99 protein-coding genes, 1 rRNA gene, 1 pseudogene and 2 riboswitches (1 of these 103 cut by a window edge) are annotated in these 109,742 nt (G+C 38.0%); of the genes and pseudogenes, 80 read left to right on the top strand and 21 right to left on the bottom strand.

What is annotated here, in order from left to right; translation table 11 throughout:
* Positions 1–134: 134 nt before the first annotated feature.
* The 14 genes from rrf to purD all read left to right on the top strand — a co-directional run bounded on the left by rrf (position 135) and on the right by purD (position 13,747).
* Positions 135–250 (top strand): 5S ribosomal RNA (gene rrf / locus ACFX4G_RS20435).
* A gap of 166 nt (positions 251–416) precedes the next feature.
* Positions 417–617 (top strand): NETI motif-containing protein, encoded by a 201-nt coding sequence (locus ACFX4G_RS20430; RefSeq protein ID WP_043975822.1) that lies wholly within the window; start codon positions 417–419, stop codon positions 615–617.
* Positions 618–701: 84 nt separating this feature from the next.
* Positions 702–803: riboswitch (purine riboswitch) on the top strand.
* 129 nt (positions 804–932) lie between these two features.
* Positions 933–1,421: a 5-(carboxyamino)imidazole ribonucleotide mutase gene (gene purE, locus ACFX4G_RS20425; protein WP_013055034.1), complete on the top strand. Its 489-nt coding sequence runs from the start codon at positions 933–935 to the stop codon at positions 1,419–1,421.
* Entirely contained in the window at positions 1,414–2,559 is a 1,146-nt protein-coding gene (gene purK / locus ACFX4G_RS20420; protein ID WP_043975820.1) for a 5-(carboxyamino)imidazole ribonucleotide synthase, read from the top strand. The genes purE and purK overlap by 8 nt, the downstream gene beginning before the upstream one ends.
* Entirely contained in the window at positions 2,556–3,848 is a 1,293-nt protein-coding gene (gene purB, locus ACFX4G_RS20415; RefSeq protein WP_013055036.1) for an adenylosuccinate lyase, read from the top strand. The genes purK and purB overlap by 4 nt, the downstream gene beginning before the upstream one ends.
* Before the next feature lie 74 nt (positions 3,849–3,922).
* Positions 3,923–4,630: a phosphoribosylaminoimidazolesuccinocarboxamide synthase gene (gene purC, locus ACFX4G_RS20410; protein WP_013055037.1), complete on the top strand. Its 708-nt coding sequence runs from the start codon at positions 3,923–3,925 to the stop codon at positions 4,628–4,630.
* A 7-nt stretch (positions 4,631–4,637) separates the two neighbouring features.
* Complete coding sequence (purS, locus tag ACFX4G_RS20405; RefSeq protein WP_013055038.1) at positions 4,638–4,889, top strand: phosphoribosylformylglycinamidine synthase subunit PurS; 252 nt, start codon at positions 4,638–4,640, stop codon at positions 4,887–4,889.
* Positions 4,886–5,572 (top strand): phosphoribosylformylglycinamidine synthase subunit PurQ, encoded by a 687-nt coding sequence (gene purQ, locus ACFX4G_RS20400; protein ID WP_013055039.1) that lies wholly within the window; start codon positions 4,886–4,888, stop codon positions 5,570–5,572. The genes purS and purQ overlap by 4 nt, the downstream gene beginning before the upstream one ends.
* Positions 5,556–7,787, top strand: coding sequence for a phosphoribosylformylglycinamidine synthase subunit PurL (gene purL, locus ACFX4G_RS20395; RefSeq protein WP_377576473.1), 2,232 nt, complete (start codon positions 5,556–5,558; stop codon positions 7,785–7,787). Before purQ ends, purL begins: the two co-directional genes overlap by 17 nt.
* Positions 7,763–9,178: an amidophosphoribosyltransferase gene (gene purF, locus ACFX4G_RS20390; RefSeq protein WP_013055041.1), complete on the top strand. Its 1,416-nt coding sequence runs from the start codon at positions 7,763–7,765 to the stop codon at positions 9,176–9,178. Before purL ends, purF begins: the two co-directional genes overlap by 25 nt.
* 26 nt (positions 9,179–9,204) lie before the next feature.
* A complete protein-coding gene (purM, locus tag ACFX4G_RS20385) occupies positions 9,205–10,242 on the top strand; it encodes a phosphoribosylformylglycinamidine cyclo-ligase (RefSeq protein ID WP_013081441.1) in 1,038 nt (345 codons plus the stop codon).
* A complete protein-coding gene (gene purN, locus ACFX4G_RS20380) occupies positions 10,239–10,817 on the top strand; it encodes a phosphoribosylglycinamide formyltransferase (RefSeq protein ID WP_162215160.1) in 579 nt (192 codons plus the stop codon). Before purM ends, purN begins: the two co-directional genes overlap by 4 nt.
* A 103-nt stretch (positions 10,818–10,920) precedes the next feature.
* Positions 10,921–12,459, top strand: a complete 1,539-nt coding sequence (gene purH / locus ACFX4G_RS20375; protein ID WP_013081443.1) for a bifunctional phosphoribosylaminoimidazolecarboxamide formyltransferase/IMP cyclohydrolase — start codon at positions 10,921–10,923, stop codon at positions 12,457–12,459.
* 13 nt (positions 12,460–12,472) lie between these two features.
* Entirely contained in the window at positions 12,473–13,747 is a 1,275-nt protein-coding gene (gene purD, locus ACFX4G_RS20370) for a phosphoribosylamine--glycine ligase (RefSeq protein ID WP_025752919.1), read from the top strand.
* Positions 13,748–13,777: 30 nt separating this feature from the next.
* Here purD and ACFX4G_RS20365 read toward each other — a convergent pair whose 3' ends face one another.
* Positions 13,778–14,035 (bottom strand): YgaP family membrane protein, encoded by a 258-nt coding sequence (locus ACFX4G_RS20365; protein ID WP_016762773.1) that lies wholly within the window; start codon positions 14,033–14,035, stop codon positions 13,778–13,780.
* Positions 14,036–14,137: 102 nt separating this feature from the next.
* Here ACFX4G_RS20365 and ACFX4G_RS20360 point away from each other — a divergent pair, with 102 nt between their 5' ends.
* Together ACFX4G_RS20360 and ACFX4G_RS20355 are read left to right on the top strand one after the other, a co-directional pair.
* The gene (locus ACFX4G_RS20360) at positions 14,138–15,886 is read left to right on the top strand and encodes an adenine deaminase C-terminal domain-containing protein (RefSeq protein WP_025752917.1); all 1,749 of its coding nucleotides are present in this window, start codon (positions 14,138–14,140) and stop codon (positions 15,884–15,886) included.
* A gap of 147 nt (positions 15,887–16,033) precedes the next feature.
* On the top strand, positions 16,034–16,339 hold the full coding sequence (locus ACFX4G_RS20355; RefSeq protein ID WP_013081447.1) for a YerC/YecD family TrpR-related protein: 306 nt from the start codon (positions 16,034–16,036) through the stop codon (positions 16,337–16,339).
* Between the two features lie 37 nt (positions 16,340–16,376).
* Here the strand turns inward: ACFX4G_RS20355 and ACFX4G_RS20350 are convergent, their stop codons facing one another.
* Positions 16,377–17,759 (bottom strand): glycine--tRNA ligase, encoded by a 1,383-nt coding sequence (locus ACFX4G_RS20350; RefSeq protein WP_013055049.1) that lies wholly within the window; start codon positions 17,757–17,759, stop codon positions 16,377–16,379.
* A gap of 512 nt (positions 17,760–18,271) precedes the next feature.
* Between ACFX4G_RS20350 and pcrB the strand changes: the two genes are divergently transcribed.
* Genes pcrB through ACFX4G_RS20330 form a run of 4 tightly spaced genes read left to right on the top strand, consistent with a single transcriptional unit; the run spans position 18,272 to position 24,482 of the window.
* Positions 18,272–18,970 carry a heptaprenylglyceryl phosphate synthase gene (pcrB, locus tag ACFX4G_RS20345; RefSeq protein WP_016762776.1) on the top strand — a complete coding sequence of 233 codons (699 nt, stop codon included), beginning with the start codon at positions 18,272–18,274 and terminating at the stop codon, positions 18,968–18,970.
* A gap of 28 nt (positions 18,971–18,998) precedes the next feature.
* Positions 18,999–21,248: a DNA helicase PcrA gene (gene pcrA / locus ACFX4G_RS20340; protein ID WP_013081449.1), complete on the top strand. Its 2,250-nt coding sequence runs from the start codon at positions 18,999–19,001 to the stop codon at positions 21,246–21,248.
* A 20-nt stretch (positions 21,249–21,268) separates the two neighbouring features.
* Entirely contained in the window at positions 21,269–23,275 is a 2,007-nt protein-coding gene (gene ligA, locus ACFX4G_RS20335) for an NAD-dependent DNA ligase LigA (protein ID WP_377576470.1), read from the top strand.
* Between the two features lie 13 nt (positions 23,276–23,288).
* Entirely contained in the window at positions 23,289–24,482 is a 1,194-nt protein-coding gene (locus ACFX4G_RS20330) for a CamS family sex pheromone protein (RefSeq protein ID WP_014461929.1), read from the top strand.
* A gap of 55 nt (positions 24,483–24,537) precedes the next feature.
* Here ACFX4G_RS20330 and ACFX4G_RS20325 read toward each other — a convergent pair whose 3' ends face one another.
* Entirely contained in the window at positions 24,538–25,023 is a 486-nt protein-coding gene (locus ACFX4G_RS20325) for a DUF3920 family protein (RefSeq protein WP_043975804.1), read from the bottom strand.
* Between the two features lie 365 nt (positions 25,024–25,388).
* Here ACFX4G_RS20325 and gatC point away from each other — a divergent pair, with 365 nt between their 5' ends.
* From gatC to rlmD, 5 genes are all read left to right on the top strand, one after another.
* Positions 25,389–25,679 (top strand): Asp-tRNA(Asn)/Glu-tRNA(Gln) amidotransferase subunit GatC, encoded by a 291-nt coding sequence (gene gatC / locus ACFX4G_RS20320; protein ID WP_013055055.1) that lies wholly within the window; start codon positions 25,389–25,391, stop codon positions 25,677–25,679.
* 16 nt (positions 25,680–25,695) lie between these two features.
* A complete protein-coding gene (gatA, locus tag ACFX4G_RS20315; protein ID WP_013055056.1) occupies positions 25,696–27,153 on the top strand; it encodes an Asp-tRNA(Asn)/Glu-tRNA(Gln) amidotransferase subunit GatA in 1,458 nt (485 codons plus the stop codon).
* 14 nt (positions 27,154–27,167) lie between these two features.
* On the top strand, positions 27,168–28,598 hold the full coding sequence (gatB, locus tag ACFX4G_RS20310; RefSeq protein ID WP_013055057.1) for an Asp-tRNA(Asn)/Glu-tRNA(Gln) amidotransferase subunit GatB: 1,431 nt from the start codon (positions 27,168–27,170) through the stop codon (positions 28,596–28,598).
* A gap of 234 nt (positions 28,599–28,832) precedes the next feature.
* Positions 28,833–29,765 (top strand): diacylglycerol kinase, encoded by a 933-nt coding sequence (locus ACFX4G_RS20305; RefSeq protein ID WP_016762783.1) that lies wholly within the window; start codon positions 28,833–28,835, stop codon positions 29,763–29,765.
* Positions 29,766–29,860: 95 nt separating this feature from the next.
* Positions 29,861–31,240, top strand: coding sequence for a 23S rRNA (uracil(1939)-C(5))-methyltransferase RlmD (gene rlmD / locus ACFX4G_RS20300; protein ID WP_377576467.1), 1,380 nt, complete (start codon positions 29,861–29,863; stop codon positions 31,238–31,240).
* A 4-nt stretch (positions 31,241–31,244) separates the two neighbouring features.
* Here rlmD and ACFX4G_RS20295 read toward each other — a convergent pair whose 3' ends face one another.
* Positions 31,245–32,735: a recombinase family protein gene (locus ACFX4G_RS20295; RefSeq protein ID WP_377576464.1), complete on the bottom strand. Its 1,491-nt coding sequence runs from the start codon at positions 32,733–32,735 to the stop codon at positions 31,245–31,247.
* A 633-nt stretch (positions 32,736–33,368) separates the two neighbouring features.
* Here ACFX4G_RS20295 and ACFX4G_RS20290 point away from each other — a divergent pair.
* From ACFX4G_RS20290 to ACFX4G_RS20230, 13 genes are all read left to right on the top strand, one after another.
* The gene (locus ACFX4G_RS20290; RefSeq protein ID WP_377576461.1) at positions 33,369–33,638 is read left to right on the top strand and encodes a hypothetical protein; all 270 of its coding nucleotides are present in this window, start codon (positions 33,369–33,371) and stop codon (positions 33,636–33,638) included.
* A gap of 28 nt (positions 33,639–33,666) precedes the next feature.
* Entirely contained in the window at positions 33,667–34,308 is a 642-nt protein-coding gene (locus tag ACFX4G_RS20285; RefSeq protein WP_377576458.1) for a hypothetical protein, read from the top strand.
* Between the two features lie 437 nt (positions 34,309–34,745).
* Positions 34,746–35,846 carry a hypothetical protein gene (locus tag ACFX4G_RS20280; protein ID WP_377576455.1) on the top strand — a complete coding sequence of 367 codons (1,101 nt, stop codon included), beginning with the start codon at positions 34,746–34,748 and terminating at the stop codon, positions 35,844–35,846.
* 235 nt (positions 35,847–36,081) lie between these two features.
* A complete protein-coding gene (locus tag ACFX4G_RS20275; protein WP_377576452.1) occupies positions 36,082–36,417 on the top strand; it encodes a dsDNA nuclease domain-containing protein in 336 nt (111 codons plus the stop codon).
* The gene (locus ACFX4G_RS20270) at positions 36,402–37,142 is read left to right on the top strand and encodes a hypothetical protein (RefSeq protein ID WP_377576449.1); all 741 of its coding nucleotides are present in this window, start codon (positions 36,402–36,404) and stop codon (positions 37,140–37,142) included. Before ACFX4G_RS20275 ends, ACFX4G_RS20270 begins: the two co-directional genes overlap by 16 nt.
* Before the next feature lie 62 nt (positions 37,143–37,204).
* Entirely contained in the window at positions 37,205–37,396 is a 192-nt protein-coding gene (locus ACFX4G_RS20265) for an AAA family ATPase (protein ID WP_377576446.1), read from the top strand.
* Positions 37,381–38,904, top strand: coding sequence for a hypothetical protein (locus tag ACFX4G_RS20260; protein ID WP_377576443.1), 1,524 nt, complete (start codon positions 37,381–37,383; stop codon positions 38,902–38,904). Before ACFX4G_RS20265 ends, ACFX4G_RS20260 begins: the two co-directional genes overlap by 16 nt.
* 198 nt (positions 38,905–39,102) lie before the next feature.
* The gene (locus tag ACFX4G_RS20255; RefSeq protein ID WP_377576440.1) at positions 39,103–39,441 is read left to right on the top strand and encodes a hypothetical protein; all 339 of its coding nucleotides are present in this window, start codon (positions 39,103–39,105) and stop codon (positions 39,439–39,441) included.
* Between the two features lie 959 nt (positions 39,442–40,400).
* Positions 40,401–41,216, top strand: coding sequence for a YitT family protein (locus tag ACFX4G_RS20250; RefSeq protein ID WP_013055060.1), 816 nt, complete (start codon positions 40,401–40,403; stop codon positions 41,214–41,216).
* Positions 41,217–41,411: 195 nt separating this feature from the next.
* A complete protein-coding gene (locus ACFX4G_RS20245; RefSeq protein WP_043975799.1) occupies positions 41,412–44,150 on the top strand; it encodes a GTPase domain-containing protein in 2,739 nt (912 codons plus the stop codon).
* Between the two features lie 13 nt (positions 44,151–44,163).
* On the top strand, positions 44,164–44,394 hold the full coding sequence (locus ACFX4G_RS20240) for an excisionase family DNA-binding protein (RefSeq protein ID WP_043975797.1): 231 nt from the start codon (positions 44,164–44,166) through the stop codon (positions 44,392–44,394).
* A gap of 172 nt (positions 44,395–44,566) precedes the next feature.
* Complete coding sequence (locus ACFX4G_RS20235) at positions 44,567–45,550, top strand: BMP family ABC transporter substrate-binding protein (RefSeq protein ID WP_097824735.1); 984 nt, start codon at positions 44,567–44,569, stop codon at positions 45,548–45,550.
* A gap of 23 nt (positions 45,551–45,573) precedes the next feature.
* The gene (locus ACFX4G_RS20230; RefSeq protein ID WP_043975793.1) at positions 45,574–47,379 is read left to right on the top strand and encodes an ATP-binding protein; all 1,806 of its coding nucleotides are present in this window, start codon (positions 45,574–45,576) and stop codon (positions 47,377–47,379) included.
* A gap of 27 nt (positions 47,380–47,406) precedes the next feature.
* Here the strand turns inward: ACFX4G_RS20230 and map are convergent, their stop codons facing one another.
* On the bottom strand, positions 47,407–48,153 hold the full coding sequence (gene map / locus ACFX4G_RS20225) for a type I methionyl aminopeptidase (protein ID WP_025752900.1): 747 nt from the start codon (positions 48,151–48,153) through the stop codon (positions 47,407–47,409).
* 333 nt (positions 48,154–48,486) lie between these two features.
* Between map and ACFX4G_RS20220 the strand changes: the two genes are divergently transcribed.
* From ACFX4G_RS20220 to ACFX4G_RS20205, 4 genes are all read left to right on the top strand, one after another.
* Positions 48,487–49,551, top strand: a complete 1,065-nt coding sequence (locus ACFX4G_RS20220) for a lactonase family protein (RefSeq protein WP_025752899.1) — start codon at positions 48,487–48,489, stop codon at positions 49,549–49,551.
* Positions 49,552–49,801: 250 nt separating this feature from the next.
* Entirely contained in the window at positions 49,802–50,815 is a 1,014-nt protein-coding gene (locus ACFX4G_RS20215) for a nitronate monooxygenase (RefSeq protein WP_080781545.1), read from the top strand.
* 63 nt (positions 50,816–50,878) lie between these two features.
* Complete coding sequence (locus tag ACFX4G_RS20210; RefSeq protein ID WP_043975788.1) at positions 50,879–51,700, top strand: MerR family transcriptional regulator; 822 nt, start codon at positions 50,879–50,881, stop codon at positions 51,698–51,700.
* A gap of 67 nt (positions 51,701–51,767) precedes the next feature.
* Positions 51,768–52,988, top strand: a complete 1,221-nt coding sequence (locus ACFX4G_RS20205; protein WP_043975786.1) for a multidrug effflux MFS transporter — start codon at positions 51,768–51,770, stop codon at positions 52,986–52,988.
* Between the two features lie 40 nt (positions 52,989–53,028).
* On the opposite strand, the gene ACFX4G_RS20200 is transcribed toward ACFX4G_RS20205, so the two are convergent.
* Complete coding sequence (locus tag ACFX4G_RS20200; protein ID WP_323619246.1) at positions 53,029–53,823, bottom strand: hypothetical protein; 795 nt, start codon at positions 53,821–53,823, stop codon at positions 53,029–53,031.
* A 214-nt stretch (positions 53,824–54,037) separates the two neighbouring features.
* Between ACFX4G_RS20200 and ACFX4G_RS20195 the strand changes: the two genes are divergently transcribed.
* The 7 genes from ACFX4G_RS20195 (at position 54,038) to ACFX4G_RS20165 (ending at position 60,966) form a co-directional block, all read left to right on the top strand.
* The gene (locus tag ACFX4G_RS20195) at positions 54,038–54,559 is read left to right on the top strand and encodes a M15 family metallopeptidase (protein ID WP_377576435.1); all 522 of its coding nucleotides are present in this window, start codon (positions 54,038–54,040) and stop codon (positions 54,557–54,559) included.
* A 478-nt stretch (positions 54,560–55,037) separates the two neighbouring features.
* Positions 55,038–55,766 carry an amino acid ABC transporter ATP-binding protein gene (locus tag ACFX4G_RS20190; protein ID WP_043975780.1) on the top strand — a complete coding sequence of 243 codons (729 nt, stop codon included), beginning with the start codon at positions 55,038–55,040 and terminating at the stop codon, positions 55,764–55,766.
* Positions 55,767–55,787: 21 nt separating this feature from the next.
* A complete protein-coding gene (locus tag ACFX4G_RS20185) occupies positions 55,788–56,603 on the top strand; it encodes a transporter substrate-binding domain-containing protein (protein WP_013055073.1) in 816 nt (271 codons plus the stop codon).
* Positions 56,604–56,677: 74 nt separating this feature from the next.
* Positions 56,678–57,316, top strand: coding sequence for an amino acid ABC transporter permease (locus tag ACFX4G_RS20180; protein WP_016762799.1), 639 nt, complete (start codon positions 56,678–56,680; stop codon positions 57,314–57,316).
* A 14-nt stretch (positions 57,317–57,330) separates the two neighbouring features.
* On the top strand, positions 57,331–57,981 hold the full coding sequence (locus tag ACFX4G_RS20175) for an amino acid ABC transporter permease (protein WP_013081471.1): 651 nt from the start codon (positions 57,331–57,333) through the stop codon (positions 57,979–57,981).
* Positions 57,982–58,204: 223 nt separating this feature from the next.
* Positions 58,205–59,560 (top strand): amino acid permease, encoded by a 1,356-nt coding sequence (locus ACFX4G_RS20170; RefSeq protein WP_013055076.1) that lies wholly within the window; start codon positions 58,205–58,207, stop codon positions 59,558–59,560.
* A gap of 128 nt (positions 59,561–59,688) precedes the next feature.
* The gene (locus ACFX4G_RS20165) at positions 59,689–60,966 is read left to right on the top strand and encodes a DUF445 domain-containing protein (RefSeq protein WP_162215167.1); all 1,278 of its coding nucleotides are present in this window, start codon (positions 59,689–59,691) and stop codon (positions 60,964–60,966) included.
* 38 nt (positions 60,967–61,004) lie between these two features.
* Here ACFX4G_RS20165 and ACFX4G_RS20160 read toward each other — a convergent pair whose 3' ends face one another.
* From ACFX4G_RS20160 to ACFX4G_RS20135, 6 genes are all read right to left on the bottom strand, one after another.
* A complete protein-coding gene (locus ACFX4G_RS20160) occupies positions 61,005–61,544 on the bottom strand; it encodes a PepSY domain-containing protein (protein ID WP_377576430.1) in 540 nt (179 codons plus the stop codon).
* A 133-nt stretch (positions 61,545–61,677) separates the two neighbouring features.
* Positions 61,678–62,253, bottom strand: coding sequence for a PepSY domain-containing protein (locus ACFX4G_RS20155; RefSeq protein WP_121946235.1), 576 nt, complete (start codon positions 62,251–62,253; stop codon positions 61,678–61,680).
* Positions 62,254–62,325: 72 nt separating this feature from the next.
* Positions 62,326–63,672, bottom strand: coding sequence for a HAMP domain-containing sensor histidine kinase (locus ACFX4G_RS20150; protein WP_377570484.1), 1,347 nt, complete (start codon positions 63,670–63,672; stop codon positions 62,326–62,328).
* A 3-nt stretch (positions 63,673–63,675) separates the two neighbouring features.
* Positions 63,676–64,407: a response regulator transcription factor gene (locus tag ACFX4G_RS20145; RefSeq protein WP_377576427.1), complete on the bottom strand. Its 732-nt coding sequence runs from the start codon at positions 64,405–64,407 to the stop codon at positions 63,676–63,678.
* Positions 64,408–64,449: 42 nt separating this feature from the next.
* Complete coding sequence (locus ACFX4G_RS20140) at positions 64,450–66,204, bottom strand: sensor histidine kinase (protein ID WP_043975764.1); 1,755 nt, start codon at positions 66,202–66,204, stop codon at positions 64,450–64,452.
* Positions 66,201–66,926, bottom strand: a complete 726-nt coding sequence (locus tag ACFX4G_RS20135) for a response regulator transcription factor (protein WP_377576424.1) — start codon at positions 66,924–66,926, stop codon at positions 66,201–66,203. The genes ACFX4G_RS20140 and ACFX4G_RS20135 overlap by 4 nt, the downstream gene beginning before the upstream one ends.
* Positions 66,927–67,096: 170 nt before the next feature.
* Here ACFX4G_RS20135 and ACFX4G_RS20130 point away from each other — a divergent pair, with 170 nt between their 5' ends.
* From ACFX4G_RS20130 to ACFX4G_RS20100, 7 genes are all read left to right on the top strand, one after another.
* Positions 67,097–68,311, top strand: coding sequence for a DUF418 domain-containing protein (locus tag ACFX4G_RS20130; RefSeq protein WP_043975760.1), 1,215 nt, complete (start codon positions 67,097–67,099; stop codon positions 68,309–68,311).
* A gap of 35 nt (positions 68,312–68,346) precedes the next feature.
* Positions 68,347–69,030: an ABC transporter permease gene (locus ACFX4G_RS20125; protein ID WP_377576421.1), complete on the top strand. Its 684-nt coding sequence runs from the start codon at positions 68,347–68,349 to the stop codon at positions 69,028–69,030.
* 1 nt (position 69,031) lies between these two features.
* Positions 69,032–69,964, top strand: coding sequence for an ABC transporter ATP-binding protein (locus ACFX4G_RS20120; RefSeq protein ID WP_377576418.1), 933 nt, complete (start codon positions 69,032–69,034; stop codon positions 69,962–69,964).
* 146 nt (positions 69,965–70,110) lie between these two features.
* Positions 70,111–70,704, top strand: coding sequence for an undecaprenyl-diphosphatase (locus tag ACFX4G_RS20115; RefSeq protein WP_043975754.1), 594 nt, complete (start codon positions 70,111–70,113; stop codon positions 70,702–70,704).
* 152 nt (positions 70,705–70,856) lie between these two features.
* On the top strand, positions 70,857–71,276 hold the full coding sequence (locus ACFX4G_RS20110; RefSeq protein WP_013055083.1) for an organic hydroperoxide resistance protein: 420 nt from the start codon (positions 70,857–70,859) through the stop codon (positions 71,274–71,276).
* A 105-nt stretch (positions 71,277–71,381) separates the two neighbouring features.
* Positions 71,382–71,564, top strand: a riboswitch (cobalamin riboswitch).
* Positions 71,565–71,697: 133 nt separating this feature from the next.
* Positions 71,698–72,495 (top strand): HoxN/HupN/NixA family nickel/cobalt transporter, encoded by a 798-nt coding sequence (locus ACFX4G_RS20105; protein WP_043975750.1) that lies wholly within the window; start codon positions 71,698–71,700, stop codon positions 72,493–72,495.
* A gap of 229 nt (positions 72,496–72,724) precedes the next feature.
* Positions 72,725–73,888 carry a M20 family metallopeptidase gene (locus tag ACFX4G_RS20100; RefSeq protein WP_043975748.1) on the top strand — a complete coding sequence of 388 codons (1,164 nt, stop codon included), beginning with the start codon at positions 72,725–72,727 and terminating at the stop codon, positions 73,886–73,888.
* A 69-nt stretch (positions 73,889–73,957) separates the two neighbouring features.
* On the opposite strand, the gene ACFX4G_RS20095 is transcribed toward ACFX4G_RS20100, so the two are convergent.
* The gene (locus ACFX4G_RS20095) at positions 73,958–74,380 is read right to left on the bottom strand and encodes a DoxX family protein (RefSeq protein WP_016762814.1); all 423 of its coding nucleotides are present in this window, start codon (positions 74,378–74,380) and stop codon (positions 73,958–73,960) included.
* 305 nt (positions 74,381–74,685) lie between these two features.
* Here ACFX4G_RS20095 and ACFX4G_RS20090 point away from each other — a divergent pair, with 305 nt between their 5' ends.
* The gene (locus ACFX4G_RS20090) at positions 74,686–75,210 is read left to right on the top strand and encodes a type 1 glutamine amidotransferase domain-containing protein (RefSeq protein ID WP_013055087.1); all 525 of its coding nucleotides are present in this window, start codon (positions 74,686–74,688) and stop codon (positions 75,208–75,210) included.
* Positions 75,211–75,256: 46 nt separating this feature from the next.
* Here ACFX4G_RS20090 and ACFX4G_RS20085 read toward each other — a convergent pair whose 3' ends face one another.
* A complete protein-coding gene (locus ACFX4G_RS20085; RefSeq protein WP_230184681.1) occupies positions 75,257–75,496 on the bottom strand; it encodes a hypothetical protein in 240 nt (79 codons plus the stop codon).
* Positions 75,497–75,842: 346 nt separating this feature from the next.
* Between ACFX4G_RS20085 and ACFX4G_RS20080 the strand changes: the two genes are divergently transcribed.
* On the top strand, positions 75,843–76,331 hold the full coding sequence (locus ACFX4G_RS20080; protein WP_377576415.1) for a DinB family protein: 489 nt from the start codon (positions 75,843–75,845) through the stop codon (positions 76,329–76,331).
* Positions 76,332–76,358: 27 nt separating this feature from the next.
* On the opposite strand, the gene ACFX4G_RS20075 is transcribed toward ACFX4G_RS20080, so the two are convergent.
* Positions 76,359–77,111 carry a lipase family protein gene (locus ACFX4G_RS20075; protein WP_013081488.1) on the bottom strand — a complete coding sequence of 251 codons (753 nt, stop codon included), beginning with the start codon at positions 77,109–77,111 and terminating at the stop codon, positions 76,359–76,361.
* A gap of 254 nt (positions 77,112–77,365) precedes the next feature.
* On the opposite strand from ACFX4G_RS20075, the gene ACFX4G_RS20070 reads away from it, so the two are divergent.
* Positions 77,366–78,820, top strand: coding sequence for an alanine/glycine:cation symporter family protein (locus tag ACFX4G_RS20070; protein ID WP_043975744.1), 1,455 nt, complete (start codon positions 77,366–77,368; stop codon positions 78,818–78,820).
* 32 nt (positions 78,821–78,852) lie between these two features.
* Here ACFX4G_RS20070 and ACFX4G_RS20065 read toward each other — a convergent pair whose 3' ends face one another.
* A complete protein-coding gene (locus ACFX4G_RS20065; protein WP_377576412.1) occupies positions 78,853–79,908 on the bottom strand; it encodes an aromatic acid exporter family protein in 1,056 nt (351 codons plus the stop codon).
* A gap of 143 nt (positions 79,909–80,051) precedes the next feature.
* Between ACFX4G_RS20065 and ACFX4G_RS20060 the strand changes: the two genes are divergently transcribed.
* On the top strand, positions 80,052–81,218 hold the full coding sequence (locus ACFX4G_RS20060) for a M20 family metallopeptidase (RefSeq protein ID WP_043975740.1): 1,167 nt from the start codon (positions 80,052–80,054) through the stop codon (positions 81,216–81,218).
* A gap of 54 nt (positions 81,219–81,272) precedes the next feature.
* Here the strand turns inward: ACFX4G_RS20060 and ACFX4G_RS20055 are convergent, their stop codons facing one another.
* Complete coding sequence (locus ACFX4G_RS20055) at positions 81,273–81,728, bottom strand: ferritin-like domain-containing protein (RefSeq protein ID WP_162215174.1); 456 nt, start codon at positions 81,726–81,728, stop codon at positions 81,273–81,275.
* Between the two features lie 151 nt (positions 81,729–81,879).
* Between ACFX4G_RS20055 and corA the strand changes: the two genes are divergently transcribed.
* The 3 genes and pseudogenes from corA to ACFX4G_RS20040 all read left to right on the top strand — a co-directional run.
* The gene (gene corA, locus ACFX4G_RS20050; protein WP_377576409.1) at positions 81,880–82,845 is read left to right on the top strand and encodes a magnesium/cobalt transporter CorA; all 966 of its coding nucleotides are present in this window, start codon (positions 81,880–81,882) and stop codon (positions 82,843–82,845) included.
* A 154-nt stretch (positions 82,846–82,999) separates the two neighbouring features.
* On the top strand, positions 83,000–84,586 hold the full coding sequence (dcuS, locus tag ACFX4G_RS20045; RefSeq protein ID WP_043975825.1) for a DcuS/MalK family sensor histidine kinase: 1,587 nt from the start codon (positions 83,000–83,002) through the stop codon (positions 84,584–84,586).
* Positions 84,546–84,911 (top strand): annotated as a pseudogene (locus tag ACFX4G_RS20040) (response regulator); the annotation flags it as partial. The gene dcuS and the pseudogene ACFX4G_RS20040, both read left to right, overlap by 41 nt.
* 241 nt (positions 84,912–85,152) lie before the next feature.
* Here ACFX4G_RS20040 and ACFX4G_RS20035 read toward each other — a convergent pair.
* On the bottom strand, positions 85,153–85,248 hold the full coding sequence (locus ACFX4G_RS20035; RefSeq protein WP_377560525.1) for a hypothetical protein: 96 nt from the start codon (positions 85,246–85,248) through the stop codon (positions 85,153–85,155).
* A gap of 196 nt (positions 85,249–85,444) precedes the next feature.
* Here ACFX4G_RS20035 and ACFX4G_RS20030 point away from each other — a divergent pair, with 196 nt between their 5' ends.
* From ACFX4G_RS20030 to essA, 13 genes are all read left to right on the top strand, one after another.
* On the top strand, positions 85,445–86,104 hold the full coding sequence (locus ACFX4G_RS20030; protein WP_377576406.1) for a cobalamin B12-binding domain-containing protein: 660 nt from the start codon (positions 85,445–85,447) through the stop codon (positions 86,102–86,104).
* Positions 86,091–86,843 (top strand): STAS domain-containing protein, encoded by a 753-nt coding sequence (locus ACFX4G_RS20025; RefSeq protein WP_043975732.1) that lies wholly within the window; start codon positions 86,091–86,093, stop codon positions 86,841–86,843. Before ACFX4G_RS20030 ends, ACFX4G_RS20025 begins: the two co-directional genes overlap by 14 nt.
* A gap of 80 nt (positions 86,844–86,923) precedes the next feature.
* Positions 86,924–88,231, top strand: coding sequence for an ATP-binding protein (locus ACFX4G_RS20020; protein WP_230184708.1), 1,308 nt, complete (start codon positions 86,924–86,926; stop codon positions 88,229–88,231).
* A gap of 365 nt (positions 88,232–88,596) precedes the next feature.
* A complete protein-coding gene (locus tag ACFX4G_RS20015; RefSeq protein ID WP_043975728.1) occupies positions 88,597–89,802 on the top strand; it encodes a DEAD/DEAH box helicase in 1,206 nt (401 codons plus the stop codon).
* Between the two features lie 251 nt (positions 89,803–90,053).
* The gene (locus ACFX4G_RS20010) at positions 90,054–90,371 is read left to right on the top strand and encodes a hypothetical protein (protein ID WP_013055102.1); all 318 of its coding nucleotides are present in this window, start codon (positions 90,054–90,056) and stop codon (positions 90,369–90,371) included.
* 109 nt (positions 90,372–90,480) lie between these two features.
* Positions 90,481–91,080 carry a WXG100 family type VII secretion target gene (locus ACFX4G_RS20005; protein ID WP_043975725.1) on the top strand — a complete coding sequence of 200 codons (600 nt, stop codon included), beginning with the start codon at positions 90,481–90,483 and terminating at the stop codon, positions 91,078–91,080.
* 61 nt (positions 91,081–91,141) lie between these two features.
* A complete protein-coding gene (locus ACFX4G_RS20000; RefSeq protein ID WP_013055104.1) occupies positions 91,142–91,534 on the top strand; it encodes an SseB family protein in 393 nt (130 codons plus the stop codon).
* Positions 91,535–91,906: 372 nt separating this feature from the next.
* The gene (locus tag ACFX4G_RS19995) at positions 91,907–92,200 is read left to right on the top strand and encodes a WXG100 family type VII secretion target (RefSeq protein ID WP_013055105.1); all 294 of its coding nucleotides are present in this window, start codon (positions 91,907–91,909) and stop codon (positions 92,198–92,200) included.
* A 93-nt stretch (positions 92,201–92,293) separates the two neighbouring features.
* On the top strand, positions 92,294–92,533 hold the full coding sequence (gene yukD / locus ACFX4G_RS19990; protein WP_013055106.1) for an ESX secretion system protein YukD: 240 nt from the start codon (positions 92,294–92,296) through the stop codon (positions 92,531–92,533).
* Positions 92,534–92,547: 14 nt separating this feature from the next.
* Entirely contained in the window at positions 92,548–93,852 is a 1,305-nt protein-coding gene (essB, locus tag ACFX4G_RS19985) for a type VII secretion protein EssB (RefSeq protein ID WP_230184685.1), read from the top strand.
* 12 nt (positions 93,853–93,864) lie between these two features.
* Positions 93,865–98,343 (top strand): type VII secretion protein EssC, encoded by a 4,479-nt coding sequence (essC, locus tag ACFX4G_RS19980; protein ID WP_340448547.1) that lies wholly within the window; start codon positions 93,865–93,867, stop codon positions 98,341–98,343.
* On the top strand, positions 98,340–101,549 hold the full coding sequence (esaA, locus tag ACFX4G_RS19975) for a type VII secretion protein EsaA (protein WP_377576401.1): 3,210 nt from the start codon (positions 98,340–98,342) through the stop codon (positions 101,547–101,549). The genes essC and esaA overlap by 4 nt, the downstream gene beginning before the upstream one ends.
* Positions 101,527–102,024, top strand: coding sequence for a type VII secretion protein EssA (essA, locus tag ACFX4G_RS19970; protein ID WP_043975714.1), 498 nt, complete (start codon positions 101,527–101,529; stop codon positions 102,022–102,024). The genes esaA and essA overlap by 23 nt, the downstream gene beginning before the upstream one ends.
* A 50-nt stretch (positions 102,025–102,074) precedes the next feature.
* Here essA and ACFX4G_RS19965 read toward each other — a convergent pair whose 3' ends face one another.
* Complete coding sequence (locus ACFX4G_RS19965) at positions 102,075–102,551, bottom strand: hypothetical protein (RefSeq protein ID WP_013081504.1); 477 nt, start codon at positions 102,549–102,551, stop codon at positions 102,075–102,077.
* Positions 102,552–102,839: 288 nt separating this feature from the next.
* Between ACFX4G_RS19965 and ACFX4G_RS19960 the strand changes: the two genes are divergently transcribed.
* Together ACFX4G_RS19960 and ACFX4G_RS19955 are read left to right on the top strand one after the other, a co-directional pair.
* Positions 102,840–103,994 (top strand): endonuclease, encoded by a 1,155-nt coding sequence (locus ACFX4G_RS19960; protein ID WP_377576398.1) that lies wholly within the window; start codon positions 102,840–102,842, stop codon positions 103,992–103,994.
* 106 nt (positions 103,995–104,100) lie between these two features.
* Entirely contained in the window at positions 104,101–105,738 is a 1,638-nt protein-coding gene (locus ACFX4G_RS19955; RefSeq protein ID WP_043975710.1) for a family 14 glycosylhydrolase, read from the top strand.
* A 49-nt stretch (positions 105,739–105,787) separates the two neighbouring features.
* Here the strand turns inward: ACFX4G_RS19955 and msrA are convergent, their stop codons facing one another.
* A complete protein-coding gene (msrA, locus tag ACFX4G_RS19950; protein ID WP_043975708.1) occupies positions 105,788–106,303 on the bottom strand; it encodes a peptide-methionine (S)-S-oxide reductase MsrA in 516 nt (171 codons plus the stop codon).
* A gap of 368 nt (positions 106,304–106,671) precedes the next feature.
* Between msrA and ACFX4G_RS19945 the strand changes: the two genes are divergently transcribed.
* Together ACFX4G_RS19945 and ACFX4G_RS19940 are read left to right on the top strand one after the other, a co-directional pair.
* On the top strand, positions 106,672–108,009 hold the full coding sequence (locus tag ACFX4G_RS19945) for an ATP-binding protein (protein ID WP_377576395.1): 1,338 nt from the start codon (positions 106,672–106,674) through the stop codon (positions 108,007–108,009).
* A 163-nt stretch (positions 108,010–108,172) separates the two neighbouring features.
* A complete protein-coding gene (locus ACFX4G_RS19940; protein WP_377576392.1) occupies positions 108,173–109,069 on the top strand; it encodes an amidase in 897 nt (298 codons plus the stop codon).
* A gap of 193 nt (positions 109,070–109,262) precedes the next feature.
* Here ACFX4G_RS19940 and ACFX4G_RS19935 read toward each other — a convergent pair whose 3' ends face one another.
* Positions 109,263–109,742 carry the final stretch of an ABC-F family ATP-binding cassette domain-containing protein gene (locus ACFX4G_RS19935; protein ID WP_013055117.1) on the bottom strand. Its footprint extends 1,077 nt past the window's final position, so only the last 480 of its 1,557 coding nucleotides appear in the window; its start codon lies off the right edge, out of view; it ends in the stop codon at positions 109,263–109,265.

The following is a 109,742-nucleotide window of genomic DNA, read 5'->3' as shown; positions in this document are numbered from 1 at the left end:
TTGATAGGTCAGAGGTGGAAGCGTGGCGACATGTGTAGCTGACTGATACTAATCGATCGAGGACTTAACCAAACTTTAAAAGCGTAAGCTTTACTCAGCGAACTGTTACCTAGTTTTGAGAGAGCAATCTCTTGTCTGGTGGCGATAGCGAAGAGGTCACACCCGTTCCCATACCGAACACGGAAGTTAAGCTCTTTAGCGCCAATGGTAGTTGGGACTTTGTCCCTGTGAGAGTAGGACGTTGCCAGGCCAATAAAAAGACTAGTCATTCAATGACTAGTCTTTTTTGTTTCTAAAAATTACAGAGTGAATTTAACTTTTAAATTATGTTACACTATAGTGGATTCATTTAATTTTTTATTATAAAAGTTCTTTTTGACGTTGTAAGAAACTTCTTTCAAACTGGAGGCTGCATTTTGGGTAAGAAATCAAAAAAAGTACTATACGAATTACAGGAAAATGAAACAATCGCAAGTTGTTTAGATCGGATGAAAAAAGATGGGTATATGCCCGTTCGACGCATGGAAAAGCCTATCTTTGAAGAAAAAGAAATAAATGGTAAAAAAGAGTATGTTCCGGTAAAGCAACAGATTATTTTCGAAGGGAAAAGTCTCTAAATACGAACATTTTAATGATAAAAATAGTAAATATTCGATTTTTAGGTTGACTTTTTTCCGGTTTGGCTGTTATTATTAAGTTGTCAATTGAGATATCCGAAACCTCATATAATAGTGGGAATATGGCCCACGAGTTTCTACCCGATGACCGTAAATCATTGGACTATGAGGAGAGTACAATTACTAAATAGGTAAACATGATTCCTTTTCAAAAGGAATGTTGATACATGAAACCTAGGGTGGTTGTGGCTTTCCTTTAGTGAGCCATAACTTTACCCTAGGTTTTTTTATAACGTGAAAAAGGAGCTTTTATTCATGAATGTAAAAGTTGCTGTTGTAATGGGCAGTCAGTCAGACTGGAGTACTATGAAATATGCGTGTGACATTTTAGATGAATTAAATATTGAATATGAAAAGAAAGTTGTATCAGCACATCGAACGCCGGATTATATGTTTGAGTACGCTGAAACTGCTAAAGAACGAGGGATTAAAGTTATTATTGCTGGCGCTGGTGGCGCTGCTCACTTACCTGGTATGATTGCTGCAAAAACAATTTTACCTGTAATAGGTGTACCGGTTAAATCAAGTAACTTAAACGGTTTAGATTCACTTTTATCGATTGTTCAAATGCCAGGCGGCGTACCGGTAGCTACAGTAGCTATTGGAAAAGCTGGTTCTACGAACGCTGGCCTGCTAGCAGCACAAATCTTAGCAACACAGGATCCAACGTTAAGTGATCAACTTGAAAATCGTAGAGAGTCTATTAAATCATCTGTGTTAGAAAGTAGTGATCAACTTGTCTAATTTACTTATACCTCCTGGTAAAACAATTGGAATCGTAGGCGGTGGACAGCTAGGAAGAATGATTGCACTATCTGCTAAAGAAATGGGTTATTACATTGCAGTGCTTGAACCAACAGAAGATTCTCCTTGCGGTCAAGTAGCAGATATTAAAGTCATTGGCAACTATGATGATAGAAAAGCGGTTGAACAGCTTGCTGAAGTGTCAGATGTCATCACCTATGAATTTGAAAACGTTGATGTTGAGATGATGAAATGGCTAGAAACAAAATGCTACGTGCCACAAGGCAGTCATTTACTAGCCATCACACAAAATCGTCGTTTAGAAAAAGAAATGATTACAAAGCTTAATCTAGACGTTCCTGATTACTCAATCGTTACGACTGAAGAAGAACTTTTAAAAGCTGTCGAAACAATTGGTTATCCATGTGTTGTAAAAACTTGCCGAGGCGGATATGACGGTAAAGGGCAAGTTCTAGTGAAAAATGAGAATAATATTCGTGAAGCAGCTGAGCTATTAGCACAGTCGGAATGCATTGTAGAACAATGGATGAACTTAGATAAAGAAGTATCAGTTATTGTACACCGCAATGCAAAAGGCGAAACGGTATGTTTACCAGTAGCTGAGAACATTCATAAGCATCATATTTTGCACCAAACGATTGTTCCGGCACGTATTACAGCAGATCAAGAAGCGAAAGCTCTTCAATATGCGCAAGAAATAGCAAAAGGATTAGATTTAGTTGGTACATTAGCAGTTGAAATGTTCCTAACTGAAGAAGGTCAGCTTTATATAAATGAAATGGCACCTAGACCTCATAATTCAGGTCATTATTCAATCAATGCTTGTGATCTTTCTCAATTTCAGCAGCATGTAAGAGCCATTTGTAACTGGACCCTAGCACAGCCGACTTTATTAAAACCTGCTGTTATGGTTAACCTATTAGGGGAACATATTGAGAACACAATGGCAAAAATCGAATGTTTAGATGATATGCACTTGCATTTGTACGGAAAAAAAGTTGCAAAAGAGAAGAGAAAAATGGGACATATCACGGTATTAGCTGATAAGATAGATGAGGCGATAGAAAAAGCCGAATCTCTAGGAATTTGGGAAAGAACGGAGGACGTAACAACATGATTGAACGTTATACAAGACCAGAAATGGCAGCTATTTGGACAGAAGAAAATAAATTTAAAGCTTGGTTAGAAGTTGAAATTCTAGCTTGCGAAGCATGGTCAGAATTAGGACATATTCCGAAAGAAGATGTAAAGTTAATTCGTCAAAATGCATCTTTTGATATTAACCGCATCAATGAAATTGAACTAGAAACGCGTCATGACGTAGTAGCTTTCACTCGTGCAGTATCTGAAACGCTTGGTGAAGAGCGCAAGTGGGTACACTACGGTTTGACTTCAACTGACGTAGTTGATACAGCTCTATCTTATTTATTAAAGCAAGCTAATGAAATCTTGCTAAGTGACGTAGAGCGCTTTGTAGAAGTACTAAAGGAAAAAGCTCAAGAACATAAGTATACGGTTATGATGGGACGTACGCACGGTGTACACGCTGAGCCAACGACATTTGGTTTGAAAATGGGATTATGGTACGAAGAAATGAAGCGTAACCTAGAGCGTTTAAAACGTGCTGCAGCTGAAGTGGAATTCGGTAAAATGTCAGGAGCAGTTGGAACGTTCGCTAACATCGATCCTTTTGTTGAAAAATACGTATGTGAGAAGTTAGGAATTTCACCAGCACCAATCTCTACGCAAACATTACAGCGTGACCGTCATGCACACTATATGTCAGTACTAGCGTTAATTGCGACATCTATTGAGAAATTTGCAGTAGAAGTTCGCGGTCTTCAAAAGAGTGAAACACGTGAGGTTGAAGAGTACTTTGCAAAAGGTCAAAAAGGATCATCTGCAATGCCTCATAAACGTAATCCAATCGGTTCTGAGAACGTAACGGGACTTGCTCGCTTAATTCGCGGCTATATGGTTACAGCTTATGATAATGTACCGCTTTGGCATGAGCGTGACATCTCTCATTCATCGGCAGAGCGTGTCATCTTACCTGATGCAACGATTGCTTTAAATTACATGTTAAATCGTTTTGCAAACATTGTTAAAAACTTAACAGTATTCCCTGACAATATGAAGCGCAACATGGATCGTACACTAGGATTAATTTACTCACAGCGTGTACTGTTAACACTAATCAATAAAGGCATGGTACGCGAAGAAGCATACGACTTAGTACAGCCAAAAGCAATGGAAGCATGGGAAACGCAAGTTCCTTTCCGTTCTTTAATTGAAGGCGAAGAGCGCATTACTCGCCACTTATCACCAGAAGAGATTGAAGATTGCTTCGATCATAAGCACCATTTAAAAAATGTAGATATGATCTTTGAACGTTTAGGTCTTTAATAAAAAAGGCAAGGCACGTCCTTGCCTTTATCTAAGAAAGTGTATCTGAATATTCTGTATGTAGAGGTGACAGCATGGAAAAGCAAGAGTTACTTTATGAAGGAAAAGCGAAAAAAATTTACGCTACTGATGAGCAAGATGTATTGTGGGTTGCTTATAAAAATGAAGCTACAGCATTCAACGGTCAGAAAAAAGCGGAGATTAGCGGAAAAGCACAGTTGAACAATCAAATTAGTAGTTTACTATTTTCAATGTTACACGAGCAAGGGATTACAACTCACTTTGTGAAGCAGCTTTCAGATCATGAACAAGCGGTTAAGAAAGTAGAAATTGTCCCGCTTGAAGTTGTTGTACGAAATGCTACAGCAGGAAGCCTTGCGAAGCGAATTGGCGTAGAAGAAGGTATTCGTTTTGAACAGCCAATCGTTGAACTTTATTACAAAGACGATGCGCTTGGTGATCCATTAATTCTTGCAGAACATGCGATTTTCCTTAAGGCTGCAACTCAAGAAGAGATTGATAGTTTAAAGGCACAAGCACTTCAAATCAACGAAATATTATCGAAATTTTTCAAAGATAAAGATATTTTCTTAGTAGATTTTAAATTAGAATTCGGCCGTACTTCTCAAGGCGACATTATTTTAGCGGATGAAATTTCACCTGACACTTGCCGCTTCTGGGATGTTCATACGAACGAAAAATTAGATAAAGATGTATTCCGCAGAGATTTAGGCGGTTTAACAGAAGCATACGAAAAAATCTTACAGCGAATCGGAGGATAACCCACCCATGTATAAAGTAAAAGTATTTGTCACATTAAGAGAAAGTGTATTAGACCCTCAAGGAGTAGCCGTTAAAAATTCATTGCACCGTATGTCTTATGAAGAAGTAGAAGAAGTACGCATCGGTAAATTTTTAGAGCTAACAATCGACAGCACAGATTCATTAGATGAACGCGTAAAAGAAATGTGTGAAAAGCTTTTAGTTAATACAGTAATTGAAGATTACCGTTACGAGGTTGAGGAGGTTGTCGTACAGTGAAATTTGCTGTAATTGTTTTTCCAGGATCAAACTGTGACGTCGATATGTATCATGCTATCAAAGATGAGCTTGGTGAAGAAGTAGATTACGTTTGGCACGATACAGAATCATTAGATCAATATGATGGTATCTTGCTTCCAGGTGGTTTCTCATATGGAGATTACCTTCGTTCAGGTGCTATCGCTCGTTTCTCAAATGTAATGGACGCTGTAAAAAAAGCAGCAAGCCAAGGAAAGCCAGTACTAGGTGTATGTAATGGATTCCAAATTTTATTAGAAGCAGGATTACTGCCAGGTGCTATGCGCCGTAATGAAAACTTAAAATTCATCTGTAAAACAGTGAATTTGAAAGTAGCTAATAACGAAACAATGTTTACAAATGCTTATGGCAAAGATGAAGTAATTGCTATTCCAGTGGCACACGGTGAAGGCAACTACTATTGTGATGAACACACGTTACAAAAATTGATTGAAAACAACCAGATTCTTTTCCAATACGCAGGTGATAATCCAAACGGAAGTCTTCAAGATATTGCAGGGATTACGAACGAAACAGGCAACGTATTAGGAATGATGCCTCACCCAGAAAGAGCGGTAAGCGATCTTTTAGGAAGCGCGGACGGACTTAAATTATTTCAATCAATCGTAAAGCAGTGGAGGGAACAAAATGTCGTTACTTCTTGAACCAAATGTAGAGCAAATTAAAGAACAAAAGTTATATCGAGACATGGGATTAACAGACGAAGAGTTTGCGAATGTAGAGCAACTGCTTGGTCGTACTCCTAATTATACAGAAACAGGCTTATTCTCTGTTATGTGGTCAGAGCACTGCAGTTATAAAAACTCTAAGCCTGTACTGAAAAAATTCCCTATCACGGGTGAAAAAGTATTACAAGGTCCTGGTGAAGGAGCTGGTATCGTTGATATTGGTGACAACCAAGCCGTTGTATTTAAAATCGAAAGTCATAACCATCCATCAGCGATTGAACCTTATCAAGGAGCAGCAACTGGTGTAGGTGGTATCATTCGTGACGTCTTTTCAATGGGAGCAAGACCGATTGCACTTTTAAACTCTTTGCGTTTTGGTGAATTAACATCTCCAAAGGTTCGTCATTTGTTTGAGGAAGTAGTAGCGGGAATCGCAGGTTACGGTAACTGTGTAGGAATCCCAACAGTAGGCGGAGAAATTCAGTTTGAAGCTTCATATGAAGGAAATCCGCTTGTTAACGCTATGTGTGTGGGTTTAATTAATCACGAAGACATTCAAAAAGGTCAAGCTAAAGGCGTTGGCAACACGGTTATGTACGTAGGAGCAAAAACAGGCCGCGACGGCATCCACGGCGCAACATTTGCTTCTGAAGAACTATCTGATCAGTCAGATGAAAAACGTCCTGCTGTACAAGTAGGAGATCCATTTATGGAAAAACTTCTTCTTGAAGCTTGCTTAGAACTTATCAAGTGTGACGCTTTAGTCGGTATTCAAGATATGGGTGCTGCGGGCTTAACAAGTTCTTCAGCAGAGATGGCAAGTAAAGCGGGTTCTGGTATTGAAATGAACCTTGATCTTGTACCTCAGCGTGAAACAGGTATGACACCATATGAAATGATGCTTTCAGAATCTCAAGAGCGCATGCTTATCGTTGTTGAAAAAGGCCGTGAAAATGAAATCGTAGAAATCGTAGAAAAATACGGATTAGAAGCTGTTTCAGTTGGTCATGTAACCGACGATAAGCGCCTTCGTTTAACTCATAACGGAGAAGTAGTAGCAGATGTTCCTGTAGATGCATTAGCAGAAGATGCACCGGTATACCACAAGCCATCTCAAGAACCAGCATACTATCGTGAGTTCCAAGAGCAGTCAGCATATGCTCCTACTGTTGAAAATTACAGTGATATGTTAGTAACACTTTTAAAACAGCCTACTATTGCAAACAAAGAGTGGGTTTACAACCAATATGACTATCAAGTACGTACAAACACAGTTGTATCTCCTGGATCTGATGCGGCGGTTGTTCGTGTACGTGATACAAATAAAGCATTAGCGATGACAACAGACTGTAACTCTCGCTATTTATACCTAGACCCAGAAGTAGGCGGCCGTATTGCAGTAGCAGAAGCTGCTCGTAACCTTGTATGTTCAGGTGCCCAGCCTCTTGCAATTACAGACTGCTTAAACTTCGGTAACCCTGAAAAACCAGAAATCTTCTGGCAAATTGAAAAAGCAACAGACGGTATGAGCGACGCTTGCCGTGAGCTATCGACTCCGGTTATCGGCGGTAACGTATCTCTTTACAATGAAACAAAAGGTGAAGCAATTTACCCAACTCCTGTTATCGGAATGGTTGGTTTGATCGACGATCTCAACCATATTACAACTCAATATGCGAAGCAAAGAGATGACTTAATCTATGTGATTGGTAAAGCTGAAGCAGAATTCGCAGGTACTGAGCTTCAAAAAGTACTAGAAAACGGTACGGTATTTGGGCATTCACCTAAATTAGATTTAGCAGTTGAAAAAACACGTCAAGATCAGCTTCTTCAAGCAATTCGTGAAGGTGCAGTTCAATCTGCTCACGATATTGCAGAAGGAGGATTCGCGGTAGCCCTAGCTGAAAAAGTGATGAACGGCAGCGGATTAGGTGTGGACGTAACGGTAGACGGCGAAGCAACAGCAGAGCTATTCAGTGAAACACAATCGCGTTTTATCGTAACGGTTTCTCCAGAGAATAAAGAAAAATTCGAAATGCTTGTACAAGATGTAACATTAGTAGGACGCGTAACAGAAGACGCAACATTAACTGTTAAACATCAAGAAAATGTTCTTGTTCAATTATCAGTTGAAGAATTAACTACTGCTTGGAAAGGAGCGCTTCCATGCTTGCTGAAATCAAAGGCTTAAACGAAGAATGTGGCGTATTCGGTGTATGGGGACATGAAAATGCAAGCCAGATTGCTTATTACGGTTTGCATAGCTTGCAGCACCGCGGACAAGAAGGCGCTGGTATTGCTGTAACAGACGGAGAAAAAGTGACAGTAATGAAAGGTGTCGGTCTTGTTAACGAAGTATTTGGCCACGGAGAGTTAGAGCAACTAAACGGTAAAGCAGCAATTGGACACGTTCGTTATGCAACAGCTGGAGGCGGAGGGTTTGAAAATGTTCAACCCCTTCACTTCCGCTCTCATAGCGGAAGCCTTGCGTTAGCTCATAATGGAAACTTGGTTAATGCAAATGCATTAAAGCATCAGCTGGAAAACCAAGGGAGTATTTTTCAATCAACATCGGATACAGAAGTACTTGCTCATTTAATTAAACGAAGCGGCTATGAAGATATGAAAGATAAAGTAAAAAATGCTTTATCAATGGTTAAAGGCGCATACGCATTCGTTATCTTAACAGAAGATACGATGATGGTTGCACTTGACCCTCACGGATTGCGTCCGTTATCAATTGGACGATTAGGTGATGCTTATGTAGTAGCTTCTGAAACATGTGCGTTCGATATCGTTGGAGCAGTTCATGAGCGTGATGTAGAGCCGGGTGAATTACTCATTATTAACGATGAAGGTATTCAATCAGAACGTTTCACATTAAATGTAAACCGCGCAATTTGCAGTATGGAATATATTTATTTCTCAAGACCAGATAGTAATATTGATGGAATCAATGTTCACTCTGCTCGTAAAAACCTTGGGAAACAACTTGCAGTTGAGTCACCGATTGAGGCAGACGTTGTAACAGGCGTTCCTGATTCAAGTATTTCAGCAGCGATCGGTTTTGCAGAACAGTCAGGAATTCCATACGAATTAGGTTTAATTAAGAATCGATACGTAGGCCGTACATTCATTCAGCCTTCACAAGAATTGCGTGAACAAGGTGTAAAAATGAAGCTGTCTCCTGTACGTAAAATTGTAGAGGGTAAACGTGTTGTCATGGTAGATGATTCTATCGTTCGCGGCACAACAAGCCGTCGCATTGTTCGTATGCTTCGAGAAGCAGGAGCAACTGAAGTACATGTACGCATCAGTTCACCCCCTATCAAAAATCCATGTTTTTATGGAATTGACACGTCGTCATCCTCTGAGCTAATTGCTGCTACGCGCTCTGTTGAAGAAATTCGTGAATTGATTGAAGCTGATTCACTTGTTTTCTTAAGCAACGAAGGGTTAGTAGATGCAATCGGCAGACAGTATGAAGGCAACGGCGGACAGTGTATGGCATGTTTCACTGGAAAGTATCCAACTGAAATTTATCCAGATACTGTACACCCTCATGAAAAGGTAACTTGTTAGTTTTAACGTAAAAAAGGAGTGACAACATGTCATATTCATATAAACAAGCTGGAGTTGACTTAGAAGCAGGATATGAAGCTGTTTCACGTATTAAAAAGCACGTAGAACGCACTGCTCGTGCAGGTATTATGGGAACAGTCGGCGGCTTTGGCGGAATGTTCGATTTATCTACATTGAATTTAAAAGAGCCTGTTCTTGTTTCTGGTACAGATGGAGTAGGAACAAAATTGAAACTTGCTTTTCAGATGGATAAGCATGACACAATCGGTGTGGATGCAGTGGCCATGTGTGTAAACGACGTTTTAGCACAAGGAGCAGAGCCTCTTTACTTCTTAGATTATATTGCTTGCGGGAAAGCAGTTCCTGAAAAAATTGAATCGATTGTAAAAGGAATTGCAGACGGCTGTGAACAATCCAACTGTGCGTTAATTGGCGGAGAAACAGCTGAAATGCCAGGTTTATACGAAGAAGATGAATATGATCTTGCAGGGTTTACAGTAGGAGCAGTAGAAAAGTCAGAAATTATTACTGGAGATGAGATTAAAGCTGGACAGCTGTTAATCGGTATTTCATCTAGCGGTATCCACAGCAATGGCTACTCTCTTGTACGTAAAATCGTTGATGATCAAGGATTAAATCTTCAAGAAACTTACGCTGGTTTTAACGAAAAGCTTGGAGTTGAGTTATTAACACCAACAAAAATATACGTGAAGCCGGTCCTAAAAGCATTACATGCAGCTAAGATTGCAGGTATGGCTCATATTACTGGAGGCGGATTTGTTGAAAATATCCCTCGTATGCTTCCTGAAGGTTTAGGTGTAGAAATCGATTACGGTTCTTGGCCAATTCCATACGTGTTTGATTTCCTTGAAGAGCAAGGCAAGCTAGACCGTAAAGAAATGTTCGAAGTATTCAACATGGGAATCGGATTTGTTTTAGCTGTTGAACCTGAAGATATGAATAAAGTCATTGAAGCAATTGAAAACGAAGGCGAAAAAGCATTTGTTATCGGACGTGTCAAAGAAGGAACAGGTGTTGAATTTGCTGGAGGGACGTTTGCATGATAAATATTGCAGTGTTTGCTTCTGGAAACGGCAGTAACTTTCAATCCGTCTACGAAGCGACTCAGTCAGGTCGATTAAAAGCAAATATCGCGCTTGTTGTTTGCAATAAACCCGATGCATACGTAATTGAACGAGCAAAAGCATGTGGAATACCATGCTTTGTTTGTTCGCCTAAAGACTATGAAAATAAAGAAGCGTATGAAGCAGCAATTCTTGCAGAGCTTACATCAGCTAAAGTAGAATTTCTTGTTTTAGCAGGATATATGCGATTAGTTGGTTCGACGTTGCTTAAGCCATACAAAAATCGTATTGTTAATATTCATCCGTCGCTTTTACCTGCATTTCCTGGGATTGATGCTATTGGTCAAGCTTTTGATGCAGGAGTAAAAGTGATTGGAATTACCGTGCATTTTGTAGATGAAGGAATGGATACAGGACCAATTATTGATCAGCAGGCTATTCGCATTGAAAAAGGCGATACAAGAGAAACAGTCGAGGCCCGCATTCATGAAATTGAACATCAATTTTATCCCGCGGTACTAAATGAATTATTTGAACAAGCCGCAGTTAAATAAATAGGATGTAACCTTGTCAAAAAAGTTTTAATCCTTTACTATGGTAGAGTAGTAGTGAAAGAAAGATTTTAAATGAGAGATCGGATCAGGAGGAGTTTACAAAATGACAGCAAAACGCGCACTTATTAGCGTATCTGATAAAGAAGGTATTGTTTCATTTGCACAAGAATTAAAGGACTTAGGAGTAGAAATTATTTCAACTGGCGGTACAAAACGTACGCTAGAAGAAAACGGCATTGACGTTATCGGAATTTCTGAAGTAACTGATTTCCCAGAAATTTTAGACGGTCGTTTAAAAACATTGCATCCTAACGTTCACGGTGCTTTATTAGCGTTACGCGATAACGAAGAGCATCAAGCACAAATGAAAGAGCATAATATCTCGCCAATCGACTTTGTAGTTGTAAACTTATATCCATTTAAAAAGACAATTGAAAAAGAGGATGTAACGCTTGCTGAAGCGATTGAGAATATTGACATCGGTGGACCTACAATGCTTCGTTCAGCTGCGAAAAACTATCGTTCTGTCTCAGTTGTAGTAGATCCAAGCGATTACGCAACCGTAGTAGAAGAGTTAAAAGCTGATGGCAATGTTTCATTTGAAACTAATCAACGATTAGCAGCAAAAGTATTCCGTCACACGGCAGCTTATGATGCATTAATCGCTGAATACTTAACAAACATTACAGGTGAAACAACTCCTGAGAAATTAACAGTAACGTATGAGCGTGTTCAAGGCTTACGATACGGAGAAAATCCGCACCAACAAGCTTCTTTCTATAAAAAGCCGTTAACACAAAAAGGTTCTATTGCAACAGCTACGCAGCTCCATGGAAAAGAGTTATCATACAATAATATCAACGATGCAAATGCAGCTCTTCAAATCGTAAAAGAATTCAAAGAGCCGGCTATCGTAGCGATCAAACATATGAATCCTTGCGGTGTAGGTGTGGGTGAAACAATTGCTCAAGCTTATCAAAAAGCATACGAAGCGGATCCTACATCTATCTTTGGCGGTATCGTAGCAGCTAACCGTCCTATCGACCGTGAAACGGCTATTCAGTTAAAAGAAATTTTCTTAGAAATCATCATTGCGCCTGCGTTCGATCAAGAAGCATTAGATGTATTAACAGCTAAGAAAAACCTTCGTTTACTAACGATAGAGCTTGATGAAAAAGCAGAAAAAGAAGCTTTCTTAACATCTGTAAAAGGCGGCGTTCTTGTTCAGGATGAAGATGTGTTCGGATTTGATGATGCAACGATTACTGTTCCAACGAAACGCGAGCCAACAGAAAAAGAGTGGGCAGATTTAAAATTAGCATGGAAAGTTGTTAAAAATGTTAAGTCTAATGCTATTGTACTTGCAAAAGATGACATGACAATTGGCGTAGGGGCTGGTCAAATGAATCGTGTAGGCGCTGCAAAAATTGCGATTGAACAAGCTGGTGAAAAAGCACAAGGTTCAGCTTTAGGTTCAGATGCGTTCTTCCCAATGGGCGATACAGTAGAAGCAGCAGCTAAAGCAGGAATTACAGCGATTATTCAGCCAGGCGGATCAATTCGTGATGAAGAGTCAATTGCAAAAGCAGATGAATACGGCATTGCAATGGTATTTACAGGCGTAAGACATTTTAAACATTAATGAGGTGAAGAACGTGAATGTTTTAGTTATTGGAAAAGGCGGAAGAGAGCATACAATTGCATGGAAAGCTTCAAAAAGTCCACTTGTTAACGAAGTGTTTGTAGCACCAGGAAATCCGGGCATGAGAGATGTGGCAACGATTGTACCAATCGATGAAAGCAGCCAAGAAGAGCTTGTGCTATTTGCAAAAGAAAACAAGATTGGATTAACAATTGTTGGACCAGAAAATCCGCTAATTGAAGGCATTGTTGATCGATTTGAACAAGAAGGTCTTCCAGTCTTTGGACCGCGCAAACAAGCAGCGATGATTGAAGGAAGCAAAAGCTTTGCAAAAGAGCTCATGAAAAAGTATGATATTCCAACCGCAGCGTATGAAACATTTACGTCTTACGAGGAAGCAAAAGCATATGTGGAAAAGCAAGGCGCTCCAATTGTTATTAAAGCAGACGGCTTAGCGGCTGGTAAAGGTGTAACTGTTGCTTTAACAGTGGAAGAAGCTGTAGATACATTACGTGATTTTCTAGTTGACCAAAAATTTAAAGAAGCAAGTGCAAAAGTAGTTGTAGAAGAATTTTTGGATGGTGAAGAATTTTCATTAATGGCATTTGTACGCGGTACAAATGTATATCCAATGGTAATTGCACAAGATCATAAGCGTGCTTTTGACGGCGATCAAGGACCAAACACAGGAGGCATGGGAGCTTACTCTCCTGTTCCGCAAATCAGTGATGCAGAAGTACAAGAGGCTGTAGAAAACATCTTACTTCCAATGGCTAAAGGATTAGCTGAAGAAGGCTGTGAGTATACAGGAATTCTATATGCTGGTCTGATTCAAACACAAAAAGGACCAAAAGTTATTGAATTTAATGCGCGTTTTGGAGATCCGGAAACCCAGGTTGTACTGCCCCGTATGAAAAGCGATTTAGTCGATGTGCTTCTTCGCATTTTGAAAGAAGAAAAAGTAGAAATTGAATGGGATGATGAAGCAGCTATCGGAATCGTATTAGCAGCAGCAGGCTACCCAGAAGATTATCAAAAGGGTGCGCCAATTAACGGATTGGATGCGATTAGTGAAGACGCGCTTGTTTTCCACGCTGGTACAGCTTTAGAAAACGACACATACGTTTCAAACGGCGGCCGTGTTCTATTAGTAGGTGCTAAAGGAGCAACTCTTCAAGAAGCGCAGCAAGAAGTATACAAGCAAATGGCTCATATCGATGTAGAAAAAGGCTTTTTCTATCGTAAAGACATCGGCCATCGTGCATTAACAAAAGCAGCTTTAAAATAAAAAAGGAGAGCTCCGGCTCTCCTTTTTACCTTATGAAGGATTATACGTTTCTTCATTTCCATTTGGATGGTGTTCATGTTCATCATGTTTTTGACATGAATCATATGCGTACGTAAGAGGGCAAAAACGCGTGATGCCTTCTGCCACTTTTAAAGCTCCCATTAATCCTAAGAAGATGTATGAATCTTTGTACGGTCTGCGAGATAAACGAGATGTTGTCCAAGAAAGAAGGGTAAAGCCCAGTGTAAGTCGAATTAATGCGTTAACAATACCGATATTTGGTTTCATGTTTTATCACCTTTATTCATAAAATTAATAACAGTTTCTGAATGCGTTTACATCACGGATGTGTTACGATAAAAATACATAGTAAATTAGGGGGAATTTAGCATGCCGGAACAAAGATACCGCTGGAAAAGCAAACATATTAGACAGCAGCTCTTAGTATTAAACGGTCAAAAAGCACCAACTATTGTCTTAAAAGATGCAACATATTTGAACGCTCGAATGAAGCAGTGGAAAAAAGCACATATTTGGGTTTACCAAGACCGTATTGTATACGTCGGCTCAGAGATGCCTAAGCACACAGACGCTTCTACAGAGATTATAGACTGCAGTGAGAAATATGTGGTTCCTGGGTATATTGAGCCGCATGTTCACCCGTTTCAGTTATATAATCCCCAGACTTTTTCCCAATATGCAGCCAAGCACGGAACAACGACTTTATTTAATGACAATTTAATTCTCGCTTTACAGCTCGAACAAAAAACGGCGTTTTCATTGATTGAAGAAATGAAAACGTTACCACAATCGCTGTATTGGTGGTGCAGATTTGATTCGCAGACGGAAATTGATGAAGAGGCTGACATCTTCTCACATACGAACATTACTTCTTGGCTACAAAATGAAGCTGTCTTACAAGGAGGCGAACTGACAAGTTGGCCGAAGCTTTTAGACGGAGATGATTTAATGCTTCACTGGGTTCAAGAGACAAAACGGATGAGAAAGCACATTGAAGGACATTTCCCAGGGGCGTCAGCATTTACCTTGGCAAAAATGAAATTGCTCGGAGCAGACAGCGATCATGAGTCTATGACGGGGGAAGATGTTGTTGCTCGGTTAACACAAGGCTATGACGTTGCTTTGCGCCACTCTTCAATTCGGCCGGATTTGCCAAAATTGCTGCAGGAGTTAAAAGAGCTGCAGGTAGATTATTTTGACCATATTACGATGAATACAGACGGTTCTCCGCCTTCTTTTTACCAAAATGGCGTGTCAGATATGTTAATTACATTAGCTATTTCAGAAGGGGTTCCCGTGTTAGATGCTTATAATATGGTGTCTGTAAATATTGCTCGCTATTATAACATGGAACATTTGCACGGGCATGTAGCAACAGGCTGTGTGGCTAATATTAATATTTTAGAAGATCCTATGCGGCCTACTCCGGTCTCTGTGCTAGCAAAAGGAAAGTGGATGAAAAAAGAAGGCAAAGAACAAGCATTAGCCTCAGTAGAATTTCCTTGGGAAAAGTTTGGTTTTTCACCGTTAAAGTTGGACTTTGATTTAACGATGGACGATTTTCAATTTTCAATGCCAGTAGGCGTAAAAATGAAAAATGCTGTTATTATGGAGCCGTATTCAATTCACTTGAATGTGAGCGGAGATGTATTAGCCTCTGATCATGATGAAAGTTTTTTAGTGCTGGTGGACCGAGAAGGTAAGTGGCGGATCAATACGCTGTTAAAAGGATTTGCAACAAATGTATCAGGACTGGCAAGTTCATTTTCAAATACAGGTGATTTTATTTTAATTGGAAAATCGAAAAAAGATATGATGTGTGCATTTAAACGTATGAAAGAAATTGGAGGCGGTATTGTCATTACAGAAGATGAGAAAGTAGTATACGAACTGGATCTTCCGTTAAAAGGAGTCATGTCGAATCTGCCGATGGAGGAATTAAGTAAACGAGAGGTAGAACTCAAGAAAGTGCTGGGTGAGCGAGGATACAAGCACGATGATCCCGTCTATTCACTGCTGTTCTTTTCGTCTACACATTTGCCCTATATTCGTATCACGCCAGTAGGAATTTATGATGTTATGAATAAAAAAGTACTTTTTCCGTCTATAATGCGTTAAAATATAAAAGTATCAAAGGAATTTGAAATTTGTATGAAATTGGCTGTCTTCATACAGAATGAATGTATGTGCAAATAAATATAGAAACTGTATTTTATAGATAGAAACAACCAGTAAAGAAAGCCAATGATAAAGGAGTTCGATACGATGCAAATCAACAAACTACGAGGAAAAGAATTAGATCAGCTATTTCAAGCGATTTTATCATTAGAAAACCTTGAAGAATGCTATCAATTTTTTGATGACCTATGTACAGTTAATGAAATTCAATCATTAGCACAGCGCTTAGAAGTAGCAAGAATGCTGAGAGAAGGCAACACGTACCATAAAATTGAGACGGAAACTGGAGCAAGCACAGCGACTATTTCCCGTGTTAAACGCTGCTTGAATTATGGAAGCGATGCGTATCAAATGGTGTTAGAACGCCTTCAAGAAGATTCAAATCAAAAGTAAAGCGTATGGCTGAAGCAGCCATACGCTTATTTTTTAATTAAAATTGAGTTGCTTCTTCAATGATATTTTTAAGGTCGCTAATTGCTACACGTTTTTGTTCCATTGTGTCGCGGTTACGGATTGTTACTTGATTGTCCTCTAATGAATCGAAATCGAATGTAATACAGAACGGCGTACCGATTTCATCATGGCGACGGTAACGTTTACCGATTGAACCAGCATCATCATAGTCAATCATAAAGTATTTTGCTAAATCTTCAAAGACAGCGCGAGCTTCGTTAGAAAGCTTTTTAGAAAGTGGCAATACAGCAGCTTTAAATGGTGCTAAAGCAGGGTGAAGCTGCATAACTGTACGAGAAGAGCCATCTTCTAACGTTTCTTCTTCATATGCATCAATCATATAAGCTAATGTTACACGGTCAGCGCCTAAAGAAGGCTCGATGCAGTAAGGTACATAGCGTTCGTTTGTTTCTTGATCAACATATTGGAAGTCTTCTCCAGAGTGTTCCATATGCTGCTTTAAGTCATAGTCTGTACGAGAAGCTACGCCCCATAGTTCTCCCCAGCCGAATGGGAACTTGTATTCAAAGTCTGTTGTTGCATTACTGTAGTGAGAAAGTTCATCATCATCATGATCGCGAAGACGAACGTTTTCTTCTTTCATACCAAGAGAAAGAAGCCATTTGTTACATGTTTCTTTCCAGTAGTTAAACCACTCTAATTCAGTGCCTGGTTTACAGAAGAATTCAAGTTCCATTTGTTCAAATTCACGCGTACGGAATGTGAAGTTACCAGGTGTAATTTCGTTACGGAAGCTTTTACCCACTTGGCCGATACCGAACGGAAGCTTTTTACGCATTGAGCGCTGAACATTTTTAAAGTTTACGAAAATACCTTGAGCTGTTTCAGGACGAAGGTAAATTTCATTTGTTGATGTTTCAGTTACACCTTGGTGCGTTTTGAACATTAAGTTAAATTGACGAATTTCAGTGAAGTTAGCTGAACCACACTCAGGACATGTAATTTCATGTTCTTTAATTAAGTCAGCCATTGCATCAAATGAAAGGCCGTCTACGATCATTTCAATGCCTTTTTCTTGAAGTTTTTCTTCAATTAATTTATCGGCACGATGACGGGCTTTACAATCCTTACAGTCGATCATTGGGTCATTAAAGTTTCCTAAGTGACCAGAAGCTTCCCATGTTTTTGGATTCATTAAAATCGCAGCGTCTAAACCAACGTTGTATGGAGATTCTTGAATGAATTTTTTCCACCATGCTTTTTTAATATTGTTTTTTAATTCTACGCCAAGCGGGCCGTAATCCCATGTATTTGCAAGACCGCCGTAAATTTCAGATCCTTGAAATACAAAGCCGCGGTGTTTAGCGTGAGATACGATTTGATCCATTGTTTTTGACATTCTAATTCCTCCTGTAAATGGTAGTGATTCAAGCGAAACAAAAAGAGCGGGTACAAAAAAACTCTCGTCCCTGGGCATATCAACAATATGCCCAGGGACGAGAGTTTTTCCCGCGGTTCCACCCTGGTTGATACAAAATGTATCCACCTTCGTCTGTATATACTCCAGATTGCCTTTTCCTTAAACCATTCTCTAGGCTCCCACCGTCCCTAGTTCGCTTTGTGAAGAGGATTTAAGTACTATTGATCCTTCAGCGTATATCATATGAATTTTAGTAGCTATATATTAGCATATCCTATGCAGAGAAACAATAACCTTGTGCAAAATGGGCTTTTTTTGTGATGTTTTCTTCGGGGATTTGAGGATAAAACCATATCTTTTATACATATTTTTTGAAAACAAAAAACGTGATGAAAAGTTCGGTTTTCCTTTCATTTCACCCCCTTAGTTTTGTTATAATGAACAAATGGACAAGCGCGAACTTTTAAGTGTAAAGAAATGGAGGAACATATATGTATGATATTAAAGAGTGGAGACATGTCTTTAAATTAGATCCTAATAAAGAGATTTCAGATGCAGATTTAGAGAAAATTTGCGAATCCGGCACGGATGCGGTTCTTGTCGGAGGATCTGATGGAGTGACTCTAGACAATGTACTGCAGCTGTTAATGCGTATTCGCCGCTACACGGTGCCGTGTGCGCTTGAAGTATCAACAATTGACTCTGTAACACCTGGGTTTGATTCTTATTTTATTCCGACCGTTTTAAACAGCAAGGATCCAAAGTGGATTGTTGATTTACATCACGCAGCTATGAAGGAATACGGAGAGATCATGGACTGGGATGAAATTTTTGTAGAAGGATACTGCGTACTTAACCCCGAAGCAAAAGTAGCTGCGCTAACGGAAGCGAAAACAGATTTGGATGCAGAAGACGTTGTAGCGTATGCTCGTATGGCTGAACGCATGTTTCATTTGCCCGTTTTTTATCTAGAATACAGCGGAACGTATGGAGATCCTGAATTAGTGGCAGAAGTGAAAAATTCACTAAATGAGACGAAATTATTTTACGGCGGAGGTATTGAGACAAAAGAGCAAGCGAGTGAGATGGGAGAGCTAGCCGATACGGTTATTGTAGGAAATGTTATTTATACAAATTTATCGGAAGCGTTAAAAACTGTAAAAGCAGTAAAAAAGAATATTGCACAGTGAAAAATAAATAAAGTAGAATAGAGAATATATGTTCGATATAGGCGGTGAAAACGTGAATTTTTTAAGTGAAAAATTATTAACAGGATTAAACCCTCAGCAACAAGAGGCAGTTAAAACGACAGACGGACCACTATTACTTATGGCCGGTGCAGGAAGTGGGAAAACACGTGTATTAACGCATCGAATTGCGTTTTTAATGGCAGAAAAAGAAGTTGCACCTTGGAATATTTTAGCCATTACTTTTACAAACAAAGCAGCTCGTGAAATGAGAGAGCGTGTTTCAAATATCGTTGGCGGAGTGGCAGAAGATATCTGGATTTCAACGTTCCACTCGATGTGCGTGCGTATTTTACGAAGAGATATTGATCGTATTGGCTTTAATCGTAACTTTACGATTTTAGATTCAACGGATCAGCTGTCCGTTATTAAAAATATTTTAAAAGATCAAAACATCGATCCAAAAAAATTCGATCCGCGCTCGTTATTAGGAAGCATTAGTTCAGCTAAAAATGAACTAAAAGTAGCGGAAGAATTTGATAAAACAGCAGCGGGACCGTATGAAGAAGTTGTAAGCAAAGTCTACAAAGAGTATGAAAAGCGTTTAAAGAAAAACCAAGCGCTCGATTTTGATGATTTGATTATGACAACGATTCAGCTATTTAAACGAGTTCCTGAAGTGTTAACTTACTATCAGCGCAAGTTTCAATATATTCATGTGGACGAGTATCAAGATACAAACCATGCACAGTATATGCTGGTTCGCTTGCTAGCTGCAAGATTTGAAAATGTATGCGTAGTAGGGGATTCAGATCAGTCTATTTACCGCTGGCGCGGGGCTGATATTACAAATATCTTGTCATTTGAAAAAGATTACCCAAAAGCCAAAACTATTTTGCTTGAACAAAATTATCGTTCAACTAAAACGATTTTGGCTGCGGCAAACGGCGTCATTGCAAACAATATGAATCGTAAAGTGAAAAACTTATGGACGGAAAACGATGAAGGTCAGAAGATTTATCATTACCAAGCAATGAGTGAGCATGATGAGGCACAGTTTGTAGCACGTAAAATTAAAGAAGCAGTAGACAGCGGAAAGCGTAAATACAGTGATTTTGCCATTTTGTATCGTACAAATGCACAGTCTCGTGTGATGGAGGAAGTGCTGTTAAAATCCAATATTAATTATACAATTGTCGGCGGCATTAAGTTCTACGACCGCAAAGAGATTAAAGATTTGCTTGCGTACTTGCGCTTAATTGCCAACCAAGATGATGACATTAGCTTAGCTCGTATTGTGAACGTTCCAAAGCGCGGAGTGGGAGCTACTTCAGTCGATAAAGTGGCCAATTATGGAAACGTTCATGACATTTCTATTTTCAAAGCGCTGGATGAAGTAGAATTAATGGGGTTAACAGGCAAAGCAACAAAAGCCCTTCGTGATTTCCAATCGATGATTTCGAACTTAGCTCAAATGCAAGACTATATGTCTGTTACAGAGCTTGTGGAACAAGTATTAGAAAGAACAGGATACCGTGAAGCGCTTAAAGTGGAAAAAACAATTGAAGCACAAAGCCGTTTAGAGAATATTGATGAGTTTTTATCTGTCACAAAAACGTTTGAAGAAGCAAGTGAAGATAAAAGCTTAGTAGCATTTTTAACCGATTTAGCACTTGTTGCTGATATCGATAAGCTTGACGACGAGGAAGAAGAAGAGAACGAACAAGTGATTCTGATGACGCTTCACTCGGCAAAAGGTCTAGAGTTCCCGGTTGTTTTTCTAATGGGTATGGAAGAAGGTGTATTCCCTCATAGCCGATCATTATTCGAAGATAATGAAATGGAAGAGGAACGACGCTTAGCCTACGTAGGGATTACGCGTGCTGAACAAGAATTGTATTTATTAAATGCTCAAATGCGCACACTATTTGGTAAAACAAACGTTAATCCAAAATCCCGCTTCATTGGAGAAATCCCAAGCGAGCTTGTGGAATCTTTAAATGAAGCAATGCGCAAACCTGCTGCTGGTCGTTCAGGGGCTTCAGCTTCGCCTTTTGCAGCGCGCCGACAAGCGGCCGTGGCAAAAACGAAGCTTGTGTCAACAGGCAGTGAATCAATTGGATGGAGCGTTGGAGACAAGGCCGAGCATAAAAAATGGGGAATTGGTACAGTTGTAAGTGTAAAAGGAGAAGGAGATTCAAAAGAATTAGACATTGCTTTTCCTAGTCCTACAGGTGTAAAAAGACTGCTTGCTAAATTTGCCCCGGTTACGAAAGTGTAATCGTGAAAAGGAGCTAGAATATGGAGTTTGAGACAGCAAAATCACGCGTTCAAGAATTACGCGACTTATTAAATCAATATGGCTATGAATATTATGTGTTAGATCAGCCATCTGTTCCAGATGCAGAATACGATAAATTAATGAATGAGTTAATTGAGATAGAAGAATCATTTCCAGAATTAAAAACAGCTGACTCACCTACTCAGCGCGTCGGCGGCCAAGTGCTCGATGCGTTTGAGAAGGTTCAGCATCAAACGTCTATGCTAAGTTTAGGAAATGCATTTAATGAAGAAGACCTTCGGGATTTTGATCGCCGAGTGCGCCAAGCCGTTGGAGATGAGTTTTCTTATGTATGCGAACTTAAAATTGACGGCCTTGCTGTATCTCTTCGCTATGAAGATGGATACTTAGTGCTGGGAGCTACGCGCGGAGACGGTACGACGGGTGAAAATATTACTGAAAACTTGAAAACAATTCGCTCTATTCCACTGCGAATTAAAGAACCATTATCAATGGAAGTTCGCGGAGAAGCATTTATGCCGAGAAAATCATTCGAAGCACTTAATGAAGCAAAAATGGAAAGGGATGAAGTTCCGTTTGCTAACCCGCGTAACGCAGCTGCAGGCTCACTGCGTCAGCTAGATCCTAAAATTGCGGCAAAACGTAATTTAGATATCTTTGTATATGCCATGACTGATACAGGAGAATTAGAAATCGACTCTCACAGCGAAAGTTTGAATTTACTCGATGAGCTTGGTTTTAAAACAAATAAGGAAAGACAGACGTGTGAAACCATTGATGATGTGATTGCTTACATCGAAAGCTGGCAAACGCAACGTCCAGAACTATCTTATGATATTGATGGCATTGTTGTAAAAGTAGATTCATTTGATCAGCAGGCTGAGCTTGGAACAACGGCCAAAAGTCCACGTTGGGCTATTGCTTATAAGTTTCCTGCTGAAGAAGTTGTAACCAAGCTTGTAGATATTGAACTGACGGTAGGCCGTACAGGTGTCATTACGCCAACAGCTATTTTGGAGCCTGTTCAAGTAGCAGGTACGACGGTACAGCGTGCGTCTCTTCACAATGAAGATTTGATTCGTGAAAAAGACATTCGGATCGGAGATTATGTCGTAGTAAAAAAAGCAGGAGATATTATTCCTGAGGTAGTGAATGTGATTGAGGAGAAGCGAACGGGAGAAGAGCAAGAGTTTACGATGCCTACTCACTGCCCGGAATGTGAAAGTGAACTGGTGCGTTTAGAAGGAGAAGTTGCGCTTCGCTGCATTAATCCAAGCTGTCCTGCTCAAATTCGTGAAGGACTTATTCATTTCGTGTCCCGCAATGCGATGAACATTGATGGACTTGGTGAAAAAGTTATATCGCAATTATTTCGCGAACAGTTAATTAAAGACGTAGCGGATATTTATACGCTTACAAAACAGCAGTTAATCGAGCTTGAGCGCATGGGTGAGAAATCTGCTGATAATTTGATTGCAGCCATCGAAGCATCGAAAGAAAATTCGCTTGAGCGTTTGCTTTTTGGTTTGGGCATTCGCCATGTCGGAGCAAAAGCTGCAAAGACGTTAGCTCAGCACTTTGAAACCATAGACAAGTTAACAAAAGCAACGTATGATGAATTAGTGGCAATTAATGAAATTGGTGCCAAAATGGCTGATGCTATTGTCGCTTACTTTACACAAGAAGAGGTTCAAGAACTTATACATGAATTAAAAGAGTATGGAGTAAACCTTACATACAAAGGACCCAAGCTTGTAAGTGTAGAAAATGTAGATTCTGTTTTTGCTGGTAAAACCGTTGTATTAACAGGTAAGCTTGAACAGTTATCTCGCAATGATGCAAAAGCACAAATTGAAGCACTTGGCGGTAAAGTCACAGGAAGCGTAAGTAAAAAGACAGACCTTGTTGTGGCAGGGGAAGAGGCTGGTTCCAAACTGACAAAAGCTAACGAGCTTGAAATTGAAGTATGGGATGAGGCAAGGCTACTTACGGAATTAAATAAATAAGAGGTGTGTGTAGTTGAAAAAGATATTGTTACTTTCTCTTGCGGTCATGCTTGTAACTTCAGCGTGTGCACCGAATCTTTCGGACGATAAAGAGACTGTTCAACAAACCAACAATAAGAAAGAAAAAGCAGTTATTCCGAAGTATAGTATTTCAGATGATTATTACCGAACAATTCTTCCATTTAAAGCGGGAGTGGCAAGAGGCTTAGTAGCAGCAAACTTAAACAACCGCTTGGATGCGCAAGAATTTGAAACAGGCTTAATGCGCTTATCGACAGATAGCTATTCTCCGAAAAAATATGTGTATCAAGAAGGCCAGTACCTTGATAAAGATACTATTCGCTCATGGTTAAGCCGTAAGCTGAGCGATAAACAGTTTAAAGATCTTCAAAGCAAAACAAAAGATGATACGGCGAAAAAGAAGCTTAAAAACAATGGATTAAACCCAATCGATACAGAAAAAGGCGATTTGAAAACTCGTAATGAAACAAGTCCAATGTACTTAGCGAACATTACTGAGCAAGACTACCTTATTCAAGACGGAGACGACAAGGTAAAACTTGGAGGCGTCACAATTGGCCTGGCGATGAATTCCGTTCATTATTATACAGAAGAAAATGGTTATGCTCGTGAAGTGAAGCTTACAAATAAAGAGATTGAAGCCCAAGGAAAGCAAATGGCAGATGAGATTGTTAAGCGTATGCGCAACATCAAAGGCTTAGAAAATGTGCCAGTTCGAGTAGCATTATTCAAACAAAGTGCTAAGTCCTCTTTAACACCGGGTAACTTTATAGCTGTCGGAAATGCAGGTTCAAATGATACGGCCGTTGGCAGCTGGGATAATTTAGACGAGCAATATTATTTATTCCCATCATCAGATGCAACAAAAGATCACCGAGATGATGCGATGAAATTTGATGAGTTTAAAGCGCAAATCGAAGACTATTTCCCGAACTTTACAAGCGTAGTAGGGAAAGGGTATTACAAAGATGGACAGCTTCAAAAAATGACGATTGATATTCCCGTACAATTTTACGGAAAAGGTGAAATTGTAGGATTTACTCAGTACGTTGCTGGTTTAATGCTTGATCATTTCCCTTCATATATGGAAACGAGTATCTCTATTAACTCAGTAAGCGGACCGGAAGCGCTCATTGTTAGAAAAGCAGATGAAGACAAGCCGTTCGTTCATATTTACGAAGAGTAAGCAAAAAAAGACACTGCTCAAGCAGTGTCTTTTTTCAATTCTATGAAATTGCCTCCTATGAAGAAATGGCGTGAGAATTTTGTCTCGTAAACTTAGCAAGATAATAAGCAGCAAATGCAAACGCATCTTGTTCGGTTGTCCGCTCTTCATACGGGCGCTTTTTATCCAGCTCAAATTCTTTCTGATAATAAGGGATGTGATCTTGAATATAGTGGCGCAGCTCGTGAAAGATCGTTTCAATAAGCGGAAGATAGTCATCAAATTTAAAAATAAATATAATGCCGACTTCTCGCCAGTAAACGCCTGATGCAAACTGCAGGTATTCTGCTTCTTCTTCTCCAAGAGCAGAGACAATTTTATTGGCTTCGCATGAATCACAAAAAATGATAGGAATATGAAAGGCTTTATTTAAACAAGCAAAAACATCTTTTTGCAAGGTGGGCAAATCCCACTTGAATTCTTCATCTAATACAAACCATCTTCCGCTTTGCTGATACACAGGGCGCTGGTGGATGACTGACTGTATAAGTATTTTATTCAATTTTTATAGCACCTCTTTTACGGTAAAGTAGTTATTCGTTTTCTTTACTTTCCCAAAGACTAGTGAAATTAAAACATGGTGGTGTGTTCATCTGAAGCATGTTTCTCTTTCTATCTATCTTTTCTAAAAAGAAGGTTATTTTATACCTATGCAAGAGAGAAATATTTTATGACGAAGGAAAAGTATGGAATGTTGTTTGAATGAAATAGATTTGGTATAAAATAGAAGTGATAAATGTAAGCCCTGTCTTGCCTGGCGGGGTTTTTAATATTTTAGGAACTAGTCTCAGAAATGTTGCCTGTTGCTAGTGAAGTTTGGTATTATCAGTATATTGTAGTGGGACGAATATTCGGAGGTGAAGGAACATGTCAAGAATTTCTGTTGATCAAGTAAAACACGTTGCAAACTTAGCGAGACTTGCGGTGACGGATGACGAAGCAGAACTATTTACAAAACAATTAGATGCTATTATTACATATGCAGAACAATTAGATGAGTTAGATACTACAAATGTAAAACCAACTTCTCACGTATTGGATATGAAAAACGTAATGCGTGAAGATAAGCCAGCTAAAGGTTTACCAATTGAAGACGTAGTAAAAAATGCGCCAGACCACAAGGATGGCTACATTCGAGTGCCAACTATTTTAGAATAAGGAAGGAGGCTTTACGATGTCTTTATTCGATCGTAAACTTTCAGAACTACATAGCCTTTTACACAAGAAAGAAGTACGTGTACAAGATTTAGTAGACGAATCATATAAACGTATTAATGAAGTAGATGATAAAGTAGGTGCGTTCTTAGCGCTTAATGAAGACAATGCTCGTGCTTATGCAAAAGAGCTAGATGAAGCACTACAAACAAAAGATGAATTTGGCCTATTATTTGGTATGCCAATCGGTGTAAAAGATAATATTGTCACAAAAGATTTGCGTACAACTTGCTCTAGTAAAATTCTAGCAAACTTTGATCCGATTTATGATGCAACAGTTGTTCAAAAATTGCAGGCAGCTGAAGCGGTAACAATCGGTAAATTAAATATGGATGAATTCGCAATGGGTTCTTCAACTGAAAACTCAGGTCTTCAGTTAACGCGCAACCCATGGAATTTAGATTACGTACCAGGTGGATCTAGCGGTGGTTCAGCTGCAGCTGTAGCAGCAGGAGAAGTTCCGTTTTCTTTAGGTTCTGATACAGGTGGTTCAATTCGTCAGCCAGCTGCTTATTGCGGTGTTGTCGGATTAAAACCAACGTATGGTCGCGTATCTCGTTACGGATTAGTGGCATTTGCATCTTCTTTAGATCAAATCGGACCAATCACAAATTCTGTTGAAGATAATGCATACTTACTTCAAGCAATTTCAGGCGTAGACCCAATGGATTCTACTTCTGCTAATGTTGATGTACCGGATTATGTATCTGCTTTAACAGGTGACGTAAAAGGTCTTAAAATTGCTGTTCCAAAAGAATACTTAGGCGAAGGTGTAGGCGAAGAAGCTCGCCAGTCTGTTTTAGATGCACTAAAAGTGTTAGAAGGACTAGGCGCAACTTGGGAAGAAGTATCACTTCCACACTCTAAATACGCATTAGCTACGTATTATCTATTATCTTCTTCTGAAGCGTCTGCTAACTTATCTCGTTTTGACGGCGTTCGCTACGGATATCGTACAGATAATGCTGAGAACTTAATCGAAATGTACAAGCAGTCTCGAAGCGAAGGCTTTGGAAACGAAGTAAAACGCCGTATCATGCTTGGAACATTTGCGTTAAGCTCTGGTTATTATGATGCTTACTACAAAAAAGCACAGCAAGTACGTACGTTAATCAAGCAAGACTTTGAGTCTGTATTTGAAAACTATGACGTTATCATTGGGCCAACTACGCCAACTCCATCATTCAAAATTGGTGAGAAAACAGATGATCCATTAACAATGTATGCAAACGATATTTTAACAATCCCAGTAAACCTTGCTGGAGTACCTGGTATTTCTGTGCCTTGCGGCTTATCAAATGGATTGCCATTAGGGTTACAAATTATCGGTAAGCATTTCGACGAAAGCACAATCTATCGTGTTGCTCATGCATTCGAACAAGCAACTGAGCATCATAAAGCGAAACCAGCACTGTAAGGGGTGAGATAAAGATGAACTTTGAAACGATTATTGGTCTTGAAGTACACGTTGAGCTTAAGACAAAATCTAAAATTTTCTCAGCAAGTCCAAACGCATTTGGTGCGGCTCCAAATGCTAACACAAGTGTAATTGACTTAGGTTATCCTGGCGTATTACCTGTGTTAAACAAAGAAGCAGTTGATTTTGCAATGAAAGCAGCGCTTGCGCTAAACTGTGAAATCGCAACAGATACAAAGTTTGACCGTAAAAACTATTTCTATCCGGATAACCCAAAAGCTTATCAAATCTCTCAATTTGATAAACCAATTGGCGAGAACGGTTGGATTGAAGTAGAAGTTAAAGGTGAAACGAAGCGTATTCGTATCAACCGACTTCATTTAGAAGAAGATGCTGGTAAGCTAACGCATACAGGCGATGGCTATTCACTAGTAGACTTCAACCGTCAAGGTACACCTCTAATTGAGATTGTATCAGAAGCAGATATGCGTTCTCCTGAAGAAGCATATGCTTATTTAGAAAAATTAAAATCAATTATTCAATATACAGGCGTATCTGATTGTAAAATGGAAGAAGGTTCACTTCGCTGTGATGCCAATATTTCTTTACGTCCAGTTGGACAAGAAGAGTTCGGTACAAAAGCTGAGTTAAAGAACTTAAACTCATTTAACTATGTGCGCCGCGGTCTTGAACACGAAGAAATTCGTCAAGAAAAAGTGTTATTGTCTGGTGGCTTAATCGAGCAAGAAACACGCCGTTTTGACGAGTCTACGGGCGAAACAATTCTAATGCGTGTAAAAGAAGGATCTGACGACTACCGCTACTTCCCAGAGCCTGACTTATTAGAATTACACATCGACGAAGAGTGGAAAGAACGTGTTCGTGCTTCGATTCCTGAACTTCCAGATGCTCGTAAAAAGCGCTATGTAGAAGAGCTTGGCTTACCTGCTTATGATGCAATGGTATTAACGCTAACAAAAGAAATGTCTGATTTCTTTGAAGCAACGCTTGCTGCGGGCGGAGATGCGAAGCTATCTTCTAACTGGTTAATGGGTGAAGTTTCTGCTTACTTAAACTCAAACCAAAAAGAACTTTCAGATGTAGCCTTAACACCTGAAGGTCTAGCTGGTATGATTCAATTAATTCAAGAAGGTACAATTTCGTCTAAAATTGCGAAAAAAGTATTCAAAGAATTAATTGAAAATGGCGGAGATGCAAAGAAAATTGTAAAAGAAAAAGGTCTTGTACAAATTTCTGATGATGCAACTTTACGTAAATTCGTAACAGATGCATTAGATGCAAACCCTCAATCTATTGAAGATTTCAAAAACGGTAAGGATCGTGCAATTGGCTTCTTAGTTGGTCAAATTATGAAAGCCTCAAAAGGCCAAGCGAACCCACCGATGGTTAATAAAATTCTTTTAGAAGAAATTAATAAACGCTAAATTTGATAACTAAATGTGAGGTGGATATCCATCTCACATTTATTATGAGTAAGGGCGATCGCGCTGAAGGTATGAATAAAAACCGAAACGTGAATATTGTATATCAAGGTTAATTTCTTTATAATATGTTTGTTCATGCCCCCTCTTGTTGATGATGTAATGTGAGGGGGCATTCTTTCACTGATAAAAGTAGGCAAAGATTTGTGACAAATTATCATTATTAGGATGATGAATATGAAAAGAGCGAGAATTATTTATAACCCGACATCGGGCCGTGAAATTTTTAAGAAAAACTTACCGGAAGTCTTGCAAAAGCTAGAGCAAGCAGGCTACGAAACATCTTGTCATGCTACAACTTGCGCTGGTGATGCAACAGAAGCTGCTAAAGTAGCAGTAGAACGTCGTTTTGACGTTGTAATTGCAGCCGGTGGAGACGGTACCATCAATGAAGTCGTAAACGGTATCGCTGGACAAGACTATCGTCCGCAACTAGGTATTATTCCTGTTGGAACAACCAACGACTTTGCTCGTGCCATTAATGTGCCACGTACGATTGAAGGCGCTATTGATGTCATTGTAGAAGGCGTAACAAAGCCAATTGACTTGGGCTGTGTAACAAACGACGGAGAAACGCATTACTTTGTAAATATCGCCGGAGGCGGCCGTTTAACTGAATTAACATATGAAGTGCCAAGCAAGTTAAAAACAATGCTTGGACAGCTAGCTTACTATTTAAAAGGCATGGAAATGCTTCCTTCTATTAAACCAACATCTGTTGAAATTGAGTATGACGGAAAATTCTTTGGCGGCGAGATTATGTTCTTCCTCGTTTCCTTAACGAACTCAGTCGGCGGTTTTGAAAAGCTGGCACCAGATTCTTCTTTAGATGACGGCATGTTTGATTTAATTATTTTAAAGAAAGCAAATTTAGCTGAATTTATTCGAATTGCGACACTTGCGCTGCGAGGAGAACACATCAATGATCCTCATATTATCTACACAAAAGCGAACCGTGTTAAAATTCATACAAATGATAAAATGCAGTTAAATCTAGATGGCGAGTACGGCGGATTATTGCCTGGGGAATTTGTAAACTTATATCGCCATGTAGAAATCTTTGTTCCAAAAGCAACAGCTGAATTGATGGAAAAAAATGAGATCGCCTAATTGCGATCTTTTTTCATGCTTTTCTTTGTTTGGCTTTGGCTCTTATGGTACAATCAGTTCAGCATTTTCAAATGACTAAAAGGATGTAACGATAAATGGAAAAATTAAAACCACCTGTAGAAAAAAATGAATATATAGATGTTGCGTTTGAAGATTTAACGCATGATGGAGCGGGTGTAGCGAAAGTGAACGGATTTCCTGTTTTCGTTCAAAATGCGCTGCCCGGCGAAAGCGGCCAAGTAAAAGTCATTAAAGTAAAAAAAGGCTATGCGTTTGGCAAGCTTATCAAGCACCATACAATTAGTGAACAGCGTGTTGAAGCACCCTGTCCGGTCTACAAGCAGTGCGGAGGCTGTCAGCTGCAGCATGTAAGCTATGAAGGACAGCTGCAATTTAAACAAAAGCAAGTAAAAGACGTCATGGCGCGAATTGGCCATTTACCTGACGTTCCGGTACATTCGACCCTAGGAATGAACGATCCTTGGCGCTATCGAAACAAAGCTCAAGTTCCCGTAGCAGAACGAGAAGGCGGTTTGATCGCTGGGTTTTATCAGCAGCGAAGCCACGACATCATTAACATGGATGCCTGTTTGATTCAGCAGCAGGCAAATGATGATGTTGTTCAAGCTGTCAAATCAATCTGTGAAAAGCATGGCGTTTCTGCTTATCAAGAACAAAAACATAAAGGCTCACTTCGTCATATCATGGCGCGCTACGGACTTGTAACGGGTGAAATCATGGTTGTCATTGTGACTCGTACAGCTGAGCTGCCAAACAAAAAGCGTATTATAGAAGACATTATCGAAGCCGTGCCGAACGTGAAATCAATTGTTCAAAACGTAAACAGCAAGCGCACAAACGTCATTTTAGGGAACCAAACGAACGTACTTTGGGGAGAAGAATATATTTACGATTATATCGGCGACGTTAAATTTGCCATTTCAGCAAAATCATTTTACCAAGTAAACCCTGAGCAAACGAAAGTGCTTTATGACAAAGCGCTTGAGTATGCAGATTTAACAGGAGAAGAAACGGTAATTGACGCCTACTGTGGAATCGGAACAATCTCGTTATTTCTCGCTCAAAAAGCGAAAAAAGTATATGGCGTTGAAATCGTGCCTGAAGCAATTGAAGATGCAAAGCGCAACGCTGAGCTAAACGGTATTCACAACGCTGAATTTGAAGTAGGCGAAGCAGAAGTCGTCATTCCAAACTGGTACAAACAAGGCATCAAAGCGGACGTCATCGTCGTAGATCCGCCGCGAAAAGGATGCGACGAAGCTCTTTTGAATACCATCATTGACATGAAGCCGAAAAAAGTTGTCTATGTTTCATGCGGACCAGCAACTCTCGCACGTGACCTAGCTATTTTAGAAAAAGGGGGATATGAGACGGTTGAAGTTCAGCCTGTTGATATGTTTCCGCATACGACGCATGTGGAGTGTGTTTCACAGTTAGTTTTAAAAAATAATTAAGAAGTTATGGCTTCTTAATTGGAGAAAATTTGTAATGAATTTTGATGATCTTGTTCTCAAATACATCAATCTTTTCAACAAAGCGTAATAGCATTTCCGTTGTTAAATCATTAAAGTTTAAGAAGTTTTTTAATTGTTCTTTGATGGTAGAAACATTATCTCTTGAGGGGGTTTCTGCCATCCTTTTTTTAATATCCAATTTTTCAACTTCTAGCTGTGTTAGCTTATCCTGTACCATTACTACCAATTCATCATAATCTTCTTTTGAAATATCCTCAATAACAAACTTTTGTAAGGCATTACGTTTTATTTTCATTTGGTTTTCGATTTGATTGTCAATATACGAGAGTTTCTTCTTATTGCTATTCATACTAGTTTGGATCTTACTTGTAATATGCTTTTCTAAATTAGGGTGATTTAAGCTATTATACATGTCTTTAAGATCCGCTAGAATTATTTCTATAAGATGTTGTTCTTTGATAGCATGACTTGTACAGATTTTATTCCCATATTTAGCATAATTGCCACACACATAACCTTTTCGATTAGCTCGGTACCACATTGCTTTACCGCAGTCAGAACAATAAGTGATATTGGTAAAGAGATGTTTGGGTGCTTTTGTTTTGCCTCTACCTCGTCTAGCTTTAATTGCAAGGAGGCTTTGTGCTTGTTCAAATATCTCCTTTGAGATAATAGGCTGATGAGTGTCAGTAACAACGACCCAATCCTTAGGACTATTTGTCTTCCTAGCTTTATTAGTAACATTAAGAGAAGTTTCCCTGCCTTGGACAAGATTCCCTACATAATGAGGATTTTGTAAAATTGTTTTAATAGAGGAACCTTGCCAATATAGGCTTGCGTTATTTTTACCAGCAACTCGTGAAGGAGTGGGAATATCTTTTTCTGTAAGGTAGCTAGCAATCTTATCATGTCCCCAACCTTGTAAATACTTATTGTAAATATCACGTACTACCTCGACAGTATAATCAGTCTTAATTACAAGTTTGCCTTCTTGGAGAGAATAGCCGTAGGGCGGAATGCTCCCCATAAACTTACCGCTTTTATACTTTGTACGATAGACAGCTTTTATACGGTCACTACTACGTTGGCTTTCATTTTCGTAGATCCATGCATACAAACCAAACATAACTTGTTTTGTGAAGTCTTGAGTATCTACCTTGTTATCCAAGGTAATTAAACGGATTCCTTTTGTTTCAGCAATTCTCTTTAGTTGATATAAAAGTTCTACGTTCCGTCCCAACCTACTCAATTCCTTAGCTACTATTACATCAAATGCTTTATTTTCTGCATCATCAATTAACCGCTTTAATCCATCTCGTTTATCAGTAGTACCCGTTTGAACATCCGTATAGAAGTCATGTAAATCAAAATTCTCTTCGGTAATAAAGTCCAAAATCATAGCTTTTTGATTCTCAGGCGATTCTTTTTGACCTTCCTTGTTAGTTGAAACTCGAATATAACCCGCTACTTTCATTCTTGTCGCCTCCATTTCTTTTGGCGACTATATCTACTTGTTTATTATTGTAAGCGGCAGATATAATTCTTTCAATTTCTTTTTCTACTTGACATGTGATTAATGACTCAAAATCTATTTTTTGTGTATATACTCTTTTAACCTGCATATTATTTTCCTCTCCTCTCTAAAAAAGTAATCGTTTTATTTAAGAGAGAAGTTGCGGTTAATTTCACTAAGGAATTTAATTATGGATTATTTCACAAATAACCTTAAGACCCCACCCAGTGCCGAATAGCACTTAACAATACGTAGAGAAGAAAGTAAGCTATATATTTTTTGAGTGATTTTTTTAGAATTTTCAAGACGTACAAATAAATAGAAACTGTTAAAAAGGTGTCTTTATCATGAGTATGCTATTGGAGTGTTAAAAATGGTTATATACAGATAAAGTCTCGCTGTTTCTATCTTTTTTGAAAGAATTTCTTTCTATTTATTAAATAAAAGAATACCTTCGTGCTCTCTGGATAATCCTGAATTAATTTATTTGTACGCATGTTTTAGTAATTTGTGTTTCACATAAATTTTTTTCGCAACTTATTTACTACATAATCCGACTACTAGTGTGAACATACAATTAAAGGAGGATTTCTAATGGGAATATTACCTAAGGGTATAAAATATCAAAAAAAAGTTGAGACCAAAGCTGCTGTTTTTACACCAGAAAAATATTTTTTTGTGGAAGATTTTTGTAATTTGGCAGGATATGAAGAATCTTTTGTAAGAGAGGTTATAGAAAACTGTGATGATTTTATAGCTTTTGTTATTGAGGGGAAATTGGTTATTCCAAAAAATGCTGAATACTCTAACCGATTAATTCTAAATCGAGTCTATACTCGTTTACGCTTTGATGGGATTCTTTAATGAATCCCTTTTTTAAGGAGGATATATAATGTTAAATTTACTAAGCTATTATGAAGGTGTACAAGATAAATTCCCAATTTCATCCTATTTGATAGATTTTTCAATGGGGTTAGATGTAGATTCCACTGAGATTGAATGGTTATTTAATAAGGGGTATTCAACGATTCCCCATGCTATTAGAAGGTGTAAAAGAGTCTCGCCTGCAGAGAAAATTATATTAGAAGAAATATATATGTCTATGGGATTTGGTCTGGAGAGCACTATAACAAGAAAGGCACTAGCTAATTTGCTTGATATGGGGGTTGACACTGTAAGGGCAAATATAAGAAAACTCCAAGAAAAAAAATTCTTAGCAGTCGGTGAGTTCAATGAAAGGTATTATTACTTTGTTAAATCGCTATCATTAAACCCTTATATAATAATGTCAGAACTTACACATTATGCAAAGAGAAGTTATCTTGCTAAACTTCCAAAAAGTATTTGTGATGCAGGAGTACAGTTAAGAATTGAGAAATTGGTTAAAAGTGAGAAATATCAAGAGTATATCAATCATATCTTAGAGGATTCGAGTTACCGTAAAATTATGTTGATAAAAAATGATTATTTTCGTTTTATAGAAGAATTAATAAAAACAGAGAATAAAATAGATATTACCATTCCGGAAATCTAAAAAACACATCTAAAAACCCTTTAACCAATTTTAAAATTATTTAATGAGGTAAGGGTTTTTCGTTTAATGATAAGAATCAATGTTTAATATGTAAGGAATTTTCTTCTCTATAAAATAAAACAAATAAAGAGTAACAACGTGGAACAAGTATAAAGTATATTTAAAACATCCCGTCACCTAAGGTGACGGTTTTTTATTTGAAAAGGAGGCTGAAGATGTTTAGTTAGAGAATTTATAGTATCAAGAGAATAAGGTAAATAAATTAATTATGTACTAAAGTACTAAGCATCTATTAATTGTTATCTGCTTAAATTTAAAAATACGTTTTATCTACATAATCAATAGAAATTTGGAAATAACATGAACAAAATACCCAAAATTAGAAATTAAGTGATAATATAGGATTATCATGGACATGTTTAAGGGGAAAAAAGGGTATGGAAATAATAAAGCTAAAAGCACATAAGGTAATCAATCCTCATATTAATGAATATGAGGAATTTGAAATTGATTTAGAAGAAATTGAGCTAGGTGAAATTGAAGAGGATAAGTCTCTTGTTCGTAACATTACTAAAACCACAAAAATGTTAAGTGAACTAACGGATAAAAATACAATTTACTACACTAAAGACATAGTTAGGAGACCAAATTTCGAAGTGAATGGCGGTATCAAGTATGCTTTAGAAAGAGGTGCAAGGTTAAAAGAGGCTAAGGTATTTAATCTATGCTTCAGGTTTCTTAATAGCAGATTTGATGGATATAATACTACTGCATTAATGGTAAGACCCAGAACATCTATTGAAGAATGGATTATCCTGTTACCTGAGGATACTAAAAGTACAATAAGTGTTGAAAAAGATATTTTCCACAAACAGATTGAAAAACTTTTACTTAGAGGTCTATTAGATAGTGATTTTCACAATATGGTTGTAGAGGGATACAATCTTTTAACTCCAAATGAAAGGTGTGCTCAAACGTTAATGCATGAGTACGGTCATGTACTTCAGTGGAGAATGTATGACTATCTCAATATTAAAGGTGAAACAGAGAAAGAGTTTATTGGGAAGCAATATCTATGGTTTCTTCAATCAGGTTATTTGGAGAATGTATCTAAAAGAATACCGAACTTTGAGAACTTAACTCCAAAACAAAAGGTTTATTACTCAAAAGAATGCTTGGTAGAAGATTATAGGATAAATTTGAATTGGAAATATTTTAATGATAAGATAATACTACCTAGTAAATATGCTTATCGTGGTGATTTTGCAAATTCTAAATTGATGTGGGAGGGATTGAGTATAATGGAGAAAATGTTAAAGCCAGCAATCGAAGGTCAAGTAAGTATGCGTCAATTGAAAAGAGCGAGTTCTGAGAAAGAAGTCTCATTAAAAGTGGCTAATCATCAATTAGATTTGTTGGAAAATAAACAAGATTGGATTCCAGGTACTTCAAATTTTTCCGAAAAACATATTTTAGATGATTTAGAATCACTTGGTTTAAATGTTAAATTAGAAAAAGATCTCTACACAACTGTTTAGGGAATATGAGAAAATCATGAGTAAATAAAAAAATAAAAGTCTCAAGCCTTATCCTAGCTGGATAGGGCTTTAAGTATTGTTTTTCAATTTTAAAATAAAAACATGTCAATATTTGTGTGTTTCATTATGGTATTTTAATTGCCATTTCATAAATACCTAGAAATTAAAACATAAAATGGTAAAATGTTAATAAGAACGTTGTATTACGAATAAGGATGAATAGGAGTATTTACTCATGGAAACAATATTGAGTTCTGACTTAAGGGAACAAGCTGGTTCCAACAGCTTCAATAGATTTGATTATCAGGCTCATTGGATCGTTTATCATATGATAAATGAATACAAGAAAAATTCAGAATTTTTTATCTTCTGCGAGTTTCATGACGATATGGCAAAAACGGATATATCTTCTTCTGTGCCAAGTTGTGCAGAATTTTTTCAAATTAAGACTACTGAAAAATACAAAGAATGGACATTAACACGTCTGACCAATACCACTAAAAAAAGTAATGGTAAAATGAATGTAAGATTTGTCATTTTGTCTCAAATATCGGTGTGGATAAAAAGGTAAGCACATGGCAGTCCATAATTGAAGATGGTAAAGATTTAAAAAAAGAGAATGAGGAGATCTATCATGAAATCAAAACGCTCTTAAAAGAAGAATATCTAGATTTAGAAAATGAAAAATTTGAACAGATTTTTGATATATTTGTGCAAAATACATTTATATATCATGGAGATTTGACTTTAGAAAACTATGAAAAGGTAGTTGCAGGAGAGTTTTTTCAAATGCTAGATAACGCCGAGATATTTACTTCAAATAGTAATAAAATTTTAAGAGATATAATTGAAGACGTTAGGAGAAAAAGTAAAAAGAAAATCGGTATGCCTATTAGTTATAATTCATTAAAAGAAGCTAAGGGGATTTCCTCAAATATTTTCTCTAAATTGAAGGAACAAGTAAATAATATCTCTTATACTTCTGAAATATATACTGAAATTGAAGGCTTCTTAAAGGAAAATTCTTTTTCGACTCCTCAGAGGAGAATTCTTATTCGTAAATTAAAGAATCATCATCAAAAAATGCTAGATATTGGGGATTCCCTGTATCAAGATACATTAAATGAATTAACAAAAATTATTGATAAGACTTTGGAAGAAAGTTACGAAAAAATTGATGACTTGAATTTTATTAAAAATGAAGTGATGAAATTCACTCAAAAATCCTTAGTGTTAAATAATGGTTTCGACAAAATTTTGGTGGAGGCAATAATATATGAAAGAATCTTATCGTGAAGAAATCTCACAATATAAACGTTTGATACGAAAATTAAGAATTTTAGAGGAAGGGAAAAATAATGAAAAGACTATTAATAGAAAAGTTGATAGTAATAAGCGATAATGAACAAAAATCGAAAGAAATAAATTTTGAAAAGGGATTAAATATAATCATTGGAAAAAATAAAACAGGAAAATCTTCTCTAATTAAAAGCATTTTTTATGCTTTTGGCTGTGAAGTTAAGATGGAAGCGGATTGGAAAAAAATATAGATTATTATTTGATAACATTTCTATATGGAAATGAAAAATATTGTATAGTACGCCAATCTAAACGTTTTAGAATAGTAAAATTAAGTGAAGATTCTTTTGGTATTGAGCTGCTAATTGATACCGAACATTATCATGATTACAGTAATTATTTAATGGGGTTACTTGGTATTGATATAAACTGCCTACTTACTACGGGTGAAACAGTAAATATAACTCCTCCTTTATTATTTAGATTTCAATATATAGATCAAGACAAAGGTTGGTCTAAAATTGGTGAAAGTTTTACAAATATGAAATACATTATTAATTGGGATGATTATACTAGCAAATACGTCGTAGGTTATCAAGGTGAAGAATTTTATAGAACAAAAAAAGAAATAAATATATTGAAAAAAAGAATAGATGAATTGCAGATGAAACTTCAGCATTATCTAGAATTTATGGAACAATTCAAAAAGTCAACGGTTCAAGAAGAAGAAGAAGAACATTTAAAAAATAATTTAGAGAAAATGAAAAATGTACTAGATAGTTTGAATCAACTTGAGAAAATCAGATTGAATTTAAAAGAACAAATATCTAAATTGAAAAATGAAAGGTATGAAAAATTACTAGCTATAAAATTTCTTGAGAAAAATATCCAAGGTTTAAATAATGATCATAGCTTTGCAATGGAACAGGAGGAAGTTATTTTATGTCCATTCTGCGGAGTAAAACATAAAAACTCTCTTGAAGAGAGAGTAGAAATTGTAAAGGATATTCAAGCTGGTAACAAGTTAATTAAGACCAATAGGGATGATATTAAAGAAATAGATAAAAGTCTTCTTTATGCAGAAGAAGAATACAAGAATTCAAATCAAAAGTACATAAGATTCAAGAAAATTATGGAAAATACTAAAGAAGGGGCTTCTATAGTAAAAACATATCAGAATGAGGGGAAAAAAGAAATTATTAATTCTAATACTAATGAGAGTGAGAAAATTAAAGTATTAATCAAGCAAGAGGAAGAACTAAAGCTAACTAAAGAAGAACATTTAGAAGGTCTAAAATCAGTTGAAAAAAGAAATCAAATATATAAAGATTTAAAAAGAAAATATAGTACCGTTATGAATCATTTAAATATCCCTTTATCATATATGAAATTCAAAAACTTTGTTCAGGTTTTGGATAAAACTGGGAGTGATTTACCTAGGCTTATTTATGCCTACCATATTGCTTTATATCTGTATAATCTAGAAAAGGGAGAGAGTGTTTTTAACTGGTTAGTAGTAGATACACCTAATCAACAAGGGCAGGATGAGAAAAATTTAAAGAATATAGATTTCATCTTAGAATTTTTAATGTCAAAAAAGGGTCAGTTTATAATCGGCACCGAAAGAGAAACGGGATTTGAAGAGAAAGCTAACAGAGTTATTAGGCTTTCTGGATATAAAGAATGTTTATCAAATGAATCTTATTTTACTCATAAAAAATTAGTCAATGATCTTACTAAAACAATCATAAATGATTAAAATTAATATAACTAATTTTTTAAAAATTATCTAGAAAGAATAAAAAGGAAGAATATTTCTTGTAGGTGTCTTTAAAGTATGCAGTTAGATAATAATGTTCACTTATATTAAATATTCTGGTAAAATATTGTGGTTAAGGTCAACGTTTCCTTTCCCTCGTGATTTTTAAATATTAAGAAAGAACGAGGTACTTTAGAAATGGAAAAATTTATTGACTCTAACTCTACTATTACATCTGAAACACAAAAAGCGAGTGTTATCGGAGTGGAAGACACGAAGAAAACTCAAGCTATTGAAATGAAAAGTGAAACCGGGATGGAAAATACATCCCCTGGGATTTCACAAGGTATGCTGAATTTTGGATATTTCGCTCAATCTCTACCCATCTTTGGGAAAGGACTGTGCTGGGTGTTTGCTGCATTTGCCATTCTTGTTGCCATAGTTGGTGTTGTATGGTTTGTAAGCAAGGGGGCTATCGACCCCAATGCTTTAATTATGGCTTTAATAAATGCATTAACAGAAATCTTTAAAAAGTAAGAACTGCAGATATCTAATCTTATTATGTGGAGAAGTGTTGTGAATTATGCTTGAAATTTTGCAGGTTTGCCGGCTTGCTTTAAAGTAGGATCTCACGTTTAAGCGGGGGAAGTATCAGGAAACTCTGTATCAGCAACCTAATTCATATATAGATGAAAATCTAATCAACATACTAGACAAGTCAAAGATATAAAAAAGGAGGATGCTTTTGCCGAAGCATTCCTCCTTTTTTATTGGTTATTTTAAATTGTTAGAAAATCTTGCCGGATCTTCTAAGTTAAACATTTATTCTTTTTGAACAGGGTAGTCAACTAAAACGTAATTAGTCGTTAATTTCGCATTCCTTTTATAGGTTACGCGCTTCATTCAGTCTCACTTCCGTAACATAGAAAAGTAATTTGCCTTCTAATACACTGTATCAGTAAGTCAAATCCGATTTATTACGAGGACTATGCTCAAAGAAATGTTCAATTTATTACTCTTTATTAAACTCTACTTACATATATTATAGCACTAGAAATAAAGTTGTAAACGAAGTGAAAAATATTCCTTTTCTATTCATAAAGAAAATAATAGTGTGTTTTTATAAAAAATCGTATATTCAGTAGTTTTGCATAAATAAGTAGATAGAGTCGCTTTAAAGGATGTGTCTGTGAATAACACTCAACACATGTGGAGAATGTGGCTGTATTAAAATTAAAATAACTCTTCATCAAAGCTGCTATCTTAGTAAAGATAGCAGCTTTTTTGCTTAAACAAGTACGAAAAAAGTAAAGTCAGAATTTCTATACTAAAAGCATTAACTGCTTGTATGTCCGTTTTATTTTGCCGTTTGTCCACCCCACCAACACAGTAAATTTCTGAATATACTTTTTTTAAGGTTTTCAATATTTTAGGAATTATAATAAAGAAGCAAGAAATGAAAACATTATATTTGTGGTAAGAGGTGAAGGGACATCGTGTATAGAGCAATTGCTATTATAGCAGGTTCTGTGTTAATTGGATTTGCATACAATTGGTTTTTAATCCCCCATAAAGTGTTAAGCAGCGGCATTAGCGGTATTGCTATGATTATAGGAATTTTAACGCCTGCAAGCACGGGAACAATGAATTTTTTGTTAAATTTACCCCTTTTAATTATTGGTTTTATGAAGTTAGGAAAGCGGTTTGTTTTACATACGCTGCTGTCCGTTGTGGCTTTATCAATTGCTCTATACGTGATTCCCTTGAGAGCTGTTAGTACAGATCCTATTCTGTCAGCTGTTTTTGGAGGAGTTTTAACTGGAATTGGCGTAGGGTTTGTTTTTCGTCAGTCAGCTTCGACAGGTGGATTTGATATTATTGCGATGCTTCTTACGCATAAAAAAGAATTTCCGCTTGGCGCTATATTATCAGCGATGAATGCCGTGGTTGTGTTTGTTTCAGGTTTTTTTGTGAATTGGGACGCGGCTTTATATACGATGCTTTCGATTTTCGTCACAGGAAAAGTAGTGGATGCGATTCACACTCGCCATATTAAGCTCACATTAACCATTATTACGAGAAAAGGTGAAGAAATGAAGCAGCAGCTTCTTACGAATTTGGTGCGCGGCGTGACGTTAATGAACGGTGAAGGAGCTTATTCAAGAGAAGACCGTAAAATATTAATGACGGTGATTTCACGCTATGAGCTTGCAAACCTCAAGCAGTTAATTCAATCGGTGGATCCTGAAGCTTTCGTAAATATTACGGAAACGGTAGAAGTAATGGGGCTGTTTCGACGGGATGCCTATTAATATATTGGCTATTTCAGCGCCGATTTATGATAAATAGCCATTTTTATAGTATAAAAGTTATAAAAAAAGCCTTAAGAGTAGTTCTTGAGGCTTTTTTTGCGTAAAATATGAATAAGAAAATATCGTGTATGAAAAGTATAAAAAAGGGAATTTGATAGAGTACATAAAATATTAACATCAAAAAGGAGAGACTATATGACGGTAGAATATCAGTTAACGAAAAAGAAATATTACGAAACGTTTATGCAAGAAAATGAAAATCAGCCGCCTGTAAAAGTCCTTGGACAAGCTTATTACGAAGAGCAGCAAAAAGAGTGGTATGACTTATCGCTCGTTCGCTTAGCCCAGGGAGAAGTGTACTTCCATAATCAAGATTTTGAGTCTGCGATTTTTAAGTGGGAGAATGTAAATGGCGAGTTTAAGCTGTGGGCAAAGAAAAATACAGCCGACGCGCATTATGAATTGGGGTTGTCTACGCTAGCTGAAGAGCTTTACCTATCCATCGAAACGGATTCAAAAGTATTAAAAGCTGAAATAGCGCTAAAGCTATTTTCGCTTTATACGGACCATAACAATATTGAACGAGCTTATGAAGTCATTAACGAGCTGGTTGCTTCTCAGCCGGATTATCCAAACGTCACGGCGATTGCACGCAGATTTTATGAAGAGCAAGAAGACTTTAACAGCGCAGTGGAGCTTGCGGTAGATGAGTGTATTCGAACGGAATCGTTAAATTGGTTTGCGATATTAAAGACTTACGTAGATAAAGGATATACAGCAAACTTTATCCCTAACTATTTTTATCAAGTGATGATTGCATTTTACAAAGTGGATCAAGTGTATTTCAAACAGCTTGTCTCAGCTTTATGGAAACAATATAAGAGTCAGCCTCCTTATCTTGCTTGGATTAAAACCATCAATGATATTTTCTTGAATATTGAAGTGGGCCTCTATGATTATTGGCAAGAGATTTCAACTCTTTATCAAGAGACGTACACTGACTTAATGGAAAGTGATCATTCTGTAAAGGAATTGCATGAAGTCATTCCGAACGTATTAACAAACTGGCTTAAAATTACCAATAAGTCACGTGCGTTATTTCCGTCTGCGGCCGTGCTTTCATGGAATGAAAAGTTTCCGTCAACTATTGATACCATTACAATCGAAAATGCAGGCAGATTAATTTTTGAGGCGCGTAACGACATTGATGGTCTTGAATATCACTATAAGCTTTGCCATGGCATTATTAAATGGGCTAATGAAAATGGTTTAGAAGTGGGGCACACCTTTAAATGGTGGGTAGATTTCTTATTAGATGCTCATACGACACACTTATTAATTACAGGAACAAATGCTGCAACGTCTTCATTTGTTGGATCGATTACGGAAGAAAAGGTACCGCAAAATCACGAAACAACCTTTGTGTTCATTCATGATGAGGAAGAATCTATCCAGCAAATCGCTGATCAAGAAATCATTCCGATGGAAACGATTGACGGAGCGGAGCAATCTCCTCACCAGGCGCTTGTAGAAGTGAAAAAACCTTTTGCGTTCCTTGATAAGCATAATTGTTCATGCATTGTTACGCCAAGCTTTACAGAACAAGAGGCACGTGAGCAGGATGCATTTAAATATGCTCCTTTAGCAGATGGTTTACTGTTTGTGCTTGATGCAAAAGAATCGCTGCTTGATGAAGAAAGAGAATTATTGCTGGAGATCAAAGAGCATGCGCCAAATACGCCAGTTCATTTTGTTATCAACAATATGGACAGTCTTTATAATCAAGCAACGATTGAGCGAATTACAAAAGAATTTGAAGCAAGCATTGGAGCTGATTTCCCGGAGGCACATGTATTAGCCTATACGCCTCACTACGTATCGAGTCAGCACCACGGAGACTTGGCTCAGTTTATTAAAGCTAATTTCTATTACGATCCAAACGACGTTGGAGTAGAAGAGCGTGCGCGCAGACTGCTGTTCTTCATTCAAAGCATGCTAAAGAGCTTAGTGGAGAAGAGAAATCAAACAGAAAATCATTTGATTGAAAGCATTAAATGGAACGAAGATATGCTTGTGCGATTAAATGGCTTCTTGCATCGAGTAGATGACTTAGAACAAGAAAAAGCAAGTATTATTGTTTCGGCTTATCACGGAATCAAAGAGGATATTAGCAAAAAGCTAAAAAATAAAATTCCTCGTTTACTCAAAAAGTCTTCAGAATTAGTGAAGGAAGACAGTGATTTTAGTACGGTTCACATTGAGCTGAATAAACAAATGAATATGCGCGTGGAAGAGCACTTGCAGCAAGATGTCCTGCCCAAGTTCCGCATTTCTTTAAAGGACTGGATTGCTACATCAAATGAAGAGCTGATTGCGAGTCAAGTAGACATTGAAGAAGTAGCAGAGTCATTAAATAAGATGTACAATGAGCAAAAATTAACGTTAGCCTGCGATTTTAAAGTGCTGGACGACTGGCGCCGCGACGTTAATCGTATGGCTAATCGGGTTCAGCTTGATGAAGAAAATATTTTACTTCGCGTTAATCCAACGCAGCTCTTGTTAAAAGGAGCGGGAAAACTGTTTTCTTCCATTCTTCAAAACCAAACGCTGCTTTATAATCAATATAAAAAGTACATTGAAAGTCAAGACTATCAAGATATCACAGAATCAATGCTGACAAAGTTTTTTATGCAATTTAATTTATTTGAGAAAAATTTAGAAGTTGATATTGAACTATTCTTTGAAAAGCCAAAAGAGGTTTTAAAAGAAACGATTGAAGAAACACAGGCGCATATTAATGAAAATCAAGACGTGTTAAGTCATATGAAAGCCAATCCTGAAGCTTACTATGATCCTTTAACATTATTCCAGCTGAGCTTGCGTCAGTATGAGTTAATGGTTAAAGCTACAGAAGAAGTACACTACAACGTATAAAAGGTGGAGCAGGATGTATTTAACGATAAAAGAAGCAGCAGAGTATCTATCTTTTCCTGAAGAATATGTGCATAAATTGATTCAAGAAGGAAAAGTACGAGCTATATTTGATGGTGAAAACTACTTATTAAATAAAGAGCAGTTTAACACCCATTTAGAGCAAATGGAAAAGTACAAAAAACAAATTGAAGAATATCTAAGTGAGCCTATCCCTGAAGATATGGATGTAAAAGATGAAGATTGAAGGCAGAAGCAGAAAACAGATGTTTTCTGCTTTTTTCTTTTGGAATGAAAGTGTTAAAAAAGGTAAGATATGAAAGAAATGTCGAAAAAAGTTGGAATTTCGTTAAAGATGTAGTCTTTTTAGATGCTTTTTTTATATAATGAAAGTATGCTAAACAAAAAGGAGAAGGTTTATGCAACGATCAAGACAGTTAAGGCTGATTTTATTGCTTGCCCTGATTGTTGTCGCTTCGTTTTTAATTATTATTATTTCGAAAACACAAGGGATTATAAGTCAGCAAACGACAAAAAAAGTAGAAAACACAAGCGTTGCAATTCTCACCTCTGATGTACTGACAGATCAAAGCTGGGGCAGTCTAGCTTATAAAGGAAAAATCAACATCGAGCAGCAGTATCCTATTTCGGCTCAAGTTATTAGCGAAGTAAATACGAACCAAAAAATGAAGGAAGCTTCTGAAAAAGTTATTCAAAATGGAACAAAAGTCGTAATTGGACATGGAAGAGAATTTTCTACCGTTTTTACAGAACTCGCTCCTAAGTATCCTCATGTTCATTTCGTCACCATCCACGGTACTTCAACTTATAAAAACCAAACGGTATATACATTTGATCAAACAAAAATAGAGCACCTGGCAGGCACGGCAGCTGCCATGAAGACACAAACGAAAAAAATTGGATTACTCGATACATTTGCAAAAGAAAAAAATCCAGGATTTGAACAAGGCATAAAAGCGTACGATTCATCGATTGCTTTTTATTATCGAGTTGTAAACAGCCGAGACGATGGAGTAAAAGCAGTAAAGCTGCTCCGTGAGTTAAAAGATGAAGGCGTCGATATCGTTTATGCTAAAGGAAATGCGTATAATCAAGAAGTTATTCAAGAAGCGAAAGCACAAGGAATGTACGTAATAGGATATTTAGATGATCAGGCGTACATGGGTAGGTCTGTTATTTTAACCAGCGTGATCAACGATGTTCCTCAAGCTTACAACGTGATTATGAAAGACTATTTCAGTAAAAAAGGTCTTCCATCTGGAGAAGTCAAACTTGACGCCAGGGACGGTGTTTATAAGCTTGCGCCTTTTGGGCCGATGTACAGTAAACGGGAAAAACAAATTTTATATTCGAAAGTTAGAATGTCTACACAGCCGAAGTAACTATGAAAAAGAAAGAGATGATTATGAATCAATTATTTCGCAACATGTCATTCCGTAGCCAAATATTAACGATTCTTCTTTTGATTACATTCATGTTAAGCGGGTTCTCTTTAGTTTTAGTGCATGCCGTTGATAAAATGAATCATGTAAGCAACGAAATTAAAAATGAAGATGTTCCTCAAATGGTGTGGCTTTCTTATTGGGAAGAGCAGCTGAACATAAAAGAATACATTGTGAAAAATAATCTAAAGAACCCCACTGTCTCTTTGATAGAAGAATATCAATCATATGATACACGAGTTATCGAAAATAATGAAAGATATAAGCAGCCTGTGCCAAAATCGTTGATTCCACTGAAGGAAAAAATTGAGCTGCTGGATTTTAAGATTTCTAATAACGTACAAGGACTGCTGAAGTATGGAGATATAGAGGGAGCAAAAGAGTATCTTAAGGAAAATTATTTGCCGGATTTGCATCAGATAAAAAAAGATATTAATAGTTCAAAAGAAGAGACGGTTGATTCACTTGATATACTATCAGATACACTGTCTGTCATTATTAAAGATTCATTAATTTTACTATTAATTTTAACAGTAAGTGCTATTTTGGCTTCTCTTTATGTTTCTTATCGCATGAGTGCGAGCCTTACGAAACCAATTGAACAAATGATTGAAAAAGTGAATGACATTGCAGACGGAGAATACGGTCTTGTTCTTCAAGACACAAAGCAAATCGAGCTGAAGCAGCTTTCGGCTTCTATTAATCAAATGTCGGTTAGTTTAGAAGATTCATTTTGGAAAATCATTAAAGATAAAGCGTATCGCCAGCAGATCTTAAATTCACTGCCTGTTGGAATTATTACAGTGGAAGATGAGACAAATAGTATATTTGCCAATACCTCAGCAAAGCAGTTTTTAGATCTCGACGAAAAGGATATTTGCGGGTATATGGAAGAATGTCCGGAATATAATACTGAATTTTGGAGCATGTTGAATTCGGGAGAAATTCATGAAAATAAAAAAGTATTATTTGGAACGAAAGAGACGTGCTATTGCTTTTTAGCCTCTCAAACGCAGCTGTTTAACGAGCAGAACGAAAGCATCGGGAGAATTTTTTACTTCATTGATATATCGGATACTGAAGAATTAGAAAAGCGAATGCATCAGTCTGAGAAACTCGCTCTAGTTGGAGAAGTGGCAGCCGGAGCTGCTCATGAGATTCGTAATCCTCTTGCCGTGATTCATGGATTTATATCTCTTATGAATCAGTCTCTTTCTGATGAGGAGAAAAAGCGTTTTTACCTGCCTCTGCTTATGAAAGAGCTAGAGAGGATTAACTACATCATTGAAGAAATGCTGTTGTTATCAAAACCAGGGACTCCAGTGATGAAAAAGGTCAGCATGCAGGAGATTATTAATGAGCTATTGCCTTTGATTACTCACTCAAGCAAATTCACAGAAAAAGATAAGCTTATCTTCGATGTGAAACTGCAGCCGTATATATTAAAGGTAGATGAAAAACAAATCAAACAAGTTCTTCATAATTTAATTCGAAACAGTATGGAAGCCATGGATGGAGAAGGAGTCATTACAATCTACTCGCAAGTTCATGAAGATAGCTACTGTCTATACATTGAAGATACTGGAAAAGGAATTCCTTTGCATATGCAGCATTCTCTGTACCAGCCGTTTTCCACTTCAAAAGATAGCGGAACAGGTCTTGGTCTGCCCATTGCTCAGCGTATTCTAGAAAGCCACGGAGGACAGATTAAATTATTATCTACTTCTTCCCGCGGCACAGTTTTTGTTATTAAATTTCCTCTACATTAAGAAAACAGCCTCAAAAGGGCTGTTTTTTTAATGTGCTGTTAAAATAAGAGGACCGTTTTTCGTAATCGCAAGTGTATGTTCAAATTGAGCGGATAATTTACCGTCTGTTGTACGAGCCGTCCAACCGTTTTTATCCATTTTAGAATGCCATGTACCAGCGTTTACCATTGGCTCAATTGTAATAACCATACCTTCTTTTAAACGTGTACCTTTGCCAGCTTTTCCGTAGTGAAGAATTGTAGGCGCTTCGTGCATGGTATTTCCAATTCCGTGTCCTGTGAAGTCGCGTACCACAGAGAATTTTTCGCCTTCTACATAGCTTTGAATAGCGTGGCCAATGTCACCTGTGCGATTTCCTGGCTGTGCTTGCTCGATTCCTTTTAAAAGCGCTTCGTATGTAACATCTACTAGACGCTGCGCTTCGTCTGAAATGTCTCCAACGGTATGAGTCCATGCGGAATCTGCTAAGCCTCCGTTTAAATTTACAACCATATCAATGGTTACGATATCACCGTCTTTTAACGGTTTAGTTGTTGGAAAACCGTGGCAAATTTCATCATTTAAAGAAGCGCACGTTGCATATTGATATCCTTTGTATCCTTTTTGTTCCGGCGTTGCTCCGTGCTTTGCTAAGTACTCTTCAACAAATTTATCAATTTGCATTGTTGTTATGCCTGGTTTGATCATTTTAGCGATTTCTTTATGACAAGAAGCTAATAATTTACCTGCTTCGTGCATTAAATTAATTTCGCGTTCACTTTTTAATGTGATCATTGTTGTTCACTCCTTTTTTGATGTAACTTTACGAAAAAAGTTAAGCAGCGGTTATAGCGATGAAAGTAGACTATTCATCAGTTCATTCTTCTTTATTTGAAAATCCAAGAAATACAGAAGCCGTCTGCTATGGGGCGATATAAAATCATCCTTAATCATAACGCCCAATGGTAGGAAAATGCAAGATGCAGGCTTAAAAAGGAAGGGTTTGACGATGGGCATGTAGGGAAAACTGATAAATGAACATTGAATTGGAGCATTCTCTATAACAAATGCGGTATGATATAGTAAAATAAATGAAACAAAACAATTCTTTAGGAGGGGTATAGGAAAATGAGTGAACATGGAAAATTTATTGGATTTGCAGGTACATATACAAAAGCAGGCAGTGAAGGTGTCTATACATTTACGTTAGATACGAAGGCTAAAAAGATTGTAGAAGTAAAAGCCGTGGCTAAAATTGAAAATCCTACATACTTAAATGCAAGCAAAGACAACGAACATCTTTATACAGTTATTAAAGAAGGAGAAAAAGGCGGAGTAGCTGCTTTTAAGATTGATCCAAACACAGGGCAATTGAAATTTGTAAACAAACAGCTGCTAGACGGCGCGCCTCCTTGCTATGTTTCAGTGAATGAAGATAATACGCTTGTTTTATCTGCTAATTTTCATAAAGGGAGCGTTGAGACGTATTCTGTTAATGAAGAAACAGGAGAAATTGAATATGTAGCATCCGTAGTGGAACATCCTCATTCAGACCTCAAAAAAGGACAAAAAGGAAAACCACACGTACACTATGCCGATTTTACTCCTGGAGAAAAGCACGTGGCCGTTGTGGACTTAGGTATTGATGAAATCGTGACATATGAAGTGGAAGAGAATAAATTGAAGGAAGTCAACAGTCTTTCTACATCTGTTGGTTCGGGCCCTAGACATTTAACGTTCCACCCAAATGGCCGCTATGCCTATGCAATGACAGAATTCAGCTCTGAAGTTTTATTTTTAACTTATGACGAAAGTAAAGGAAGCTTTACTCAACAACAAGCTACTTTAGCGATCCCGGCTGATTTTACAGAAAATAATCAAGGGAGTGCGATCCACATTTCTTCAGATGGCCGCTTTGTCTATGCAGGAAACCGTGGACATAACTCGATTGCAACATTCAAAGTAGATCAGGATTCTGGACAGTTAACATTCGTAGAATGGACAGGCACTGAAGGCGACTGGCCGCGCGATTTTGTTTTGGATCCAACGGAACAATTTATTGTAGCGTCTAATCAAGAAACAGGAAATTTAGTACTGTTTGAAAGAGACCAAGAAAGTGGCAAGCTAACGCTTCTTCAATCTAATGTTACGGTTCCAGAAGCTGTGTGCGTAAAGTTCCTCCACTATAAGTAATAGATTTGAAAGCCAGACCTGATCAAAGAACAATCAGGTCTGGCTTTCAAATCTAAGCGGATGTCACTTCCCTTGCGGGGTTAGTGTCATCCGCATAGGTGAATCTTTGAGGGAATAGTCAGGTAGTGTGCGTTTTTTAGCATCATTTATAATCTATGTATATATGGAAGAAAAGCCCTTTTGGAGGGCTTTTTTTTCTGGGATTATAGTAGAATGAAGAGAGAACGCATGAAAGGCTGAGGTGATAAGTGTGGAAAATATATGTGAGTATCCAATTGTACAAGCTCCCATGGCAGGAGGAGTTTCGACGCCTAAACTAGCTGCAGCAGTATCTAATAGCGGAGGGCTAGGGTTTTTAGCTGCTGGATATAAAAGTGCGCGTGAATTGGAGCAGGAAATTATAGAGATGCACTCACTTACGAAAAAACCTTTTGGAGTGAATCTGTTCGTTCCGACAAATGAAAAAATAGCAGTTGATGCACTTGATTGTTACCAAAAAGAACTGTCAAAAGCAGCTGAATATTTGGAGTGTCAAGTTGGTATACCAAAGAATGATGATGATGAATGGAATGCCAAGCTCGACATCATTCAAAAACATCGAGTACCTGCTGTGAGCTTTACATTTGGGTGCCCGGATCGAGAGATTGTAGCAAGTTTAAAAGGAATTGGAAGCCGTGTTTTCGTTACGATTACAACACCTCAAGAAGCCGAAGTAGCTTTGAGAGCAGGAGCGGATGCGCTATGTTTGCAAGGCATTGAAGCCGGCGGCCATCGATCTACTTTTTTAGAGGGTTCGGTGGACTATCCGCTTATGAATTTGCTAAAAGAAGTTCGCTCAATCACTAAAAAGCCATTGATTGCTGCTGGAGGGTTGATGACGGGATCTGACATCAAACGTGTGTTACAAGAAGGAGCTTCTGCCGCTCAGTTAGGTACGGCTTTTATTTGTTGTTCAGAAAGCGGAGCGAGTGCTCTTCACAAAGAAAGCATTCTTCAAAAACGTTTTAATGAAACAGGTATCACACGAGCTTTCACAGGGAAACGTGCTAGAGGATTTGTGAATGCCTTTTTTATTTCCTATGATAAATCAGCACCATCCGCCTACCCTCATATTCATTACATGACAAAGCCTATTCGAGCAAAAGCTACACAAATGAAGAATCCAGAGTACGCTTCTTTGTGGGCAGGAACTGGATTTACGCTGGCAAAAGAACTGCCTGCACATCTTATTGTGGAAGAGCTTGTACAAGAACTAAATGAATGATGAGAATTACGCTGTTGCTTGCTTTAAGTGCAAGCAGCTTTACATAAAGAAGGTGGACTTATAGTGCAAAACAAATTTACGATTGGACAAATGGCCAGACTGCATGATATTCCGGTTAAAACACTTCGCTATTATGATGAAATTGGTCTATTTGAGCCTTACGAAGTTGATCCACAAACCGGATATCGTTACTATACGTTAGAACAATTTAAGAAATTAGACATCATTGTTTATTTAAAGCTGATGGGAGTTCCGTTAAAAGAAATTAAAAGAAAGATGGAGCACAGCAGCTTGGATGAATTTATTGAAACTTTAGCGGAATATCAGCAGGTAACAAAAGAAAAAATTCGTCACCTTCAAAGAGTGAATGCGCAGTTAACAACTCGAATGAAGGAATTAGAACAGACGAGACATATTAACCAAATAGGAGCCCCGTTCATCAAACACCTTTCTTCTCGTGAGGTTGTTCAAGTAAAAGCGGAGGTAGGCACGTTAGACGGGACTGAAAGTGTTCTGCGTGATTTAAAAAAGAAAATCAGCCATATTACCCCGATTATGATTGGGAAAGTAGGATTTATGCTATCGGTAGAAAACACGAAAAAACAACAATTTACAGATTACGATGGCATTTTTTTATTGGTGGAAAGTGATGTTTCTTTTCAGCATGAACTCGTTACGTTAATACCTGAAGGCGATTACGCATCTATTTATATGAGAGAAAAGAGAGATACCACAGGAGTCTATTACGATGCGTTACTGAACTTTATTAAAGCAGAAGGATACAAAGCAGAAGGTCCTTTCTTAATTCGGCGGATTGTAGATTCCTTTATTTCACATCATGAAGAAGAGCGGCTGACGGAAATTCAAATTCGAATTACGTCTTGACTATCCAGTAGCTGGAGGGTTTAAGATGAGACTATTGTAGAACTGCTGAAGGGAGAGACAACAATAGATGAATCAGCAAAGTATTTCCCAAGGAATGTCTTTAAGCCGAGGAAATCGCATTTTATTTATTTTAATTTTGGGTTCACTGAGCGCATTTGGACCGTTATCAATCGATATGTATTTGCCAGCGCTGCCGACGCTTGCGAAAGAATTGCATACTTCAGCTTCTTTAGCGCAGGTCAGTCTGACAGCTTGCTTATTGGGCTTAGCATTTGGGCAAGTGGTCGTGGGGCCATTCAGTGATATTCGCGGAAGGAAAAAGCCGCTTGTAGCAGCATTAATCACCTATGCAACTGCATCTGTTTTATGCGTGTTTGCACCGTCTATTTGGATTTTTATCGTTTTGCGATTTATTCAAGGTATGGCAGGAGCAGCAGGAATGGTTATTTCAAGAGCGAGCGTGCGGGACTTGTTTTCAGGTTCGGATTTAACAAAGTTTTTCTCTATGCTTATGCTTGTAAATGGGTTAGCTCCTATTTTGGCTCCGGTTGCTGGCGGACAGCTGCTGACGGTTATGTCGTGGCGCGGAGTCTTTGGTGTGCTAGCAGTGATTGGTGCACTAATGTTTTTTGCCGTTTTATTTTGTTTAAAAGAAACGCTTCCGCTCGAACGACGTAAAGAAGGCGGATTAACAGAAGTACTGAGTACATTTGGTGTATTGCTAAAAGATGGTGTCTTCGTGGGATATGCGCTGGCGCAAGGTTTTATTATGAGTGCCATGTTTGCTTATATTTCAGGTTCTACATTTGTCCTTCAAGACATTTATGGCCTGTCTCCGCAGATGTTCAGCTTTGTTTTTGCGATTAACGGTTTTGGGCTCATTATAGCTACTCAAGTGACAGGACGTTTAGCGGGTAAAGTAAAAGAAGCTACTCTTCTTATGTATGGATTGCTTCAAGCAGCGGTTGGAAGCGTGCTTTTAGTGGCCGTGATTGCTACTCACATGTCCGTTATTTTGGTTTGCATCTTGCTTTTCTTTGTAGTATCGAGCGTAGGAATTGTGAACACAACCGTTTTTTCACTCGCTATGGAAAATCAAGCTTCGAACGCGGGAAGTGCTTCAGCGCTTCTAGGGTTGCTTCCGTTTTTGCTCGGAGCAGCCGTAGCTCCTCTTGTTGGTCTTGGAGGAGGGCAAAATGCTCTGCCGATGGGCATTGTGATTATGGTTTGTGATTTATTAGCATTAGGTGTGTACATGACGTTAGTGAGAAGGAAAACTGGATCATAAAAAAGCTACTTGGCTTTCAACAGCCAAGTAGCTTTTTAAATTATTGAGCTTTGTGCTCGTGATTTTCAAACGGCATTGTAACGCCAAGCTTTTGAATTTCTTTTTTTGCATTTTCCAAAATGCTTTCAGCTTTCGCTTTTGTTTCAGCATCTACCCCGCTTAGAAAATCTTTCTTTTTAGCAGGGAAATTCACACCAAGTTCTTTTAACTTGGCTTCAGCTTGTTCCTTAGTCAGCGTGCCGTCGCGAAGCTGATCCATAATAGCTTTCGCTTTTTTCTTTGTAGCCGCATCTAAATTGTTAAAAGGACCGCCTTTATGTTCAGGAAAATTTACGCCAAGTTCTTCTAATTTGGCTTCAGCTTGTTCCTTAGTCAGCGTGCCGTCGCGGAGCTGATCCATAATAGCTTTCGCTTTTTTCTTTGTAGCGGTATCTAAATTGTTAAAAGGACCGCCTTTATGTTCAGGCAAGTTCACGCCAAGTTCCTTTAATTTGGCTTCAGCTTGTTCCTTAGTCAGCGTGCCGTTGCGGAGCTGATCCATAATAGCTTTTGCTTTTTTCTTTGTAGCCGCATCTAGATTGCTGAAGGGGCCGTCTTTGTGCTGAGGCAAGTTTATGCCGAGTTTCTGTAATTTTTCCTGTGCTTTTTTCATAATATCATCAACTTTTTGTTGTGTTGCATCATCTATATTTGTTGTACTGCCATTTGTTCGCTCTACAACTGTTGAAGAGCTTGTTTCATCTTTGCTTGCTGCAAATGCCGTGGAGTTTGCAGCGGCCATAACTCCTAGTGTTAAACCGCTTGCCATGATATAACCGAATAGTTTCTTTTTCATGCTGTTGTCACTCCTTAAAAGTTATAGGGGTGTGGTACAGAGCTGTCCACAATTGTTAATGTAACCACCAATAGTGAAAAAATGGTGAAAATAGATAAAAAACGAAAAAATATAGACGTTTGTTGAACACTACAGCTCTTCTATTGGATAACAAAATGAAATTCGATATGATTTTATCTAAACAGCAGCAAAAAAGAATGGAGACTTTATATAGATGAACATTCTTAAAAAATTGGGAATAGCTTTGATAGTTGCGATAGCGGTAAGCCTCGTATTTTTGTTTCGCGATGAGTTAAAGCCTGGTCCAACGCTAGAAGATTTTTCAGGAGCAACTGAGTTGCATCCTGTCGTAGAAGAAAAGAAAAATAAACTTGTTCAACAAGCAAGTGACCAAGGAATCTCAATTGTCATTACGGAAGGTTTCCGTTCAAAAGAAGAACAAGATAAGCTTTATGCAAAAGGCAGGACGGAAGAAGGTAATATTGTTACCTACTCAAAGGGCGGCCAGTCTTATCACAATTACGGATTAGCTATTGATTTTGCTATTCAGTTAAAAGACGGACAAGTTATTTGGGACATGGAATATGACGGTAATAATAACAATCAGTCTGATTGGATGGAGGTTGTAGATATCGCAAAAAATTTAGGATTCGAATGGGGAGGAGATTGGCAAGGTTTTAAAGACTATCCGCATTTTCAAATGGGTCCGGAAAATATAAAAGACCACACACGCTAATAAAGCGTGTGTTTTTTTATAGGGATAATACAATTTCACTATATCTATGTCAGAACCTCTAACACGAATAGAAGCTTGTAGTTTCTTTTTTTATTAATTTAACGGTAAGGTAATTATATATATTAATATAGTAAAAATATAGACGGATAATTAGAAAGATGGGTGGTTAGAGAGAACTGCCCCATAAAAATGAAAGACAATTCGTATAAAGATATGCGTTAACTAATATAATCTACTGATTAAGCTTATACAAGTACGTTCAGCCTAGTGAACGTATGCTTACATATCGGCAAATGCCAACAAAGCCTTTTATTTTTCTAGCATATTTTATTTAAAGATAGTTCGTTTTTATTACAAAAAAGAGATAATTTGTCAACTGTTGACTTTGCTTTAAGAGTAAGAATATAATTTTTAACATATTTTAAATATTCTAAAAAATTTAAATATTTATTGTTGTTGGCAGATTAGGAGGGAGAAAATGATTGTTTTTGACGGAGTGAATAAATATTACGGTGATTTTCACGTATTAAAAGATATCAATTTAACAATTGAAAAAGGTGAGGTTGTCGTCGTAATTGGACCTTCGGGTTCAGGTAAAAGCACGATGCTGCGATGCATAAATTATTTAGAAACAATATCTAACGGACAGTTAACGGTAAATAATATATTGGTCGCAGATAAAAAAACAAATATTAATAAACTGCGCCGCAATATAGGTATGGTGTTTCAGCATTTTTATTTATATCCGCATAAAACAGTTTTAGAAAATATCACTTTAGCACCTATGAAAGTATTGGGACAGTCGTCAGAAGAAGCTAAGAAGACAGCCCTATACTATTTAAATAAAGTCGGAATCGGTGAAAAAGCTAACGCCTACCCGTCCCAACTGTCAGGCGGCCAGCAGCAGCGTGTAGCTATTGCGAGGGGACTTGCGATGAAACCAGAAATTATGCTTTTTGATGAGCCTACCTCTGCTCTTGATCCAGAAATGATTGGAGAAGTGCTGGATGTCATGAAAACATTGGCTAAAGAAGGAATGACCATGGTAGTTGTAACTCATGAAATGGGGTTTGCGAAAGAAGTAGCGGACCGCATTGTATTTATGGATCAAGGAAAAATCTTAGAAGAGGCAACTCCGGCTGAGTTTTACGAAAACCCGCAAGAAGAAAGGGCACGTTTATTTCTTAGCCGTATTTTAAATCATTAATTGTTTAATAGGGGGAGTAATATGAAGAAATCAAAAACGTTTTTAAAGGCAGCTGTGCTTTCATTAGCAGCGGCTATGATGTTAGCAGCTTGTGGAGGGAAAAGTGAAGAAACGAGTGGATCATCAGCTAAAAAAGATGCGCTCACTGAAATCAAAGACCGAGGGAAAATCGTTATTGGAGTTAAAAATGATACGCGTTTGTTTGGCTTAAAGAATCCAAAGACGGGTGAAGTAGAAGGTTTTGATGTTGATATTTCTAAGCAGCTGGCTAAAGAGATTTTAGGCGATGAAAACAAGGTGGAATTTAAAGAAGTTACGTCCAAAACAAGGGTTCCTCTTCTTCAAAAAGGAGATATTGACGCTGTTGTTGCGACAATGACTATTACAGACGAACGTAAAAAAGAAGTAGATTTTACGGATGTATATTTCCAAGCCGGACAGTCTCTTCTTGTGAAAAAAGGCAGTAAAATTAAAAGCGTTGATGATTTAAAGAAAGGTACTAAAGTGTTGGCTGTTAAAGGATCAACTTCAGCTATTAATATTCGTGAAAAAGCACCAGAGACAACGGTATTAGAGTTTGAAAACTATGCAGAAGCATTTACAGCTTTAAAATCTAAGCAAGGAGATGCTTTAACAACTGATGATGCGATTCTTTATGGAATGGCTGATGAAGATCCTTCTTATGAATTGGTAGGAAAGCCGTTCACAGAAGAGCCTTATGGCATTGCTGTGAAAAAAGGAAACAAAGAGCTGGTAGATGCATTAAACGATGCGCTTAAAAAGATAAAAGACTCTGGAAAATATGATGAAATTCACGACAAGTGGATCAAACAATAAGCGTACAGTTTTCTTTTCTCAGGATGAGCAGCATTATGCTCATCCTGCTTGTTTAGTTGAAAGGAGGAAGAAAATTGTTGGATTTTTCAATTCTGACGAACAATATGGATCTTTATTTAGAAGGTTTTAAGTACACCATTATCGCCAGTCTGATTGCTTTAGTGGCCAGTTTTGTACTTGGTACAATCATTGCGGTAATGCGAATAGCCCCTCTCAAAATAGTAAATGTAATTGGTACGGTCTATGTAGAGTTCATTCGAAATATTCCCCTTGTGGTTATCGTCTTTTTTATTTTTATTGTGGCGGGAATCAGCGGTACAGCGGCCGGAGTGCTGGGACTAACTATTTATACGGCAGCTTTTATAGCCGAAGCCATACGAGCGGGAATTATGGCAGTTCCAAAAGGGCAGCTTGAAGCGGCACGTTCATCTGGCCTTACGTACGGTCAGGCGATGCGGTTCATTGTATTGCCTCAAGCCATTAAAATCGTCATTCCTCCTCTTGGGAATCAATTCATTAATTTAGTCAAAAACTCATCGGTGTTAGGGATTGTTGCTGGTTTTGATTTAATGTATCAGGCAGATCTTGTTTCTTCTCAAACTTACGTAGTGTTTGATGTGTATATTTTTGTGGCTCTGTTCTATTTAGTTCTAACGATTCCGTTAAGCTTAGGAGTTGGTTATCTTGAGAAACGTCTTGGTAAAACAAGCTGAAAGGAGTGAAAGTGATGGATTTTATGGGTGCTTATTCTCCTGATCACCTTTCCTTCTTAATGGAAGGATTTTGGGTCACTTTAAAAGTAGCATTCATTTCGATTGTATTAAGTTTTCTTATTGGAAGTATAGTAGGTATTTTAAGGTATGCCCGTATTCCAGTTCTGTCTCATGTACTTGCTTTTATCGTAGAAATTATCCGGAATTTGCCGCTGCTTTTAATCATCTTTTTTACATACTTTGCTTTACCTGAAATCGGAATTGATATGGAAATTACGTCAGCAGCGATTGTGGCCCTTACTGTATTTGAATCTGCTATGATTTCAGAGATTATCCGAAGCGGATTAAAATCAATTGAAAAAGGACAAATCGAAGCGGCGCGATCATCAGGTTTAAACTATTATCAAACGCTTCGTTTCGTTGTGCTGCCCCAAGCTTTGCGGAGAATGGTGCCTCCTTTAGTTAGTCAATTTATTTCCTTATTAAAAGATACGTCGCTTGCAGTAGTGATCGCACTTCCTGATTTGCTGCATAACGCTCAAATCATTTACGGACAGAAACAAAGCTACGTAGTCCCAATGTTTTTGATCATCGCGATGATGTATTTTATTGTAAACTATGCTTTATCTATCATTGCAAGAAGACTAGAAGTCAAAAGGGTGTAGATACTCTTTTGACTTTATTTTTGGAAAATAAATAACATTGACAATGTATTGATTCAACGCATAAAATGACTAAAGTAACAGTGGTAAAATCAGATCATTTTCATTCATCATAGAGAAGAAAAACAGTGTTGGTTCACCCCCTACTGAATATCCGGTAGGGGTTTTTGCGCAAGAAGTGATTTGGTTAAACTAACACGTAAAATGAACAGAAGGGACGGGCATCATGGAAAAACAAGATCAAAATTTAAAAAAAGGTCTGTTGCCTCGTCATGTGCAGCTCATTGCGCTTGCCGGTATGATTGGGACAGGCATTTTTAAAGGCAGTGCTGATACGCTAGGTATTGCAGGACCAAGTGTTGTACTGGCGTATTTATTTGGCGGTCTTATCTTATTTATTGTAATGACAGCATTGGCGGAGATGGCAATTGTCTATCCGAATATGAACGTACAAAATTTAGTGCATAAGGCATTCGGTACGCAAACCTCTTTTATTGTAGGGTGGCTGTACTGGGTGAACTGGATTGTCGTGACAGTTGTTGAACTGCTTGCGGGAGGAAGCTTTTTGAAGTTTTGGTTCCCTTCTGTACCTCTTTGGCTCTTAAGCTTTCTCTGTGCAGTGCTAATTGTAGGGATGAATTTATTTCAAGTGAAGTATTACGGAGAAATTGAGTTTTGGTTTGCCGGTATTAAAGTAATTGCTCTTACTGCTTTTATCATTTTGGGAGCTTTCATTTTATTCGGTGTGATTCCAAGTGATGTGCAAAACCCCTGGGCAAATTATACGGCTCATGGAGGCTTTTTTCCTCACGGCATGAGCGGTGTGCTGAGTGCCTTTTTAATTGTGATGTTCTCTTACGGCGGAGCTGAATTAATTGGTGTGGCCGTAACGGAAACAAAAGATGTGAAAAACGTGTTACCGAAAGTGATCAAAGGCACAGTATGGCGAGTGATTGGCTTTTACATCTTGCCTATTTTAATTATTTGCGGCCTTATGCCCTGGAATTCTGTATCAGGACAAGACAGTCCATTTGTCCAAGTGTTTAGTATCACCGGACTGCCGGGTGCGGCTCATATTATGAACTTCGTTTTATTAACGGCCGTTTTATCAGCAGCGAATTCAGGGATGTATGCAACTTCGCGTACGCTCTATGCTATGGCTCAAAGCGGGGAAGCATCAAAGCGCTTCTTAAAAGTTTCAAAAAACGGTATTCCGATTAATGGTTTAATGATTACGGCTGTTTGTATTTTAATGGGTGTGTTTTTAGCTTATAAAACACCGGATAATGTAATTAGTTATTTAATGACCATTCCGGGCTTCACGATTATTCTTATTTGGGTAAGCATTTGTTTAGCTCAATTAAAGCTGCGTAAAGGGTATAAAGAAAAGCCGTTTTTCGCATTAAAGTGGTTTCCTTATACAACGCTTTTTGCAACAGCAGCACTGCTTGTTATTTTTGTATCGTTTATGTTTAATAAAAACAATGTGATTGGATCAAGCGTATGTGCGGTTATCTTGGTCGTACTCCTCATTTTTTCATTTATTAATAAAAGTCGAAAAGAAAAAAAGTTTGAAGTATAGCAAAAAGGCAATATACTAGAAAGACGAGGGTAAAAGCTTGTCTTTCTTTTTTTTGTGGAAGTTTCTGTATCACGTTACATATTTCTAGATGAAATGTTTAGTTAAATAAATAAAGGATGAGGACTATAATGGAATCAAATAATGTATTTACAACAAACCAAAAGAAGAAATCAAAGCACTTAGCCGTGATTTCTTTGGCGATTATGGGAGTGGGCTTCGTTGCCACAATGCCTTTTGGTGATTCAATTTGGGGTCGCTTGCTTCAAGGTGGGTTCGAAGCTGGGTTAGTCGGCGGATTAGCGGATTGGTTTGCCGTTACAGCTCTTTTTCGTCACCCTTTAGGCATTCCTATTCCACACACTGCGCTGCTTCCTAAAAACAGACAGCGTATTACAAGAGGGCTAGTCTCAACGCTTGAAAACGACTGGCTGTCAAAAGAAAGTATTCAAGAAAAAGTAAAAAGAATTGCATTTACAAAGCGTTTGCTTCCGATTGTTCGAAAAGGTGTTCATTCGGAAACAATTCAACAAAAAGGAACAGCACTGCTTGTTGATGCGATTAATCGTGTGGATACAGAGAAAGTCGTTCCTATTATTGAAAAAGAGCTCAAATCATCGCTTTCAGCAATAGAGTTAAAGCCTATTGTGCATTCGATTGTTGGAGAAGTGGTAAAAAATCAGTATGATGAAAAAGCGCTTGATGTTCTTTTAAATAAAGGAGAGAGCTGGATTAAAAAAGAAGAAACGCAGTATCAGCTCGGAAGTATTGCTAAAAATGCGCTTGATAATATTGAGCTTGATGGGATTTTACAATTTGCTCTCAAATCATTTCAAAGCATGATTAATGAAGAGAAGCTAGGGTCTATTTTGCAAAATTTATTGCTTTCTATTACAGGGCGTCTTCGTAACGAAGATGATGAATACCGCCTTGCTTTGGTCAATGGAATTAGAAAAGAGCTGCAAGGCTTGGAGCAGAATGAAGAACTTCTTGAAAAATTAGAAGCATGGAAACAAAAAACGATTCATGAATTAAATGTAACGAACAAATTAACAGAAATCGTCGATAAAATGAAAGCGAAAGTGACAGCATTCATTGAAAGCCCTGAATTTATGAAAAGCTACGCCGTTCCTTACGTAGAGAGCTGGCTGAATGCTCTTGAAGAGGATGCACAGCGTCAAGAAGCAATTGATACGGCTATTCAAAAGCAAATCATGAGCTTTGTAGAAGAGAATCATTCGAAAATTGGACAGCTTGTTCAAGAAAACTTAGATAAATTAGATGATGAAACACTTGTGGATATGATGGAAAACAATGTCGGAAAAGATTTGCAGTGGATTCGAGTGAACGGAGCTCTATGTGGATTCTTGATTGGTATTGTATTAACGGTTATTAAATTAGCGGTATAAAAAAAGAAGCACGCTCCTTTTGGAGTGTGCTTTTTCTATTAATCATCTAGTTCTACACTGATCACGCCGCCGTTTTTGGCATCTACTGAAACAGTTGCTTCACGTTTATCGGCTGTGTCAATTTCAATTTCATATACTAAACGGTTGTTTTCTTGATCTAGATCCGTTTCATTGACCGTTCCTTTAGCACTCTTTAAAGCTGTTTTTATCGCTTGATCTAATGAAATAGCAGGGGAAACGTTTTGAAGTTTCTCTTCTTTCTCATCTTCATCGTCTTTTTGCTCTTCATCAAATTCAATGATTTTACCGCTGCTGCTGTCAATGTCTACATCGTATTCTTTATTACCTTTTGTGATGTCTATTTCATATTGTTTAACGCTGTCATCTATGGCTAATTGGATATTTGTAATGTCGCCGCCATCTGTTTTTTGAAGGGCAATGTCTTTTGCCCTTGCTTCTTCAATCGTTGTGGTTTGCTTCTTATCATTGCTTTTGGACTGGTCTGTCATTGCATATGCGCTTGCACCTAATCCACCGACTAGTACTGCACTGGCTAAAACGGTTGTAATAACTTTCATATGTTATGGCCTCCTCGATTTGTTGTTAAGACTATCTTAGCCAATGAACTTTAAAGGAAAAGAAGAAGAAGTTTAAAATTTTCTTAGAAATAAATAAAAATGGATAAAAAAAGCACAGCTTTCCGCTGTACTCTTAATCATCGTCATTTTCATAGGTGATGGAATCTACATGTCCGGAGTAAGCATTGATCATCACTTTAGCTTCTCTTGTTTTAGACTGATCAATTTCGACTTCGTAGAAGGTTTGGTCTTCTTCCTCTTCTATTTCAACTGAGGAAAACGTTCCTTTTACTTTTTGTAAAGCAATGTCTCTTGCTTGTTCCATTGAAATGAGAGGCTCGTCGGATGTAGGAGAAACTGGTGGCTGCTCGCTCTTTTTTTGCTCTTCTTCTGTATCATTTTTAGTTTGAGTAGACGTTTGTTTCTCTACTTTTTGTTTGATTAATGACTGGACTTCTCCATTTTCTCCATTTACTGTGATGTGGTATGGAATATCATCTTTAAGCAAAGTGATTCGATAAATCGGTTCATCATTTTTTTGAGAAAAGCTTGCATTTTCAATAGTGCCGCCATATTTTTGCTGAATCATACTGCTGACGTCAGATTCGGATAAAATTGTATCAGGCCGATTCACTGCTTTTGCTATTCCGTAAAAGCAAGCTGAACCAACAGCAAGAAAAATAAGTATAAAAAGCACCGTTTTCTTCATACATTCACCTCCAGTATCTTAAAAAGTAGTATAGCAGGCAATTCTTAAAAATCTCTAAGAAAAGGCGAGAAATCAAAGAGGAAAGCAAACCGTCACTGATGTCCCTTTTCCTTCTTGGCTGCTAATCTCAATACGCCCGCTATGAGCTTCTACAATCTTTCGAGCAATGGATAATCCAAGTCCAGAACCACCGGTTTCTCGATTTCTTGCTTTATCTACGCGAAAAAAGCGTTCATACACGTTTGATAAGTCTTCTTTTGGAATACCAATTCCTTGATCTGTGACCGTAATCATAAAGCTTTCGCTTCTTGTTATGGTTACCTCTACCGCTTTTTCACTATATTTAATGGCATTATCTAAGAGGATGTATAGCAGTTGCTTTAAGCGTTTTTCATCCGCTGTTACGACGGGATGATCCGTTTTTATATTTAAATAAATGGTTCGTTCAAAAGCTTGTTCTAGATGCTTGATTGTTTGGTTACAGACGGCCGCCGCATCTACGTGTTCCATGTGAATCTCCCACTGAGACTCATCTTTCGCAAGCACCAGCATTTGAGACGTAAGCTGTTTCATGCGCAAAGACTCAGAGTGAATGGCTTCGATGGCTTCTTCTAAAATATCTGGACGCTTCATTCCCCATCGTTTTAGCATATTGGCATAGCTTTCTACAACGGTCAGGGGTGTTTTTAATTCATGAGAAGCATCGGATACGAACTGCTCTTGCTTTTTATAGTTTTCCTCTAATAAATCCATCATATTATTGAAGGTGTTGGCCATTTGATCTAACTCATCTTTAGAAGGAGCAGAGAGGTCAATTTTTTTGAATGTGCGAGACACTTGAATTTCTTCCATAGTATGAATAAGAGATTTGATAGGCCGCAAAATAATTTTACTTAAAAGCCGTCCAGCAAATATAGTTGGAATTAATATAACAAGAGAGGCAATGAGCAAGATAAATTTTAATGTCTGCAGAGATTGTTCCACATCTGCCAGTTGTTCCATGACTTCCAAAGAAACAACTTCACCGTTCGTCCAAATGACAGGGGTGTGTGAAATCGCGTATAGATGGCCGTCATCTTCTTTGATGCTTGTTTGTTCATTTGAATAATAGGAATAAGGTAAGTCCTGAAGCTCTTTCGTTTGATCCGTAACGGATACAACTAAAGGACTGCCGGATTTGGGTAAAATACGAATCATTCCGTTAGGAGGCAAATAGGCACGAAGCAAGTTGGCTTGTTTAACCGTCGCACTCGTTTGCTTTAGCCCATTTGTTACATTGCTTGTTTCTGCTTGCAAACGTTCAATGGCGTTGTCTTCCATGGTCTTCTTGAAAATGAAGTAAATCGAACTGTTTGCAATTACTAGCAGAATAAAAAGCAGCGCAGTTGATGTAAGAATAATCTTTGTTTGTAGTTTCATAAGCTACTCCTTCAGCATGTAGCCAACGCCGCGCACTGTTTGAATGTAAGGAGTTGAAAATGAAGCATCAATCTTTTTACGTAAATAACGAATGTATACATATACAATATTTGTGTCTCCGTAATAATCAAATCCCCAAACGTTTGTAAGAAGCTGTTCAAAGCTCAGCACTTGATTTTTGTTTTGAAGCATATAGACAAGTAAGTCATATTCTTTAGGAGTCAGCTCAATAGCTTCATTTTCACGCGTAACTTCTCGCGTTTTTTCGTTAACGACTAAATTGCCTAGTTGAAGAGTGGCTGTTTCTTGTTCAGGAGTCGATGTTGATGCAGGATGGCGAAGCCATACGCGAATGCGTGCAAAAAGCTCTTCAATTTGAAAAGGCTTTGTAATGTAGTCGTTTGCTCCTAAATCTAGTCCGCTTACCTTATCAGGAAGGGCGTCTCGAGCTGTTAATAAGATAACGGGCGTTTGATCATCATTTGCTCGAATGCGACGAAGTACTTCGAGTCCGCTCAGTTCAGGAAGCATCACATCTAAAAGCAGCAAATCCCAATCGTGTTCTTGAAACTCTGCCAATCCTTCTGTTCCCGTGTAAGCCATGCCCGTTTCGTACCCTTCATGTTCAAGCTCGAGCTGAATTAAACGAGCAATTTTGCGCTCATCTTCTACAATTAAAATTTTGCCTTTACTCAACAAAAATTCCCCCTTGTGTCTATGTATAGTTGCGTACATTATAGCACGGAGAGATTGGAGGTGTATAAAAACAGCCGGAGGTTAGTCCGGCTGCTGATCTGCTGAAAGAGGAAGGTGCAAGATAATGGCAGTGCCTTCGTGAAGAGTAGATCTTACTTCGATATGGCCTTTATGAAGTTCACAAATAGCTTTTGCGATGCTCATGCCAAGTCCAGCACCTTCTGTTTTTTCCGTTGTATTTGTGCCGCGGTAATAGCGGTCAAATAAATTTTTCTGCGTTTCTTCATCCATTCCAATTCCATCATCTTGAATCGTAATCAAGACGCGGTCACTTTTTATCGCGGTCGAAATTGTAATGGTAGTGTTCTTAGGGTTATGTTTAATAGCATTAAAAATTAAATTATCAAGCATTCGTTCAAACCAGCGCGGGTCAGCTTGAATAAAAGGTTGAAGATGAGCGGGCACATAAGAGAAGTGAACATTTTCAATGGTTCTATCGTTAACGAATTTTAAAACAATATGCTGAAGTAGTTGATGAACGTCTACTTTTTTTGTTTCTAAAACAACCACGTTATTTTTAAGCTTAAAGGCCAATGAAAAATCCTCTACAAGCTCCACCATGTATTCACTTTTATCACGGAGTGTTTGGCCAATTTCTTTTAACTCTTCTTCGTTCCAATTGTAATGGCCGCTTTCAAGCATATGCCCATATCCTTGAATCGTCGAAAGAGGTGTGCGCAAATCATGTGATATTCCCGTCATCCATTCTTCGCGAGTAGTTTCTAGCTGCTTTCGTTCTTTTTCAGCTAAGCTAAGCTGCTCCGCCATCTCATAAAAAGCGGTGATTACTTCTGAATACAGACGATATTGAAAGCGTACTTTTCCATTCTTCCGAAAGACGCGCTTCCGCTCTTTTTGTGTTAGCACTTCTGAATAGTTTCCGCTTCCCATGCGCCCAAGCCAGCTGGTGAAGAGAAGTAAGGGTCCGCCGTAGCGAAAAGCGTTCCAGATGGAGAAAGCGATGGTGGCTATAAGAACGGAAACAGCCACGATGATGGAGATCATCCAAGCTTTTCGAATAATAGATTCATCGGTTATACTGTGGTAATTATTAGGAGTGTAAAAAACCCATGAAATTTTCTTCTTTGGATCATGGAATACAGTAGCTGTTGAATCATATTTATCTTGTTCAATTTTTCGGGAAATAATTTCTAAAGGATCGTAACGTGTTTTTTCTTTAGACATTCTAATTGAAGCTAAGATATCACCTTTCTCATTTAAAATTTGAAGCGAAGCATCTTTTTCTTTTAACGCCTTTTTGATAAGAGGGATATCGCTTTTGGGAGGCACACTTTGTTTATTGTATTCAGCATACAAAGCATATAGCTGGTCTTTTAAATCACTTTTATAGCCCAAAATATAATAAGTAGGTGTAGTCAAAAAGGTATCAAGTTCTGTTACTACATTATAGCCTTTAAATTTTTTGGTTTTATCCATTTCTAATAACTCTGAAAGACCGTAGTGCTTAGGTAAGTCTTTTGGGGAGTTAATTTCTCCAATTACTTTTCCTTGTTTGTTCAGTACTTGGTACCATAGTCCTTCTTGTTTAAGTTGTTTTGCTAAATCATCTGAAACGGTTGCTTTTCCACCTTCAACTGTTGTATCCCCCGTTAACACGCTAAGTGATCCAGAGGGTAAGTCTCTTTTTATATCTTGCTTTGAAAGGTAATAAGCTAGAAACATTAAAGCGCAAAAAAGAACGCAGCAAACACATGCAATAATCGCAATAAACTGAAATGAAAAATGAAAGGTCAACCTTCTTTTAATGGATTTCATAGCGCTTTTCCGTTCACTAATTTATACCCAAGCCCTCGTACCGTAACTAAATGTTTTGGGTTGCTAGGATTATCTTCAATTCGTTCTCGAATTCTTCGAATATGCACGGTTACTGTATTATCGTCTACAAACTGATTATATCCCCAGACGGCTTCAAGAAGCTGTGATTTAGAAAGAACAATATTCATATTTTTACAAAAGTGAAGAAGCAATAAAAACACTTGTGCGGGGCAAGAAACCGTTTGACCGTCCACAATGAGTTCTCCTGCCGATTCATCTACAGTAAAACGATCAAACTCATAGCGATTTGACGATTGTGGTTCCGTTCTTATAGAAGTTCCTTCAGTCAGCGCTTGCTTTCTGCGCAGTCGTGCTTTAATTCGTGCCGCAATTTCTAAAGGATTAAACGGCTTAGTTACGTAGTCGTCTCCTCCCATGGCGAAACCCGTTAGTACGTCCAGGTCGGATACTTTGGCTGTTATGAATAAAATATACGCGTTTGAGAGCTCACGAATTTTAGGACAGATATCAAATCCGCTTTGATCGGGAAGCATTACGTCCAACAAAATAATATCAATTGTTTGATCATGTAAAACATCCAGCGCTTCTTGAGCGGTGTGAGCTTTATAAATTTGGTTGAATCCTTCTTTTTTTAATACTGTCTCCAGCATTTTGACGATGGCAATTTCATCATCAACTAGCAATATAGACGCATCTTCCAACGTAAATCACCTCTGTTTCATTTCATACGTATTCGATTTTAGCATAAGAACATTACGAAAAGATTAACAAAATTGGAAAATGTTAAGGAAAAGATAATCTCCTGGTTATTTTCTTGAAAACTTCATTTCATATACTAAATGCACAGACACATAGTAAAGGAGTTAAAAGGATGAGTAATGATTTTAGGCGGGTTAAAGTAATTGATAGTATGAGAGGATTCAGCTTGTTTGGTATTTTACTAGCGAATATGCTGATTTTTCAATATGGCATTTACGGAAAGGATATGATTCATCTCTTCTCGCTATCACCAAGTGATTCAGCAGCCTATGTCTTTTTAAAAGTCGCGGTAGAGGAAAGTTTTATGCCGATTTTCACCTTTTTATTTGGCTATTCAATGGTGAAGATGAAAGAAAGCTTAGAAAGAAGGAAGCTAGGGGTAAAAAGGCATTTCTTTCGCCGTTTTCTTCTACTTCTAGGGTTTGGCTTACTGCATGGAGTGTTTTTATGGGAAGGAGATATTCTTACATTTTACGGAATGATGGGAGTATTTTTACTACTTTTCTTTTTAAAGCGTAAAGCCAAAACACTTTTGGTGTGGGCATCGATTTTGCTGGTCCTTACAGGAGCATCCGGATACGGTTCATTAAACGATAATATGTATCTTCTTAGCGATAAACAAACGCTTACGACATATGTAAAAGATACGATTCATGTGTATGGAAGTGGAACTTATGAACAGATTAAAGACCACCGCAACAATGTTGATCCGATGAATATAGCAGGATATAAATTTGCTTTTGCCTTCTTGTTTACGCCATTTATAATGGGCGCTTTGTTTTTATTTGGTATGTATGCAGGAAAGAAAAAGTGGTTTTACGATGTTTCAGCTAATCAAAAACAGTATGGCCGTTGGGCAGCCGCGCTGATTCCGCTTGGCTTGCTGTTAAAAGGGACTATGTACGTATGGCCAGATGCGAATTGGGCTGGTTCTACACATATGTTAGGTGGAAGTCTTCTATCTCTTGGTTATATTGCAGGCTTTGCTTGGTTATATGCGAAATACGAGAAGTCATTTTTGATAAAGGCTTTTGAAAGTGTAGGCAGGATATCGCTTAGTAATTATTTAATGCAAACGGTCATATGCACGACGATTTTTTACGGTTACGGATTAGGTTATTTCGGAAAGCTCGGCATGATTGCAGGGATTTTTGTCTGCATAGGTATTTACGGAATTCAGCTTATCAGCAGCTATATGTACGTGCAAAAATTTCAAACTGGACCGGTGGAAAAGCTACTGCGTATATGGACAAATTTTTCTTGGAGTGGAAAGCCCAAAGAAAAAAAAGCCTTACCGGCGGAAGTAAATCATCCTTTTGTTGGATGATAGCAGTCAAACTTATTTAAAAGGAGATTTTAAAAATGTGGGCTATTAGTGTAAAAGAGTTTCAAAGCTTATTTAAAAGTATTAAATCAATTATCGTTATCTTAATCGTATGCGGTGCTTCCTATGGAATAGCCCATATAGTTAGTCAACTTGGAGGTCAACTGACAAGTGCACAGATTCAAGATGGAGCCAACGGGGGAATTTTGGTGATGCTTCTCGGGTTCGGACCTTTATTTATTTCAAGTCTTTCTCATAATATTATTAATCAAGAAATTAAAACAAGAACAGCAAGGTTTTTAGTTACCAAAACATCAAGAGAGCGTATTGTACTAGGAAAATTCTTAGGTATTTGCTGTTTCTGGCTTGTTTGTATCTCTATTTCATTTCTACTGATTGTGTTTATTTCGCATCATTTTTCTTTATATATATTTTTAGAGTGCCTGCTATTCACCGTTTGTATCATTTCATTTGTTTTAATGCTTTCAGCTTTAATGCCAAGCCCAACTCATACTATGTTTTTATCAATTATTTTATCGTTTGTTCTACCGGTACTGAGCGTGTGGAGCATATTTTCATCAAAAGCGTACATTGCATGGTTTAAGTATGTGACACCCTACTACTATTTAAAGCTGGAGAAAGGGTATCTAACAGTTCTTCTTATTTTTGCAGCACTTTGTTTATGTACGGCACTTTGGAGTTTTAAAAGGAGAGAAGTATAATATGTATGCTATTGAAACAAGTAAATTAACTAAAAAATATGGATCTAAAACAGTTGTTAACGGTATTAATTTACAGGTACCACAAGGGGAAATTTACGGATTTTTAGGAAGAAACGGAGCAGGAAAGTCTACATTTATTAATATGCTTACCGGCGTTTCATTTCCTTCAGCAGGAGAATTTACGCTGCTGGGACAGAGTGATATTGATTTAGAGCTTCAGAAGAAAATAGGTGTGCTTCCTGACTATGCTAACTTTTATGATGAGATGACAGCGCTCAATCATTTGCGCTATTTTTTAAAGATAGACGGCCATCGTTTTTCGAAAGAACACTGTAGTATTGTACTGAAGAAAGTAGGATTAGAAGGACATGAGCATCAGAAAGTTGGAAAGTTTTCATTTGGAATGAAAAAGAAGTTAGGAATTGCTCAAGCAATTGTAGCAGACCCAGATCTTATCTTTTTAGATGAACCAACTTCTGGAGTAGATGTTGAATCTGCTCTTCACATTCATGAACTAATAAGAGAACTCCAAAATCAAGGCAAGACAATTTTTATGACGTCTCATAATTTAAATGAAGTTGAGAAGATTTGTACACGTGTAGCGATTATGAAAAATGGGGTCATTTTAATAGAAGGTACAATGGAAGAGCTGCGCTTTCAATATCAAGCGAAAAAAACGGTGATGATTAAACATGATCCCTACCCAAGCAGTCATAAAGAATATATTCAACAGTTTTTCCGTACGTTGAGTCCCGAAGTTGAATACCATCACATGTACACAAAAGTGATGCTTCAAAAAGAAAGAAATATTCCTCTTATTATTCGCGAATTGATTCAATGCGGCATCGACATTTATCAAGTTCACGTCGAAGAACCTTCTTTAGAGGAAATCTTTTTGCAAAAAAATATTGTGGATCACTCACAGGTGAGTTAATGGGCGAAAGTCCGTTGGTTTACTACTCAGTCTGAATACATTATTTATAAATACCAGTTAGGAAGCTTCTGACAAAAACATGTTCATTTTCTCAAGAAACTGATAAGATAGCTAATGACATTTAAAAATAAGAAAGGATTTCGATTATGTTATCAGCTATTAATTCAGTAGATTATACCATCTTCCACGCGGTGAATCAGTATGCCTCACACGTAAAGCCTCTAGATTCGCTGATGGTATTCTTTGCAGATTATGCCCAGTATGTACTTATCGTTTTACTCGGCTTGTTTTTACTTATTAATAAAAACGGCAGCCGTGTTGTAGCATTTCAAGCTTTGTGTGCTTGTGCCACAGGAGTCATTATCAATAAAGTGATTAGTTTATTTGCTTATCGAGATCGTCCGTTTATCTCTCACCACGTGAATCAGCTTGTTGATCACGCCGCAAATTCTTCATTTCCAAGCGATCATGCTACATCTGCATTAGTTATCACTTTTACCATTTGGCTGCATTTCAAACGTTCAGGACGCATGTGGGTTGTCATGGGCGTACTCATTGCCTTTTCACGCGTATGGGTTGGCGTTCATTATCCATTCGATGTGTTAACAGGAGCCGTTTTAGGCTGCGTGCTGGCGCTGTTTATTCATTATGTTATTTTTAATACGAAACTGATGAGGTCCATTACCAACTTGTCTATTTTTCGAAAATCAGCTTATGACGAACAGTCTCAATATTATTAAGAAAAAGTCGCAAATACGCGGCTTTTTTTATTGGGAAATTTTTAATGTATTTAATACTTGTTTTTTAAAATTAAATTGTGTAAAATTAAATCACAGAAACGATAAATAAAAAACTTTTAATAAAATTAATGAAAAAGAGGAGAGGTTTATACATGAAAGCTTTATATGAAACAACAGTCGTTAACACAGGTGGAAGAACAGGAGAAGTTCACTCTTTAGATAACATCTTTAACTTAGACGTTGCAACACCTCCAGCGCTTGGTGGAGAAGCAACAACAGCAACAAACCCAGAGCAGCTGTTTGCAGCTGGATACAGTGCTTGTTTCAACAGCGCGTTAGAATTTATGTTGAAAAAACATAACGTAGAAATCAAAAGCAGTGAAGTAAAAGCTACTGTTCAGCTGCTTCCTGATAAAGCTGATCAAGGAGTGAAAATTGGAGTAGCGCTTGAAGCACATATCGAAGGCTTAGATTTAGAAACAGCGAAAAAATATGTAGACCTAGCTCATTCATACTGTCCGTATTCAAAAGCAATCAGCGGCAACGTAGACGTAACGGTAGAAGTAGTTTAATTGCTTTAAAAAGCCCTGCTAAGCATGTAAAGCTTAGCAGGGCTTTTTTATTTGAATTTTCTCTATTCATTTGTAAGCGGTACTAGTATAATGAGGAAGAAAATGAATCATTCGCACAGTTTAGGTGCTCTTACATAGCGTAAGAGGTAACAGGGAATCGAGTGCAAATCTCGAGCGGTCCAGCCACTGTAAGCAGGGAGTTTTCTATCTTATCGTCACTCAAAATGGGGAAGGCGGTAGAAAATGATGATCTCAAGCCAGGAGACCTACCTATTCTGTACACTTGACTCTTCTAGGAAAGAGGCGGTGTATCAAGGTACGCAGTGAGCAATTGCTGTTTATTTTCATATGCCGACACGGCCTCAATTTCTATAGAATTGAGGCTTTTTTACGTTTTATTTTAAAAAAAGGAGTGTAGGAAATGGAAGGTTTATCAGTTTTTTTACTTGTCTTTTTATTAGGAATCAGGCACGGATTGGATGCAGATCACTTAGCTTTTATTGATGGCCAGACCCGATATAATTGGAGAATGGGCAGCCGTTTTGCCCCGTGGGTTGGAACGCTGTTTTCACTAGGTCATGGAGGAATGGTGGCCGTCACGGCCGGGGTGCTGGGCGTGGTGATGAAGAATTTTACGTTTCCTTCATATTTCGATCATTTTGCATCTTGGGTATCCATTATCTCTCTCTTTCTGATTGGAACATTAAACACATATCATTTGCTTCGAACTAAAAATAAAGAAGAAGAGTTTCAGCTGAGCGGATTAAAAGGGAAGTTTATTCCGAAAATCGCAAAAGGAACAACGAATCCTTTTTTAATTATTCTTGTAGGGGCATTGTTCGCTTTAGCAGCCGAAACGGTCAGTCAAACGGCCGTGTGGTCTCTAGCTGCAGGGAACGCAGGCAAGTATACGCCGCTTTTGTTGGGACTAGTGTTTATGTTTGGCATGATGCTTACAGATACAATCGATTCGATGATTGTACATAAAATGGTGAATGAATCGAGTAAATTTGGACAATCTGCTTCCCGCTTGATGGGCTGGGTTATTGTTGTCCTCGCGTATGGTGTGTCGTTCTATTTAGCATTCACTTTCTTTAACCCATGGGCCGAAGTAAACTTTGAAATGGTTGGCGTTATTCTGTTTATTTTTTTAGTGTCTATGTTTGTTTTTGTGAGTGTGAAGTCAAAAGGGAAAAATATTAAAATAAATGTCAATTAGTCAAACGAAAGCTTTAATCTGTTGAAGATTGAAGCTTTTTTGTATGAATTTGTTGAAGTTTATGGCTATTTTCGGTCGGTTATGAATAAGTTAAAGTATTATCTGTATTTAAAGGATGGAAAATTGTCTGAAAACCATTATAATTAAGGATAATTTAAGGTCGTTATGTGAAACGTAGAACATAGTTATACGTAAAATAAATAAAAGCATTTAATGCAAGCAGCAGGGGTTGTTTGGAGGAGGAATTGATTTGAGTCAGGTAATGGTAGAACAAAGCGTGTTTAGTTATTTAAAAGAACACGAACAAGATATGCTTGAAGATTTAATTGGATTTGTGAAAAAAGAATCACCGTCCTACAGTAAAGAGTTAGTAGATCAGTGTGGAATGTATTTAACGCAGCTGTTTCAAAAGCGGTTAGGGGTAGGGTACGAAATCATAGAAGAAAAAGAAGTAGGAAACCACTTGAAATTTACGATTGGAGAAGGAGAAAAGCAGCTTTTAATTATCGGTCATTTTGACACGGTATGGGAAAAGGGAAGGCTGAGTCTAAGAACGGAGGGAAACAAGCTGTATGGTCCGGGAATTTTAGACATGAAAGGCGGCATTGTACAATCTATATGGGCGATTAAAGCGATTCAAGAGCTTGGCTTATCGCTCGATAAAAAAATTGTGTTTTTCTGTAATTCGGATGAAGAGATTGGGTCAATTTCTTCTAAAAAATACATTGAAGAAGAAGCACAAAGAAGTGAAGCAGTGCTAGTAGCGGAACCAGCGGTGGCGGGTTCAGGTGCGTTAAAAACGTCGCGCAAAGGAGCGGGGATTTTCACCGTAAAAGTATGGGGACGAGCAGCACACGCGGGTAATCACCACAAAGAAGGAATCAATGCGATTGAAGAGCTGGCGCGCCAAGTGATTTTCTTGCAGGGCTTAACAGATTATGAAAAAGGTACAACGGTGAACGTTGGGACATTTACGGGAGGCAGCGGTACAAATGTAGTGCCGGAATATGCAGAAGCGCACGTGGATTTACGTGTTTCTACAGAAGAAGAAGCAAAACGCATGACGGATATTATTTTGAATTTAACACCCATTTTAAAAGGGATTAAGCTCGAAGTAACGGGAGGCATGAATCGTCCTCCGATGGTCAAGTCTAAACAAACGGAAGAGCTATTTGAATGCGCTCAGTCAATCGCGGCGAAACTGGGTATGAAATTGGAAGAAGCAGCTGTGGGCGGCGGAAGTGATGGCAATTTTACAGCGGCCATTGGTGTTCCCACGCTGGATGGATTAGGAGCATGCGGAAAAGGAATACATGCAGAATATGAACATATTCAAATTGATACGTTGTCCGAGCGTTCTTCTTTATTTGCGAATTTGCTGCTGCAAATATAAAAAAAGCCCGCCTCAAACGGCGGGGACTAATCTTAAAGCTTATATTGGGAGAGTATAAGCTTTCTTTTTTTATTTACTGCTTTCTTCTTGAAGAGAAAAGGCAGTTTCTTTCTTTTTGAATACCACTGCATCAAGAGCAAGGAACTGGCTTCCTGCAAGAAATAAGTGAGCAGACATGGCAATTAAGGCAATATCAAATTCAAACCCGCCAACAAATCCGCTTTTAAGCTTGGCTGTAAAAATGGCGCCAAGCATAACTGCCACAAATAAAGCAGATACGACTCTTGTTGCTAGGCCAAGAATAATAAGAATCCCACCTACAAGTTCAATGGTTGCAACAATATATGCCATGAAACCAGGGATTCCTAAGCTATCGAAGAACCCTACTGTATTTTCAATCCCGCCTTGCCATTTTTGAAAGCCGTGTACTAAAAATGTAAAACCTAATACTAAACGAATAATAAGTGAACCAATTTCGACGTTTTTATTCACTTTACTTCCTCCTTTAAGTGTATTTGAAAAACACTACATTATGTAGTGTGAAAGCCCGAAAAAAGAAATGTAGCAATTAAATCAGAAAGTCTTTCTTATTTGGATAATTTTATAACATTATGAACATCACACTACACATTGTAGTGTGATGTTTGTCCTCAGTCAAGAGGAAATATAAAATTAGACCATTTGGCATACAAAAATTTTCTGAAGAGCACTTGAAAAATCCTTTAATTATGTACAAGTTAGTCCCTTATTTTCAATCTTATTCTCCAACATGCTATACTGATGGCGGAGGTGTTACGATGCGTTTAGAAAATAAAAGAGTTATTGCGCTTGTTAGTGCAGACTTTGAAGATCTAGAACTATGGTATCCAGTGATGCGTCTTCGAGAAGAAGGAGCAGAAGTACATTTAGTTGGAGAAAAAGCAAACGAAACGTACATGGGGAAATACGGTGTTCCAGCCGTATCGGACTACGCGTTTAAAGATGTTGATCCAGCTGAATATGATGCTATTTTAGTACCTGGGGGCTGGGCGCCGGATAAACTGCGCCGCTATCCTGAAGTAATTGAAATGGTTCGTCATATGGATGAACAGCAAAAGCCAATCGGCCAAATCTGCCATGCAGGATGGGTATTAATTTCTGCAAAAATCTTAGATGGCCGAAACGTAACAAGTACGCCAGGAATCAAAGATGATATGGAAAATGCGGGAGCTATTTGGCATGATGAAGCAGTCGTAATCGACGGCCACATTATTTCAAGCCGCCGTCCGCCAGACCTTCCTCCTTATGCAAAAGCATTTGCTGATGTACTAGCAGAGCAATAAGAAAAAAGCCGAAACCACATTGGTTTCGGCTTTTTTATAAGATCCGTTAAAAAAAGAAATGATAAAGTAAATAAAAAGTATCATTAAAAAAGCGAGCAGATGCATCTGCTCGCTTTTGTTCGTGTTTCTTATCAGTAACTTGCTTTTGCAAGTGTAAAAACAAAATGATTACTTTCTTTATAAAATCCATGATTACGGTTTTTGTATGTTTCGTTGTTGTTAGGGCACAATTAGCATTGATTGTGCTTGCATGGATTTCATCCATTGCCGCGGTTTGTTTTTCCACATGATCGATTAACCTAAACGACGCAAGCCCTACCTCTCTTGCATCCTTACGGCTCCGAAGCCGATCCAGTGTGAATAAGTTTTGTTCAAAGACATGTGTCGAATGCCAGTATTTTTACCTTGCATTGTACGATACATCCTTTCAAGTTACTTTCACTATGTCCAGCTCTTAAAGAAAAGCCAGAAATCTAAATATAACACCTCAGTTGATCTATGTCAAATAGAAAATGTGATTTTTTCACGTGAAACAATTGCAGCTAAAACATGGTTAAATAAAGGGATATCTTTTTTATATGGAAGAGTTTTTTGATACGATAAGTTAGAGGAATCCTAGAGGAGGATGAAAAATGAATAAAAATGAACAGTTTCGAAATGATGTATTGAGAAGTGTAGAATCATTAACATATGAACAATTAAATCAACAGCCAGCATCTAATACATGGAGCGTTATGCAAGTATTAGAACATTTATATTTGATGGAGCGCATGATTGTTTCACGTGTAAAGGATCAGTTAGAAAACGGTGTGGATCAGCCAACTGAAGATAAGCCGCTTCATTTAGCGGTAGACCGTTCGCGAAAAGTAGATGCACCGGCTCAAGTTACGCCTTCTAATGAAAAGCAGACATTAGAAGAGATGAAGAGTAAGCTGGCAGAATCAAGAGCGGCTTTAATAGAGCTAGAAGAAACAGCAAGTGAAGACAAGCTAAAGCAAAAATCATTTCCACACCCTGTGTTTGGGTTAATGGATTTAAAGCAGTGGATTGATTTTATTGGCTATCATGAAAAGCGTCATCAAGAACAAATAGAAGAAATCAAAACAGCAATTGATGCATAAAAAAAAACAGGCAGTCCGCCTGTTTTTTTATTTTTGGACCAAAATAGGATAGTCCGACATCATCCAAATACCAACACTGTATGTTTGGGGATTATGATTCCCTACGGTAGAGCCTGTTTGAATCGTAAACGAGAGTTGCAGAGGATCTTGATCGTAATAAATCGTTTGCTTGGTGGAAGGGGAATAAAGGCGCTTCGGAGGGATTTTAGGAACCGTATCCGTCGTGTTAACAAAACAGCGGCTATTTGAAACAAGATTTGTGTATGTTTGAACGAATTGAGGATCACCTACTCGAGGAGCTCCGTAGTTGTACATTGTAACTTCCGGAAAAGATGCGTTTGTGGCGACATCTAAGGCATGAAGAGCAGCGAGTGCACCACCTAGGCTATGCCCCGTTATATAAAGTGGCTTGGGGGTAAGGGACTGATATGTTTCAAAAATTTCATCACGGCATGATTCGTAAACGGCTAAAAAACCTTCGTGAACGAGACCAGCTTGTTGATTGTATGGATAAGGGCGCTGCCTAATGCGAGCATCAGCAATCCAGTCTGCCTCAGATTGAGTTCCTCGAAAGGCAATTACGATAGAGTCATCAGATTCTAAAATAAAACCAAACCATTCTTGCACCCCTACGGCAGAAGCTTTAAACGATTTAATAAGCCGGTAGCCTTCAGGTACATCAAATGTGCCTCCCTGTGCGTATTGCTTATAAGCTAAGACGCACGCATAAAGAAGGTCTAGAGCTAAAGGACGATAAAATAAAGGCTCTATTCTCATCATTGTTTTTCACACCTTCTAATAGAAAATAACTCCTATAGCCTATGTGTTCCTGAGAAGAAAGGTGCAGATACCCCTCTTTTGAAAGCAATAATTACGGAATGTAAACGGTTTATTATTGGATGTTTTTGAGGATTTTACAAGTTTTTTTGTATATTTTAACTAAAAATTAGTTTTAATTTAGAGTTTTATTGTTAAAATTTATAATTTAACTTATAATTTAAAATAGTCTGAATGTAAAATAAGGGGGTTATCGTTTGGAGCAATTTGTAACGAGTTTGAATAATGTGCTATGGAGCACGCCTGTTATTTATGGGTGTCTTGCGATTGGCCTGTTTTTCTCAATTTTAACGAGGTTTTTGCAGGTGAGACACTTAAAAGACATGATTATGCTGATGTTTCAAGGTAAAAGTTCAGAAGCAGGAGTTTCTTCCTTCCAAGCCCTGTCTCTAGCGCTGTCGGGACGAGTCGGAACAGGAAACATTGCTGGAGTTGCGACAGCTATCGCGTTTGGAGGTCCAGGGGCTGTATTTTGGATGTGGACAGTTGCTTTTATTGGTGCTTCTAGTGCATTCATCGAATCAACACTTGCTCAAATTTATAAAGTTAAACAAGATGGCCAATATCGAGGTGGTCCAGCGTACTACATTGAAAAAGGAACAGGTATGAAATGGTATGGCATTTTATTTGCTATTGCAGCACTTGTTGCGATGAGTATCTTAATGCCGGGCGTTCAGTCTAACTCCATCGCGCTTGGAATCGACAACGCATTTGGCGTTAGTCCAACGGTTACAGCAGTAGGATTAGTTATTATTCTTGCTTTTATTATCTTTGGAGGCGTTAAGCGTATTGCAGGAGTGGCCCAATTCGTTGTACCTTTTATGGCACTTGGGTATATTATTTTAGCTCTTATTATTATTGCCATGAACATTTCCGAGTTGCCGGGAGTTATCGCTCTTATTTTTAAAAGTGCTTTTGCATTAGATTCTGCTTTTGGAGGAATTGTTGGTTTAGCTGTTTCTTGGGGAGTTAAGCGAGGTATCTATTCAAACGAAGCAGGACAAGGTACAGGACCTCACGCAGCAGCTGCAGCAGAAGTTTCACATCCGGCGAAACAAGGTCTTGTACAAGCTTTTTCGGTTTATATTGATACACTGTTCGTTTGTTCAGCAACAGCGTTTATGATTTTATTCACAGGCATGTACAACACAGAAGGACCAGGCGGTTCATTTATTATTTCAAATTTACCGGGTGTAGAAGCAGGACCTGGATTTACACAAGCTGCTATTGAAACAGTGTTGCCGGGGTTCGGAGCTGGGTTCGTGGCAGTTGCTCTATTTTTCTTCGCGTTTACAACGATTATGGCTTATTATTACATTGCTGAAACAAATATTGCTTATCTAACTCGCGGAAAGAACGGAAAGTGGGCTATGTTTGCATTAAAGCTTGTCCTTCTAGGAGCTACGTTCTACGGGTCAGTTAAACAAGCATCACTAGCTTGGGCGTTAGGTGATGCGGGACTTGGTATCATGGTATGGCTAAATTTAATTGCTATCTTAATTTTAGCTAAGCCTGCGTTAGTTGCATTAAAAGACTATGAAGCTCAGAAAAAACAAGGGGTAGACCCTGTGTTTGATCCCGTTAAACTAGGAATTAAAAATGCAGACTACTGGGAGAAAGAATATAAGAAAGATGAGTCACAAGTTTCGTAAACAAGAAAATCCTCACATATGTGAGGATTTTTTTATGAAGAAAGCGAGGCAGAGGAGTTATTTAAGTTATATCGATCCTTCAAACAATGAATACGGTGTAGTTCTTCAAGCAGATGGTGAATTGCAAGCAGTTCGTAAAGCATTGTTGTTTCCGTTGAAAAAGGGTGATCCTCTCTGTTTTCTTCCTGCTTATGTGCCCAAAACCTTTGTTTTAAAGTCAAAACAAGCGTTTGATGATGCAAAGAGCTTTTATATTGTTCATTTTGTAAGACGTTATGAAAGGAAATGAATGTATCCCATATTACTTGATGTCTTGCACTTTGCAGCTGATGAGCAGGCAAGTAAATTAAATTACCAATATGGTAGACAAGCTGCCTCATAAGAGAAAGTTTCTTATATTCATAGTGGAATTTTCTCATAGCTGTACGAGTGAAATGATGAAACTTCCATTCTTTTCGCTGATACTCACAAAGCGTCTCAATTTTTTCAATTTCAGCGGAAAGCTGCTGAAATTGAAGCTTTGTTTGTTTATGACAAGCATGTACTTGGGAAAGTTCGCTTCCTCTTTGCTGTAAAACGCTGCTCATTTGTTTTGAGAGATTTTGAATTTTCCTCGTAATAATCGGTGTATAATTAGGAGGAAGAACGATGATATTCAAAAGTGAAGAAGTAAGCAGCCCAATACTGGTGGTCGCTAAACGAATTAAAAACGAGATGAAATAATGATCGTGCACAATCGTCAGCATAGCCACTCCTGTTAGCGTGGCAACGAGTGTTCCTGCATGCAAACGCAATTTAGAACAGGATATAATAGTAGAAACAGCAACAAACATATAGGTAAGCGGCGTCACTCCTAATAGAAATGTGTAAAGCATGGCAAAAGCAGCTCCGATTGCTGAAGCAGGAAAGCGGATGAACGCTTTTTTAATAGAATCGGCAGCTGTTGGTTCAATCGTAACAATAGCTGTAATAACAGCGAGCATATATGGCCAGCCGATAGACTGGCAAATGAGTGCAGTCAAAAAAACGGCAATGCCTGTTTTAATAATACGACCGCCTAAAAAATTGAATTTTTTTACGTAAATCATTATGCATACCTTCTTTAAAACAGTTAGTAGTTTAATTATAAGGCATATTAAGGTGATAGGAAAACATGTCTTAAAAACTAGCTTTTAAAAAACGAATAAATATACTATAATTTGTTTAAATATTTAAAAGAGGAGTACGACTAATGAAACAATTAATAAATGAAGCAATTAATAACTTACAGGATACATTTTATGATATAAGCAAATATATTGGGCAAAACCCTGAGCTTGGCCACGAAGAATTCAAAGCGTGCAAAGCATTAACGGATGTTTTAAAAGAACAAGGGTTCACAGTTGAAATTGGTACATGTGACTTGCCAACGGCTTTTACTGCTGTTTATGACAGTCAAAAGCCAGGTCCGTCGATTGGGTTTATGGCTGAGTACGATGCTTTGCCGGATCTCGGACATGCATGCGGCCATAACTTAATTGGAACCATGTCGATTGCAGCTGGTATTGGTCTTAGTAAAGCAGTTGCAGAAACAGGCGGTAAAGTATACGTATATGGAACGCCTGCAGAGGAAACACGAGGCGGCAAAGTAACGATGGCCAAGCAAGGCATTTTTAATCATTTAGACGTAGCTATGATGGTACATCCTTATTACTGTCACCAAAAAAGCGGACGTTCTCTTGCAATGGATGCCATTCAGTTTGAGTTCTTCGGAAAATCCGCGCACGCAGCTGCTGCTCCTCATGAAGGAATCAACGCGTTAGACGGCGTATTACAAACGTTCAACAGCATTAATGCGCTTCGCCAGCATGTGAAGCCGGATGTACGCATTCATGGAGTGATTACAGAGGGAGGCAAGGCGGCCAACGTTGTACCGGATTATGCAGTAGCACAATTTTATGTCCGCGCTTCAACCCGTGCATATGTAGATGAAGTGACAGAGAAGGTGAAGGCATGTGCCAACGGCGCTGCTCTAGCCACGGGAACAAAATTAAAAATCTCAAACTATGAGTTTTCTTATGATGATATGCAAACGAATCAAACATTATCCGATGTCTATACAAATAATCTCATCTCATTAGGCGTGAGCGAACAAAGCATTACGGAAGACCAAGGCGATCATGGATCTTTAGATATGGGGAATGTAAGTCAGGTTGTTCCGGCTATTCATCCGTATATTCAAATTTGTGATGATTATTTTGTTTGTCATACGCACGAATTTAGAGAAGCAGCTTTAAGTGAGCAAGGAAGAGAAGCAATGATACTCGGGGCACAAACAATGGCATTAACAGGGTATGACGTATTAACAAATCAAACGCTGCTCCAAAAAATCAAAGAAGAATTTAATGCTACAAAGTAAGAGGTAATGATAAAACCATACCAAATAATACGCTTGCGACTGCAAGCGTATTATTTAGTATGAGAAGCGGGACTGAATGGTTCGGAAAATTTGACCGTGGCGCTGTTCATCGCTCGCAGCTCGAACAATGCGGCTTTGAATTCGAGCATTGGTGATTCTTCTAGCGATTGATTGATAAAATGGAACGGTTTCTACTTCATCTTTAATGGATTCAGAGACCCCTTCTTGAAAAGTATTTGGCAGTTTTATGTTTAATGAAATTTGTGGGTAGCTGCCTGATAAATCATAATAGGCTTTAGAAAACCAGTCAAAGTGTTTAATTTCATCCTGCCGAATACCTAATATAGCTTGTTGAACCTGATTATTAGGAGCCAGTTCTGCTAAGCGTGTATAGTAGTGAATAGCGGAAAACTCGTCGTTTACAGCTTTGTTTATATCTCTTAGAAGCTGTTCGTCTAGCCTTGTATCATCTTCCCAATATTCTTCGTGCCGGGAGTAAAACTCATACATATGGATATACCTCCTCACCGTTTTGTTCTCTTGTCGTCACCATCATCGTATGTATAGACGAGAAAAGACGTACATTAAAAGAAAAAAGTTTAACAAAATGGTAAAAAGGGTATGTGCAGAGAATAGTATCAAAAAAGACAGAGGTTATCTTATGATTAAAATTGTAGCTAAAACCAAAGAAGGAGCTATTAAAGAAATAGAAATGAATGAGATTCGTTCAAGCCATGAGTTTCAATGGTATTGGGTTGATTTTTACAATCCCACCGAGGAAGAAAAAAAGCAGCTTGAACAATTTAATTTTCATCCTTTAGCAGTTGAGGACTGTTTAAATCAAGGTCAGCGCGCTAAATTTGAGTTGTATGATGACCATTATTTTTTAGTCTATTATGCCCTTCATAAAGAAGAGCTTGAGCACTTAGAAGTATCTGCGTTTGTAGGGGATAACTTTTTAGTCACTTACCATATGGATAAGCTAACGAGCGTGGCTAGGGTTTGGGAGCTTATCAAAAAAGACCCTGAGGCTACCGAAGATGGAACATGGGATATCATGTATGAACTTTTAGATCATACCGTTGACGAATACTTCCCCGTGCTTTATAAATTTGAAGATCACATAGACGATATTGAAGACAATGCAAAAGACGAACCTATGGATGAATTAATGAGGCAGCTTTATGACATCCGAAGTGATTTGTCACGAATGCGCCGCATTTTAAACCCCATGAGAGATTTAATGTATCGTATTATGTCAACCAATGCGTTAAAAGCAAAAGAGCAGGTTCGCTATTTTAATGACATTTATGACCACTTATTAAATATGATTGAAATTATGCAAGCAAGCAGGGATTTGTCAAATGATATTCGAGAAAGCTTTATGTCCATTAACTCGGATCGTATGAATTCAATCATGTTTACGCTAACGCTTATGTCAGCTATTTTCTTACCGTTGACGTTTATTGCTGGCCTCTATGGCATGAACTTTTCATATATGCCGGAACTGACGGGGAAATATAATTATTTTATTGTACTTGGCATTATGATTGGGCTTGTAGGCGTAATGGTCTTTGCCTTTTATAAAATGGGATGGTTTAAATATCGAAAAGGACCGAAACTATAAAGTAGATTGTTAACCTTCCTGTATAAATGTTAATCAACTCAGTAAAAATGAAATTAAATAAGCGAAGATCTTATCTGACTCTAGATAAGATCTTTTTCTTGTGCTATAAACAAGAAAAGCAGGGAAGCGAGGGAAGAATGTGAAACACGGAAGAATGGGTCTGCGAAGCATCACGGTGCTGCTTGTATGCATGGTGGTGATTCTATCGCTATTGTTAACGGATTTATTAGTTAGCAGTTCAATTGGAAAAAATATTCGGGATCAACAGGCTGAAAAAGCTCGGACTATTGCTACGATTATTTCAGAATCAACGAACGTGAAAGAAGGACTAGAGACAAAAACACCTCAGTCAATTCAAGAATTCACTAAACGAATTCGTAAAAAATCAAGCGTCTTGTTTATCGTTGTTATGGATATGAATGGAATTCGGCAATCTCATCCAGATCCTAAAAAGATAGGAAAGAGGTTTGCCGGAGGGGATGAGCAAAAATCATTGCACGGGAAATCTTATGTATCTGTATCAAAAGGAACGCTCGATAAATCTCTGCGCGCTTTTGCACCTATTTATAATGAAAAAAATCAACAAATTGGCGCAGTAGCTGTGGGGATTTCTTTGAATAATGTAAATGAAGCAATTAGAGATGGGCATCGTCGAATTGTTTTAGGTTCATTAATTGGTTTACTTGTAGGCATTCTTGGTGCTATTTTATTAGCGAATTACATAAAGAAAATTTTATTTGGCTTGGAACCTTCTGAAATTGCTAAAATTCTAGAAGAGAGAAGTACCATGCTGCAGTCGGTTCGTGAAGGAGTGATAGCTGTTGATAAAGAAGGTAATATTACACTTGCTAATCGTTCTGCACGCCGCTTATTTGTTAAAGCAGGGTTAGCGCCAGAGCCAATCGGTTTGTCTATTCGAGAATATATGCCCACCTCCAGGCTGGACGACGTTTTGTCTACGGGGGAATCTCATTACGATGAAGAGCAATTCATAAATGGAGTAGCCATTGTGGTTAACAGGGTTCCGCTAGTAGTAAACGAAGAGATTGTAGGGGCACTTTCTACGTTTCGGGATAAAACAGAAGTTAACATCTTAGCAGAACAGCTAACAGGTGTTAAAATGTATGTGGAAGCGCTTCGAGCACAATCGCATGAATTTATGAATAAACTTCATGTGATTTTAGGAATGGTGCAGATGAATTATTATGATGAGCTAAAAACGTATATTCATCAGCTTGTTAATCACCGTGTCGATGAATCTAGTTCAGTGACTAAATCTATTAAAGATCATGCGTTGGCAGGGTTCCTCATGGGCAAAATGAGTTATGCTAGAGAGGAAAGTGTAGAACTGACGTTTTCCGCTGATGAAGTTATTCCAGAACCTTCAGATCCACACGTTACTCATCATCTCATTACCATTATTGGAAATTTAATTGATAATGCAATTGATTCAGTTTGTCATCAAGCCTCTAAAAAAGTGTCCGTTATGCTTGTTTATAAAAACAATAAACTTACGATTCAAGTCACGGATACAGGCTGCGGCATTCCTTCCGATACAATGAATCAGATTTTCAAGAAAGGTTTTTCTACAAAAGGCACGAGCAGAGGGTTTGGACTGCATTTAGTGAAGCAAACGATTGATGAACTAGGTGGCCAAATCGTCATTGACTCATTTATAAATAGCGGTACCACATTCTATATTGATATTCCGTACGAAACAAGGAGAGATCAAGTTGATTAAAGTATTAATTGTTGAAGATGACCCAATGGTTGCTCAGTTTAATCAAAAGTACATTGAAGAGATAGAGGGGTTTACAGTGGTCGCTGTTGCTCATTCGGGTCATGAAGCCTTGGTGAAGGTAAATGAATATCAAGTTGATTTAGTGCTGCTTGATGTCTTTATGCCTGGGCAAAATGGTTTGAAAGTTTTACAAGAGATTCGAACAAAACAAGAGGAAATAGATGTCATTTTTATCACCGCTGCTTCGGGTGCCCAAACGATTCAGCAAGCTCTACGCTACGGAGCAATTGATTATTTGATTAAGCCTTTTACATTTGAACGCTTTTATCAAGCACTTTCGGCTTACAAACAAACATTTCGTACGTTAAAACAGCAACCTCAGCTTAACCAACAGGAATTAGACGGGCTGCTGTCTAATAAAAAAATAAAAGAAGCTCGGGTAGAGCCGTTGCCTAAGGGTTTAACGACAGGAACATTAGAAGTTATCGTAGAAGCCATTGAGCATCTTAAAGATCACCCTTTTTCGACTGATGATGTAGCTGAAAAAACGGGAATTTCAAGAGTATCTATTCGGAAATATTTAAAATTTCTAACAGATATAGGTCTTCTTGGGGAAAGAATGACTTACGGCACAATAGGACGACCTGTGTATGCGTACTTATACAATGAACAAAACCGTCACTTGCTGCATCACTACCTCGTTGACTTTGAAAAATAAAGAGATTGACCTGTTAGAGACGTCCGGTGCTATTTTGTCAGTGTGAGAATATTTTACTGTAGAGTGCGGGTGAGTTAAGTGGTATGGTTGATAATAACAAAGGAAAAAACAAGTCGTTTGACTGAAAAAGAGGTGGTTTCTTGATTGAAAGCATAGAACGCTTGACTGAATTACTGTTATCAGGGAATCAAGATGAAGCTTGGAATATTGTGTGGAAAAAAAGACAGCAGGGTTTCGATACATTTTATATTTTTCAGCAATTCATTTCAGTGTCGATGGCTCAAATCGGTATGATGTGGGAAGAAGATGAAATTTCAGTGGCTGATGAACATTTAGCTACTACTACCTGTGACTATGTTTTGTCACGCTATCAATTGTGTATAGAACAAGAAGTTATTAAAAATGAAAAAAAAGGTCTGTTTTTGTGTATAGAAAATGAACAGCATTTTTTAGGTTTAAAAATGATTTCCATTCTCTTTGAAGAGCACGGCTGGCAGACGAAACTTTTAGGAGCAGATTCTCCGCTTTTACATGCAACGCACACTGTTGAACAATGGAAACCTGATTTAGTAGGAATCTCGTTCAGTTTAACTCATCATATAGAAAAAGCAAACGAATATATAGAAGGATTACAAAAGACAAAACATCAGCCGCTTATTTTAGTTGGAGGTCGAGTAGTTTCAAGCTATAAGTTTCCTCTTGCTCAAACAAATCAAGTTCGGTTTATTGCACAGTTAGAGGAGTTGAAAGAGTTTTTTCATTATCAATTGATTAGGGGGATTAAGGTTGTCGACTATTAAATATGCTCCGCTTCCTGTTTTTATTATGGATGAGGAAATGAATATTCTAGCGCAATCTGATGAAGCAGCCGCTTTATTTGGAGAGGTTCAACATTTTTTAGAAATTGTTGACGAAGATAGTCAGATCAAAGCTAGAAAACGATTAGGGCAGAAGAAAAAAATAAAAACAGAATTAGTCATGCATTCGCACAAAGCTAAGATGTCTCTTTATACCGTGAATTGCAAATGGGAGCAAGATAAGGCGCATGTGATATGTGTAGAGGAAGATTCTCAAATTAGAATTCTTTCAGAAAAAATCCAACAACATACAGCGCGTTTATCTGAAACAGACTTAGAACTGCTGCTGCAAAAAGAACGATTAGAAAAAGCAATGAACCGAGTTATAGAACTGTCGGGACCGTTTATTCATTTATCGAACAACATGGTGCTTATACCTCTGTTTGGCGATTTATTTGAGGAAGTCATCATGAAAAATGAACATCGGCTGCTCAGACAAATAGATGAGGAAACGGTTGATCGAGTTATCATTGACTTTAATGGAATAGGTCAAATTGATGAACGAGGTGTTGCGGCCCTAGAACATTTAATATGGGAATTTCAGCTAATGGGTGTACAGATTTATTTAACAGGTGTGACACCCGATCATAGTCAATGGCTTCACCAGTATCATTTTCAAGCAAATGTAAAATCTATTAGTAACTTAGGTCAGGCCATTCATCAATTTTTTACAACGGCATGAAATGGCTACAAAAAGTGAACACTTCATATAAAGACAATAAGACAGGGGATCAATATTGATAAACAGGTGATTAAAATTTGGTGAAACACGCGCGTAAAGTAGCTTTAAGAATTTCAATTATATATATCATTATTGGCGCTGTATGGATCTTGATATCTGATAATATATCTAGAACATTAGCGCAAGGTCGTTTTGAAGTATATATTTTTTTTCAACAATACAAAGGTTGGCTTTTTATTTTAGCTACGGGGATTATTTTGTATGGGTTGGTATATAGGAGAGCTTATAAACTAGTGGAGTCCCAGCAAGAGCTCGTAGTGAAAGAACACGAACTTCAAACGAGCAATCAGCACTATCAATCTTTATTCAAACATAATCCCGATGGCGTTTTTGAAATAAGTAAAACGGGTGAAGTTCTTCTTGCTAATCCAGAAGGTGAAGGAATCGTTGGATACTCCAGTGAAGAATTACGAAAAATGAAACCTTCAGCTCTTATCGCAGCTGAAGAGTTTGATATGTGTAAAGAGTATTTTAAAGAAGTGCTGAATGGAAAAGGTGCTAAGTTCGAAATGAATGTGATCAATAGAAAGCGAGAAAGACGGCTGCTTAGGTGTTCATTGCTTCCCATCATCGTTCATAAGCAGGTAGTAGGTGTATTTATGATTGCACGTGATATTACTACATACCGTCAAGATGAAGAGCTTATGATAACCTCGGAAAAAATGTCCGTTATTGGACAAATGGCAGGTGCCGTCGCACATGAAATTAGAAACCCGCTTACTTCTTTAAAAGGCTTTGTACAGGTTATGCAAGCCTCTAAGGAAACAAATGACACATATTTAGATATTATGATGTCTGAAATCGACCGCATCAACTTAATCTCCAGTGAAATGCTCATTCTTGGAAAAAAGCAGCATGTATCTTTTGAAAAGACCAATTTATGCGAGATTTTAAAACAAGTTATTACGCTAATGGAAGCGCAGGCCAATTTAAATAATGTTTCTATTTTATTGAAAGAAACAGCCAAAAGGCCTATTTATGTTTCGGCTGATGCAAATCAATTGAAACAAGTGTTCATCAACGTGATCAAAAACGGTGTAGAAGCTATTATGGAGAAAGGTCATATTACAATAACAGTTGAAGAAAAAGGTACACGAGCATTGATTCACTTTGAAGACAATGGAATCGGAATGAGTCAAGAGAGGATTGAACAAGTAGGAACGCCGTTTTATTCTACAAAAGAAGCTGGCACTGGCTTAGGGCTGGCCGTATGTTACAAAATCATGGAGCGTCATCAAGGTACCATGCATTTTAAAAGCGGTAAAGGAAAAGGGACAACGGTTATTATTGATATGCCAATTATAGAACGAAACAGCCGCCTCTCGTAGCTCAGAGAGGCGGCTGTTTTCTTGAAAAAGAGGAAGTAAGCAGCTGAGCCCTTTGCATCTGAATCCATATAGGACATAAAACCTCCTTCTTATACAAGTTTTCGTCCATAATAAAGAGGATCATATTGTTTTCTATAGAAGCAATAGTGTATCATAGTTGAAGCTATGTTTATTGATGTAGAAAAGTTAAGGTAACAACCGATTTTTCTACTGACGGATTGACAGGGTCCCTTGGGATAAGAAAGGTTTATTTATAAATAGAAATTAAGGTCAGTATTAACGCACATGGCCACTGATACATTCGTTTAATTGAAATGAAAAAAATCGTTTATAATATCGAGAAAAGCATGGAAAAGGAGATAGATATGAGTCAGTTTATAGAGACTTTACAGCCTTTTTTACAAGAGGCGTGGAAAAAAGCAGGGTTCAATGAGCCTACTGCCATTCAAACGAAAGCTATTTCAGAGATTTTAGCTAATAAAGATGTAATAGGAGAATCCCCAACGGGAACAGGAAAGACGCTGGCATATCTGTTGCCTGTCTTACATCGCATTCAGCCGGGACCATCTCATATTCAAGCTGTTATTTTAGCATCTTCCCATGAATTGGTTATGCAAATTCACGGTGAAATTCAAACTTGGTCGCAGGGAAGCGGTATTTCAAGCGCTGCGTTTATTGGCGGAGCAAATATGAAACGGCAATTAGAAAAACTTAAAAAACGTCCCAATATCATTGTTGGTACCCCAGGACGTTTGAACGAGCTAATTAAAATGAAGAAATTAAAGATGCACGAAGTCAAAACAATTGTGATTGATGAAGCGGATCAATTGTTTGTACCTGAGCATGTTCAAACGGTTCAACAGATTGTAAAAATGGCGTTAAGTGATCGTCAAATCCTAGTCTTCTCAGCTACTGTATCAGAACGTACCAAATCGCTAGCGAAAGATATGATGAACTACCCTCTTGAAATAGAGGTAGGAAGAGATGAACTTCCGGCTTCGAAGGTAGAGCATGTATACATCAAAAGTGAAGCTAGAGATAAAGTGGACGTGCTTAGAAAACTAGTTCGTCAAGAACAAATGAAAGCTTTAGCCTTTTTTAAAGGAATTGATACTCTAATCGAGTTTGAAGAAAAATTAACATTTAAGCGTGTAGAAGCAGGTTCTTTACACAGTGAAACGAAAAAAGAAGATCGTGCTACGACGATTAAAGGGTTTCGAAAAGGAGATTTCCCTGTCTTATTAGCAACGGATGTCGCAGCTAGAGGATTAGACATTAAGGGATTGACGCATGTAATTCACATCGATGTTCCTCAAGATGCAGATCAATACGTCCATCGCTCAGGTAGAACAGGCAGATCGGGAGCAGAAGGTACAGTCATTTCTCTTGTGACTGAACGTGAAGAGCGAAATTTAAAACAAATCGCACGTGAACTTCAACTTTCATTAGTGAAAAAAGAGCTTTATATGGGTGAAATAGTGGATGAAGGAACAAAAGAGCAGTCCCGTACAGCTAAAAAACCTTCAAAAAAGCCATTTAACAAGAAAAAGAAACAAAAAGGTCGAATGTAAACTAGGTATTCTTCCTTTTATAACAGCAGTGTCACAACCTAAAAAGCAACGTCTACTGCTTTATTACAGCAGCCTGGCGTTGTTTATTTTCTCTATTTCACCTGTATAAATAAGTAAAAAGAGAGAAATGTAGATATTTTTTCCTAGGTATGAAAATAGTTTGAATGATGGATTTTGTTTTTTGTAACCTTATTTTAACATTACTTTAAGAGACTTCTAATAAAAGAGGAAGAAGGACGTGGGGACATTTTATGGATGCAATTGATGATCTCTTTGACGACATAGAGCGAAGAAGAAAAAGTAAAGAATATAGTCGAGATGCAGATCAATTAGAATCATATTTACATGAAGTTCAACGTATCATGGAATTTCTTGAAGAGGGTATCTATCTGTTTCAAAATTCGCACCAACAATATGCGTCAGATTGGTCAGGGCGTTCTAAGAGCTCATATGAGGATATTTATAATGATATTACGCAATCTACTTTTCATCTGTACGACGTAAGGGATGAATTGTTTCAAACTTTACGCTTAGAAATTTCACGATTAAGAGAGTTAGCATCGGCGTAATAAATAACATTATCGACTCACTCCTTTAGAAAGTGAGTCTTTCCGTATAGGCTTAAAAAATGTTTGGATGATGACTGAAGGCTTACAAGAGATAGGGGGACGGACATACATGGAGATAAAAGTAAATCCAGAGGTGCTGCAGACGTTTGCAGAGCGAATTCAGCACTCTCATTCACAGACGGCTGATGCACTTCAAAAACTAAGCTGGGAAGCTACAAATCTACATTTCTTGTCTGTTGCAGATATTGATAAAGTGCTGGACTTGCAGGAAGAGTTACAGCATATGATTCGCAAACTTGATTCGCTAACGGAAAACGCACATTTATTAGTAAAAGACACTGCAGAACAAATGAGAAAAGCAGATGGAGAGCTAGAAGGCTCTTCAGGCTGGACGGAGTTTTGGTCGAGCGTGTGGAGCGATGGGGGCACCCATTCACAAGATACGTGGAATGACATAAAGAACTTAAAAGAATGGAATACGTATGACAATATGCATAGAACGATTGAAAAACCTTTAGGTACTCTTAATGTTATGTGGAATTCGCTTTCTATGTCTTGGGAAGAAAAAGTAGTGAATGGTTCTACATGCAGTCGAACGGAATTTTTTACTTATGGCGTTATTCAAATGGGGTTGGGCATTTTAAGTCAGGAAATGAATCCTTCAAACATTATGTTTAGTGACAGCACAGAGGAAGTGAAGAGAGAATGAATGAAGTATATGATGGCGCTGGAAGTGAAATGGTACAGTTCCTTACAGGGTTGTCTCGGCAATGAAATATACATTTAACTTATTAGAAAAATCGTTAATTGAAGCAATGAAAGATAATAAGAAAATTGCTCAATTTTATAAAACTTTAATGAATAGCAATTTATGGCTAGTTGTTAGTTCAGAGCATGGAGCATCAGATATATTGATTGCAGAGCACTACGTTCAGACGATGAAAAGCGCAGCGTACCGATATTTACCTGTTTTTTCGTCAAAATATCCGATTGAACAGATGCTGAAAGATGAAAAGACCGTATGCGTATCATTTAAGGATATGCTGCCTGTATTAAATGAAGAAATAGCGATATTACTTAACCCTGACACGCCTCTCTCAAAATTATTCATCCCCGAAGAAATAAGGATGTTAAAAGAAGATCAAAATTATTTTAAGCAGTAGCCAAAAAATAAAAAGCGCATGTGCTTTTTCAAAGCATGTCTGAATCTTAAATAAATAGAAGATATATAAAGAGGCAGGGCCTTAAATAGGCTGCTGCTTTTTTATTACTAGTAAAGAGTTTTATAGATAATGAACAAAAATGTAATTTAATAGTCTTATAGTTTTTATTTTCCTTTAAATAGGTACCTATAGATCAGATGGAAAAGGTTTAAATGAGAACAAAATCTTGGTTTTTTAGGTTTTATTTGCATTTTTTAGGGGTATTTGTAGATACATATTCTCATTTTTGGAGGCTTTTGCAAGTAACCTTTGACCTTATCACTAGAGTTTCTTACAATAATAGTAAATATATAAACCGAAGGAGAGATATGTATGTCAGGAATTATTCGCGTAACACCAGCAGAGCTTCGCGACATGGCGGGTCGTTATACTAACGAAAGCGGTCAAGTTCAAGAATTAGTAAGTCGTCTTGATACAATGAAAAATCAACTTCAAGACATGTGGGAAGGTGCTTCAAGCGAAGCGTTTGCTGCTCAATACGAAGAATTAAAGCCTTCTTTCGTTGAAATGTCTAACCTACTTACAAAGATTGCTAAGCAATTAGATGACTCTGCAAACGTTCTTGAAGATACAGATAACCAAATCGCTAGCCAAATCCGCGGTTAACTTCATCTAATAATCTAAGTGAAGTAATAAAAGGAGCGCCCTATTCTCAAAAGATGAAGGCGCTTTTTCTATGTTTTGAGGTGATGAAACCCTATGTATATAGAAGTAACAGTAGACTTAAAGCACTATACAGGTGATCGGTTCGATTTGCGACTATCAAACTATCATTCACTCAAAAAAGTAGTCGAGATCGTTTGGCAAGCTAAAAAGATTACTCAATCACCAAAGGACGGTGCGTGGATACGTGTTTCAAATAAAAATCTTATTTTCTCGGGAAATGAGACGATGATTAACTGCGGAATTACCACAGGTGATTGTATCGAAATTCTCTAAAGGAGTCTATTAGAATGTCAGAGAAGAAACCGACTTACTTAGAAGAACAGCTCGAAGCTGTAATGACACGTCATAATAATGAATATACATTTGTTTTTCAAAAAGAAAAAATTCGACTTAATCGTTCTGTTGAAATTGAAATGTTAAAGGATGTAAACACGAATTTTCAAAAAGAAATCATGATGAGCGATGATGAACTTAAAATAACAATTAAGCCTACCTCTGAATTTCAACCTTTTTCAGCATTAAGAGGAAGAGAAGAACAGCAAAAGTGGCTGTTTGCAGATCAGCTTATCAAACAGGTAAAGCAGCATTCTTTTTCAAGGCTGCATTTGTTGATTTGTCCAGAGAATATCATTTTTGATAAAAGTTTAAGTCCGGCTTTTTTACATTATGGAGTGAAAGAAAGTTTACCTCCTTATGAGTCTAACGGGGAACAAAGTTTTCAAGAGTTAAAGGCTACGATAGCAGCAGCCGTTGACTCATCGCATACATTTGAACAGTATTTTAAGTTATATGAGACCTTGCAATTAAAAGAAGACGCTAAAAAAATAATGCATATCAGCAATGAGGAAGAGTTGAGTCAATTTGTTCAGCATAAGCTAACCCAAATTGAAAAGCATCAAAAGACACTTGTTCAACTTCCTCAAAAACGCTGGACCATTTTTAAGTTTTCATCTGTGGGTATACTTGTCTTATTAATTCCAGCTCTTATTTATACTTTTTACTCTTATTTTTTTGCTCAGCCGAAACAAGAAGCATTTGTAGAAAGCAACGAATACTTTCTTGAAAAAAACTACAGCAAAGTAGTCGATACACTTGAAGATTATGACATTGAAAGCATGCCTAAAATTGTGCAGTACGAAATAGCAACTTCCTATCTTGTTAATGAAAAGTTAGGTGAGGAGCAAAAAGCAAATGCTTTAAAGACTATTACGCTTCAGTCAGATCCTCAGTATTTTGCCTATTGGTTTTACATTGGCCGAGGAGACAACAAAAAAGCGCTAGAAGTCAGCAGGTTGTTAGAAGAACGTTCGTTAATTATCTATGCACTAATGAAATACGAAGGTCAGCTAAAGACAGACAACGATTTAGCGGCTGATAAAAAGCAAGAGGAGCTTGATAAAGTAGCGAACGAACTTGAAGAATTTAAGAAAGAAAATGATCAGCAAGAAGCGGAAGCAGCCAAGCAGCAAGAAGAGAAACAAGCTGAGGAGGCACAGGCGGCCAAGCAGCAGGAAGAAGAACAGAAAGCTGCAGAAGCCGAGAAAAAGAAACAAGAAGAGCAGAAAAAACAGCAGGAAGATCAATCGAAGTAGGGAGGTAGTTGTATGAATATGCTTTGGGTAGTTAGTGGGCAAACGTATCAGCAGCTGCCTGTAGATTTTAAAACCTTTCGCCAAGCAACGGTAGGAAACACTCAGCATCAAACTTTTACATTTTCCTATCCGTTTGAGAAAGGGCAAATGACGCTGTCATCTGAAAAAAACGGCCGGCTCTTGATTTCCTACGGAGAAAAAAGGATAGCAGAGCTATCTGTTTCTCAGTCGTTTGTATGGCGAGAACAAGGACATGCTTTAACCTTTGTCCTTACAGACACGGCTGTTAAAGAAGCTGTCTATTATATTGATTACGGCTCAGAAGTCTCGTTTTCCACAAGTGATGAAACAGCTGATGTGTATCAGCAGAAAGAAAAGTGTGTAGTAGAGCCAAAAGAAGGATTTTACTTATCAAAGATAAATGGAAAGTGGAAGGTCTTTTATAACCAAGAACCGCTTTATCTTAACGGACACCGACTAGAAGAGAATACGAACCTTCAGCCCGGAGATCTCATTTTATGGTCTTCTATGACGATTCAATTGATCGAAAAAGATTTGCTGAAGATTCAAAGCTGCTATGATTATGCATCTAAGCTTCCAACTACGGCACAGCCTATTTCTGAAATGAAAAAGAAGTACCCGGTTTATAGACGGACACCGCGCATGATATATGATTTGCCTAATGATAAGGTGAGCTTGTCCTTTCCATCTCAAGACAATGATGAAAATAACCGAAGCTTGTGGCTTACTATTTTACCGCCATTAGTCATGCTTTTAGTCATGGGTACGGTCTCGATTATTCAGCCTAGGGGAATTTTTATTATTATATCTGTCATGATGTTTACGACCACGCTGATTGTATCTACCGTTCAATATTTCAAAGATAAAAAACAGCGCAAGAAGCGGCAGGAGCGTCGTCGTCGAATTTATACCAAGTATTTAGAGAACAAGCGCGAGGAATTACAAGAACTAGTATCAGTTCAACGAGATGTATTATCTTATCATTTTCCGACGTTTGAACGCATGAAATATTTAACAGAACAGATTTCTGATCGAATTTGGGAACGAACTGTAGAAAGCAGTGATTTTTTACAGGTGCGCCTTGGAACAGGAACAGTTCCGGGAAGCTACCAAATTTCTTTGAATAGCGGAGATATGGCTAATCGAGAAATTGATGATTTGCTTGAGCAGTCTCAGCACATGGAAAAGGTCTATCGAGAAGTGAAAAATGCCCCTGTTACCGCTCATTTAGGTTTAGGCTCTATCGGTCTGGTAGGAAAGATGAAAACGGTGAAGAATGAACTGCATCAGCTTGTAGGACAGCTGGCATTTTCCCACAGTTATCATGACGTAAGATTCGTATTCATTTTTGATGAAGAAGAATATAAAGAGTGGGAATGGATGAAATGGCTTCCTCATTTTCAGCTTCCGCATTCTTTTGCGAAAGGTTTCATCTATAATGAACAAACGAGAGATCAGCTTTTATCTTCTATTTATGAAATGCTGAGAGAACGCGATTTAGATGAAGCAAAAGGAGAAGGTGTCTTCTTGCCTCACTTTGTTTTTATTATTACGAATCAGCAGTTAATTGCAGATCACGTTATCTTAGAGTATTTAGAAGGATATCACCCTCACCTTGGGTTTTCTGCGATATTTGGGGCAGAGACAAAGGAAAGCTTAACGGAGCATGTTCATACACTCGTCCGTTATATTAACGAATCCGAGGGGGATATATTAATTCAAAAGCAAAAAGCTGTGAATATTCCATTTCAGCTTGATAAACACACGCTTGATTATAATGAAAGATTTGCAAGGATGCTGCGGACATTGGATCACCAAGTTGGTATGACCAACTCAATTCCAAATAGCGTTTCATTCTTAGAATTATTTAAAGCAAGAGAAATTGGTGAGTTGGATATCGTGCAAAGGTGGCAAAGCAATGAATCAGCTAAGTCGCTAGCAGTTCCCATTGGTTTAAAAGGAAAAGAAGATATTGTTGAACTAAATCTTCATGAAAAAGCTCACGGCCCTCATGGATTACTTGCAGGTACGACGGGGTCAGGGAAAAGTGAATTCTTACAAACGTACATTCTTTCTCTAGCGGTGAATTTCCACCCCCATGAAGTCGCGTTTTTATTGATTGACTATAAGGGCGGAGGAATGGCTCAGCCGTTTAAAAACATGCCTCATCTGCTTGGAACCATTACAAACATTGAAGGAAGTAAGAATTTTAGTACAAGAGCCCTAGCTTCTATTAAAAGTGAATTAAAGCGACGCCAGCGCTTGTTTGATAGATATGAAGTCAATCACATTAATGATTATACAGATTTATATAAGCAAGGTATGGCAGAAGAACCTCTGCCTCATTTATTCTTAATCTCGGATGAATTTGCCGAGTTAAAAAGTGAAGAACCAGAGTTCATTCGGGAATTAGTCAGCGCGGCGCGCATTGGACGTAGTCTGGGCGTTCATTTAATTTTAGCGACGCAAAAGCCAGGCGGTGTTATTGACGATCAAATTTGGAGTAATGCACGCTTTAAAGTAGCTTTAAAAGTCCAAGATGCCGCTGACAGTAAAGAAATCTTAAAAAATGCGGACGCTGCTTCTATTACGGTGACGGGTCGAGGCTATCTGCAGGTTGGAAATAATGAAGTGTATGAACTGTTTCAGTCAGCTTGGAGCGGTGCCCCGTACATGGAAGATACGTATGGGGCTGAAGATGAAGTCGCCATTGTCACAGATCTCGGGTTGATTCCTTTATCTGATGTATCTACTCAGCAGACGTCATCTAAACAAGCGGAAGCAGAAATTGATGTTGTGGTGCAAAAAATTGAAAAAACGCAGCAGGAACTAGCTATCAAAAAATTAAATAGTCCATGGCTGCCGCCTCTTAAAGAAAGATTGCTTCGCAGTGAGTACAAAGAGAAGCGAGACGGCGTATTCCCAATTGGCTTGATTGATGAACCGGAAAAGCAAAGCCAAACGGTATATAACTATCAGCTGATGGACGATGGAAACATTGGTATATTTGGTTCGTCAGGATACGGTAAATCGTTTACAGTCATGATGTTGCTTCTTAGTCTAGCTGAAAGAAAGAGCCCGGAGCAGCTTCATTATTACATTTTTGACTTTGGAAACGGCACGCTGCTGCCGCTTCGTCAGCTGCCTCATACGGCGGATTATTTCTTAATGGATCAAATGCGTAAAATTGAAAAATTCATGACGATTATCAAACAAGAAATCGCAAGGCGAAAGCAGTTATTTCAACAGCGGGAAGTTAGCAATATCAAAATGTATAATGCTCTAAGTTCAGAAAAGCTTCCTCTAATTTTTATCACGATTGATAATTTTGATCTTGTCAAAGAAGAAATGCAAGATCTAGAAATGCAGTTCACACAGCTCGTGCGTGACGGTCAGTCTTTAGGAATTTATATGATCTTTACCGCGACGCGGGTGAATTCTATTCGTCAGTCGCTTATGAATAATTTGAAAACGAAGGTTGTTCATTATTTAATGGATCATTCAGAAGCGTATTCTATTTTAGGACGTACGCCGTATGCGCTAGAGTCTATTCCAGGCCGGGCTATTATCAAAACGGATCAACCTTATTTTGCGCAGCTGTTTTTACCTGCGGAAGGAAAAGATGATTTTGAAATTTTTGATACAGTTAAGCTGCACATTCAACGATTAAAGAATCAATATGCTGATGCTATTGTTCCAGAGCCTGTACCAATGCTGTCATCAAAACTTGTACTTGCCGAGTTTATAACGGACAGAAGGGTTATTAGGGAAAAAGGAGTCATTCCTCTTGGATTAGATGAAGAGTTTGTTCGACCGGTGCATATGAACTTTAAGAAAAATAAGCATTGCATCGTCATGGGGCAGACGCAAAAAGGAAAGACAAATGTAGTGAAGGTCATACTGCAAACAGCGCTTGAACAAGGCGTGAAGCAAATCGGACTATTTGATTCGGTTGACCGCGGTTTATCAAGTTATGCAGCTGAAGAGCAAGTTGTTTACATGGAAACAAAAGAACAGATTATCGACTGGCTTGATTTAACTGAAGAACGATTGCAGCGACGTGAAAATAAGTATTTGGAAGCAGTGCAGGAAGGAACGGTACACAGTCTTTCATTTTCCCCGATCATGCTTGTAGTAGATGGATTTGTACGATTCCAGCAAAACTTAGACAGCGTCCTGCAGGATCGTATTACAAAATTGATGAAAAATTACAGTCACCTGGGCTTTAACTTGATTGTTGCAGGGAACAACAATGAGTTTTCAAAAGGATTTGACGCCTTAACAACAGAAGTGAAGCAAATTAGCCAAGCCGTGCTGTTGATGAAGAAAACAGAGCAAAGCTTATTTACACTTCCTTATGACCGAAAAGAAGCTGACGTTAACCCTGGCTTCGGTTATTATATTAAAAGTGGAAAAGAAACAAGAATTCAAATCCCGCTATGTGTAAGTGAAAGGAAGATCTTAACATGACCGAACAGCGTAAGTATACACTTAAAGTCATATTAGCTGTTGTTTTAATTTTGGCTCTTCCTTCTTTCTTTTTCCAGTATATTGGAGACAACCCACTGCAAGTCACAGAAAACTCAACAAGAACGATTGCGGTGGTTAACGAAGATAATGGAGTAAAAGAAAATAGTGAAAAAGCGATAGAGTTTGGAGAAAAAGTGACTCCTCTTTTACAGGAGGGGTCGGATTATCAATGGACCGTGCTTGGACGAAGCGCAGCTACAAGCGGTTTACAGAATGGAAAATATGATGCGGTTATCTATATTCCCTCGACCTTCTCACAAAATATTTTATCGTATCAGGAAAAAAAGCCAGAAAAAGCTACTTTGGAATACAAAGTTCAAAGTCAGCTTAACGCAGTTAATAAGGAAAAAGTAGTAGGGGAATTAGAAGATGCTACTACAAAGGTTAATAATGAAATGTCCTCTTTGTACTGGAGTTATGTATCACAGGAAGTGGATAAGGTACGAGGACAGTTCGATAAAATTCTAAATAAAGAAATCGCCTTTCAAAAAACAATGGTCGCTTTTTATAAACCGAATTCAAAAGATTTAGCAGGTGAATTAAATGATCAAAAGAAAATTCTTCAGCAAATCCAAGATAATGTAAATAAAGCAGAAAAAGGTTCGAGTGACAGACAAGGCGACGTAGAACAGGTTGAAAAGAATTTAAACAGCTTTATTGGATATGTAAATCAATATCAAACATATCAAGAAACACAGAAACAAATGCTTGAAAAAACGCAGGCTCAAAGCGTCACTGCGATTCAAGAAGGGCTGTCTTCCCTTGAATCTAATCAGCCAAGCTCTAAGCAAAATTTTAATGAGCAGGCCAATCAAGTGTTTAGTGGCTTATCTTCCATTCAACAGCAGTTGGATCAAAATCAAAAAGCCGTCGGAGAACTTGGAGACCAACAAGCGGATAACGTCAGTGAACAAGAAAAAGCTCTGCAAGATTTGAACGGCCAAATAGTCAGTTCATATAAACAGCAGTCTGAGCAAACAACCCTAAATCAAATTGAAAGTAAGCTAAAGCCGCTTCGTGCGCAGCTAGAGACAGCTTCATCAAATGAGGGTGGCGGAGGCTCAACGGATCCAGGAGAAGACGGCGAAACTCAGCCAGATCCGAATCAAGGCGGAGAGACGCCAACGGACCCTGGGGAAGGTGACGGAACTCAGCCAGATCCGAATCAAGGTGGAGAGACGCCAACGGATCCTGGAGAAGATGATGGAACTCAGCCAGATTCCGGTCAAGGCGAAGGAACGTCAGAACCAATTAAAGTGGATTTATCTCAGCAAACAGCAAAGCTTGATGATATATCAAAAGGCCTTGAAGACTTAGAACAGCAGCTCCAAGGAATGGTGAACGAAACACCTGAAGCACCTGAAGCACCTGAGACATCTGAGGGAACGGAAACGCCTGAAACGCCTGAAACGCCTGAAACGCCTGAAACGCCTGAAACATCGGACACATCGGATGCATCAGGTACATCCAATGCTGTGAAAAGTGCGCTTGAAAAAGTGGCTAATCTGAAAACACAGGTACAAGCAGTCAAAGATGAGCTGCAAAATGTAACAGTTCAGCCGGAAGCTTCAGGAGAAAATACGGATGAGCTGAAGCGAAAAATTGCCAGTTTGGAAGCAGACGTTAAGTCTTTGACAGCACAGAAAAACAAAGCAGAGAAAGACTTAGAAGAAGCGACCAAGTCGTCGAGCAGTCAAATTGCTAAGCTTCAAGAAGAAAATGAACGATTAAAAAAAGAGAATGAAAAGTTGAAAGAAGACGGCAAAAAGCCTTCTAAAGGTAGTGTGAATGTAGACAATCTCATTACGATGATTACAAACAAAGAAGATAAAATTTTATCTTCTCCAAACCTTTCAGCTTCTCGCAAGGAAAAGTTGAGCAATACATTCTCAGGTAAGATTCAAAGCAGCAGTGCAGAAGATCTGCTAAAGTACTACGGTGATTTATCGCAGTATGATTTGACTTTAGCTCAGGTAGGAAATACAGACATACAGAACAGCGTCCTTAACAATGACTCTATTAAAGGAAGTTTGCAGCAGGCGTTAGCTGGTACCGTCTCTTCTCAAGATGCACGTAAGCAAATCCAACAAAACCTGTCTCTAACAAAAGAAGAGTTAGCACAGTTCCAAAGTTCAGTGCAAGATTTTGCTGATCAATATGGACAAACAGTTGATGCTGAACAAGCATCTATTATGGAAGAGCTATCAGCTATTCAAGAAAAAGCAAATGCAATGAATCAAGAGCTTCAATCTAGCGCAGGTGAAGATCAAGCATTAGAAAAGAAAGAAGCTCCGGACGTAACGGGCTTAATGACGCTGCAGCAAAGCATGGGTCAAGAGTTGAAGGGAATGAACGAACTCATTTCATCTTTAGGTGAAAGACAAGCAAATGTTGTCACATACACAGATGAATTGCAGAAGCGTGTAAATGAAGTCCAGGATAAAGCTGACACGCTTAACAGCAAGTGGGCCCAAAACGTGGATTCAACGAAGTTGGTTCGCGGCCAGGTATACCGTTTGTTAAATAATACATTAGTAGATGGACAGAATAATGATTACGTTTATCATTATTTAGCCAATCCTCTTCAAGTAAGCGGTGAAGTGCCGGCTGAAAAAGTAAAAGAGGTTCCACCAGTTGTCATTTTGGTTATTATCTTAATCAGCAGCTTACTAATTGGCTATTTCAGTCAATACTACCGACATGCACCTATGCTTGTGAAAGGTACACTGTTTGGGTTATTGAATTTGATTGTAGGGTTAATGGTAAGTATCTTTAGCCTTAATATTTATTCGTTATCGGGAGACCGGGCAATGGAATGGTCAATCTTTACGATCGTCTTATTGCTTGCTACATCTACACTCGTACGTATTGCTTTCTTATTAGGAAGCTTCGCTGGATGGGTTACGACAGTAGGGTTGATTTTATTTTATATTACCCCGCTTCTTAACTTATCTATGCCAAACTTTAATTACGAAGATCCAGTATCTAAAGTATATATGTCAATTCAATATGATACGCAGTCTCTGTTTGGACAGGCGCTTATTGTATTACTGGGAATGACTGCCGTTTTAAGTGTTCTGCCATCTATTATTCGTGCTTTAAAGACGACTAAAGAGGTTGAAAATGATGAAACCTATAGTGCTTAATAAGAAGATTGGAAGTATTGTTCTTATTTTTTCACTTCTTTGTTTCCCTATAGCAGCAGCGGCTGAAGCTGATGACGGAAACGTTGAAGAGATTAAACCAAATGTATATAAGGATGATCCGATTAACTTGGACCCCGAATCTTTGCTAGAAAATAAAAAAGAAGTAGGAAATATTCCGGAGGAAATAAAGGATCTTACATTTGAAAAAGAGGAAGATGTAGAGAAAGAGAGCTTAAAAGAAAGTCTTTTTGCGAACGCATCAGCTGAAGATAATACGATTTCTGCGAAAGCAAAAGAATATAACTTGTTTTCTTCTAAAAACACTTCCTACAAGAAAGATCGAACAGAACAAACTGCTTCTGAAAAGTCATCAGACCTACAATGGTTTTATTTATTATTGATTGGTGTGGGGGTTGTTGTATTATTTGCGGTTTTAATACCGCGCATTAGCCCTCAACCTTCTGTGAAAAAATGAAAAAACCTCGCTGTTAATCAACAGCGAGGTTTTTGCGTATAGACGCAAGCTTATAGGCGGCGGAAGCCTTCTTCAAACAAATAATCTTCTGCTTCTTCGTAAGATAGAAATGCTGCCTCTAAATTCAAGCCAGAATAAACATTCCACAGATCATCTTCATGAACAAGTAAAAGCGTTGCATTGTCTGGGCCGTTCCAGCGCTGTTCATTTCCATTCCCTACAATAGCTTCTTCTCTAGCTGTATCAGGAAGGGTTGACAAAGATTCAATAGAAGCTTCAATAATTGAGCGGAGCTCTTCTTCTGTATAATCACGGATATTTACAAGACCTTTGTCATTTGTTTCATATCCTTTTAAAAACCCTCCATATACAAATCCATTTCCGTTAGGATGCAGATGATGCACAACAACCGTTTTATCGTACACGCTTTCTTCATAATGAAAATTCACGCGTCCTAAAGATACATCTTTTCGATGCAGCTCTGGAAACGATGAAATAATAGCTAATTTTTCGTCAAAACTAAGCATACACAATCCTCATTTCTATTTAAATCATTTCATTTTCTGAAATGGTATAAGCTCTTTTACGATTCGGTTGATTATACCATATATAAAGAAAGACACATAATGCTTTTTCCAATGTGGACTTTTAAAAATATAACCCTTCGCATAAAGTGGCCGTCACTGTAAAGAAGAATACATCTTTTTCACTATAAAACTTAACAAAAAAGAGGCAGGGAATTCACAGTGAAAAAATAATATAAAGAGGTGGAAGAAAACTAGTTTTCAAACCTATCATATAGGAGGAATAAAAAAGTGAAATTATACGCTCTGTGTAAAAAAACATGGGCAATATCCCTGCTTGTTTTTGTTCTTTTAGTGAGCTTAACTCCTGTTAGTCAAGCAGCCGCATTTTTATCTGTTGCACAAGCTCTTGAGAATCAAAACAATAGTGTACAAACGGTTAAAGGATATGTAGTAGGTCAACCTACAGGCACATCTACAGTTATTACGAGCAATTACCCAAGCGATTATGCACTTGCTCTTGCTGACAGTTCAAATGAAACCAATACAGACAAGATGGTGTACGTTCAAATTCCTTCAAATTTGCGAAGTACATTTGGACTTCAAAGTCACTCGGAGTTAAGAGGGAAAAATCTTACTGTTACGGGCACACTCACTCCTTATTTTTTACACCCAGGAATAAAATCAGTTACTTCTATCAGTACAGAAACAGGAGGAACTGATCCGGCTCCAGATCCCACAGAGCCAACCGTTCCAGTAGAAGACTACTATCGTACTGCAGCTAAAAAAACAGGAAACAGCTTAAAGACAGAGCTTCATAACATTATTGATCATCACACAGAACTGTCGTATTCAGCCGTATGGGAAGCTTTAAAGAAAACGGATGAAGATCCAGCTAACGCAAATAACGTTATTTTGCTCTACACAGGGCGTTCACAGGCTAAGAGTACAAATGGAGGCGGAGTGGACGATTGGAACCGTGAGCACGTCTGGGCAAAGTCTCACGGGGATTTTGGAACAGCTATGGGACCTGGAACAGATCTTCATCACTTACGTCCAACCGATGTATCTGTAAACAGTACGAGAGGAAACTTAGATTTTGATAACGGAGGGATGGAACATAGCGAAGCACTCGGAAATTATTTTGACAGTGATTCATGGGAACCTCGAGATGAAGTAAAAGGCGACGTGGCTCGTATGTTGTTTTATATGGCCGTGCGCTATGAAGGCGATGTAAGTGATGAGCCTGACTTAGAACTTAATAACACAGTGAATAATGGTACTGCTCCTTATCACGGGAAATTATCTGTGCTTCTTCAATGGAATACCCAAGACCCAGTAGATGATCGAGAACGACGTAGAAATGACATTATTTATTCAGACTATCAGCATAACCGCAATCCTTTTATTGACCATCCTGAATGGGTGAATGAGATTTGGAACTAATGAAGAAGGCGTCCTGGCGGGGCGTCTTTTTTTTTATAAAAGAAAAAGGAAAAAACTAAAATCCGCCGAATACCTATAGGTGATTTTGAAAAAATGGAGGGAAGATATGAAACAGCTATGTAAAAAAGGGTTGGCTTTCGTTTTGATGTTTATTTTTGTTAACGCTTTCATTTTAAGTCCAATTAACGGAGCGGCTGCCGTAGATGGAAAATCAATGAATCCAGGTTACAAAACCTATTTAATGGCGCCTTTAAAAAAGGTAACAGACTATACAACATGGGAAGCGTTTGAGAACGATTTACGCAAAGCGAAACAAAATGGATTTTATGCAGTGACAGTAGACTTCTGGTGGGGAGATATGGAGAAAAACGGCGATCAGCAGTTCGATTTTTCCTATGCGCAGCGCTTTGCTCAAGCAGCTCGTAATGCAGGTATAAAGATCGTTCCTATTATTTCTACTCATCAGTGCGGAGGCAATGTAGGAGATGATTGTAACGTTCCGCTTCCATCTTGGGTATGGAACTTAAAAAGTGATGACAGCCTTTACTTTAAATCTGAAACAGGTACGACAAATAAAGAAACGCTAAGCCCGCTTGCAACGGACGTTATTTCTAAGCAATACGGAGAGCTCTACACGGCATTTGCGCAAGCGTTAGCACCTTATAAAGACGTGATTGCTAAAATCTATTTATCAGGAGGCCCTGCAGGTGAAATTCGTTATCCGTCTTATACAGCAGCAGACGGAACCGGCTATCCGTCTAGAGGGAAATTTCAAGTGTATACATCCTTCGCCAAGAGCAAGTTTCAATCATATGCTTTGACTAAATACGGTTCACTCGCTGGCATTAATCAAGCATGGGGAACCAATTTAACGTCTGCATCGCAAATTTTACCGCCATCAGATGGCTATCAGTTCTTAAAAGATGGTTATTCAACAGCTTATGGAAAAGATTTCTTAGCATGGTATCAAGGAGCTTTGGAAGATCATACAAAACGTATTGGACAGTTAGCTCATCAGGCTTTTGATTCCACCTTTAACGTACCAATCGGTGCAAAAGTGGCAGGAATTCATTGGCAGTATAACAATCCCACGATTCCTCATGCTGCAGAAAAACCTGCTGGATATAATGATTACAACGCGCTTTTAGATGCGTTTAAAACAGCTAAGCTAGATATAACGTTTACGTGCTTAGAAATGACGGACAGCGGAAATTATCCGGAATATTCTATGCCAAAGACGCTTGTACGCCAGGTAGCGGGTATTGCGAATGCAAAAGGAGTTGTTTTAAACGGGGAAAATGCTTTAACTATAGGCAGTGAAGATCAATATAAAAAAGCAGCTGAAATGGCCTTTAACTATAATTTTGCAGGATTTACTTTGCTTCGTTTCTACGATGTTATCAACAATGATACGCTGATGGGGCAATTTAAAAATACGTTGGGCGTTACACCACTTGCGCAAACGGTTGTAGTAAAAAATGCGCCAACTGCATTAGGAGAAACGGTTTATATTGTTGGAGACAGAGCTGAGCTAGGTCAGTGGGATACGTCCATTTATCCAATTAAATTAACATATAATTCATCTACAGCTGATTGGAGAGGCACCGTCTATTTTCCTGCGAGTCAAAATGTTCAATTTAAAGCAATTGTGAAGAGAGCTGATGGATCGTTAAAAGCATGGCAGCCTTCGCAGCAATATTGGAGCGTGCCGTCAACAACAACGACTTATACAGATAATTGGTAAAACAAAACCGCATAGCGTTTGCTATGCGGCTTTATTTTGAACACAAGAATTATTTCCAGTTCGTTTGAATAAATTCATCTCGACCAGACTTAGCGCGGTCTTCTTTATAATGCTTTGGATTTTTCTTGTGAAAATCTTGGTGATACTCTTCGGCTTCATAAAACGTAGAGGCAGGAAGAATGCTTGTTACGATGGGTTTTTTAAAACGTCCGCTTTCTGCGACCTCTAGCTTCGTCTCTTCAGCTGCTTGTTTTTGGTTGTCGTTATGGTAAAAAATTGCTGTTCGATATTGCGAGCCGCGATCTTGAAATTGACCTCCGTCATCTGTTGGATCAATTTGCGGCCAATAAAGATCTAATAAACGTTTATACGGAAACACTTCGGGGTCAAATGTGATTTGAACCACTTCGTAGTAACCGCTTGTTCCAGATTTTACTTGCTCATAAGTAGGGTTATCCACAGTTCCCCCCATATATCCTGATACAATGCCGTGAATACCTTCTAGCTCTTCAAAAGGTGTAACCATACACCAGAAACATCCACCTGCAAATGTAGCTTTTTCCATACGTAATCCCTCACTTAATCCGTTGTTATGAAGGGTATTATAACAAATTTATATTGAAACAGCTAGAAAAGGGTTTGTAGTCTGTGTAAAAGCTGTGGATAAAGGTGAATATCCACAGCTTTTACACAATAAACTCGACTGTTTTGAAGATTGAAAAATGAAGGAGAGAATAAAGAAAAAATGATAGAATAGATAAGATGTATATATCGTTTTAGAAGAAATTGCACAACAGAAGTACAATCTACGGACTGGACTTTGGGGTGCTGATGGCATCTAGATAAATAAAGTTAGTACGTTAGTAACAAGAGGTAAGAAACAGCATATTCGCGCTGTTAAATAAATATACAAAGATAATAGGAGAGTTGAATATGTTACAAGATAATCTCATCCTAGAGCACTATGGATTAAACGAATTAAATTTTGATACGATCAAAAGCTATCGGGATCGGTTTGCTGAAGTAAAACCAGCTCATCCTTGGAATGCGCTTGAAACAAAGGAGTTTTTATACAAAGTAGGAGCTTGGGGAAAGGTTAGAGATACCCATAAAGAAGGAGTCACACTCGCAGGCCTGCTTTTATTCAGTGAAGAACGGATTATCACAGAAGTTTTACCACAATATTTTTTAGAATACCGGGAAAGTAAAGGGAACGAAGAATGGACAGAGCGCTTTACCTCTCAAGACGGGACGTGGTCAGGAAATATTTTTGATTTTTATTTTCATATTCATGAAATTGTTCGTAATAGCGAACCTCAGCCGTCAATCGCTTCCTCTTTAACAGAAGTTTTGATTAATATGCTTATTCATGCAGATTATAATGGCGAGGGCGGCGTTATTTTAGAAAAGCAACCTTCTCATTACGTTTTTTCTAATCCAGGCCTTTTGTTAGTACCTACAGATTCAGTTTTTAGCAATACCGTTAGTCAGCTTCGAAACCCAAATATCGTTAAGCTATTCAGTTTACTAGGGCTATGTGAACGTTCGGGCTCTGGTTTGAAAAAAGTAAAGCAAAATTGGAGCCTGCATCATTATAAAACGCCAGCTATTGATCAAGATGTTTCTATGCATCGTACAGTGGTCACGTTATCTTTGTCCACTCAAGAAAGACAGGTAAGTTCTTCTGAAAAAGACACTTACAATACGTCCATAACCGATTCGGGAAATAATTTTAAGGATGTCGAAAAATATCAAAATACACCTGAAAACAATGTCGAAATCGACTCCTACAATAAAAATAAGTACTCCTATAATAAGGGATTAATAGAGGAGTTTAAGTCATATAATAACGATAATAACTCCTTCAATAAGGAAGATAACTATTATAATAACGAGAGTAACTTATATAATAACGATGATAACTCCTGTAATAATAACCATAACTCCTATAATAATGAGCAAGAAGAGGATTCTTCTAATTTGGTAAATGTAGAGAATATTGATACGAAGCTATGGGATATTGCAGCGTTGGCTCGTGAAAAAAAACGGCTTTCGCCGAATCAGATGGAACATATTATTCTTGAGTTATGTAAAGAAAAACCGCTCATGCTTAAAGAGTTTGCTTATTTACTAGAAAGAACGCCGGATGGAGTACGTAATAATTATTTAACAAAGCTATTACGAAAAGGACAATTACAGTTGAAATATCCAAATCAGCCAAACCATCCAAAACAGGCATATTTATTTAATAAGAAAGATATAGAGAAATAAATCAAGCAACCGATAGAACATATAGAGATTCAGCTGCAAAAAATTGATAAGGAAGAGTTTGCTAAAAGCTACAGATTTAAGGGGGAAATTCACCATAAAGTTGTGCCAAGCTGTCAGACTCTCTTTATATGAGTTCTGGCTCGTATAAAGGAGGAAAAAGAGTGTGAAAAGCAAGTGCGTTCTTATTTTTCTGGTGGTTGTATGGCTGTTTAATATGGGGAAAGGAATAGGATGTGGATCAAAGGTGAATGCAGAGATAAATATACCGCTGTCGACGTGGGTGTGGGATACAAAGAAATGGATGCTGAACCAAGAAGCTATCCTCGAAAAGCTTCAAGAAAAAAAGGTGACAAACGTTTATTTACAAATTGATACTCATCTTTCACCTTCCGTATATCGGCATTTTATCCAACAAGCACAAGCCCAGGGCATAAGTGTTTACGCACTTGACGGCGCTCCTTATTGGATAGGGCCTTCTGGTATAGAAGAGCAGGAAGCATTTTTTAATTGGATAACAGCTTACCAAGCACAAGCAGACGAGCCACAGCAATTTTCAGGGGTTCATTTGGATGTAGAGCCTTATTTGTATAAAAGTTGGGAAAATAATCGAGCGAAAAGTATTCTGCAGTATCAATATGTTATTTCTCAAGCCGCTGTACAGTCTCATGAGTTACACTTGCCGCTTGCTGTAGATATCCCGTTTTGGTTTGACGAAGTTCCATTCGAAAATAGCAATGGTTCCGGTTCGCTGGGGCGGTGGATTATTCAGTACGCTGATGAAGTCACAATTATGGCGTACCGGAACCACGCAGATAAAGAAAACGGTATTGCTGAAATAACAGAAAATGAACGCAAGTGGGGACGTGTACTATCCACTCCGATTGAAATAGGGGTAGAAACGATGGCTTCAGATGAAGGAGAATACATTTCTTTTTCTGCTAAAGGAGAAGAAAAGATGATGCAAGAGCTGGGTATGTTGCTTACAAAGTGTCAAGCTGAAAATCCTCCAAGCAGTATAGCTGTTCATTATTTTGATAGCTGGCTTCAGATGAAGCAATGACAACGAAAAGACCGCTGCATCGCTGCAGCGGCCCTTTTGGGTTTAGGGAGTATAGATACAATATAGCCATTTTCTTAAAGGACTATACATAAAAAAAGTAACCATTTAAAAAATGGCTACTCACACAAAGGGGGGGAACTTAATCTTATCATTCCCACTTTTTCTAAAAGATATGCCTCTTTTAACCCGTTTTTTAAAATAATTTAGTCGTCCAAGATTCACAGTTCCACACGTCTGTGACAACATCTTGATAAAATTCAGGTTCGTGGCAAATAATTAAGATACTTCCTTTGTATTCTTTTAAAGCTCGTTTTAATTCATCTTTCGCATCTACATCTAAGTGGTTTGTAGGCTCATCCAGTACAAGAATGTTGGTTTCATTGTTAATTAGCTTACATAGACGAACTTTTGCTTTTTCTCCACCGCTTAGAACTTCTACTTTACTTTCAATATGTTTTGTTGTTAAGCCGCATTTAGCTAAAGCTGCACGAATCTCGTATTGGGTAAAGTGAGGAAACTCATTCCATACTTCTTCAATACACGTATTGTAATTAGCCGTTTTGATTTCTTGTTCAAAATAGCCAATATGCTGGTAATCTCCTTTTTCTACAGAGCCTGAAATCGGTTTGATTTCTCCTAAAATACTTTTTAAAAGAGTTGTTTTCCCGATTCC

Source organism: Priestia sp. YIM B13486 (genome assembly GCF_042787865.1).
GTDB classification, from domain to species: domain Bacteria; phylum Bacillota; class Bacilli; order Bacillales; family Bacillaceae_H; genus Priestia; species Priestia megaterium.
This window is presented reverse-complemented; position numbering and strand designations above follow the sequence as displayed.

Bases quoted from the DNA above. Each gene is read 5' to 3' on its own strand.
- purE (WP_013055034.1), top strand. From the start codon at position 933: ATGAATGTAAAAGTTGCTGTTGTAATGGGCAGTCAGTCAGACTGGAGT.
- purB (WP_013055036.1), top strand. From the start codon at position 2,556: ATGATTGAACGTTATACAAGACCAGAAATGGCAGCTATTTGGACAGAA.
- purC (WP_013055037.1), top strand. From the start codon at position 3,923: ATGGAAAAGCAAGAGTTACTTTATGAAGGAAAAGCGAAAAAAATTTAC.
- purS (WP_013055038.1), top strand. From the start codon at position 4,638: ATGTATAAAGTAAAAGTATTTGTCACATTAAGAGAAAGTGTATTAGAC.
- purL (WP_377576473.1), top strand. From the start codon at position 5,556: ATGTCGTTACTTCTTGAACCAAATGTAGAGCAAATTAAAGAACAAAAG.
- purF (WP_013055041.1), top strand. From the start codon at position 7,763: ATGCTTGCTGAAATCAAAGGCTTAAACGAAGAATGTGGCGTATTCGGT.
- purM (WP_013081441.1), top strand. From the start codon at position 9,205: ATGTCATATTCATATAAACAAGCTGGAGTTGACTTAGAAGCAGGATAT.
- purN (WP_162215160.1), top strand. From the start codon at position 10,239: ATGATAAATATTGCAGTGTTTGCTTCTGGAAACGGCAGTAACTTTCAA.
- purH (WP_013081443.1), top strand. From the start codon at position 10,921: ATGACAGCAAAACGCGCACTTATTAGCGTATCTGATAAAGAAGGTATT.
- ACFX4G_RS20365 (WP_016762773.1), bottom strand. From the start codon at position 14,035: ATGAAACCAAATATCGGTATTGTTAACGCATTAATTCGACTTACACTG.
- ACFX4G_RS20360 (WP_025752917.1), top strand. From the start codon at position 14,138: ATGCCGGAACAAAGATACCGCTGGAAAAGCAAACATATTAGACAGCAG.
- ACFX4G_RS20355 (WP_013081447.1), top strand. From the start codon at position 16,034: ATGCAAATCAACAAACTACGAGGAAAAGAATTAGATCAGCTATTTCAA.
- ACFX4G_RS20350 (WP_013055049.1), bottom strand. From the start codon at position 17,759: ATGTCAAAAACAATGGATCAAATCGTATCTCACGCTAAACACCGCGGC.
- pcrB (WP_016762776.1), top strand. From the start codon at position 18,272: ATGTATGATATTAAAGAGTGGAGACATGTCTTTAAATTAGATCCTAAT.
- pcrA (WP_013081449.1), top strand. From the start codon at position 18,999: ATGTTCGATATAGGCGGTGAAAACGTGAATTTTTTAAGTGAAAAATTA.
- ligA (WP_377576470.1), top strand. From the start codon at position 21,269: ATGGAGTTTGAGACAGCAAAATCACGCGTTCAAGAATTACGCGACTTA.
- gatC (WP_013055055.1), top strand. From the start codon at position 25,389: ATGTCAAGAATTTCTGTTGATCAAGTAAAACACGTTGCAAACTTAGCG.
- gatA (WP_013055056.1), top strand. From the start codon at position 25,696: ATGTCTTTATTCGATCGTAAACTTTCAGAACTACATAGCCTTTTACAC.
- gatB (WP_013055057.1), top strand. From the start codon at position 27,168: ATGAACTTTGAAACGATTATTGGTCTTGAAGTACACGTTGAGCTTAAG.
- ACFX4G_RS20305 (WP_016762783.1), top strand. From the start codon at position 28,833: ATGAAAAGAGCGAGAATTATTTATAACCCGACATCGGGCCGTGAAATT.
- rlmD (WP_377576467.1), top strand. From the start codon at position 29,861: ATGGAAAAATTAAAACCACCTGTAGAAAAAAATGAATATATAGATGTT.
- ACFX4G_RS20295 (WP_377576464.1), bottom strand. From the start codon at position 32,735: ATGAAAGTAGCGGGTTATATTCGAGTTTCAACTAACAAGGAAGGTCAA.
- ACFX4G_RS20290 (WP_377576461.1), top strand. From the start codon at position 33,369: ATGGGAATATTACCTAAGGGTATAAAATATCAAAAAAAAGTTGAGACC.
- ACFX4G_RS20285 (WP_377576458.1), top strand. From the start codon at position 33,667: ATGTTAAATTTACTAAGCTATTATGAAGGTGTACAAGATAAATTCCCA.
- ACFX4G_RS20280 (WP_377576455.1), top strand. From the start codon at position 34,746: ATGGAAATAATAAAGCTAAAAGCACATAAGGTAATCAATCCTCATATT.
- ACFX4G_RS20275 (WP_377576452.1), top strand. From the start codon at position 36,082: ATGGAAACAATATTGAGTTCTGACTTAAGGGAACAAGCTGGTTCCAAC.
- ACFX4G_RS20265 (WP_377576446.1), top strand. From the start codon at position 37,205: ATGAAAAGACTATTAATAGAAAAGTTGATAGTAATAAGCGATAATGAA.
- ACFX4G_RS20255 (WP_377576440.1), top strand. From the start codon at position 39,103: ATGGAAAAATTTATTGACTCTAACTCTACTATTACATCTGAAACACAA.
- ACFX4G_RS20245 (WP_043975799.1), top strand. From the start codon at position 41,412: ATGACGGTAGAATATCAGTTAACGAAAAAGAAATATTACGAAACGTTT.
- ACFX4G_RS20240 (WP_043975797.1), top strand. From the start codon at position 44,164: ATGTATTTAACGATAAAAGAAGCAGCAGAGTATCTATCTTTTCCTGAA.
- ACFX4G_RS20235 (WP_097824735.1), top strand. From the start codon at position 44,567: ATGCAACGATCAAGACAGTTAAGGCTGATTTTATTGCTTGCCCTGATT.
- ACFX4G_RS20230 (WP_043975793.1), top strand. From the start codon at position 45,574: ATGAATCAATTATTTCGCAACATGTCATTCCGTAGCCAAATATTAACG.
- map (WP_025752900.1), bottom strand. From the start codon at position 48,153: ATGATCACATTAAAAAGTGAACGCGAAATTAATTTAATGCACGAAGCA.
- ACFX4G_RS20220 (WP_025752899.1), top strand. From the start codon at position 48,487: ATGAGTGAACATGGAAAATTTATTGGATTTGCAGGTACATATACAAAA.
- ACFX4G_RS20205 (WP_043975786.1), top strand. From the start codon at position 51,768: ATGAATCAGCAAAGTATTTCCCAAGGAATGTCTTTAAGCCGAGGAAAT.
- ACFX4G_RS20200 (WP_323619246.1), bottom strand. From the start codon at position 53,823: ATGAAAAAGAAACTATTCGGTTATATCATGGCAAGCGGTTTAACACTA.
- ACFX4G_RS20195 (WP_377576435.1), top strand. From the start codon at position 54,038: ATGAACATTCTTAAAAAATTGGGAATAGCTTTGATAGTTGCGATAGCG.
- ACFX4G_RS20190 (WP_043975780.1), top strand. From the start codon at position 55,038: ATGATTGTTTTTGACGGAGTGAATAAATATTACGGTGATTTTCACGTA.
- ACFX4G_RS20185 (WP_013055073.1), top strand. From the start codon at position 55,788: ATGAAGAAATCAAAAACGTTTTTAAAGGCAGCTGTGCTTTCATTAGCA.
- ACFX4G_RS20175 (WP_013081471.1), top strand. From the start codon at position 57,331: ATGGATTTTATGGGTGCTTATTCTCCTGATCACCTTTCCTTCTTAATG.
- ACFX4G_RS20170 (WP_013055076.1), top strand. From the start codon at position 58,205: ATGGAAAAACAAGATCAAAATTTAAAAAAAGGTCTGTTGCCTCGTCAT.
- ACFX4G_RS20165 (WP_162215167.1), top strand. From the start codon at position 59,689: ATGGAATCAAATAATGTATTTACAACAAACCAAAAGAAGAAATCAAAG.
- ACFX4G_RS20160 (WP_377576430.1), bottom strand. From the start codon at position 61,544: ATGAAAGTTATTACAACCGTTTTAGCCAGTGCAGTACTAGTCGGTGGA.
- ACFX4G_RS20155 (WP_121946235.1), bottom strand. From the start codon at position 62,253: ATGAAGAAAACGGTGCTTTTTATACTTATTTTTCTTGCTGTTGGTTCA.
- ACFX4G_RS20150 (WP_377570484.1), bottom strand. From the start codon at position 63,672: ATGAAACTACAAACAAAGATTATTCTTACATCAACTGCGCTGCTTTTT.
- ACFX4G_RS20145 (WP_377576427.1), bottom strand. From the start codon at position 64,407: ATGTACGCAACTATACATAGACACAAGGGGGAATTTTTGTTGAGTAAA.
- ACFX4G_RS20140 (WP_043975764.1), bottom strand. From the start codon at position 66,204: ATGAAATCCATTAAAAGAAGGTTGACCTTTCATTTTTCATTTCAGTTT.
- ACFX4G_RS20130 (WP_043975760.1), top strand. From the start codon at position 67,097: ATGAGTAATGATTTTAGGCGGGTTAAAGTAATTGATAGTATGAGAGGA.
- ACFX4G_RS20125 (WP_377576421.1), top strand. From the start codon at position 68,347: ATGTGGGCTATTAGTGTAAAAGAGTTTCAAAGCTTATTTAAAAGTATT.
- ACFX4G_RS20120 (WP_377576418.1), top strand. From the start codon at position 69,032: ATGTATGCTATTGAAACAAGTAAATTAACTAAAAAATATGGATCTAAA.
- ACFX4G_RS20115 (WP_043975754.1), top strand. From the start codon at position 70,111: ATGTTATCAGCTATTAATTCAGTAGATTATACCATCTTCCACGCGGTG.
- ACFX4G_RS20110 (WP_013055083.1), top strand. From the start codon at position 70,857: ATGAAAGCTTTATATGAAACAACAGTCGTTAACACAGGTGGAAGAACA.
- ACFX4G_RS20105 (WP_043975750.1), top strand. From the start codon at position 71,698: ATGGAAGGTTTATCAGTTTTTTTACTTGTCTTTTTATTAGGAATCAGG.
- ACFX4G_RS20090 (WP_013055087.1), top strand. From the start codon at position 74,686: ATGCGTTTAGAAAATAAAAGAGTTATTGCGCTTGTTAGTGCAGACTTT.
- ACFX4G_RS20080 (WP_377576415.1), top strand. From the start codon at position 75,843: ATGAATAAAAATGAACAGTTTCGAAATGATGTATTGAGAAGTGTAGAA.
- ACFX4G_RS20075 (WP_013081488.1), bottom strand. From the start codon at position 77,111: ATGATGAGAATAGAGCCTTTATTTTATCGTCCTTTAGCTCTAGACCTT.
- ACFX4G_RS20065 (WP_377576412.1), bottom strand. From the start codon at position 79,908: ATGATTTACGTAAAAAAATTCAATTTTTTAGGCGGTCGTATTATTAAA.
- ACFX4G_RS20060 (WP_043975740.1), top strand. From the start codon at position 80,052: ATGAAACAATTAATAAATGAAGCAATTAATAACTTACAGGATACATTT.
- ACFX4G_RS20055 (WP_162215174.1), bottom strand. From the start codon at position 81,728: ATGTATGAGTTTTACTCCCGGCACGAAGAATATTGGGAAGATGATACA.
- corA (WP_377576409.1), top strand. From the start codon at position 81,880: ATGATTAAAATTGTAGCTAAAACCAAAGAAGGAGCTATTAAAGAAATA.
- dcuS (WP_043975825.1), top strand. From the start codon at position 83,000: ATGGGTCTGCGAAGCATCACGGTGCTGCTTGTATGCATGGTGGTGATT.
- ACFX4G_RS20015 (WP_043975728.1), top strand. From the start codon at position 88,597: ATGAGTCAGTTTATAGAGACTTTACAGCCTTTTTTACAAGAGGCGTGG.
- ACFX4G_RS20010 (WP_013055102.1), top strand. From the start codon at position 90,054: ATGGATGCAATTGATGATCTCTTTGACGACATAGAGCGAAGAAGAAAA.
- ACFX4G_RS20005 (WP_043975725.1), top strand. From the start codon at position 90,481: ATGGAGATAAAAGTAAATCCAGAGGTGCTGCAGACGTTTGCAGAGCGA.
- ACFX4G_RS20000 (WP_013055104.1), top strand. From the start codon at position 91,142: ATGAAATATACATTTAACTTATTAGAAAAATCGTTAATTGAAGCAATG.
- ACFX4G_RS19995 (WP_013055105.1), top strand. From the start codon at position 91,907: ATGTCAGGAATTATTCGCGTAACACCAGCAGAGCTTCGCGACATGGCG.
- yukD (WP_013055106.1), top strand. From the start codon at position 92,294: ATGTATATAGAAGTAACAGTAGACTTAAAGCACTATACAGGTGATCGG.
- essB (WP_230184685.1), top strand. From the start codon at position 92,548: ATGTCAGAGAAGAAACCGACTTACTTAGAAGAACAGCTCGAAGCTGTA.
- essC (WP_340448547.1), top strand. From the start codon at position 93,865: ATGAATATGCTTTGGGTAGTTAGTGGGCAAACGTATCAGCAGCTGCCT.
- esaA (WP_377576401.1), top strand. From the start codon at position 98,340: ATGACCGAACAGCGTAAGTATACACTTAAAGTCATATTAGCTGTTGTT.
- essA (WP_043975714.1), top strand. From the start codon at position 101,527: ATGATGAAACCTATAGTGCTTAATAAGAAGATTGGAAGTATTGTTCTT.
- ACFX4G_RS19965 (WP_013081504.1), bottom strand. From the start codon at position 102,551: ATGCTTAGTTTTGACGAAAAATTAGCTATTATTTCATCGTTTCCAGAG.
- ACFX4G_RS19955 (WP_043975710.1), top strand. From the start codon at position 104,101: ATGAAACAGCTATGTAAAAAAGGGTTGGCTTTCGTTTTGATGTTTATT.
- msrA (WP_043975708.1), bottom strand. From the start codon at position 106,303: ATGGAAAAAGCTACATTTGCAGGTGGATGTTTCTGGTGTATGGTTACA.
- ACFX4G_RS19945 (WP_377576395.1), top strand. From the start codon at position 106,672: ATGTTACAAGATAATCTCATCCTAGAGCACTATGGATTAAACGAATTA.